Annotated in this window: 98 protein-coding genes and 3 riboswitches (2 of these 101 only partly in view); of the genes, 55 read left to right on the forward strand and 43 right to left on the reverse strand. The window is 70.8% G+C overall.

The features are described from left to right. The 3 genes from ABIA35_RS11675 to ABIA35_RS11685 all read left to right on the forward strand — a co-directional run. A protein-coding gene (locus ABIA35_RS11675) for a serine/threonine-protein kinase (protein ID WP_370357849.1) crosses the window boundary here: on the forward strand, window positions 1-1,748 show its 3' portion. The gene continues 40 nt to the left of window position 1, outside the view; the window shows 1,748 of its 1,788 coding nt (coding positions 41-1,788); the start codon falls outside the window, past its left edge; its stop codon occupies window positions 1,746-1,748. Between the two features lie 9 nt (window positions 1,749-1,757). Further along, window positions 1,758-3,794 carry a murein biosynthesis integral membrane protein MurJ gene (gene murJ / locus ABIA35_RS11680; protein WP_370357850.1) on the forward strand — a complete coding sequence of 679 codons (2,037 nt, stop codon included), beginning with the start codon at window positions 1,758-1,760 and terminating at the stop codon, window positions 3,792-3,794. Window positions 3,795-3,942: 148 nt separating this feature from the next. Continuing rightward, on the forward strand, window positions 3,943-4,785 hold the full coding sequence (locus ABIA35_RS11685) for an SGNH/GDSL hydrolase family protein (protein WP_370334384.1): 843 nt from the start codon (window positions 3,943-3,945) through the stop codon (window positions 4,783-4,785). Window positions 4,786-4,898: 113 nt separating this feature from the next. Here the strand turns inward: ABIA35_RS11685 and ABIA35_RS11690 are convergent, their stop codons facing one another. Then, window positions 4,899-6,671 (reverse strand): helix-hairpin-helix domain-containing protein, encoded by a 1,773-nt coding sequence (locus tag ABIA35_RS11690; RefSeq protein ID WP_370334385.1) that lies wholly within the window; start codon window positions 6,669-6,671, stop codon window positions 4,899-4,901. A gap of 55 nt (window positions 6,672-6,726) precedes the next feature. Continuing rightward, window positions 6,727-7,737, reverse strand: coding sequence for an aldo/keto reductase (locus ABIA35_RS11695; protein WP_370357851.1), 1,011 nt, complete (start codon window positions 7,735-7,737; stop codon window positions 6,727-6,729). A gap of 119 nt (window positions 7,738-7,856) precedes the next feature. Here ABIA35_RS11695 and ABIA35_RS11700 point away from each other — a divergent pair, with 119 nt between their 5' ends. Further along, window positions 7,857-8,906 carry an LLM class F420-dependent oxidoreductase gene (locus ABIA35_RS11700; RefSeq protein WP_370357852.1) on the forward strand — a complete coding sequence of 350 codons (1,050 nt, stop codon included), beginning with the start codon at window positions 7,857-7,859 and terminating at the stop codon, window positions 8,904-8,906. Window positions 8,907-8,914: 8 nt separating this feature from the next. On the opposite strand, the gene ABIA35_RS11705 is transcribed toward ABIA35_RS11700, so the two are convergent. Continuing rightward, the gene (locus tag ABIA35_RS11705) at window positions 8,915-10,156 is read right to left on the reverse strand and encodes an MFS transporter (protein ID WP_370357853.1); all 1,242 of its coding nucleotides are present in this window, start codon (window positions 10,154-10,156) and stop codon (window positions 8,915-8,917) included. A gap of 4 nt (window positions 10,157-10,160) precedes the next feature. Further along, on the reverse strand, window positions 10,161-10,760 hold the full coding sequence (locus ABIA35_RS11710; protein ID WP_370357854.1) for a winged helix-turn-helix domain-containing protein: 600 nt from the start codon (window positions 10,758-10,760) through the stop codon (window positions 10,161-10,163). 107 nt (window positions 10,761-10,867) lie between these two features. On the opposite strand from ABIA35_RS11710, the gene ABIA35_RS11715 reads away from it, so the two are divergent. From ABIA35_RS11715 to ABIA35_RS11740, 6 genes are all read left to right on the forward strand, one after another. Continuing rightward, the gene (locus ABIA35_RS11715; RefSeq protein ID WP_370357855.1) at window positions 10,868-11,683 is read left to right on the forward strand and encodes a hypothetical protein; all 816 of its coding nucleotides are present in this window, start codon (window positions 10,868-10,870) and stop codon (window positions 11,681-11,683) included. 456 nt (window positions 11,684-12,139) lie between these two features. Continuing rightward, a complete protein-coding gene (locus ABIA35_RS11720) occupies window positions 12,140-13,993 on the forward strand; it encodes an SCO2524 family protein (RefSeq protein WP_370334394.1) in 1,854 nt (617 codons plus the stop codon). Next, window positions 13,994-14,920: an SCO2523 family variant P-loop protein gene (locus ABIA35_RS11725; protein ID WP_370334395.1), complete on the forward strand. Its 927-nt coding sequence runs from the start codon at window positions 13,994-13,996 to the stop codon at window positions 14,918-14,920. After that, on the forward strand, window positions 14,920-15,933 hold the full coding sequence (locus ABIA35_RS11730) for an SCO2522 family protein (protein WP_370334397.1): 1,014 nt from the start codon (window positions 14,920-14,922) through the stop codon (window positions 15,931-15,933). Before ABIA35_RS11725 ends, ABIA35_RS11730 begins: the two co-directional genes overlap by 1 nt. After that, the gene (locus ABIA35_RS11735; protein ID WP_370334399.1) at window positions 15,933-16,904 is read left to right on the forward strand and encodes an SCO2521 family protein; all 972 of its coding nucleotides are present in this window, start codon (window positions 15,933-15,935) and stop codon (window positions 16,902-16,904) included. The genes ABIA35_RS11730 and ABIA35_RS11735 overlap by 1 nt, the downstream gene beginning before the upstream one ends. A gap of 111 nt (window positions 16,905-17,015) precedes the next feature. Further along, the gene (locus tag ABIA35_RS11740) at window positions 17,016-17,507 is read left to right on the forward strand and encodes a GNAT family N-acetyltransferase (protein ID WP_370357971.1); all 492 of its coding nucleotides are present in this window, start codon (window positions 17,016-17,018) and stop codon (window positions 17,505-17,507) included. Here ABIA35_RS11740 and ABIA35_RS11745 read toward each other — a convergent pair. The 6 genes from ABIA35_RS11745 to ABIA35_RS11770 form a co-directional block, all read right to left on the reverse strand. Continuing rightward, window positions 17,406-18,248, reverse strand: a complete 843-nt coding sequence (locus tag ABIA35_RS11745; protein WP_370334403.1) for a hypothetical protein — start codon at window positions 18,246-18,248, stop codon at window positions 17,406-17,408. The two genes, ABIA35_RS11740 and ABIA35_RS11745, sit on opposite strands and share 102 nt — an antisense overlap. A gap of 149 nt (window positions 18,249-18,397) precedes the next feature. After that, window positions 18,398-19,363, reverse strand: coding sequence for an SCO2521 family protein (locus ABIA35_RS11750; protein WP_370357856.1), 966 nt, complete (start codon window positions 19,361-19,363; stop codon window positions 18,398-18,400). Further along, window positions 19,344-20,381 carry an SCO2522 family protein gene (locus tag ABIA35_RS11755; RefSeq protein ID WP_370357857.1) on the reverse strand — a complete coding sequence of 346 codons (1,038 nt, stop codon included), beginning with the start codon at window positions 20,379-20,381 and terminating at the stop codon, window positions 19,344-19,346. The genes ABIA35_RS11750 and ABIA35_RS11755 overlap by 20 nt, the downstream gene beginning before the upstream one ends. Beyond that, on the reverse strand, window positions 20,378-21,298 hold the full coding sequence (locus ABIA35_RS11760; RefSeq protein WP_370357858.1) for an SCO2523 family variant P-loop protein: 921 nt from the start codon (window positions 21,296-21,298) through the stop codon (window positions 20,378-20,380). The genes ABIA35_RS11755 and ABIA35_RS11760 overlap by 4 nt, the downstream gene beginning before the upstream one ends. Window position 21,299: 1 nt before the next feature. Beyond that, entirely contained in the window at window positions 21,300-23,135 is a 1,836-nt protein-coding gene (locus tag ABIA35_RS11765) for an SCO2524 family protein (protein ID WP_370357859.1), read from the reverse strand. A 139-nt stretch (window positions 23,136-23,274) separates the two neighbouring features. Continuing rightward, a complete protein-coding gene (locus tag ABIA35_RS11770) occupies window positions 23,275-24,075 on the reverse strand; it encodes a GNAT family N-acetyltransferase (RefSeq protein ID WP_370357860.1) in 801 nt (266 codons plus the stop codon). 91 nt (window positions 24,076-24,166) lie between these two features. After that, window positions 24,167-24,252, forward strand: a riboswitch (glycine riboswitch). After that, window positions 24,253-24,367, forward strand: a riboswitch (glycine riboswitch). It begins immediately after the preceding riboswitch. A gap of 95 nt (window positions 24,368-24,462) precedes the next feature. Between ABIA35_RS11770 and gcvP the strand changes: the two genes are divergently transcribed. After that, the gene (gene gcvP, locus ABIA35_RS11775; protein ID WP_370357861.1) at window positions 24,463-27,468 is read left to right on the forward strand and encodes an aminomethyl-transferring glycine dehydrogenase; all 3,006 of its coding nucleotides are present in this window, start codon (window positions 24,463-24,465) and stop codon (window positions 27,466-27,468) included. A gap of 112 nt (window positions 27,469-27,580) precedes the next feature. Here gcvP and ABIA35_RS11780 read toward each other — a convergent pair whose 3' ends face one another. Next, complete coding sequence (locus ABIA35_RS11780) at window positions 27,581-28,879, reverse strand: MFS transporter (protein WP_370357862.1); 1,299 nt, start codon at window positions 28,877-28,879, stop codon at window positions 27,581-27,583. Between the two features lie 179 nt (window positions 28,880-29,058). Here ABIA35_RS11780 and ABIA35_RS11785 point away from each other — a divergent pair, with 179 nt between their 5' ends. Continuing rightward, window positions 29,059-29,805 carry a phosphotransferase enzyme family protein gene (locus tag ABIA35_RS11785; protein ID WP_370357863.1) on the forward strand — a complete coding sequence of 249 codons (747 nt, stop codon included), beginning with the start codon at window positions 29,059-29,061 and terminating at the stop codon, window positions 29,803-29,805. A gap of 152 nt (window positions 29,806-29,957) precedes the next feature. On the opposite strand, the gene ABIA35_RS11790 is transcribed toward ABIA35_RS11785, so the two are convergent. Together ABIA35_RS11790 and ABIA35_RS11795 are read right to left on the reverse strand one after the other, a co-directional pair. Continuing rightward, window positions 29,958-30,191, reverse strand: a complete 234-nt coding sequence (locus ABIA35_RS11790) for a DUF5999 family protein (protein WP_370334421.1) — start codon at window positions 30,189-30,191, stop codon at window positions 29,958-29,960. A 345-nt stretch (window positions 30,192-30,536) separates the two neighbouring features. Then, window positions 30,537-32,423 (reverse strand): substrate-binding and VWA domain-containing protein, encoded by a 1,887-nt coding sequence (locus ABIA35_RS11795; RefSeq protein WP_370334423.1) that lies wholly within the window; start codon window positions 32,421-32,423, stop codon window positions 30,537-30,539. A gap of 123 nt (window positions 32,424-32,546) precedes the next feature. Here ABIA35_RS11795 and ABIA35_RS11800 point away from each other — a divergent pair, with 123 nt between their 5' ends. From ABIA35_RS11800 to ABIA35_RS11810, 3 genes are all read left to right on the forward strand, one after another. Next, on the forward strand, window positions 32,547-34,034 hold the full coding sequence (locus tag ABIA35_RS11800) for a glutamate-cysteine ligase family protein (protein WP_370334425.1): 1,488 nt from the start codon (window positions 32,547-32,549) through the stop codon (window positions 34,032-34,034). A 353-nt stretch (window positions 34,035-34,387) separates the two neighbouring features. After that, window positions 34,388-35,197: a CPBP family intramembrane glutamic endopeptidase gene (locus ABIA35_RS11805; RefSeq protein ID WP_370334427.1), complete on the forward strand. Its 810-nt coding sequence runs from the start codon at window positions 34,388-34,390 to the stop codon at window positions 35,195-35,197. Between the two features lie 49 nt (window positions 35,198-35,246). Then, window positions 35,247-35,618 carry a bleomycin resistance protein gene (locus tag ABIA35_RS11810; RefSeq protein WP_370334429.1) on the forward strand — a complete coding sequence of 124 codons (372 nt, stop codon included), beginning with the start codon at window positions 35,247-35,249 and terminating at the stop codon, window positions 35,616-35,618. A gap of 61 nt (window positions 35,619-35,679) precedes the next feature. Here the strand turns inward: ABIA35_RS11810 and ABIA35_RS11815 are convergent, their stop codons facing one another. Next, window positions 35,680-36,483, reverse strand: coding sequence for a GNAT family N-acetyltransferase (locus tag ABIA35_RS11815; RefSeq protein WP_370334431.1), 804 nt, complete (start codon window positions 36,481-36,483; stop codon window positions 35,680-35,682). Window positions 36,484-36,946: 463 nt separating this feature from the next. Between ABIA35_RS11815 and ABIA35_RS11820 the strand changes: the two genes are divergently transcribed. Together ABIA35_RS11820 and ABIA35_RS11825 are read left to right on the forward strand one after the other, a co-directional pair. After that, the gene (locus tag ABIA35_RS11820; RefSeq protein ID WP_370334433.1) at window positions 36,947-38,098 is read left to right on the forward strand and encodes a tetratricopeptide repeat protein; all 1,152 of its coding nucleotides are present in this window, start codon (window positions 36,947-36,949) and stop codon (window positions 38,096-38,098) included. A gap of 223 nt (window positions 38,099-38,321) precedes the next feature. After that, entirely contained in the window at window positions 38,322-38,849 is a 528-nt protein-coding gene (locus tag ABIA35_RS11825; protein ID WP_370334435.1) for an RICIN domain-containing protein, read from the forward strand. Window positions 38,850-38,975: 126 nt separating this feature from the next. On the opposite strand, the gene ABIA35_RS11830 is transcribed toward ABIA35_RS11825, so the two are convergent. From ABIA35_RS11830 to ABIA35_RS11840, 3 genes are all read right to left on the reverse strand, one after another. Continuing rightward, entirely contained in the window at window positions 38,976-39,665 is a 690-nt protein-coding gene (locus ABIA35_RS11830; RefSeq protein ID WP_370334437.1) for a lysophospholipid acyltransferase family protein, read from the reverse strand. A 134-nt stretch (window positions 39,666-39,799) separates the two neighbouring features. Further along, window positions 39,800-40,612: an acyl-CoA thioesterase gene (locus ABIA35_RS11835; RefSeq protein WP_370335187.1), complete on the reverse strand. Its 813-nt coding sequence runs from the start codon at window positions 40,610-40,612 to the stop codon at window positions 39,800-39,802. 108 nt (window positions 40,613-40,720) lie between these two features. Beyond that, window positions 40,721-41,404, reverse strand: coding sequence for a maleylpyruvate isomerase N-terminal domain-containing protein (locus tag ABIA35_RS11840; protein ID WP_370357864.1), 684 nt, complete (start codon window positions 41,402-41,404; stop codon window positions 40,721-40,723). An 80-nt stretch (window positions 41,405-41,484) separates the two neighbouring features. Between ABIA35_RS11840 and ABIA35_RS11845 the strand changes: the two genes are divergently transcribed. Beyond that, window positions 41,485-42,030, forward strand: a complete 546-nt coding sequence (locus ABIA35_RS11845; RefSeq protein WP_370334441.1) for a YbhB/YbcL family Raf kinase inhibitor-like protein — start codon at window positions 41,485-41,487, stop codon at window positions 42,028-42,030. A 117-nt stretch (window positions 42,031-42,147) separates the two neighbouring features. Here the strand turns inward: ABIA35_RS11845 and ABIA35_RS11850 are convergent, their stop codons facing one another. Next, window positions 42,148-43,398 (reverse strand): trans-acting enoyl reductase family protein, encoded by a 1,251-nt coding sequence (locus ABIA35_RS11850; protein ID WP_370334443.1) that lies wholly within the window; start codon window positions 43,396-43,398, stop codon window positions 42,148-42,150. A 47-nt stretch (window positions 43,399-43,445) separates the two neighbouring features. Continuing rightward, a complete protein-coding gene (locus ABIA35_RS11855) occupies window positions 43,446-44,372 on the reverse strand; it encodes an EamA family transporter (protein ID WP_370357865.1) in 927 nt (308 codons plus the stop codon). Window positions 44,373-44,487: 115 nt separating this feature from the next. Between ABIA35_RS11855 and ABIA35_RS11860 the strand changes: the two genes are divergently transcribed. From ABIA35_RS11860 to ABIA35_RS11885, 6 genes are all read left to right on the forward strand, one after another. Further along, entirely contained in the window at window positions 44,488-44,988 is a 501-nt protein-coding gene (locus ABIA35_RS11860; RefSeq protein WP_370334447.1) for a MarR family winged helix-turn-helix transcriptional regulator, read from the forward strand. Between the two features lie 28 nt (window positions 44,989-45,016). Then, the gene (locus ABIA35_RS11865) at window positions 45,017-45,427 is read left to right on the forward strand and encodes a DnaJ family domain-containing protein (RefSeq protein ID WP_370357866.1); all 411 of its coding nucleotides are present in this window, start codon (window positions 45,017-45,019) and stop codon (window positions 45,425-45,427) included. After that, window positions 45,424-46,428 carry a tyrosine-type recombinase/integrase gene (locus ABIA35_RS11870; protein ID WP_370357867.1) on the forward strand — a complete coding sequence of 335 codons (1,005 nt, stop codon included), beginning with the start codon at window positions 45,424-45,426 and terminating at the stop codon, window positions 46,426-46,428. Before ABIA35_RS11865 ends, ABIA35_RS11870 begins: the two co-directional genes overlap by 4 nt. Window positions 46,429-46,438: 10 nt before the next feature. Continuing rightward, on the forward strand, window positions 46,439-47,233 hold the full coding sequence (locus ABIA35_RS11875; protein WP_370357972.1) for a putative protein N(5)-glutamine methyltransferase: 795 nt from the start codon (window positions 46,439-46,441) through the stop codon (window positions 47,231-47,233). Then, window positions 47,230-47,913: an SDR family oxidoreductase gene (locus ABIA35_RS11880; RefSeq protein ID WP_370357868.1), complete on the forward strand. Its 684-nt coding sequence runs from the start codon at window positions 47,230-47,232 to the stop codon at window positions 47,911-47,913. Before ABIA35_RS11875 ends, ABIA35_RS11880 begins: the two co-directional genes overlap by 4 nt. Window positions 47,914-48,094: 181 nt before the next feature. After that, window positions 48,095-48,688 carry a hypothetical protein gene (locus tag ABIA35_RS11885; protein ID WP_370334455.1) on the forward strand — a complete coding sequence of 198 codons (594 nt, stop codon included), beginning with the start codon at window positions 48,095-48,097 and terminating at the stop codon, window positions 48,686-48,688. Between the two features lie 59 nt (window positions 48,689-48,747). Here the strand turns inward: ABIA35_RS11885 and ABIA35_RS11890 are convergent, their stop codons facing one another. Together ABIA35_RS11890 and ABIA35_RS11895 are read right to left on the reverse strand one after the other, a co-directional pair. Then, on the reverse strand, window positions 48,748-49,602 hold the full coding sequence (locus ABIA35_RS11890; protein ID WP_370357869.1) for an alpha/beta hydrolase: 855 nt from the start codon (window positions 49,600-49,602) through the stop codon (window positions 48,748-48,750). A gap of 109 nt (window positions 49,603-49,711) precedes the next feature. Then, window positions 49,712-49,840, reverse strand: coding sequence for a hypothetical protein (locus ABIA35_RS11895; RefSeq protein WP_370334459.1), 129 nt, complete (start codon window positions 49,838-49,840; stop codon window positions 49,712-49,714). Window positions 49,841-50,024: 184 nt separating this feature from the next. Here ABIA35_RS11895 and ABIA35_RS11900 point away from each other — a divergent pair, with 184 nt between their 5' ends. Continuing rightward, window positions 50,025-50,513, forward strand: a complete 489-nt coding sequence (locus ABIA35_RS11900; protein WP_370334461.1) for a GNAT family N-acetyltransferase — start codon at window positions 50,025-50,027, stop codon at window positions 50,511-50,513. A 28-nt stretch (window positions 50,514-50,541) separates the two neighbouring features. Here ABIA35_RS11900 and ABIA35_RS11905 read toward each other — a convergent pair whose 3' ends face one another. Continuing rightward, the gene (locus ABIA35_RS11905; RefSeq protein ID WP_370357870.1) at window positions 50,542-51,504 is read right to left on the reverse strand and encodes an NAD-dependent epimerase/dehydratase family protein; all 963 of its coding nucleotides are present in this window, start codon (window positions 51,502-51,504) and stop codon (window positions 50,542-50,544) included. A gap of 83 nt (window positions 51,505-51,587) precedes the next feature. Between ABIA35_RS11905 and ABIA35_RS11910 the strand changes: the two genes are divergently transcribed. The 3 genes from ABIA35_RS11910 (at window position 51,588) to ABIA35_RS11920 (ending at window position 54,984) form a co-directional block, all read left to right on the forward strand. Continuing rightward, on the forward strand, window positions 51,588-52,220 hold the full coding sequence (locus ABIA35_RS11910; RefSeq protein WP_370334464.1) for an ArsR/SmtB family transcription factor: 633 nt from the start codon (window positions 51,588-51,590) through the stop codon (window positions 52,218-52,220). Then, window positions 52,217-53,530: an MFS transporter gene (locus tag ABIA35_RS11915; RefSeq protein ID WP_370357871.1), complete on the forward strand. Its 1,314-nt coding sequence runs from the start codon at window positions 52,217-52,219 to the stop codon at window positions 53,528-53,530. The genes ABIA35_RS11910 and ABIA35_RS11915 overlap by 4 nt, the downstream gene beginning before the upstream one ends. A 209-nt stretch (window positions 53,531-53,739) precedes the next feature. Then, the gene (locus ABIA35_RS11920) at window positions 53,740-54,984 is read left to right on the forward strand and encodes an MFS transporter (protein WP_370357872.1); all 1,245 of its coding nucleotides are present in this window, start codon (window positions 53,740-53,742) and stop codon (window positions 54,982-54,984) included. Here the strand turns inward: ABIA35_RS11920 and ABIA35_RS11925 are convergent. Continuing rightward, window positions 54,981-56,492 carry an FGGY family carbohydrate kinase gene (locus ABIA35_RS11925; protein ID WP_370357873.1) on the reverse strand — a complete coding sequence of 504 codons (1,512 nt, stop codon included), beginning with the start codon at window positions 56,490-56,492 and terminating at the stop codon, window positions 54,981-54,983. The two genes, ABIA35_RS11920 and ABIA35_RS11925, sit on opposite strands and share 4 nt — an antisense overlap. A gap of 208 nt (window positions 56,493-56,700) precedes the next feature. Here ABIA35_RS11925 and ABIA35_RS11930 point away from each other — a divergent pair, with 208 nt between their 5' ends. Beyond that, on the forward strand, window positions 56,701-57,543 hold the full coding sequence (locus tag ABIA35_RS11930; protein ID WP_370357874.1) for an SAM-dependent methyltransferase: 843 nt from the start codon (window positions 56,701-56,703) through the stop codon (window positions 57,541-57,543). Window positions 57,544-57,605: 62 nt separating this feature from the next. Here ABIA35_RS11930 and ABIA35_RS11935 read toward each other — a convergent pair whose 3' ends face one another. Continuing rightward, a complete protein-coding gene (locus ABIA35_RS11935; RefSeq protein ID WP_370357875.1) occupies window positions 57,606-58,874 on the reverse strand; it encodes a peptidase S8 in 1,269 nt (422 codons plus the stop codon). 202 nt (window positions 58,875-59,076) lie between these two features. Here ABIA35_RS11935 and ABIA35_RS11940 point away from each other — a divergent pair, with 202 nt between their 5' ends. The 3 genes from ABIA35_RS11940 to ABIA35_RS11950 all read left to right on the forward strand — a co-directional run bounded on the left by ABIA35_RS11940 (window position 59,077) and on the right by ABIA35_RS11950 (window position 62,048). Continuing rightward, window positions 59,077-60,063 (forward strand): hypothetical protein, encoded by a 987-nt coding sequence (locus tag ABIA35_RS11940; RefSeq protein WP_370357876.1) that lies wholly within the window; start codon window positions 59,077-59,079, stop codon window positions 60,061-60,063. A 90-nt stretch (window positions 60,064-60,153) separates the two neighbouring features. Continuing rightward, window positions 60,154-60,747: a helix-turn-helix domain-containing protein gene (locus ABIA35_RS11945; RefSeq protein ID WP_370357877.1), complete on the forward strand. Its 594-nt coding sequence runs from the start codon at window positions 60,154-60,156 to the stop codon at window positions 60,745-60,747. Continuing rightward, complete coding sequence (locus ABIA35_RS11950) at window positions 60,747-62,048, forward strand: MFS transporter (RefSeq protein ID WP_370357878.1); 1,302 nt, start codon at window positions 60,747-60,749, stop codon at window positions 62,046-62,048. The genes ABIA35_RS11945 and ABIA35_RS11950 overlap by 1 nt, the downstream gene beginning before the upstream one ends. On the opposite strand, the gene ABIA35_RS11955 is transcribed toward ABIA35_RS11950, so the two are convergent. Beyond that, window positions 61,957-62,604 carry an NAD(P)-dependent oxidoreductase gene (locus ABIA35_RS11955; protein ID WP_370357879.1) on the reverse strand — a complete coding sequence of 216 codons (648 nt, stop codon included), beginning with the start codon at window positions 62,602-62,604 and terminating at the stop codon, window positions 61,957-61,959. The genes ABIA35_RS11950 and ABIA35_RS11955 overlap by 92 nt on opposite strands. 210 nt (window positions 62,605-62,814) lie before the next feature. On the opposite strand from ABIA35_RS11955, the gene ABIA35_RS11960 reads away from it, so the two are divergent. From ABIA35_RS11960 to ABIA35_RS11995, 8 genes are all read left to right on the forward strand, one after another. Next, entirely contained in the window at window positions 62,815-63,648 is an 834-nt protein-coding gene (locus ABIA35_RS11960; protein ID WP_370357880.1) for an SAM-dependent methyltransferase, read from the forward strand. Window positions 63,649-63,718: 70 nt separating this feature from the next. After that, window positions 63,719-64,072 (forward strand): DoxX family protein, encoded by a 354-nt coding sequence (locus ABIA35_RS11965; protein WP_370334486.1) that lies wholly within the window; start codon window positions 63,719-63,721, stop codon window positions 64,070-64,072. 120 nt (window positions 64,073-64,192) lie between these two features. Further along, window positions 64,193-64,648 (forward strand): VOC family protein, encoded by a 456-nt coding sequence (locus ABIA35_RS11970; RefSeq protein WP_370357881.1) that lies wholly within the window; start codon window positions 64,193-64,195, stop codon window positions 64,646-64,648. A 74-nt stretch (window positions 64,649-64,722) separates the two neighbouring features. Beyond that, window positions 64,723-65,133 carry a YciI family protein gene (locus ABIA35_RS11975; protein ID WP_370334490.1) on the forward strand — a complete coding sequence of 137 codons (411 nt, stop codon included), beginning with the start codon at window positions 64,723-64,725 and terminating at the stop codon, window positions 65,131-65,133. After that, on the forward strand, window positions 65,130-66,278 hold the full coding sequence (locus tag ABIA35_RS11980) for an RNA polymerase sigma factor (protein WP_370334492.1): 1,149 nt from the start codon (window positions 65,130-65,132) through the stop codon (window positions 66,276-66,278). The genes ABIA35_RS11975 and ABIA35_RS11980 overlap by 4 nt, the downstream gene beginning before the upstream one ends. Window positions 66,279-66,463: 185 nt before the next feature. Then, on the forward strand, window positions 66,464-68,488 hold the full coding sequence (locus ABIA35_RS11985) for a LodA/GoxA family CTQ-dependent oxidase (protein WP_370357882.1): 2,025 nt from the start codon (window positions 66,464-66,466) through the stop codon (window positions 68,486-68,488). Further along, complete coding sequence (locus ABIA35_RS11990) at window positions 68,488-69,672, forward strand: NAD(P)/FAD-dependent oxidoreductase (protein WP_370357883.1); 1,185 nt, start codon at window positions 68,488-68,490, stop codon at window positions 69,670-69,672. The genes ABIA35_RS11985 and ABIA35_RS11990 overlap by 1 nt, the downstream gene beginning before the upstream one ends. 2 nt (window positions 69,673-69,674) lie before the next feature. Further along, window positions 69,675-70,454 (forward strand): hypothetical protein, encoded by a 780-nt coding sequence (locus ABIA35_RS11995; protein WP_370357884.1) that lies wholly within the window; start codon window positions 69,675-69,677, stop codon window positions 70,452-70,454. 78 nt (window positions 70,455-70,532) lie between these two features. Here the strand turns inward: ABIA35_RS11995 and ABIA35_RS12000 are convergent, their stop codons facing one another. Continuing rightward, window positions 70,533-71,528, reverse strand: coding sequence for a hypothetical protein (locus tag ABIA35_RS12000; RefSeq protein WP_370357885.1), 996 nt, complete (start codon window positions 71,526-71,528; stop codon window positions 70,533-70,535). 326 nt (window positions 71,529-71,854) lie between these two features. Between ABIA35_RS12000 and ABIA35_RS12005 the strand changes: the two genes are divergently transcribed. Beyond that, entirely contained in the window at window positions 71,855-73,333 is a 1,479-nt protein-coding gene (locus tag ABIA35_RS12005) for a glycoside hydrolase family 28 protein (protein ID WP_370357886.1), read from the forward strand. Between the two features lie 37 nt (window positions 73,334-73,370). On the opposite strand, the gene ABIA35_RS12010 is transcribed toward ABIA35_RS12005, so the two are convergent. Further along, the gene (locus tag ABIA35_RS12010; protein WP_370357887.1) at window positions 73,371-73,790 is read right to left on the reverse strand and encodes a winged helix-turn-helix transcriptional regulator; all 420 of its coding nucleotides are present in this window, start codon (window positions 73,788-73,790) and stop codon (window positions 73,371-73,373) included. A 66-nt stretch (window positions 73,791-73,856) separates the two neighbouring features. Here ABIA35_RS12010 and ABIA35_RS12015 point away from each other — a divergent pair, with 66 nt between their 5' ends. Further along, window positions 73,857-74,795 (forward strand): zinc-binding dehydrogenase, encoded by a 939-nt coding sequence (locus ABIA35_RS12015; protein ID WP_370357888.1) that lies wholly within the window; start codon window positions 73,857-73,859, stop codon window positions 74,793-74,795. Between the two features lie 7 nt (window positions 74,796-74,802). Here the strand turns inward: ABIA35_RS12015 and ABIA35_RS12020 are convergent, their stop codons facing one another. The 4 genes from ABIA35_RS12020 to ABIA35_RS12035 all read right to left on the reverse strand — a co-directional run bounded on the left by ABIA35_RS12020 (window position 74,803) and on the right by ABIA35_RS12035 (window position 80,071). Then, window positions 74,803-76,434, reverse strand: a complete 1,632-nt coding sequence (locus tag ABIA35_RS12020) for a glycoside hydrolase family 13 protein (RefSeq protein ID WP_370357973.1) — start codon at window positions 76,432-76,434, stop codon at window positions 74,803-74,805. A 150-nt stretch (window positions 76,435-76,584) separates the two neighbouring features. Beyond that, complete coding sequence (locus ABIA35_RS12025) at window positions 76,585-77,538, reverse strand: carbohydrate ABC transporter permease (protein ID WP_370334508.1); 954 nt, start codon at window positions 77,536-77,538, stop codon at window positions 76,585-76,587. 14 nt (window positions 77,539-77,552) lie between these two features. Next, window positions 77,553-78,536, reverse strand: a complete 984-nt coding sequence (locus ABIA35_RS12030) for a carbohydrate ABC transporter permease (RefSeq protein WP_370357889.1) — start codon at window positions 78,534-78,536, stop codon at window positions 77,553-77,555. Window positions 78,537-78,670: 134 nt separating this feature from the next. Further along, on the reverse strand, window positions 78,671-80,071 hold the full coding sequence (locus tag ABIA35_RS12035) for an ABC transporter substrate-binding protein (RefSeq protein WP_370357890.1): 1,401 nt from the start codon (window positions 80,069-80,071) through the stop codon (window positions 78,671-78,673). Window positions 80,072-80,463: 392 nt separating this feature from the next. Between ABIA35_RS12035 and ABIA35_RS12040 the strand changes: the two genes are divergently transcribed. From ABIA35_RS12040 to ABIA35_RS12070, 7 genes are all read left to right on the forward strand, one after another. Continuing rightward, window positions 80,464-81,531, forward strand: a complete 1,068-nt coding sequence (locus ABIA35_RS12040) for a LacI family DNA-binding transcriptional regulator (RefSeq protein ID WP_370334514.1) — start codon at window positions 80,464-80,466, stop codon at window positions 81,529-81,531. 72 nt (window positions 81,532-81,603) lie between these two features. Then, window positions 81,604-82,617, forward strand: a complete 1,014-nt coding sequence (locus ABIA35_RS12045; protein ID WP_370334516.1) for a LacI family DNA-binding transcriptional regulator — start codon at window positions 81,604-81,606, stop codon at window positions 82,615-82,617. Window positions 82,618-82,874: 257 nt separating this feature from the next. After that, the gene (locus ABIA35_RS12050; RefSeq protein WP_370357891.1) at window positions 82,875-85,310 is read left to right on the forward strand and encodes a choice-of-anchor D domain-containing protein; all 2,436 of its coding nucleotides are present in this window, start codon (window positions 82,875-82,877) and stop codon (window positions 85,308-85,310) included. An 83-nt stretch (window positions 85,311-85,393) separates the two neighbouring features. After that, window positions 85,394-88,357, forward strand: coding sequence for a CBM35 domain-containing protein (locus ABIA35_RS12055; protein ID WP_370357974.1), 2,964 nt, complete (start codon window positions 85,394-85,396; stop codon window positions 88,355-88,357). A 128-nt stretch (window positions 88,358-88,485) separates the two neighbouring features. Further along, entirely contained in the window at window positions 88,486-90,135 is a 1,650-nt protein-coding gene (locus tag ABIA35_RS12060) for a glycoside hydrolase family 13 protein (RefSeq protein WP_370357892.1), read from the forward strand. A gap of 114 nt (window positions 90,136-90,249) precedes the next feature. Further along, window positions 90,250-91,407, forward strand: coding sequence for a helix-turn-helix domain-containing protein (locus tag ABIA35_RS12065; protein ID WP_370334524.1), 1,158 nt, complete (start codon window positions 90,250-90,252; stop codon window positions 91,405-91,407). 37 nt (window positions 91,408-91,444) lie between these two features. Next, the gene (locus tag ABIA35_RS12070) at window positions 91,445-93,295 is read left to right on the forward strand and encodes a toll/interleukin-1 receptor domain-containing protein (RefSeq protein ID WP_370357893.1); all 1,851 of its coding nucleotides are present in this window, start codon (window positions 91,445-91,447) and stop codon (window positions 93,293-93,295) included. On the opposite strand, the gene ABIA35_RS12075 is transcribed toward ABIA35_RS12070, so the two are convergent. The 3 genes from ABIA35_RS12075 to ABIA35_RS12085 form a co-directional block, all read right to left on the reverse strand. Continuing rightward, on the reverse strand, window positions 93,261-94,505 hold the full coding sequence (locus ABIA35_RS12075) for an MFS transporter (protein ID WP_370357894.1): 1,245 nt from the start codon (window positions 94,503-94,505) through the stop codon (window positions 93,261-93,263). The two genes, ABIA35_RS12070 and ABIA35_RS12075, sit on opposite strands and share 35 nt — an antisense overlap. Before the next feature lie 25 nt (window positions 94,506-94,530). Then, window positions 94,531-95,202, reverse strand: a complete 672-nt coding sequence (locus ABIA35_RS12080; RefSeq protein WP_370357895.1) for a TetR/AcrR family transcriptional regulator — start codon at window positions 95,200-95,202, stop codon at window positions 94,531-94,533. 97 nt (window positions 95,203-95,299) lie between these two features. Further along, complete coding sequence (locus ABIA35_RS12085; protein ID WP_370357975.1) at window positions 95,300-95,701, reverse strand: PaaI family thioesterase; 402 nt, start codon at window positions 95,699-95,701, stop codon at window positions 95,300-95,302. A gap of 178 nt (window positions 95,702-95,879) precedes the next feature. On the opposite strand from ABIA35_RS12085, the gene ABIA35_RS12090 reads away from it, so the two are divergent. Further along, window positions 95,880-97,208 carry a PLP-dependent aminotransferase family protein gene (locus ABIA35_RS12090; RefSeq protein ID WP_370357896.1) on the forward strand — a complete coding sequence of 443 codons (1,329 nt, stop codon included), beginning with the start codon at window positions 95,880-95,882 and terminating at the stop codon, window positions 97,206-97,208. On the opposite strand, the gene ABIA35_RS12095 is transcribed toward ABIA35_RS12090, so the two are convergent. Then, window positions 97,205-99,934, reverse strand: a complete 2,730-nt coding sequence (locus tag ABIA35_RS12095) for a cell wall-binding repeat-containing protein (RefSeq protein ID WP_370357897.1) — start codon at window positions 99,932-99,934, stop codon at window positions 97,205-97,207. The two genes, ABIA35_RS12090 and ABIA35_RS12095, sit on opposite strands and share 4 nt — an antisense overlap. Window positions 99,935-100,022: 88 nt before the next feature. Next, window positions 100,023-100,496, reverse strand: a complete 474-nt coding sequence (locus tag ABIA35_RS12100) for a winged helix-turn-helix transcriptional regulator (RefSeq protein WP_370357898.1) — start codon at window positions 100,494-100,496, stop codon at window positions 100,023-100,025. A gap of 106 nt (window positions 100,497-100,602) precedes the next feature. Between ABIA35_RS12100 and ABIA35_RS12105 the strand changes: the two genes are divergently transcribed. Beyond that, window positions 100,603-101,790, forward strand: coding sequence for an acetyl-CoA C-acyltransferase (locus ABIA35_RS12105; protein WP_370357899.1), 1,188 nt, complete (start codon window positions 100,603-100,605; stop codon window positions 101,788-101,790). Between the two features lie 74 nt (window positions 101,791-101,864). Here ABIA35_RS12105 and ABIA35_RS12110 read toward each other — a convergent pair whose 3' ends face one another. The 3 genes from ABIA35_RS12110 to ABIA35_RS12120 all read right to left on the reverse strand — a co-directional run bounded on the left by ABIA35_RS12110 (window position 101,865) and on the right by ABIA35_RS12120 (window position 105,070). Continuing rightward, window positions 101,865-103,508, reverse strand: a complete 1,644-nt coding sequence (locus ABIA35_RS12110; protein WP_370357900.1) for an Ig-like domain repeat protein — start codon at window positions 103,506-103,508, stop codon at window positions 101,865-101,867. Window positions 103,509-103,674: 166 nt separating this feature from the next. Further along, window positions 103,675-104,316 carry a nucleotidyltransferase domain-containing protein gene (locus ABIA35_RS12115; RefSeq protein WP_370357901.1) on the reverse strand — a complete coding sequence of 214 codons (642 nt, stop codon included), beginning with the start codon at window positions 104,314-104,316 and terminating at the stop codon, window positions 103,675-103,677. Window positions 104,317-104,332: 16 nt separating this feature from the next. Continuing rightward, window positions 104,333-105,070 (reverse strand): TetR/AcrR family transcriptional regulator, encoded by a 738-nt coding sequence (locus ABIA35_RS12120; protein ID WP_370357902.1) that lies wholly within the window; start codon window positions 105,068-105,070, stop codon window positions 104,333-104,335. 141 nt (window positions 105,071-105,211) lie between these two features. Here ABIA35_RS12120 and ABIA35_RS12125 point away from each other — a divergent pair, with 141 nt between their 5' ends. Then, window positions 105,212-106,144, forward strand: coding sequence for an NAD-dependent epimerase/dehydratase family protein (locus ABIA35_RS12125; RefSeq protein ID WP_370357903.1), 933 nt, complete (start codon window positions 105,212-105,214; stop codon window positions 106,142-106,144). 20 nt (window positions 106,145-106,164) lie between these two features. On the opposite strand, the gene ABIA35_RS12130 is transcribed toward ABIA35_RS12125, so the two are convergent. Next, on the reverse strand, window positions 106,165-107,283 hold the full coding sequence (locus tag ABIA35_RS12130; protein ID WP_370334548.1) for a HoxN/HupN/NixA family nickel/cobalt transporter: 1,119 nt from the start codon (window positions 107,281-107,283) through the stop codon (window positions 106,165-106,167). Window positions 107,284-107,311: 28 nt separating this feature from the next. Next, window positions 107,312-107,514: riboswitch (cobalamin riboswitch) on the reverse strand. Between the two features lie 114 nt (window positions 107,515-107,628). On the opposite strand from ABIA35_RS12130, the gene ABIA35_RS12135 reads away from it, so the two are divergent. Both ABIA35_RS12135 and zwf read left to right on the forward strand, forming a co-directional pair. Then, entirely contained in the window at window positions 107,629-108,387 is a 759-nt protein-coding gene (locus tag ABIA35_RS12135) for a DsbA family protein (protein WP_370357904.1), read from the forward strand. A 98-nt stretch (window positions 108,388-108,485) separates the two neighbouring features. Beyond that, window positions 108,486-109,913, forward strand: coding sequence for a glucose-6-phosphate dehydrogenase (gene zwf / locus ABIA35_RS12140; protein WP_370357905.1), 1,428 nt, complete (start codon window positions 108,486-108,488; stop codon window positions 109,911-109,913). An 81-nt stretch (window positions 109,914-109,994) separates the two neighbouring features. Here zwf and ABIA35_RS12145 read toward each other — a convergent pair whose 3' ends face one another. The 3 genes from ABIA35_RS12145 to ABIA35_RS12155 all read right to left on the reverse strand — a co-directional run bounded on the left by ABIA35_RS12145 (window position 109,995) and on the right by ABIA35_RS12155 (window position 112,257). Further along, window positions 109,995-110,945, reverse strand: coding sequence for an NAD(P)H-dependent flavin oxidoreductase (locus ABIA35_RS12145; protein WP_370357906.1), 951 nt, complete (start codon window positions 110,943-110,945; stop codon window positions 109,995-109,997). Between the two features lie 5 nt (window positions 110,946-110,950). Then, the gene (locus tag ABIA35_RS12150; RefSeq protein ID WP_370334555.1) at window positions 110,951-111,565 is read right to left on the reverse strand and encodes a redoxin domain-containing protein; all 615 of its coding nucleotides are present in this window, start codon (window positions 111,563-111,565) and stop codon (window positions 110,951-110,953) included. Between the two features lie 74 nt (window positions 111,566-111,639). Then, the gene (locus ABIA35_RS12155; protein ID WP_370357907.1) at window positions 111,640-112,257 is read right to left on the reverse strand and encodes a VOC family protein; all 618 of its coding nucleotides are present in this window, start codon (window positions 112,255-112,257) and stop codon (window positions 111,640-111,642) included. A gap of 169 nt (window positions 112,258-112,426) precedes the next feature. On the opposite strand from ABIA35_RS12155, the gene ABIA35_RS12160 reads away from it, so the two are divergent. Beyond that, window positions 112,427-113,075, forward strand: partial view of an SDR family NAD(P)-dependent oxidoreductase gene (locus ABIA35_RS12160; RefSeq protein ID WP_370357908.1) — the 5' portion only. The gene runs 65 nt beyond the window's last position; only the first 649 of its 714 coding nucleotides appear in the window; it begins with the start codon at window positions 112,427-112,429; its stop codon lies off the right edge, out of view.

Consider the following 113,075-nt stretch of genomic DNA (forward strand, 5'->3'; position numbering starts at 1 on the left):
GTTTCGAGTTGTTGGAGCGGCTCGGCGGCGGCGGTATGGGGTTGGTGTGGCGGGCACGCGACCTGATGTTGCAGCGCGAGGTGGCGCTGAAGGAGGTGCGCTCGCCGGATCCGTCGGTGCACGGGAGTGATCCGGCCGAGCAGCGGGTCGTGCGCGAGCGGGTGTTGCGGGAGGCGCAGGCGCTGGCGCGGCTGCAGCATCCGAACGTGGTCACGATCTTCCACATCGTCGACTCGCACGAGCTCGCGCATCCCTGGCTGGTGATGGAGCTGGTGACCGGCGGGGCGCTGGACGGGCTGCTCGACGAGCGCGATCTGACCGTGCCCGAGGCGCTGCGGATCGGGCGGGGCCTGCTCGGGGCACTGCGGGCGGCGCACGCGGCCGGGATCCAGCACCGCGACGTGAAGCCGGGCAATGTGCTGCTGCGCGGGGACGGCACGCCGGTGCTCACCGACTTCGGCATCGCCGCGCTGGAGGCCTCGCCGGGGCTGACCGCGACCGGGATGCTGATCGGCTCGCCGGAGTACATGGCGCCCGAGCGCGTCCACGGCGTCGAGGGCGATCCGCGCTCGGACCTGTGGTCGCTGGCGCTGCTGCTGTACGTCGGACTGGAGGGCCGCAACCCGCTGAGCCGCGAGACCACCATCGCGACCATCGCCGCGGTCTCCGAGGGCTTCATCCCGCCGCCGGTGCGCAGCGGCCCGCTGAGCCCGATCCTGAGCGCGGTGCTGGTTCCGGACCCCGCGCGGCGGCCGTCGGCCGAGCAACTGGACGCGATGTTCGCGCATGTCGAGATGGGCGGGGGCCTGGGCGCGTTCCAGCCCACGATCCCGGCGCCGCGCATGCCGAACAGCAGCGCCGCGCAGGGTTATGACGAGTGGCTGACGCGGCAGTACGCCAACACCGGCCAGAACCCGATGCCGGTCACCGACCAGCTGCCCGGCGGCTCCGGTCCCCGTCCGCCGATCAACCCGTACGGCAACGGTCCCGGCAGCCCCACCGGCAACCCCGCCTACGTCTACAACGGCGGCATGAGCCCGGAAGCCGCCGAGCGCTACCGCTCCAAGGCGTTCCGCCTCACCACGATCTCCACGGTGGCGGTGCTGGGGGTGATGGGCTTCTCGGTCTGGGCCACGACGCGGGCGGAGAGCCACGCCAACCAGTCGGCGAACAACGCGGCGAACAACATCCCGACGTTCTCCATGCCCGCGGTCTCGGACACGCAGGCCGCTGCCGGCTCCACGTCGCAGGCCCCGACGACCGCCGCGGCCACTTCGGCCGCGGCCGGCGGAGACTCCACCGCGACGCAGCACCTGCTCACCCCCGCCGGGGCCCGGGCCGTGATCAAGCAGATCCTCGCGGTCAGCGGCGGCAGCCGGGTCGTGTCGATGACCATCTACGACGACCACGCGAGCTTCGACGTGGTCAAGAAGGACGACTCCGGGGTCTACGACACCTACGACTTCGTCAACGGCAAGGCCGGGTTCTCGATGACCGGCGACGCCCTGGACCAGGGCGAGCCGGCGCTGGACCCGTACACGGTGAACTGGGACGCGCTGCCGGCGCTGCTGAAGGAGGCCGACGCCACGCTCAACGTGAAGAACCCGAAGTACCACTACGTGGTCGTGGACTCCGACATCATCGACCACACCCTGAGCCTGAAGGTCTACGTCGGCGACGACTACCGCAGCGGGTATCTGTCGGCGGATCTGAAGGGCAAGGTGCTCGAGAGGTACCCGCAGGAGTAAACAAGAGCGGTGAGCGAACCCGCGATACCCGAGCCAGGCCTGCGTTACGGTACAGATCCGCGCTACTACGCGCACGCCGCGACGGTTAGCGCGCGCCGCTACGAAGTCCCAGCGGTCCCGGGCGACTGGGACACCGGGATGCTGCGGATCATCGCCGATCCGGATCTGCTCGCCGAGTTGATGCCGGCCCGGCGCGGGCCGGTGCAGGGTCCGGGGGCGCAGGATCCGGGGGTGCAGGGCTGGTCGGTGCGCGCAGACGAAGACCTGTGGTGGCCGGCCGCCGAGGCTCCCGCGCCCGCCGGAGCCCGGGCGACCGCGGCACCGTCGGCCGCCAAGCCCGCCACCAAGTCCGCCGCCAAGTCCGCCGGCAAACCCACCACCGGCGCGCGCTCCTCCACCGCGATGGCCGCCGCGACCGTGGTCTCCCGCATCGGCGGCATGTTCGGCCAGGGCCTGCAGGCCGCGGCGCTCGGTTCCTCGGTGCTGGCGACCACCTTCACGGTCGGCAACACCCTGCCGAACATGATCTACTTCCTGGTCATCGGCGGCGCGCTGAACGCGGTGTTCATGCCGCAGCTCGTCGCGGCCATGCGGCGCGATCCCGATGGCGGCGCCGCCTACGTGAACCGGCTGCTGACGCTGGTGTTCTGCGCACTGCTCGCGGTGACCGTGGTGGCGACGGCGGCCGCGCCGTGGATCGTCGCGGCCTCGGCCGGCCGGCTGGATCCCGCGCACCGGGCGCTGGCCGTCTCCTTCGCGCGTTACTGCATGCCCCAGATCTTCTTCTACGGGGTCTTCGCCGTCGTCGGTCAGGTGCTCGGCGCGCGCGGACGCTTCGGCCCGGCGGCGTGGGCGCCGGTGCTGAACAACGTCGTGGTGGTCGCGGTGTTCGCCGGGTTCGTCGCGGTCGGCGGGGGAGCTGGGGGAGGAACGGGTGCGGGAGCCGGCGGCGCCGACGGCCAGGCGGTCCTGAGCCCGGGGCAGAGCATGTTCATCGGCCTCGGCACCACCGCCGGCGTGGTCGCGCAGGCGGCCGTCGTGCTCTGGTTCCTGGCCGGCTCCGGGGTCCGGTACCGGCCGCGCTTCGACTGGCGCGGGGCGGGCCTGGGCCGGGCCGCCGCGCCGGCGAAGTGGACGCTGGCCTACATGCTGGTCGGCCAGGCGGTGAACATGCTGGTGATGAGCCTGGCCACCGGTGTGGACCAGGCGTATCCGCACTCCGCCGTCGGCTATGCCGCCTACTCCAAGGCCCAGCAGATCTGGATCCTGCCGCAGTCGGTCATCACCGTGTCGCTGCTGACGATGCTGCTGCCGCGGATGAGCCGCGCGGCGGCCGACGACGACCCGGCCTCGGTCCGGCGCGACCTGTCGCTGGGGCTGCGGGTCTCGGGGGCGGCGATCGTGCCGTGCGCCTTCGCGTTCCTCGCGCTGGGTCCGCAGTTCGCCGCCGTGCTGTTCGGCTATGGCCGGACCAGCCTGCCCCAGGCCCACGGGATCGGGTTCATGCTCGCGGCCTCGGGCCTGGGCCTGATCCCGTTCTCCGCGCAGTACGTGATCCTGCGGGGCTTCTACGCGTTCGGGGACACCAGGACCCCCTTCACCGTCGGGCTGATCACCGGTGCGGCCAACGCCGCGATCGCCATCGGGGCCAGCGCGCTGCTCGGCGGCACCCGGTGGCCGGTGGTGGTGATGGCCGCCGGTTCCGGGCTGTCGTCGGCGATCGGCCTGGGCTGGTCCGTCAGGCGCCTGCGGGCCCGTCTGGGCGGTCCGGCCACGGCCAAGCCCGGCAAGGGCGTGTCACGGGTCTACCGCCGGCTCCTGCTGGCCGCCACGGTCGCCGGGGCGGTCGGGTACGCCGCCGCGCAGGACGTCGGGGCACTGGCGGGCACCGCGCGCCCCGGGTCGTTCCTGGCCGCCGCGGCGGGCGGCTCGGCTCTGGTCGTTGTCTATGTTTTGGCGGCCAAGGCGCTGCGCGTCGCGGAGGTGGACCGGCTGACCGGCCGGGTGCGGGCCCGCATCACGGGGTTGATTCACCCGATCGGATGACGTGATTGGGGTGAAACGTCCTGACCTGCCAACCAAGAAGTTACCGGGTCGTCAAAACTCGTTGGTAACTTCGTCTTCACAGGGTCCTGATGGGGTGCCATTCTCTTCCGCAGCGCACCCCCATCCACCCCCCACATGGAGGTTTCCTGTGCTCCCTCGTGCCCACAATCGGACGCGGACGCGACGCTCCACGCTCAAGCGCGCGCTCCTCGTCCTGGCCTCGGTGACGGCCGCCTTCACGACCGTGATGGCCACCGACGCCTCGGCCGCGAGCGGCGTGAACTACGTCGCGCTCGGTGACTCGTACTCCTCCGGTGTCGGATCCGGGTCGTACATCTCGTCCTCCGGCAACTGCCTGCGCAGCACGCTGGCGTACTCCCAGCTGTGGGCCAACGCGCACAGCCCGGCCAGCTACACCTCGGTGGCCTGCTCCGGCGCGACCACCTCCGACGTGCTCAGCAGCCAGATCTCGGCGCTGAGCTCCTCGACCAACCTGGTGTCCATCACCATCGGCGGAAACGATGTCGGCTTCGCCTCGGTGATGCAGACCTGCGTGCTGGACTCCGACAGTACCTGCCTGAGCGCCATCAACACCGCGGTCGCCCAGGCCAAGTCGGTGCTGCCGGGCAAGCTGGCGAACACCTACTCGGCCATCCGCAGCGCCGCGCCGAGCGCGCGCGTCGTGGTGATGGGCTACCCCGAGTTCTACGACCTGGGCAACTCCTGGATCTGCCCGGGCCTGTCCACCACGGACCGGACCGCGCTGAACAACGCCGCGGACACGCTGGACGGCATCATCCAGACCGCGGCGCAGAACGCCGGCGACTCCTACGCCGACGTGAAGAGCCGGTTCTCCGGCCACGAGCTGTGCGACTTCTTCAACGAGTGGCTGCACTCGGTGAACGTCACCGACGTCACCGAGTCCTACCACCCGACCGCCGACGGCCAGTCCGGCGGCTACCTGCCGGCGATGGACTCGATCACCGGCTGAGCAGCGCACCACCGGGAATCACCGGGAAGCACCCCACAACGCGGACCGCGCCGGCCCCACGGAGGAGGCCGGCGCGGTTTGTCGTTCCCTTTGTCGTTCTCACGCTTGCGCGCTCACAGCTCCCGCAGGACCGCCGGCAGCCGGGTGTGCCGCGGCCGGTCCGGCACGTTCGCCACGGCCTGCGGCAGCGCCGAGCCGGCGCCGTGCACGATCGACAGGTGCCGCTCGGCCAGCCCGCACAGGCCGTAGACCAGAGCCCGGGTCAGGCTGCCGGAGGACGGGCCGTCCAGCACCACCACCGCCGCCGGCCACGTCCCGCCCAGCGCCTCGCGCGCGGTCAGCGCCCTGACCTGCTCGGTGCCCAGACGCTCGCGCAGCGCCCGGGTGACGGTCTCGGCCCCGGCCTCGCCGCCGGCCCGGATGGTCACCACCTGGATGTCCTCCGGCGTCATGCCGAAGGTGCGCGGGATCGAGTCGGCGGCCAGCTGCACGGCACGCGCCACCGCCTCCCCGGCATCCCGCACCGGCACGATGACCAGCCGCTTCTCCGGGTCCTGCTCCGGCGGCGGCAACTCGCCCTCGCGCAGCGAGAAGCGCAGGTCGGTCAGCGGATGCGGCTCGGAGTCCGCGGCGCGCACCCGCGGCACCCGGCCGTCGGAGGTGTAGGCCATCAGCGACTCCGAGCGGGTCTCGACCAGGTCGCGGAACGGCTGGCCGGGGCCGGCCGGACCGGGCTCGGCCGGATCGCCGGCCAGCAGCACGCGCATGCCCTCCGGGACCGCGTCGAGCAGGGCGGCCAGCGACTCGGCGTCGATCTGGTGGGCCGCGGAGACCACGACCAGGCCGGGCTGGGGTTCGGCGAATTCGGGCTTTCCGGAATCAGCCGCCGGGGGTTCCGAGGCGGCTTCGGGTTCTGCTTCGCCTTCTGGCGTCCCAGAGTCCGTGGCTTCGGGGTCGGTGTCCTCTGTGTCCTCCGCGACCGTTTCGGTGACTTCGGCTTCTGGAACATCGCGTTGTTCTGGAACGGCGGATTCTTTTTCTGCCGCCTCCCCCCGCCCCAGCGAAGCCAGATACTCCTCGACCGACAGCACCGTCAGCTCGGTCCCGCCGAGCTCCCGGTTCAGCGTCCGCACACTCGCGGCGTTCCCGCCGACTATCGCCACCGGGACCCCGGCCGCCGCCGCGGCCTCGGCGAACCCGGCGATCTGCGCCGTCTTCGCGATGCCCGGCGCGGTCGCGACCAGCGTCAGGCCGTGGGCCCCGACCGTGTCGCGCAGTTCGCCGTGGATGCGGTCGCCGGAGGTGTCCAGCCGGTCCCAGCCCTCGCCGAGCGGTTCCGGTGTGGCCAGCAGCCGCTGCACGGCCTCGCCGACGCCCTCCTCGGCGAACGCGTAGCGCTCCCGGCTGATCATCAGGCCGGAGGCGCCGCTGGATTCCTCCGAGGCGCCGGAGCCGCCGGAGCCGCTGCCGTCCTCGTCCTCTTCCTCCTCGCTCGCGTTGGAGAAGGCGAGCATGTCGCCCTCCTCCAGGGCCGCCTGGAGCGCCCCGGCCGGGTCGCCGAAGCCGAGGCTGCCCAGCGCCGAGCACAGCACGTCGGCCGGCTGCGCGGTGTGCCCGTCCAGGGCCGCGCGGTCCAGCAGCCAGCCCAGCACCGCCCGCGCGCGCCGCGGGTCCTGCGGGCCCGCGGTGCCGCCGAGCAGGCTGCGCGCGAACCCGTCGGCGGCCTCGGGGCGCACCCCGGGCACCGCCAGGATCAGCCACGGGTCGGCGGCCAGCCGGGCCGCGGCCTGCTCGCCGAGCGCCGCGGCCACCCGCGGGGCCAGGTCGCCCGGGGCCCCGGCGGAGGCCAGGAGCTCGTCCAGGGACGGTGCGTCCGGTTCGGTCATTGTCACTTCTTTTCCTATCCGTCCTGCGGTGCGGTGGTACTGGATTCAGCTGGATCTACAGGTTCTGCGAGTGCTGGGACACCAGCCGGGGCCGGGCCGGCTGCCAGGTGTGCTCCGGGTACCCGATGTCGGGTTCGGAGACGTCGTCGAGCGCCTCGCTGATCTCGCGGGGCAGCGTCAGCTGCTCGGCGCTCAGGCAGCCGCGCAGCTGGGCCACGGTGCGCGGGCCGACGATCGGGGCGGTGACGCCGGGGCGGTCGCGTACCCAGGCCAGCGCCACCTCCAGCGGGGCCACGCCCAGGCCGTCGGAGGCGATCATGACGGCGTCGACGATGCCGTCGTAGGGCGTGTCCAGGTAGGGCTCGACGAAGGGGGCGAACATCGCCGAGGCGGCGCGGGAGTCGGCCGGCACCCCGGAGCGGTACTTGCCGGTCAGCACCCCGCGGCCCAGCGGGGACCAGGGGAGCAGCCCGATGCCCAGGTCCACCGCGGCCGGCTGCACCTCGCGCTCGATGCCGCGCTGCAGCAGCGAGTACTCCATCTGCGCCGAGGCGATCGGGGCCCGGGCGAAGTCGGCGGCCTGCCAGGTCGCGGCGCGCGCCAGCTGCCAGCCGGGGTAGTTGCACACGCCGACGTAGCGGGCCTTTCCGCTGGTCACGGCGGTGTCCAGCGCGGAGAGCGTCTCCTCCAGCGGAGTGGCGGCATCGTAGGCGTGCAGCTGCCACAGGTCGATGTAGTCGGTGCCCAGGCGCTTGAGGGAGGCTTCCAGGGCGTTCAGGAGGTGGCGGCGGGAGGCGTCGAAGCGGCGCGGGCCGAACGGGACGCTCACCGCCTTGGTGGCGATGACCACGTCGGACCGGATGCCCTCGACCATCCGGCCGATGATGTACTCCGCGTCGCCGTCGCCGTAGACGTCGGCGGTGTCGATCAGGGTGCCCCCGGCGTCCAGGAACGTCTTGAGCTGGTCGGCGGCCTCGTGCTCATCGGTGTCCCGCCCCCAGGTCATCGTGCCCAGCCCCAGCCGGGACACGCGCAGGCCCGTCCGCCCCAGGTGTCGCTGCTCCATGACAGGTGACGCTATCGGTTGCCGGGGACACCGCGTGGGCGGCGTCACCATCGCGCCGCTTCCTACTGGCGAGTAATATCGGCGGCGACCGACAGGATCTCTGCATACAGGAGTGGGCGATGAAGCTCGGCGTGAACATGGGCTACTGGGGTGCGGGCAACGACGCGGAGAGCCTGCAGGTGGCCAAGGAGGCCGACAAGCTGGGCTACGCGGTCTGCTGGGCCGCCGAGGCCTACGGCAGCGACGCGGCCACCGTCCTGACCTGGATCGCGGCCCACACCGAACACATGGACGTGGGCTCGGCCGTCTTCCAGATCCCGGCCCGCACCCCGGCCATGACCGCGATGACCGCGGCCACCCTGGACACGCTGTCCGGCGGCCGCTTCCGCCTGGGCCTGGGCGTGTCCGGCCCGCAGGTCTCCGAGGGCTGGCACGGCGTCCCCTTCGCCGCCCCGCTGGGCCGCACCCGGGAGTACGTGGCCATCGTCCGCAAGGCGCTGACCCGCGAGCGCCTCACCTTCGAGGGCAAGCACTACACGCTCCCGCTGCCCGGCGGCCCCGGCAAGCCGGTGAAGCTCACGGTCCACCCGGTCCGCGAGACCATCCCGGTCTACCTGGCCGCGATCGGCCCGAAGAACCTGGAGCTCACCGGCGAGATCGCCGACGGCTGGCTCCCGGTCTTCTTCAGCCCCGAGCACGCCGGCGAGCACCTGGAGCACATCAAGGCCGGGCGCGCCAAGGCGGGCAAGACCGGCCTGGACGGCTTCGACATCGCCCCGACCGTCCCCACGGTGATCGGCGACGACGTCCAGCTGTGCGCGGACCTGGTCCGCTGGTACGCGGCGCTGTACATCGGCGGCATGGGCAGCAAGGAGCAGAACTTCTACAACCAGCTCGCCTGCCGCATGGGCTACGAGAAGGAAGCCGACGAGGTCCAGCAGAAGTACCTGGCCAAGGACTACGCCGGCGCGGCCGCGGCCGTCCCCTTCGAGTTCATCGACCGCACCAGCCTGATCGGCCCGAAGGAGCGCGTCGCCGAGCGCATGGTCGCCTACAAGGAGGCCGGGGTGACGACGCTGAGCGTCGGCGCGGCCTTCGGCGACCTGGAGTCGCGGATCGGGATCGTGCGCGGGACCGTGGAGGCTGCCGAGATGGCGGGGATCGCCTAGGGCGTGCCTTAGTGGGCGGAAGCCGGACCGGTCTGCGCCGGTTCCGGTTCCGGTCCCGGCGCCGGCTCTGGCACGGTCGCGCCGCGCGTGAGCAGGTACAGGGATCCCGCGCCCATCAGCGCGGTCATCGCCGCCAGCAGCATCCGGAAGTCCACGACCGCCACCAGCGCGGCGCCGACCGCGATGGCGGTGGTCTGGGGCACCGAGATCATCATGTCCAGGGCGGCGCTGGTGCGGCCCATGAGCTCCGGCGGGGTGGTCCGCTGGAAGAGTGTCATCAGCGCGGCGATGATCCACGGCAGACTGACTCCGACCAGCATGACGCCGAGGGCCACCATCGTCACCGACGGCACGCAGCAGGCGCCGAAGCCGAGCCCGCCGGCCGCCATCCCCAGGGCGATCAGCCGGCTTTCGCCAACGCGGCTTATCATCGACCCGGCCAACAGGCCCGCGACGATCGCCCCGAGGCCCTGGAACGATTCGATCACCCCGAGGAACGCGGGCTTGCGATGCAGGCCCTCGTCGACGATGGCGAACAGCACCGACTCGGAGAGCCCGAACGCCAGCACGCAGAGCACGGCCGCCGCAGTCGCCTGGCGCAGGATCAGCGTGCTGAGGATCTGCCGTATCCCGCCGGACATCTCGCTTCGGAACCGCTTCTTCTCAGGACGTTCGGCCGGCGCCGGCTCCGGCGTGGCGATGGCTCGCAGGAGCAGCGCCGCGAGTACGAAGGTGGCGATGTCCCCGAAGACGAGCGGCGCTATGCCCCACGCCGCGAGCACTCCGGCCCCCACCAGTGGGGAGATCAGCCGCAGGCCTTGAAGGACGGTCTGTAGCAGCCCGTTGGCCTGCCCGAGCTGTTCGGCGGGGATCAGGGCCTGCGTGTATGCCGTCATCGCGGCCCCGGTGATGCTGCTGAGCAGGCCGTACCCGAACATCACCGCGTAGATCAGCCACACCCCGTCCCGGTCGTGGACCAGGAGCAGGGGCAGCACCACCAGCCCGGAGACCAGGTTCAGGGCCATGATGAGCGGCCGCCGCCGCATCCGGTCCACGACCACGGCCCCGGCCGGAGCCATGATGCTGCCGAGGATGAAGACGAAGAAGGACAGTCCGGCCGCGGAGTTGCTGCCGGTCAGCTGCTTGATCCAGATACCCAGCGCGATCCACATGACGTTGTCGCCGAGCACGTCGACGAAACGCGCCAGGACCAGCAGACGTATGTCGCGGTGCCGAAGCAGATCCCTCATGCTCTCAACCCTCTTCAGTCTGGATGGCGTCGAAGGGGAATACGAACTGGATGAGCTCGATGGGCACGCTTCCTGCCGGCCGCAGCCCGGGATCCTCCAACCGCTCGCGGTAGCGGAAGAGCACGGCTTTCAGCTCCTCCTGGAACGCCTCGGCTTCTTCAGGGGTGAGGTGGAAGACCGCCTCGGAGACCCCGGTTATCCTCCGCCAGTCCTCCGGGAAACTGCCCCGCAGCGCGTTGACCCGTGCGAGCTTGGCGAGCCACCGCTCCCAGAGCACCGAGGTGAGCACCCCCGCCGCGATCCGCGCCTCGGGCTCGTCCATGACGCTCTCGTCGTAGCCGAAGCCGATGTGCGCCCGCTGCCACGGCCGCCGGCGTCCCGGCCCGGCGCCGGCTTCCTCGACGAAGCCGTACTTCGCCAGCGTGCGCAGGTGGAACGCACAGTTCGTGGGCGACTCGCCGACCATCTCGGAGACCTCGGTCGCGGTCAGGGGCTCCCGCCGCGAGAGCGCCTCCAGGATGGCCAGCCGGGTCGGATGCGCGATCGCGCGCATGGCCTTGGGATCGGAGAGTTGGCGGTGGTGCGTCCGCTCGTCGGAGGTCACGTCTCGAAACACTACGCTCGAAACAGTTCTTTCGACAAGGGGGGACGGGTGGGGGGCGAATCCGTCGGTCATCGACGTACTACCGGATCGTCACTAAAATCGCGGTCGTGCCGAATGCCAGTTTCCCGGGCGTCGAGTCCGTCATCGACGATATAGCCAAATGTGAACTGAGATATCGCGATCGTGCTGAAGAGGGGCTGCTCGCCGAGGAGGAGCTTTTGGAACTTCTTGACAGCTGCCTTCCGCCCCTGATCTACGCGTTCGACATCCAAGTCCCTCCACCGCGTGAACGCGGCGGGGCATTGGCTCTCGAGAAGGAGTTCTACGAGTGGCGTGACACGACGAGCGGAGACCCGGAGGCCCGCCGCGCCGCCGTCGTCCGGTCCTATCTGGCCTCTGAGACGGAGCGCCGCGGTCAGTTCCGCCTCAGCCGCTCCCAGAACGGGCGAATAGCCGCCCACTACGACGCCCTCGGTGGGGAGTTCTCAGCACTCGGCCTCCCCGGCCACGCGGTCCTGACGTTCCAGGTCGCGGCAGACCTCTACGCTTCGCTCCAGCAGAAGTCCCGGCGGCAGCGTTCGCTGTTGAACGGGCGCCGAGCGCAGCACGCGGCGCGGCCGCCCGGCGCGGTGCGTGTCTTGGAGACTCTCCTCGACGCCGCCTGCGGCTATGGCTATCGCCCATTCCGGATGCTGGGCTGGATGGCGGTGACGCTGGCCGTGTTCAGCGTGGCGGTGTGGTCGGCCGGCTCACCCGGGTATGTGCGGTCGCTGCACGGGTGCTTGATCAGTTTCCTGAACCCGCTGGCCTTCGGGTCGCTGGATGCCGACTTCGGTCCGGTCGCGCAGGTTCTGCTGATCATCGAGAGCTACATCGGGTGCGTTTCCATGGCGATCTTCTTCGCGTTCCTGGTCCGGGACTGAGCACGGGGGCTCGCGATGTTCGGATGATCCGCCTGGTGGCTGGTGCGGGGTTTGGGAAGCTATTTGTAGAAGGCTCATAAGGGGTGGCGGACCCGGGGTGCGATGTATCAGGCCTCGTTGTGTAAAACCTCCAAGAAGGTCGACGACTGTGCTCTGACTGTGCTCTGACTGTGCTCTGCGATGGCCGGTAAGCGTCAGGGTTCGCCGTCTTCGTCATTCGTCCCTGCTATGAGTACTCTGACTCCTCCGAACGTGCGCCCATTCGGTGCACGGTGAGTACTGTCGGCATCGGCTCCGTCACGTTATGATGCCAGTGGGCGGTCGCGAGGCGGACACTGACAGGGCGCTTCAAGAGCGTGGCAACCCTGATTAAACGTTCGGTAAGAACACTGATAAACTCTGCCGTCGGCTCCTCATCGACTCGTCTTCCGGGTTCGACATCAATAGGCGGCTTTAGTGAGAATTCAGCCTCGCAAACAGATTTTGGACATCTGGCGATCCATGCTGGCCGAGTGCTACCGCGACCAACAATGGTCCTGGGGCGGCCGGGTCGAGTCCAATGCGATTTCCGACGCCGAGCAACTGCTCTGTCTGATGTATCCCATCACCCAGATCGAGACCTTCGCGATTCACGACCCGGACAAGACCCAGGAAGACGTGCGCCGAGCGCTGCGGCCGCTGGGACAGGCCACGAACATCCCGCGGGCGCTGGTGGACGTGGCGTTGGAGTACTTCAAGAAACACACTGATGAGCGAGGCGAGCCGAACTTCGCCGCCGGCAGTTATCTGCGCGCGATGTCCCCGGAGACTCCTTTGCCGGAGGACGCCGTCCTGCTGCAACTCGAGACCGTCGACGGCTACTCGATGTCCATCACGCTGTGTCTGTCGCTGATGGTGTTCGTGAATGACCGTACGCCACGGGAAGCCCAGCCCAAACAGCGGGAGAAACTGGTCGACCTGAAGGAGAAGGCCTCGCGGCGGCTCACCGCGGCGATGGTCGGTCTGCTGCGCAGCTTCGTGGTGAACTCCGTGGGCTCGGACTCCGACCAGGGCCGGGCCATCCTGGAGATGCTCCGCCAGGGGGACACCACCGACGCCGAGCTCCAGCAGGGCCTCAGGGACCGTTTCGACCGGCTGCGCAACCAGCTCAAGACCGACGTGCGCCTGGGTGTCGCCGAGGAGAGCAAGCCGGACGAGGACCAGTTCTTCGAGTGCGGCTGGACCTGGGGCGTCGCCAAGGACGCCCGGAAGATCGTCGAGTACGCCTCGGACTTCGACATGTCCTCCCGGCCCGGTTACGCCATGGCCCGTCCCTGGCTGTACTTCACCGTGTCCGCCCTCGACGGTATCGTCGACCTCACGTCCCGCCGTATCAGGGCGCTCAACATCCTCGACAGCGAGCAGCGCTCGCTCTCGGACGCGCTGGGAGTGCGCTGGGACCTCACGCAGCGTTACTGGTCTGCGATCGCGCGCTTCGACGACGAGGAATGGCCGCTGGCGGACATCCCCTGGCGTACCAGTGACGGCGAGGAGTCCGACTACTACTCCCTGCTGGTCGTCTCGGTGCTGATCCAGGACCTGGTCAACCGCACCGCCAACGACGCCGACCTGGTCAAGGCCGTCGGCATCATCGAGGAACTGGCCCGGCGCGGACGCATCACCAGCCGGATGACCGAGAACGATCCGGCCGCGGCGATGCACTACCCGGGGGTGCGCCAAGGGCTGAGCGGCAGTGAGGAAGCGGTGGGCTCGCACTTGGCGCTGTACTCCGCCGACTATTCGCCGCTGATCATCAAGCGGTCCCTGCAGGCCGCGCAGCTGACCGACAACGTCGAAGCCCGTGAGGCGCTGATGGTGGTCGCCGAGGCGGCCATGGACCATCTGGACGATCGCCGGCTGACCCGCGGCGAGGAATCGGTCGAGCTGTGGGACGACCTGGGCCACCTGCCGGGCATGGAGGCGTACACGTTCGAGCGGCCCTCCTGGTACCTCACCGAGCGCGTGGTCGAGGCGCTGGTCGCCGCCGCCAGCGCTTTCGAGCAGGAACCGCCGCGCAGTTCCCGGATGTACGACCATCTGCTCCGCCTGCTCAACGAGGCCGACCACGTCTACAACCAGGAGCTGATGCGCTCGAACGTGGACGATCGCTCCACGCTGCGCGAACGGCTGGAGGAGATCGGGCAGCTCATCAAACGGGCCCGTGAACTGCGCAACCGCCGCACCAGCACCGCGATCGCCTTGTCCGAACGGGCTCTGCGCCTGCTGGACGCCCTCGAGGAAGCCGACCTGGACGCCGGGCGGAGTCGCTGAATGCTGATCTTCTCCTCCTCCGACAAGGGGGGCACCGGTCGGTCGGTGACCAGCTGCAACATGGCCTACCGGCTGTCGCTGCTCGGCCGCGACGTGGCCTACCTCGACTTCGACTTCGGCTCGCCCACCGCCGGGGCGATCTTCGAGATCCCGAAGCTGGAGCGCGGCACCCACGAGGGCGGCCTGCACTCCTTCATCCTGGGCGAGACGACCGTGCCGGCCCGGGTCGACATCCGGAAGGTCACCGAGCGGCCGGCGCTTCAGGAGCGGCCCTCAGGCTCTGGTAGATTGACGCTTTTCCCCGGGGACGTGGGAGGTGCGGAGTTCCATCTCACCGACGACCACATCAAGGCGGCCATCAGGTTGTTCCAGGCGGTCGAGCGGGAATTCGACGTCTGCATCGTGGACCTGAGCGCGGGCCGTTCCTCGGCGCTGGACATGTCCCTGAACGCGATCTCGCCCCGGGTCCGCAAGAAGTCCAAGGACAGCAACGATCGTGTCCGCTGGCTGTTGTTCCACCGCTGGACCACGCAACACGTGATCGCCGCGGGCGGCCTGCTGTTCGAGGAGAACGGCATCCTGCCGTGCGCCATCGAGGCCGGCTTCGACAAGACGGAGTTCATGCGCCTGGTGCGCACAGTCCGCACCGCCGTCCCGGACTCCTCGGCGTTCGGCCAGAAGACCACCGCGGAGCAGACCCGCTGGGTGGTCCGCAGCGACGACCACCTCAAGGCCCTGGCCCAGGGCCGGGGACTGGGGCAGGACCTGTTGGCCGGGACCACGCCGCTGGAGCCGATGCTCCTGTGGCGGGAGCAAGTGATCATGGACCTGGACGTCAATCGCCGGCTGGCCAAGCCCGCGACCACCCAGGCTTTCGACAAGTTGGCCGTCCGGGTCGTCGACGACCATGCCTGGGAGGGTTTCTGATGACGGTGACGGCGCACGGCGCGCCACAGGCGCCGGTCTTCCGGGAGCGCAGTCAGGGCACCACCGTGCAGAACCTGCCGCTGTCGCACCTTTCGGTCGAGGTCGGCCACTTCTACATGGAGGACCTCGAGAACGGCGAGGAGCCGATCAGGGCGCAGTTCGAGCGGGTCAAGCCGTGGCTGGCCGCCGCCGAGGCCTCGGTGCTCTGCGGGACGGAGAAGCCCCGCGTGAGCACGTGCTTCTTGATCGACGACTACTTCCAGCGCTGGCCGGATGCCGGGAACATAATCGAAAAACTGCTGCGCCTGTCCAAGGACGCGGGAGTCCGGATCGACTACTTCGCCCGCGAGTCGTCCTGCGCCGTCCGGGCCGACGGGACGCGCGTGGCCGAACTCGTCGCCCGCCGCCTGCTGCAGGAGCCGGAGCCGGAGGTCACCACCGGTTCCCGTCCGCCGGCGGTGCGTTCCGGCTGGCTGGCCAACGGCAAGCCGGCCCGCGAGGGCAAGGTGCTCTCCGCCATGCGGGGCCATGCCTGGGAACCCTCGGTCGAGTTCAGCAAGCGGAACCACTCGATCTTCCTGGACGTGGAGCTGTGGCGGGACTTCGCCGAGCCCGGCGCCGACGAGGACGCGGTCCTCGCCGGGAGGCAGTACTCCTGTCCCTTTCTGGCGGCTGTCTGGCAGTTGATCCGGCTCGGGCTGCTGCGCCACGACGGCGCGCCGGCCCTGGCGGTCGCCGAGGCGCCGGCGCGCTGGTCGAACGACTGGGCCGTGTTCCCGGACATCGTGAAGGTCAATCCGGCGGCCAAGCCCTTCTACGCCTACCGGGCGCTGAGCATCATGCCGCGCGACTTCCTCGGCATCGAGCACGCCGTGCGGACCATCGTCGACCATTTCCTGGTCGATCCCGGGGTCGACGAGTCGCTGCACCTGCGCGCCGGGGAGAAGGGTGTGCCGCTGCCGGATGCCGTGGCCGACCGGGTGAGCCACCACTTCCTCGACGGCGTCGACTGATGGCGCGCCCCGGCGCGCCTTTGGAAGCCCCTGCCAGGCACTCGCCGGCCGTGGTCCTGGGCGTGGTCGTCACCAACCTGCTGAACACCTCCGAGCCGTTGCCGCTGGAGGCGGGGCGGCAGGCGCTCAAGCTGCTGCCGGGTGTCGGCGCCGACTGGCGCAGCCACCCGGTGGACCAGGTCGTGTCCCCGGACTTGTTCTACGGGGTGGACTGCGGCCTGGCCACCAGCCGCACCCAGCCGCGCGTCGTCGGCACGGTCCGCGCCCGCGCCCTGCTCACCGGCGGGCACATGCTGCAGGGCTCGGCGCGCGTGGACGTGGTCCTGGACGCCTCCACGCGCCGTATGCCGTGGTCGTACTACGCCGCGCGCACCGGCACGGTCGAGGCGGTGAACAAGGCCGACCCGGCCGACCTGGTGGCCGGGTTCCTGTCCACCGATCCCGGCGGCGGCCTGCTGGACCTCGCCGGGATCGGGGCCCACGTCATGTCCCGGCTGGACGAGGTGCCGCAGGTGGACCGCCAGGCGCGGATGCACACCGAGGCCGGTCTGCTCCGCTGGGCGGTGCTGGTGCGCGACGACGGCGAGTTCCAGGCGGAGGTCGTGGCCGGCCACGACGGCGGCTTCCGGGTGCGCATGACCGCGCCGCTGGCGATGCTGGCGAACATCGTCGAGTTCTGCGAGATCCTGGCGCTGCACCACTGGCTGCTGGCGGCGCTGAAGAACGCCTTCGACCGCGCCTCACGCTCCCGGCGGCCGATGGACGAGCTGGGCCCGGCTCTGAGCTATCTGGGCCACATGTGGAACCCGACGGCCTACCTTCCGGCCGCCACCGCGTGGATCTGGGAGGCACTGGAGCACGAGGCGCAGTTGACATGGGGATGGCAGTCCACTTTGACCCGGGTACGGGACAAAGTGTCGCTGTTGACACAAAAAGCGATCGAAGAGACCCTGCACAAGGAGTTCGGGTAAGGCTTCGATCGATAGTCAGGGGACGGGGTGGGGGACCCTCTATCAGTGAGAACGGCGCGCCCGGGAGATCTGTACCGCATCGCAGAACTCGAAAGCCTGCTGTTCGGCCAAATGGGGTTCTCCCACTCAGCCCTCCTTCAATTGTACGGAACCTCGGGGGAAGCGTGGCTGGTGGCCGAGGATCTCCAGGGCGTCTGGGGCTACGCGCTGACCGCGCGGGCCATGGACGATCCACGCGTCGGCTGGATCCTGGCGCTCGGAGTCCACACCGAGCGCCGGGGCGAGCACATCGGACGGGCGCTGCTCGACGAGTCCATCGTCGAGCTGCGCAGCCGGGACATGGACACCATCAAGCTCACGGTCGAGCCGGACAACCTGGCGGCCTACGGCTTGTACATCCGGGCCGGGTTCCAGGACACCGGCCAGTTCAAGAAGGACGACATCGGGGACGGCAGGCCCCGCAAGATACTCACCCTGTTGCTGCCCACCACGCACCCGCAGTCACAACCGGAAGAGCCGGCGGATGAGCAGCACGAAGAACAGGTTCCGGAAGACGTCGCCGGTGTACGTTTCGATCTCCAGGACCGGTTTCCATGGGCCTGACAGCAGCCTGACGTCGCCCAGCCCCATCGGGTTCACGAAGTTCTGCACGGCGACGTAGAAGGCTTCGGACTCGGTCGCACCCCCGGTGCGGGGCAGAGCGAGCAGCCACACCGTGAACCCCGCGACGAGGCCGATGATCCACACCAGCAGCCGCAGCGGCCGGTATCCGTACCCGAACAGCACGGCTTGCAGGTCCGCCAGCAGCCGCTTGCCGCTCCAGCGAGGCAGCGACACCCGGTGCGCCGCGGCCGCGAGGTACTTGCAGTTGTCCTCCGCCGAGGAGTCGTTGAACCTTCGGTACAGCGTCCCGGCGTGGCGGAACGCGTTCTCGGCGAACAGCGGCAGCCCGGCGGCCAGGAGGGAGGCGCCGGCCGTCTCCAGGGAGCCGCCGATGACGGCGGCGTCGCTCTCGCTGAGCCACTTCTGCCCGTAGGCCTCCACGTACGCCGCGAGGAGCGCCGCTATCTCCGGCGCCAGCACCTCTTCGAATACGACGTCGGCCTGGTGGAACTCCTCCAAAGCCAGCACCACCGACGCGGCCCCGCCGGCCTTGATGAACCGCTGCCGCGCCAGCTTGGACCGCTTGACGTACTCCTCGAGGATTCCCCGCTCGACCTCGGCCAGCCGGTCCTGGCGGCGAGCCCGCGCCAGTTCCTCGGCGATGGCGTTCGCCGCGGAGATCAGGCTGTCCTTGAACGTGTCGAGCGGCGCCGCGTCCTCCCTGGCGGGTCCGCCGATCACCACGGTTGTTCCGCCCGGCCCGTCCCGTTCATCGCTTCCCCCTGTGACCTGCTGTGACTCCGCTGTGTCGGATCAAAGCAGCATGGAACATGCTGTGATACCCATTGCCATGAACATTCCTGATATTAGCGGCTCGGTGCGGTGCGGTCTCACAAACGTCGCGGTGGTCTGATCTTCACCTGGTCTCGCAGGTCCCGTATCCGGGCGACCTGGCGTTCGAACAGGCGCGAGTAGTGCGTCCGGCTCTCCATCACCTCCCACAGCACCTTCATGTCCGGGCTGAGGTGCGTGGGCGGCATCCACAGCGGGACCAGCTCGTTCAGGGCGAACAGCAGGGAGTCCAGGGGATCGCGGTCTCGGGCGATGTCCGTCTCGGCTCGCGGGACGATCACGTCCTGCACCGTGGTGAGCAGCCACTCGTGCAGCGCGAACTCCTCGCAGAACCGGATCAGCATCGGAAGATGGTCCGGTGCGCCGCTGAGGCGGATGATGTGGACGTTGGGCAGATCGCTCTTGGCGATGCCGACGGTCGGCCTGCTGTCCGGGGCAAGGGTCACGGCCCAGCGGACCACGGCCGTACTGGCCCGCAGCGCGGTGGTGTGGTCCAATCGGCTGCTCATCTGGACCTCGTCGATGACGCGGTCGCTGATCGAGGCCAGATCCAGGCCGCTGGCCGGCGAGATGTCCGCCAGGTAGCCGTCCAGGACGTTGTGCGGGTGCGGCGATCCGATCACCTCTACGAGGCCTGGGCGCTGTAGGTAGTGCCGCCATTCCCTGCGATCTTTCGAAGACGCGGGCGTGAGCGTCACGTGCGCGGTGCCTTGCAGGATCCGGCCGTTGGTGACGGTCGCGTGGCTGAGGACCGTACCGATCGCCCGGCCCCGGCCCTCGCGGGCCACCCGCAAGCGGCAGTCCACGCCGGTGACCTGCTCCGGGGAGACGACGCGGCGCACCGGCCGGTCCGCCTTGCTCACCGGGGCGCCGGGGGTGAGCTGCATCAGGGCGACGCTCGCCGAGGGGGACAGTGTGCCCAGGTTCTGGATCAGGCACGTGCGGACCTCGCCGAAGGCCAGCACCGCCGGCGCGCCGTCGCGCTCAGTCGTTGTGCGCGACATGGACGTCATCGAAGAACAGGTGGCTTGTCCGGCCGACGGGATTGTCGGGCAGGACGATCGGGTTCGATTCGTCGCGGGCCCGGTCGGCGGTCTGGGCCAGGACCGCCGGATCGAACCGCAGATGGTCGATGATGATTCGCGCGGCATGTTCCGCAGCCTCGTAGTGCTGCGGGAGCGCGGAGAAGGTCTCGTATGCTGCGAACGGGGCCGCGTCCTGAGTCAGCTGCGTGATGCTCGGCATCTGCGCCCACAGGTCGGGCAAAGCCTCACCGGTACCGAACCGGTACGGCTTGGCCACTGCCTTCCCCGCGTTGCGCAGCAGGCCCAGCCGCAGCAGCTGCCACACCGCCGACAGCAGCGAGCACGAGTACTGCCGCTCAGCGTGTATCTGAGCGCTGTCCAGGCTCCACAGCTCGATGTCGACGAACACCGAGTGCCGGTACTTGCCGAACTCCTCCGGCGGCTCCCAGTCCGGGGCGTCCATCGCCACCGCGACGGCCGGCGAGCGCTCGCCGTTGGACAGCCACCCGGTCTGCGCGGTCGGCGGCCGGGAGCCGTTGGCGCCCACCGCCGCCTCCTCGACGATCAGTCCGGCGACGATGTCGGCCAGCGGGCTCTGGTCGCGCGGGCCGGAGTAGGGGCGCTCGCAGGCCACAACGCAGCCGGCCTCCCGGGCCAGGTAGTCGAGCCGGAAGCCGGCCTGTTCGGCGGCGGTGGTCACGATGTCCACCACCTCCGCGGGCTTGGGCTGGTCCGGCGCCGAGCCCGAGGGCGTGTAGTCGTCGACCAGGAAGCAGGTGCTTATGCGGGCGTTGCGGCCGAACCGCTTGCGGATCCGCTTGTTCGCCGCCTCCAGCCACGGCGCGGCATGCTCCAGCTGGCGGGCGATCTTGCGGTCGCCCTCGGCGAAGTCGTCCAGATACAGGTGACCGGTCTCGACCGAGAGATGGCCCAGCGGCACCGCGTCCACTCGCGGGGTCTGGGTCACTTCGTCGTAGCTGACGTCCACGGCCGTCACAGCCCTTCCCAGAATCGCTCGTCCGACAGCTTCGCGGCGAGGTCCTCGAAGGCCTGCACGGTGGCCTGGTTGGCGATTTTCAGTCCGCTGACGTCCGAGTCGTCGATCACTTGCTCGCTCCACTGGAGCATCGGGTCGTAAGGGATCTGCCCGGCCAGCCGGGCCCGGCCCATGCGCAGCTTGTCCGCCTGTTCCCGCAACTTCCGGTCGTAGGCGCGCAGCCACGCGGCCTGTGCCGGCCGGGTCACCGATTCCTGGTCCACGCCCAGATCCACGACCGCGGTCCGGACGTAGCGGACGGAGTTGTTCAGCCTCTGGGCGTCGTGGCCGCGGCGCTCGCCCGCTTTGAGCAGTCCCTTCTCGCCGAACACCAGGCCGTGCGCGGCCACGATGTGCTGCTTGGTCCAGCGGTGGAAGACCAGCCAACGGCTGGTCAGCGCGGCCAGCTCGGGCCGGGCGGTGGCCTCCAGGACCAGGTCCACGGCATAGGAGCGGCCCGCGGACAGGTCGACGATGCACAGGTCGAATTCGCGGTCCAGCTTCAGGAACAGCTGCGCGCAGCGCGCCGGCATGTCCGCGCTGATCGAGAACTCCCCGCCGTCCTTGTCGCCCGGCAGCAGGACCAAGCGGCTGGCGCCGGAGATGCGCGGCAGGTCGCGCAGCGTGTCGCTGTCGGAGTGCAGCGCGGTGTCCAGCTGCTGGGCCTCGGTGTGCTTGGTGAAGTAGGAGTGCAGGCCGCAGGAGTCCACGCCGCGCTCGGCCTCGGGGACGTCGAAGATCGCGCCCGCGGTCGGTGAACCGAAGTCGAAGTCGAGGTAGGCGACGGCCTCCCCTTGCAGCGCCCGCCGGTAGGCCATGTTGCAGCCGGTCACCGAGCGCCCCGTGCCTCCCTTGTCGGAGGTGGCGAATATCAGCACGTCATGCGCTCCTGCTCGCCGCCTGGCGCGCGAAGGCCAGTTCGTCCAACTCTCTGAGCACCTTGTCGGCCAGCGCCGCGGCGGTCGCGGGCCGCTCGCGGGACAGGGACTCGGCGCGGTTCAGCGACTGTTCGGCCTCCCGGAGCAGCTTCTGCTCCTGCGAGCCGCCGGCCGTGGGCGTGGTCAGCCGCTCCTGGTCCAGGATGTGCCGGGCCTCGGCGATCTTGGTGTTCGCCTGGTCGATCTGGCCGGGGTCGGCCACGGGAGGGGCGCTGATCAGGGTCGCGGCGGCGACGAAGACCTCGATGGCACGTTCGGTCATGTCCCAGGACGGGGTGGCGGGGGACGGCGGGAGGCTGGGGAAGACGTTCGCCGGGTGGTCCCACAACCCGTCGGGCTGCAGACGGCGGTTGAGGAGGTGCTCCACCGAGGCGTCGGCGATGTCGATGAGCCGGGCGCGGTTGCGCCGGCCGGTGGTGACGCTCGCGATGCGCAGCGCGGTCTTGGCCAGCGTGGCGGCGTAGCCGTTGGAGGACCAGGCCAGCATCGGGCCTTCGAGCTCCGAGCCGTGCAGCGTCATCCGGACGCCGGGATCGTGCAGCAGCACGCTGCGGTCGTCCTCGGAGGCGCGCCGGTTGACCAGACCGCGCTGGGCCAGCTCCTCCACCACGGCCACGACGCGGCCGATGACGCTGCCCGAGGGCCCGCCCTGCTGGGCCATGCCGACGATGGAGAGCACGAGCTCGGAGAAGTAGGGCGAGCTCTGGCCGTCGGTGGACTGCCAGGGGACGTCCTCCAGCGGCCAGCGGCCGGCGCCGAACGTCGCGATGGTGGACCAGTACTGCAACGCCAGGCCCCAGCGCAGGTTCAGCGCCTCGCGCAGGGACTGCTGCTCGGAGGTCAGCAGACCCTGCCGGGAGGTCCGGGTGGAGAAGAGGTCGGCCAGACCGTCCAGGGCGGTGGCCGTGAAATGCAGCATCGGACGCGGCTCGGCGATCCCGTGCGGCTGCTTGACGCCCTCGGCGGCCGGGAGCTCGATGTCGGTGGCGTCCTGCGCCACGCCCCAGGCCCATCCGCATTCGAAGAAGCGCTCCGGGTAGTCGCGCAGCACCCGCTCGTTCTCCGGCGGCAGGCCGAAGGTCAGCTCCGGCAGCTTGTCGCGCACCGGCTGCAGCCGGCCGCGCAGGTCCTGGGTGAGCGTGCGGCCCACGACCCGGCCCTGGCTGACCGTGCGCAGCAGCACGGACTCCGCCGGGGTGTCCGGGGTCAGCACGTTCACCACGAACGAGCGCAGCAGGCCGACCAATGCCGCGGTCAGGCGCTGGTCGATGGCCAGGACGGTGGTGTCGATCCGGCTCTGCGACGCGCGGCGCTCGACGGTGCGCTGGAACTCGCGCAGGAAGCCCTTCGCCGCCAGGCACAGGGTGACCGAGATCGAGTACGACTCGGTGATGTCGTAATCGGCCTGCTCGGGCTTCACCTCGTTGTCGGCATCGTCGCACAGCAGGTGGGAACCGCCGGTGAAGGTAGGTGCGCCGTCCTCGTCGACGTAGCGCGTGAGGTACTGCTCCAGCGCCTCGAGCATCCGCATGGGGATGTCCAGGCCGCTGCCCATCGGCCGCAGCACCGCCAGCACGTCGTCCTCGATCGCGTCCGGCCGGTCCAGGCGGAAGCCGGGGACCTCCGTCGCGGGGTAGAGGAGGACCAGGATCTGCTCGGCGTCGCTGATGCTGTTCGAGCCGTGGCGGCCGCCCCAGGTCAACTCTCCGCCGCCGAACGTGGCGCGTGCGAAGCTCCGCCACGTGTCCAGGATGTGTTGTCGCGGATCCGTCCTCAACGCACCGCCCCCTGATCCGCCCCTGAGCGTGTCTGTCAGCCACTGCCTACCCTGTCACAGGGCTCTGATGCCTGGGAAGGGAGCGTCGGATGGGGCGTTGGGCGGCGCCTGGATCCCGACCTCGGCTGAGCCGCGCGACTCAGAACCGATACTCGTACGGCGTCGTCACACTCAAAGCCCGGAAGCCAAGACGTTCCAGAATCGGCCGACTCATATCCGAGGCGTCCACCTGCAAGTACTCACACCCCAGCTCGATCGCCACCCGCATCCGCCGCGCCACCAGCGCGCGGTAGATCCCGCGCCCGCGCCACTCCGGCGCGGTGCCGCCGCCCCACAGGCTCGCGAAGCCGGTGCCCGGGTGTACCAGCATCCGGGCCGCGCTCACCGGTTGGTCGCCGGCCATCGCGAGCCAGGTCCAGACGGTCTCGGGGTTGTCCGCCAGGCGGGCCAGAGCCCGGGCGCGGGAGCGCTCGCCTCCGCTGCCGAAGGCCGCCTCGTGCGCCTGGCCGACGAGGTCCGCGTCGGCTTCGGTGGTGACCGGCCGGAGGGTGACGCCTTCCGGCAGGGATTCGGTCAGGCCGGCGCCGGAAAGCTGTGTGATCTCCGCCACGAACAGGGTCTCCGGGGCGTCCGCTTCGAAGCCGGCGGCGAGCAGGCGCTCGCCGAGATCCGCCGGTTCGTCGTGCTTGTAGTGCTTCCACTCGAAGTCGGCGCCGAGGGTGCGGAAGTAGGCGATCTGCGCCTGGACCGCGGCGTCGGCCGTGGTGGCGTCCAACTCTGAGTAGAAGACGCCGTGCCAGTCCGTGGGCAGTGTGCCGACCTGGCGCAGGACGCCGTCGGCGCGTTCGACGCGGGCGCCGGGCTCGTCGGCTACGGCCTCGGCGCGCATGCGCAGGTCGAAGGTTGCGAGCAGGTTCTTGTCGGTGGTGGGGGAGGTCATCGGGTCAGCCCACCATCGGCATCGGGTTACGGCAAACGGTTAATGGGATTAGAACAGGCGGTGGTGGCGCTGATACCGTCGTAAGTGCCGTCTACCTCGAACGGGAGAGACCCCTCGTGGGCGCCGAAGGAGCAACCCTCCCCGGAAACTCTCAGGCAAAAGGACCGTTCGGGCAGGCAACTCTGGAAAGTAGGGCTGAGCTGCGGCGAAGCTCTCACCGAAGGTGTAAGCCGCGGGTCCGGTGGACCCCGCCCGCGGTGAAACTCTCAGGTTCCATGACAGAGGGGGAGGACGGATCCGCGGGAGGCGCGAATCCACCACCCGACGTCTAGAGCGTCCGCCTGAGAGGCCACAACAGTGACCGCAGTGCTCACGGATTTGCACGGCATGGCTGGAGACGACTCCGCCGGCGGTTCCGGTACGGTTCCCGCGCAGCCCGCCACCCCCCACGACCTGCACACCACCGCCACCGTCGCGGCCCGCCCGACGCTGGTCGAGCTGGAGCAGAGCTCCCCGTTCGCCGACCGGCACATCGGGCCCGACGCCGCCGACGCCGCGCGCATGCTCTCGCTGCTGGGCTACGCCTCGCTGGACGCGCTGACCGAGGCCGCCGTGCCCGGCTCCATCCGGCTCACCGAGCGGCTGAACCTGCCGCCGGCGCGCTCGGAGTCCGAGGTGCTCACCGAGCTGCGCGACATCGCCGGGCGCAACCGGGTCTTCCGGCCCATGATCGGCCTGGGCTACCACGGCACCTTCACCCCGCCGGTGATCCTGCGCAACGTCATGGAGAACCCGGCCTGGTACACCGCCTACACCCCCTACCAGCCGGAGATCTCGCAGGGCCGGCTGGAGGCGCTGCTGAACTTCCAGACCGTGGTCGCCGACCTGGCCGGGCTGCCGGTGGCCAACGCCTCCCTGCTGGACGAGGGCACCGCCGCCGCCGAGGCCATGACCCTGGCCCGCCGCGCCTCCAAGTCCAAGTCGGCCCGCTTCCTGGTCGACGCCGACGTCTTCCCGCAGACCCTGGCGGTGCTGCAGACCCGCGCCGAGCCGCTGGGCATCGAGCTGGCGCTGGCCGACCTGGCCGCCACCGGCACTGATGGCGCCGAAGGCGCGGGGCTGCCCGAGGGCGAGTTCTACGGCGTGCTGGTCCAGTACCCCGGCGCCTCCGGCCAGGTGCGCGACCTCAAGGCGATCACCACGGCCGCCCACGAGCGCGGCGCGCTGGTCGCGGTGGCCGCCGACATCCTGTCCCTGACCCTGCTCGCCTCGCCCGGCGAGGCCGGCGCGGACATCGCCGTGGGCTCCACGCAGCGCTTCGGCGTGCCGCTGGGCTTCGGCGGCCCGCACGCCGGCTACATGGCGGTGCGCGAGAACCTGTCCCGCTCGCTGCCCGGCCGCCTGGTCGGGGTGTCCGTGGACGCCGACGGCGACCAGGCGCTGCGGCTGGCGTTGCAGACCCGCGAGCAGCACATCCGCCGCGAGAAGGCGACGTCCAACATCTGCACCGCGCAGGTTCTGCTCGCCGTGATCGCCGGCATGTACGCGGTCTACCACGGTCCCGAGGGCCTGGCCTCGATCGCCCGCCGCACCCACCGCTACACCGCGGTGCTGGCCGCCGGGCTGCGCGAGGCCGGGGGCGGCATCGAGGTCGTGCCGACCGCTTTCTTCGACACGCTGACCGTGCGCGTCCCGGGCCGGGCCGCCGAGGTCTGGCGCGCGGCGCTGTCCGCGGGCGTGAACCTGCGGCTGGTGGACGAGGACACCGTCGGCGTGTCCTGCGACGAGACCACCGGCTGGGCCGACCTGCGCGCGGTCTGGAGCGCCTTCGGCGTCACCGGCAAGGAGACGTCGAGTGTCCACGAGCTCGACGCGGCCACCGACGACGCGCTCGGCGTGCACCTGCGCGCCACCGAGTTCCTGACCCACCCGGTCTTCCACGCGCACCGCTCCGAGACCGCGATGCTGCGCTACCTGCGCAAGCTCGCCGACCGCGACATCGCGCTGGACCGGTCGATGATCCCGCTCGGCTCGTGCACCATGAAGCTGAACGCGACCACCGAGATGGAGCCGATCACCTGGCCGGAGTTCGGCGCGATCCACCCCTTCGCGCCGCTGGACCAGGCCGCGGGCTACCTGTCGCTGATCGGGCAGCTGGAGGGCTGGCTGGCCGAGCTCACCGGCTACGCGCGGGTGTCGGTGCAGCCGAACGCCGGCTCGCAGGGCGAGCTGGCCGGGCTGCTGGCGGTGCGCGCCTACCACCGCGACCTCGGGCAGGAGCAGCGCGACGTCTGCCTGATCCCGTCCTCGGCGCACGGCACCAACGCCGCCTCCGCGGTGATGGCCGGGATGCGGGTCGTGGTCGTGGCCAGCCGTGAGGACGGCTCGGTCGACGTCGCGGACCTGAAGGCGAAGATCGACAAGCACGCCGACGCGCTCAGCGTCCTGATGATCACCTACCCCTCCACGCACGGCGTGTTCGAGGAGGAGGTCACCGAGATCTGCGACCTGGTGCACGCCGCCGGCGGCCAGGTCTACGTGGACGGCGCGAACCTGAACGCGATGGTCGGCCTGGCCAAGCCCGGCAGCTTCGGCGGCGACGTCTCGCACCTGAACCTGCACAAGACCTTCTGCATCCCGCACGGCGGCGGCGGCCCCGGCGTCGGCCCGGTCGCGGTGCGCGCGCACCTGGCGCCCTACCTGCCGAACCACCCGCTGCACCCGGTCGCCGGCCCGCGTCCTGAGGGCGGCGGCGTCGGCCCGGTCTCGGCCGCGCCGTGGGGCTCGGCGGGCATCCTGCCGATCCCGTGGGCGTACATCCGCCTGATGGGCGCCGAGGGCCTGCGCAGCGCCACCCAGCACGCGATCCTGGCGGCGAACTACGTGGCCAAGCGCCTGTCCGGGCACTACCCGGTGCTCTACACCGGCCCCAACGGCCTGGTCGCGCATGAGTGCATCATCGACCTGCGCCCGATCACCAAGGACACCGGCGTCACCGTCGACGACGTGGCCAAGCGCCTGATCGACTACGGTTTCCACGCCCCGACGATGTCCTTCCCGGTGGCCGGCACCCTGATGATCGAGCCCACCGAGAGCGAGGACCTGGCCGAGCTCGACCGCTTCTGCGAGGCCCTGATCGCCATCAAGGGCGAGATCGACCGCGTCGGCGCGGGCGAGCTGGACCGCGAGGACAACCCGCTGCGCCAGGCCCCGCACACCGCCGCGATGCTCGCCGGCGACTGGAAGCACGGCTACGACCGCGCCGAGGGCGTGTTCCCGGCCGGCGTGAACCCGGCGGACAAGTACTTTCCGCCGGTGCGGCGCATCGACGGTGCCTACGGGGACCGGAACCTGGTGTGCTCGTGCCCGGCGCCGGAGGCTTTCGAGGACTGATAGCCGAGTTGGTGCTTCAGGCAGCGCCCCGCAGACCGAGTTCGTGGTCTGCGGGGCGCTTCGTCTTTCGCGAGCGAGATCCAGCCAGATCCAGCCAGATCCAGCCAGATCCCTAGACAGCGACCGCCTCGGGCGCGGTTTCGGTGGCGGGCTGCTCCTGCCGTCGGCCGGTATGTGTACGGCGCCAAGCCTGCGCGACCCCGGCGCCGAGCAGGACCGGTGCGGCGGCGACCGTGAAGCACCAGCCCAAAGGCAGGCGCGTCAAAGCCGGGCCCATCGCCGCGTAGCCGCTGGAGGAGCCGGCGTTGAAGGCGTTGTTGACCCACATGCCGGCGCTGGTGCGGGACTGCTCGTCGGCGAGTTCGTCGGCGACCAGGTAGGCGCAGGTCATCAGGGGTGAGACGAAGACGCCGGAGGCGGTGGTGATGGCGGTCAGGACCCAGATGTTCGGGGCCAGGCCCGCCGTGGCGATGCTCAGGCCCAGGGCGGCGGTCAGCGGCGGCAGCCGGGTGCGGCTGGGCAGGCGCCAGCTCACCGCGCCGTAGGCGAGGCCGCCGAGGATGCTCCCGGCCGACATTCCCGCGTCTGCCAAAGCGATCGCGGAGGGCTGGTGGTGGTGGATCGCGAAGGCCACGATCGCCAAGCTCTGCGCGCCCAGGCCGATGCCCACGCCGGCGGCGGCGGACAGCGGGTCGAGGATGCGGGCCAGGGTGTGTCCCGAGCCCTTTCGGCGTGTCGCCTTGCCGCTGGGTTCAGTGTTCTTGGGTGCCTTGGACGCCTTGTGTGCCTTGGGTGCATTCTCAGCCCGCGCGGCCGCGACCGTGCCGATCACCGGCGAGGTCATCATCGCCAGCGTGCCGCCCGCGACCAGGGCCGCGCTGAGCAGCACGCCGAGGGCCGGGTTCGCGACCAGGATCAGCAGGCCGACGAGCAGCGGTCCGCTGATGCCGATGACCTCCTCGGCGACGGTGTCCAGGCTGAACGCGCGCTGCATCAGCGCCTGGTCCGGCCCGCACATCGCGCGCCACAGGGTGCGCATCGTCGGGCCGAGCGGGGGAGCGGTGGCCCCGGCGGCCAGCGCCAGGGCCTCCAGCAGCCACAGCGGCGCGCCGGGGCGCCAGGTGGCCGCCGCCAGACCGGTCAACGCGGCCGCGTAGGACAGCGCCAGGGGCAGCAGGACGCGGCGGACGCCGTGGCCGTCGATCAGCCGGGCGCGCACCGGCGCCAGGCCGGCCACCGACAGCGCGAACACCGCGACCACCTCGCCGGCGCGGCCGACCGAGCCGTGGCCGGAGGCCAGGGCGAGTGTCAGGGACAGGAAGACCGTGCCGTAGGACAGGCGCCCGATGAGAGCCGTGGCGAAGGTGCGCGCGGCGAAGGGCAGGCGGAGTACCGCCATGTACGAAGACAAGGGAGTTGTTCCTCACCGTGGGATCACGTGCAGGGGACACCGGAGGACCGCGGCACGGCCGGTGGCCGAGGCGGTCGACGGAGTCCGTTACGCACGGGAGGTGTGGAACATGGTGGTGATCGTAGCGGAGCCGGATCATGGGGGCCACTCAGTAGACGAACTTGTGCAACGATCTTGTGATGAGCGACGAGGCGATGGTCGGCGGAGTCAACACGGTCGTGCGGATCGGCGAGCGCGTGCACCGGCCGGCGGGGGAGTGGACGCCGGCCGTCCACGCGGTGCTGGACCACCTCGCGGCGAAGGGCTTCACCGGTGCGCCGCGGGCCCACGGCTTCGACGCCGAGGGCCGGGAGGTGCTCGACTTCGTGCCCGGCGACGTCCCCGGATCCGAGATGGTGGTCTCCGACGAGGCCCTGGCCGCCATGGCGGTCCTGCTGCGCGGGCTGCACGACGCGACGGCCGACTTCGTCCCGCCGGCCGCAGCCGCCTGGTATTTCGAGCCCCGGGAACCGTTCGACGTGGTCTGCCACGGCGACGTCGCGCCGTACAACACGGTCTTCCGCGACGGTCGTCCGGTGGCCTTGATCGACTTCGACACGGCGCATCCCGGCTCGCGGGTGTGGGACGTGGCGTACGCGGCCTACCGGTTCGTCCAGCTCGTCGAGGAGGGCGCGCCGGCCGGCGAGCAGGCCCGGCGCCTGGCGCTGTTCGCGGACGCCTACGGGCTCGGCGAGCCGGATCGGGCCGTGCTGATCGACACCGTGGTCGCCCGGCTGGAGCACCTGGTCGGGTTCATGCGGAGTCAGGCCGCGGCCGGTCATCCGGCGTTCTCCCGGCATGTGGCCGAGGGGCATGACAGCTACTACCTGCGGAACATCGCCTTCGTCGAACGGCATCGCGCGGTTCTCGGGGCGGCGCTGGAGTAGCGGGACTGCCAAAGAAGATATCTGGTGCTCAATCCGGTGCTTTCAAGGGTGCGGCATCTCCGTCGGGGGCTGTGCGGGTCCGGTATGGCCGGACCCGGATGTCACCGATGGTTTGGCGATCTGCCGTGCGTCCTAAAGCGTTCTGCGGGGCCTCAGGCCGCGCTGCGGTCCGTCGGCCGGTGCGGTGCGATCGCCTGGCCGTCGGGCAGGAGCTCGCCGGTGTCGTCGAACAGCACGATCCCGTTGCACAGCAGCGACCACCCCTGCTCGGGGTGCGCGACCACGACCAGCGCGGCGTCGCGATCGGGTTCGGCCGCGCCCGGGCAGCACGGGTGGTGGTGGCAGGCGTGCCCGGAGCCGGGTCGGTGGGCGGTCATCGTCGTCATGGTCGTACTTCTTCGTTCTCGGGGCGGCCTTTCGGTCGGGTCGCCGTTGCGTGGTCTGAACCAGTGCTCCCTAGTGTCGCGCGTCACACGCCACTGCGCAGGGAAATCGGGTCACGTGACTCGGGCATTCGGGGAATGTAGTGCTCTGGTGTGGCGTCCCGAGCCGGTCACGTAGTCACTACTGACTAGACGTGACCAGGCTGTCAACGGTTCGTCGCGCTGAGCTCTCTTTGAGCTTTCCGGGTGTACTTGTTTGCTCTTAGGGACGGCTTCCCTAAGGGGGATCTCGGGGTGATCGGCCGGCCACGCGCAGTGGCCGGCCGTATCACCGGTCGGACTATCGGCTCACTGGTCGGACAGCCGGCCCGCGAAGCCGGCGATCACCGCGGAGCCGATGTCTGCGGGGGTGTCGGCGTGCAGGGCCTGGCCGTTGGCGGCGGCGGTGATCTTCGACAGGGTCGTGAGGTCCACACCGCTGCCCAGGGCCACGATCATGACCCGGACCGGGTGGTTCGGGTTGGCGGCCTTGAGCGCGTTCAGCTTGCCGATGAGCTGGTCGGCGCTCATCGAGTTCAGGCCGTCGTCCTTGCCGTCGGTGAAGACCACGATCGCGTTGGACTCGTTCGGCGCCCAGCCGTTCAGCACCGTCCGGTAGGCGTCCAGGATGGTGTCGTACAGGCCGTTGCGGCTGCCCGGCTGGATGCTGAGCTGCTGCAGCGCGTTGTTGAGCGCCTGGCGCCGGCTCGAGGAAGTGCCCACCGGGGCCGACAGCGGGCCCATCGGGACCACCTCGTTGTGCACGGTGCCGCCGCCGTCGGCGGTGCTCTTGGTGGTGAACGTCCACAGGCCCAGCTGGGAGCTGTCGCCGAACAGCGGCAGCCCGGCCACGCACGCGGCCGCGGTGATCTGCAGCCGGGTCAGCGGGGCGTGCGTGGTCGGGTCGAACTGCCCGTCCACGGTCAGGCCCATCGAGCCGGAGACGTCCATGACCACCAGGCCGCGGGTCTGCTCGCTGGTCACGTTCCACACCGACAGCGCGCCGCTGGCGGCGGTGTGCGTGCTGTCGGTCGGGGCCAGCGCCGGCACGGCCGGGTTGACGCCGTCGGCGGCGGTGAGGATCCCGGCCGCGGCGCCCTTGGGGTCGCGGAACCCGGCCTTCTGCAGGGTGTTGATGGCAGAAGGGCCGTGCAGCAGGGTCTGGAAGTCGGCCGCGGCCTTGGCGTGCGCGGCGTCCAGGCTGGTGCTGATCGTGTACGGGTAGTCCATCATCATCGTGCCCATATCCGAGGGATACAGCGCGACGAGCGGGGTGGCCGGGCTGGCCGTGTTGTACGCGGCGATCTTCTGCTCGGTGGCGGGGAAGGCCGAGACGCCGCCGGAGCCGGGGGCGGTCGCGCCGTCGGTCGGCAGGCTGGTCAGCAGGGCGCTCATGGAACTGGAGACACTGGTGCTCATGACCCGGTAGACCAGCGTGAGGTTCTGCAGCGCCGCGCTCTGCTTGGCCTTGTCGGTCCCGGCCGGGCCCAGCACGGCCGCGCGCAGCATGGTGATCGCGGCCAGACCCGGCCCCGAGGTGGTCGGGTCCGGCACCGCGGTCTGCAGCTTGTTGCTCTTGACGTTGGCCAGCAGGTCGGCCCAGCCGAAGGGCTTGCCGGGCCAGCCGTTGGCCGCGGCGACCGGCTTGGGCATGCCGATCACCAGCGGGCTGGTCGCGATCGGCGCGGGGTTGGCGGCCAGCGACTTCACGCCACCGGCGTGCGCCACGTCGATCCACATGCTGCTGTCCGGGATCCACACGTCCGGGGCGCTGGTGACGTCGCCGCCCTTGGCGGTGCCGGCCAGGAACGCCTCCACGGCCGAGGCCTCGGCGCTGGTGACGTTGACGTGCACACACGGGTCCGTCATGCCGTCGGCGACGGCCTTGACCGCGGTGTAGACGTCGGGGTTGGCGTCGACGTTCAGCGTGGTGGGCGCCGCGCAGGAGCTGTTCGCCGCGGGCGTGTGGGAGGCCGCCGCGCTGCCGGTGCTGTCGTGCTTCTTCGTGTAGTACACGTACCCGCCGCCGGCGGCCAGCACCAGGACGGCGCCGATCGCGACCAGCCCGGTCGGGAACGACGAACCGCCGGAGTTGCCGCCCCGGCCGCCGGAGTTGCCACCTCGGCCGCCGTAATCGCCGTTGCGGCCGCGGGTGTAGTTGTCGGGGCCCTCATGGGACCGATGCCTGCCTGCCAAGGGTGGTCACGATCCCTTTCGTTGGAGAATGTCCGACAGTAATCTGAGGTCGAGTGTCGGCCGCGTTGGTGCGTCCCGCGCGGGCGCGGGCAGAGAAATCAGAGACAACAAGGGGGCGCGCCTGTGGGCGAGCGTGTGGTCGCGACCGAGTTCACCGGGGCCGATCGGACGCGATTCCGGGAGCGGCTGCGTGCCGGTTTCGAGGTGTTCCGCCGCATGCTCGCCGAGGACCGGTTCGAGCGCGGCCGCACCCTGATGGGCGTGGAGCTGGAACTGGACCTGGTCGACCCGGCCGGCCGGCCGATCATGGTGAACCAGGACGTGCTCTCGCGCATCGCCAGTCCCGACTTCCAGACCGAGCTGGGGCAGTTCAACCTGGAGGTGAACATCGCCCCGCACAAGCTGGTGGGCACGGTGTTCTCCGAGCTGGCCGAGGAGCTGCGCACCTCGATGGCCTACGCCGACCGCCAGGCGCGCGCCGCCGGCGCCAGGATCCTGATGATCGGCATCCTGCCGACCCTGGACGAGGCGCACATGGTGGTCGAGAACTTCTCGGCCGAGGACCGCTACTTCCTGCTCAACGACGAGATCGCGCAGGTGCGCGGCGAGGACTTCCTGGTCCAGATCGACGGCGTGGAGCGGCTGCGCACCACGTTCGCCTCGATCATGCCCGAGGCCTGCAACACCTCGGTGCAGTTCCACCTGCAGGTCTCGCCGGAGACGTTCGCGCCGGCCTGGAACGCGGCGCAGGCCCTGGCCGGGGTGCAGGTGGCGCTCGGGGCGAACTCGCCGTTCCTGTTCGGCCGCGAGCTGTGGGCCGAGACCCGCATCCCGCTGTTCGAGCAGGCCACCGACTTCCGGGTGGAGGAGCTGGCGGCGCAGGGTGTGCGCCCGCGGGTGTGGTTCGGGGAGCGCTGGATCTCCTCGCCGCTGGACCTGTTCGAGGAGAACCTGCGGTATTTCACGGCGCTGCTGCCGGTGTCCTCCGAGGAGGACCCGGAGAAGGTCCTGGCCGAGGGCGGCATCCCGCACCTGCCGGAGCTTCGGCTGCACAACGGCACCGTGTACCGCTGGAACCGGCCGGTGTACGACGTGGCCCGCGGCAAGCCGCACCTGCGGGTGGAGAACCGGGTGCTGCCGGCCGGCCCGACGGTCGTCGACGTGCTGGCCAACGCAGCGTTCTACTACGGCTGCGTGAAGGCGATGATGGAGGACCCCGATCCGGTGTGGGGCCACCTGGACTTCGCCGACGCCGCGCGCAACCTGCACGACGCGGCCCGCTCCGGCCTGGCCGCACAGCTGCGGTGGCGCGAGGACCGCTACAGCGACCCGGTCCCGGTGCGCGAGCTGGTCGCGGCCGAACTGCTGCCGGCGGCGCGCCGCGGACTGGACGCCCTGGGCATCGACCCGCACGACCGGGACGAGTTCCTGGGGATCATCGAGGGCCGCTGCGCGACCGGCCGCAACGGCTCGACCTGGCTGTCCGGCCGGTTCCACCAGCTGGTCGGCGGCCAGGGCCTGGAGCGCGCCGCGGCGCTGGAGCGGCTCACAGTCGAGTACGCGGACCTGATGATCACCGGAGCGCCCGCGCACACCTGGCCGCTGGGCTAGGCCCGCGCCCCCGGTGCTGGCACGCCGGTTCATCTGACGTCCGCCTTTCGTCGTTTGCCGTGGTCAAAGGGTGTGCGTGCGGTATTTGTCCCGCTGGTGCGGAACAGTAGTTCGGCGGTGAACCTCCGGACAAGAGAGCACCGGGGTTTCGGCGTGACCGCGCCCACTTTGTTACCCGAAGGTAACCGTGGGTCCGGGGCCGGTGACGCCGGGTCCACCGTGCACGCCGTCAGCCCGTTCAGCGCTTCGGCTGCGATGATGCGTTAGGTCAGAGCCGGATGCCCAGGGGCGTTCGGGCGGTGGTCGGTGCGGGCTGTGGGTGCGCGGGCCGACGGCGAGGGTGAGGAGCCGGCGTGGCGGTGGTGGACGAGGGCCTGGCGCCCTCGGGGGGCGGGCCGATGCCGGAGGCCCGGTGGCGGATGCTGCTCCGGTTCGAGGTGCTGGTGGTGCTGGCGCTGTCCTTCGGCCAGTCCGCGGTGTACTCGTTCGTGTCGATCATCGCCAAGCTGACCGCCAAGCAGGCGCTGAACCAGCAGGCGGCCGGGCTGAACGGCTCGCAGTCCCCGCGGCCCTGGCTGGACTTCACCTACCAGGTGCTCGATCTCGGGTTCAGTGTGGTGATCGTGGCGCTGGTGGCGTACCTGCTGATGCGGGAGAACGCCTCGCTGCGCACCATCGGGTTCGACCTGGCCGGGGGCTGGCGGGACTGGGCCCGCGGCGCGGTGGTGGCGGCCGGGATCGGTTCGGCCGGACTGGGGCTGTACGTGGTCGCGCACGCCCTGAACCTCAACGCCACGGTGATCCCGACCACGCTGCCGGACGTGTGGTGGCGGGTGCCGATCCTGGTGCTGGACGCGTTCCGCAACGGCGTCACCGAGGAGGTCGTGGTCCTGGGGTATCTGCTGCGGCGGTTCGAGCAGCTGGGGTTCTCCCGGAACAAGTCCGAGGTGATGTCCTCACTGGTGCGCGGTTCCTACCACCTCTACCAGGGGTTCGGCGGGTTCGTCGGGAACTTCGTCATGGGGATGGTCTTCTGCCGGGCCTATCGGCGCTGGGGCCGGGTAATGCCGTTGGTGGTGGCGCACGGGCTGATCGACACGGTGACCTTCGTCGGGTGGCTCTACCTGGCGCACTACCTCGGTATTCCGGGGGCTCCGAAATGACGCTAATCTGACGCCAATCTGACGCATCGTCAGAGGAGGGGAGGTGGCGATGACCGACGACAAGGCACCGGCCGACGACACGGCACTGAGCTTGGCCTCGGTGTTCCCGGCCGCGCGGCTGGCGGACGGCGTGAAGTTCCTGTCCGCCGTGCTGGGGATCGAGCCGACGTTCGTGGACGGTGAGCGCTGGGCCCAGTTCGACCTGGGCGGCGCGCGGATCTCACTGGCCTCGGGGGCCGAATCCTCGGGCGCGGCGCAGGCGATGGTGAAGGTCGCGGACGCCGCCGCCGTCGCCGAGCGGCTGGCCGGGTGCGGCTATGACGTCGCCGGCCCGGTCGCCGGTCCGCATGAGGTGCGGTTCTCGGTGACCGGGCCGGATGGGTGGTCGGTGGTGGTATACGAGCCTGTGCGTCGTATGTGACGTCTGTGTCGTATACGAACGTCTGTGAGGCTCGCCGGTGTTGGTGCTGTGCTGTCGAGCGTTAAGCCGCCGGAATGGCTGGCGCTTGTACTACCGGGGCCACCGGGGCGGTCTCGATGGTGGTGTCCAGCGGAAGCGGCTCGACCAGGTGCGGCTCGACGTTCATGACGGCCGCCGAGGGCTCCACCGGCTCCAGGGCCGCGGTGGTGGCGCGGTCCAGGTAGCGCTGCAGGCGGGCCTCCAGGTTGGCCTTGGCGGCCGGCCACTCGGCGCGGACGATGGAGAACAGGGCGCTGTCGCGCACGCCTCCGTCGGCGGCCGGGAAGTGCGCCCGCTTGATGCCCTCGAACTGCGCGCCCAGGGCACTGATCGCGGCCCGGCTGCGGGTGTTGCGCACGTCGGTCTTGAGGCTGACGCGGTGCACGTCCCAGGTCTCGAAGGCGTAGGCGAGCATCATCAGCTTGGCCTCGGTGTTGATGCCGGTGCGCTGGGCCGACGGGTGCAGCCAGGTGGAGCCGATCTCGGCGGCGTCCGGCCGGCCGTCGGGGTTGACGTGGCCGTGGCGCGGCGGCCACACGCCGGCCCGCCAGTACTCGAGTTCGCGCAGGCGGGAGGTGCCCACGATGCGTTCCTCGCCGGTCAGCGGATCGATCGCGATGGTGGTGAAGGGGACGGCGACACCGGCGGCGAAGTCCGAGGTCGCCAGGGCGACGTACCGGGCGACTGCGTCGTGGTCGCGGGGCACGTAGGTGAAGTCGTAGGTGGACCGGTCGGCGGTGGCCGCGAACAGCAAACCGTCGATGTGGTCCGGTCGCATGAGCTCCAGGCGGCACAGGTTGCCGTGGAGCGTGACGGGGGAACGCATGCGCATATCATCCACGACCTGAGGGTCTTCGTCGCGCGACACTCCAGACTTGCCCTCTTGCGGGGTAACGGTGCAGGTCAGAGGGTTGGTTCGAGGGTGGCTCGGGAGCGGTTCGGGGGCGGTTCGGGGAGCGCGGACGATCTTCGGCGGGCCCGGAGGCCCCGCGGGTCCGGCCGGGTCGTGTCCGCCGGGTCTCGTTCAAGCATCGCGCTGATGTCCGAGGCGTGACTCGGCAGCGTTCGGGCCTTGGCGAACAGAGCCGCGGGGGTCCTGGTGGGGCGCGTGCCGGCCGTCGCCGCACCCCTCCCGCCGATCCGATCCGGTGTGGTGACTGGCGTGCGGCGGGGGTAGTGCCGGATACTCCCGTTGTCGTCCGGTTGTCGGCCGGTGTGATTTTCTTTGGTGGTTCCTCGGCGAGGGTCGCCGGGTGGGGATAGTGGCTCAAGTTTTGGGAGAGGCTAGCGTGGCCGAGGTAGAGCAGCAGTTCGGCGGCGGGGCGGAAGAAGCCGACGGGCTCCAGGTCGGTGGCGCCGATGCGGTGACGGAGCTGGAGACGCAGGCGCCGGCGGCGGCTTTCGACGCCGACCCGGTGGTCGCGGCGGGGTTCGTGGCGTTCGAGCAGGGTGACCTGGAGTCGGCCGAGAAGGTCTTCGCGCCGGCCGCGGCGGAGAACAGCCGGGCCGCGATGTTCGGCCTGGGCCTGGTGTATCAGGCCCGTGACGACTTCGACCAGGCGGTGCGCTGGTACGCCGCGGCGGCGGAGCTCGGCGAGGCCGAGGCGGCGAACAACCTGGGCACGTTGCTGGCGGTGCGCGGCGAGAACGACGCCGCGGTGGCCTGGCTCAGCCAGGCCGTCGCCCTCGGCTCGTCCGAGGCCGCGGTGAACCTGGGCCGCATGAACCACTGGGACAACCCGGCCGAGGCCGAGTTCTGGTACCGCCGCGGCGCCGAGGCCGAGGTCGGCTCGGCCATGGCGAACATCGGTGTCCTGGCCCAGCGCCGCGGCGACCTGGCCCAGGCCGCCGAGTGGTACCGCAAGGCGGTCCAGGCCGGCGAGGTCCGCGCGGTGAACAACCTGGGCAACGTCCTGCTGATGCAGGGCGAGGTCGAGGAGGCCATGGACTGCTTCAAGCGCGGCGCCGCCGACGGCGACGGCCACGCCCAGGTGAACTTCGCCCTGCTGTCCCTGGCCCGCGGCGAGGTCCAGGAGGCCCTGTCCGCGGCCGAGCGCGGCCGCGAATCCGACGCCCCCGGCGCCGAAGTCGTCTACGGCCAGGTCCTGCTGGCCACCGGCGACCAGCAGGGCGCCGCCGAGGCCTTCCAGCGCGCGATGAACGCCGGCGACCCCTCCGGCGCCTACGCCCTCGGCGTGGTGGCGGCCCAGACCGGCGCCCTGATCGACGCCGAGCGCCTCTTCCTGGCCGCCGCCAACGCCGGCCACGTCCCGGCCATGTGGAACTCCGCCGTACTGCTCCAGCAGAGCGGCAAGCCCGAGCTGGCGCTGCCGTGGTTCGAGGCGGCCGCCGCCGCCGGGCACCCGGAGGCACAGGCGGTGCTGTCGGGCGCGATCACGGTGCAGCCGGGCGGGGACAACGGGGGCGTGGCCACCGCCTGATGTAGGGGTTTGAGGTAGATCAGAGGCCGGTGCCGCGCGGGATTCGCGCGGCACCGGCCTCTGGCGTGTTCCGGCTGCGGACGCGCCGATACGACACGAAATCTATACCTATGTGGGGTACGCATAATTTGCGCATAATGACGACCTTTGATCGCTAGGCTCTTCCCCGATTGGTGGCCGAACAGGTCACCCACTGACCTGATCTTCAGAGAGGAAGTTCCGTATGGTGGTGGAGAAGCGGCTCGTTGCGGCCGTCGTCGCGGCGTGCGCGTTCGCCGGCGCGGTGGCGACGACGGCCAGTGCGACGACGGCCACGAAGGTGGTGTCCGCGGCGGACGCCAAGGCCGACCAGGTGCTCTCGTTCTACAACCAGGCGTTGGACGAGACGGTCGACGCGTGCTACCCCGGCCCGCCGGTGACGACGACCCCGCAAGTGAACGACGGATGCCAGCACTGGGTGCCCGTCCCGGCCAGTCAGGGGTACCTGATCGAGAGCGCCTATCCCAGCGTGCCGACACTGTGCATCAAGGCGCCCAGCCAGGTCGGGCAGCTGGCCACGATGGCGCCCTGCAACGCCGCCGACCCGAGCCAGCAGTGGAACTTCCCCCGTATCGGAAGCAATCAGGTCTTCATCGCCCTGGCGGGTGACAACACCCAGGTTCTCGGCAGCACCACCCCCGGCTACCAGCTCGAACTCGAGGAGTTGACGGGGGCTGCGAATCAGCGCTGGACCCAGACTCCGCCGGTCTGATCGGCCTCCGCCGGCTTCAGTGACCTGAGGCCTCGGCGAGGGCGGATCTGAGGGAGAAACGGGAGAAACCGTCGGAAGCACGGTTTCTCCCGGCCTCCAGGTCGGCGCTGCCCACGTCGAGCTGCCTCAGGCAGCCGCCTTCCCTTCCTTCACATCCGAGGCGTAAACCGGCCGGTACTCCTGCCCCGAAAGCTTCTGGATCTCCTCGATCACCTCGTCGGTGATCGCCCGCCGCACCAGCGCCGGCTTGCTCAGCGCCTTGGCCTCGGCCAGGTCCAGCGGGGCGCCGATGCGGATGGTGACCCGGCTCAGCCGCGGGATCTTCTTCCCGGGCGGCTGGACGCGGTCGGTGCCGACGATGCCGATCGGGATGATCGGCGCTCCCGAGCGCAGGGCGATCTCCGCGATGCCGGTGCGTCCCCGGTACAGCTTTCCGTCGGGGGAGCGCGTGCCCTCCGGGTAGATGCCGAACAGGCCGCCGCCCTCGAGGACCGCCACGGCCCCCTCCAGCGCCGCCGTGGTGGCGTTGCGGGTGCCTGAGCGGTCGATGGGGACCGCGCCGGCGAAGCGGGAGTAGAAGTACTTGTTCCACATGCCCTTCAGGCCGCGGGTGTTGAAGTACTCCGCCTTGGCGATGAAGGTGACGTGGCGGGGGACCACCACCGGGATGAAGAAGGAGTCTGAGAACGACAGGTGGTTCGCGGCCAGGATCGCCGAGCCGGTGGCGGGGATGTGCTCCAGGCCCTCGACCCGCGGCCGGTAGACGAGCTTCACGAGGGGCTCGACGAAGAACTTCGCCGCCTGGTACACGGACATCTGCGCGCTGACCTCATTCTTTTGGGGCGGCGGGTCGGTGGGACGCCGTCGAGACTAGCGGATCGGCCTGGGTGGTCGGTGCCGGCCGCGCACGGCCGGACGCGGGCTGTTTCGGCGTTATGCGGAGGTGCTTGTCACGGCGCCGGATTGACCCGCAGCAGCCCCTCCTGCACGACCGTGGCCACCAGCGTCCCCTCCCGCGTGAACAGCCGGCCGGTGGCCAGCCCGCGGGCCCCCGAGGCCGAGGGCGAGGCCTGGTCGTACAGCAGCCACTCGTCGGCGCGCGCCGGGCGGTGGAACCAGATGGCGTGGTCCAGCGAGGCGATCTGCACTTCCTTGTGCGGCAGCAGCTTGTGCCGGATCAGCGTGGTGGACAGCAGCGTCAGGTCCGAGACGTACGCCAGCACCGCGGTGTGCAGGTGCGGGTCGTCCGGCAGCGGTGCGGACGTGCGCAGCCACACCTGCCGGCGCTCCGGCCCGGTGTCCGGCACCCGGCGGATGTCGAAGGCTGTCCAGCGCCGGTACAGGATGTTCCACAGCGCGTCCTCGCCGTCGTCGGCGGGGCTCGGCGGGATGGCCGGGAGCGACTCCGGGTCCGGGGCGTCCGGCCGGGGGTCGGCGTGGTCCAGGCCCGGCTCGGGGATCTGGTAGGAGGCCGACATGACGAAGATGTTCCGGCCGTGCTGGCGCGCCACGACCCGCCGGGTGGAGAACGACCGGCCGGTACGCGAGCGGTCGACCTCGTACACGATCGGTGCCGCCGGGTCGCCGGGGAGCAGGAAGTAGCCGTGCAGGGAGTGCACGTTGCGGTCCGGCTCCACGGTGGCGGTGGCGGCGGACAGCGCCTGCCCCAGGACCTGTCCGCCGAAGACGCGCTGCACGTCGGTGTCCGGCGAGGCGCCGCGGAACAGGTCGTCCTCGATCCGCTCCAGCTCGAGCAGGTCCATGAGGGACTCGAAGGTGGCCAAGGGGCGACTCCCGGGGGCGGATTTTTCTCACCTGGCGGTGGCGTGCGGATTGAGTTTAGGCGCCGCGCGGGGCGCTCGTGCCGGTGGCTACTCGGTGAGGTCGGTCACGGGCGGCCCGAACACCGGCAGCAGGTCCACGACCGGCCCGGGGTCCCCGGTCCAGCCGGCGGCCAGCATCTGCGCCCGCGAGCGCCGGCCGACCAGGATCCGGGAGAGTTCGAAGTCGGAGGTGCTCAGCGCCGCGACCGGCTCGGCGTCCGGCGCCCCGAGGTGCCAGGACCCGGCGTCGGCGGTCAGGTCGATCGACGGATGCCCGGCCTCGGCCCAGCCGCCGCGCTTGAACTTGGTCATCAGGGTGGCCACGAAGGCCGCCTCGGGCGTGTCGCGCGCCTCGCGCCGGCCGAGCGCGCCGCGGATGTCGTGGCTGTGGTGGAAGACGTCGAACACGGCGAACACCGCGCGCCGCCCGGCCGGATCGTCCAGGATCTGCTCGGCGGCCGCGCTGTTGGCGGTCCATTCGGCGCAGACCTCGGCCAGCGAGCGCTCACGCCGGGTGTCCACGTGCCCGGCGGTCCAGGCCGGGTCGTGCGGATCGCCGGGCGTGCCGGCGACGATGTCGGCGCTGACCCCGGCCAGATGGGCGAACGTGTCCTGCACGCTCCAGCCCGGCAGCGCCGGCACCGGCGTTGCGGCCTGCTCCGGCGACAGCTCCGAGGCCAGGCCGGTCAGCTGGGTACGGATGACGCGATAGTGCTCTCCGGCGGTGGTCATGGCAGCCGGCCGCCTTTCTGTCTGTAGGGTTGAGGGTCGCACGATCCATCAATAGTCGACGATGAGGTTGGACGGGAGTGGTGTGCGTGTCGTCGCCCTATGACACCTCCGAGAAGGTGCCGTCATTGACGGTGGCCTCCTCCGAATTCCAGGCCGGGCAGCGCCTGGCCCCCGAGCACGGCTCGGCGATCTTCGAGGTCCCCGGGGGCCGCGAGGTCTCCCCGCAGCTGTCCTGGGGCCCGGTGCCGGAGGGCACCAAGAGCATCTCGGTGACGATGTTCGACCCCGACGCCCCGATCCCCTCCGGGTTCTGGCACTGGGGCCTGGCCGACCTGCCGGCCGACACCACCGAGCTCCCGGCCGGCGCCGGGGCCGGCGACGACTCGCTGCCGGGACAGGCGTTCCACGTCCCCAACGAGATCGGCATGCGCCAGTACGTCGGCTTCGGCCCGCCGCCGGGCACCGGCCGGCACCGCTACTACTTCGCGGTGCACGCGCTGGACGTGGACTCCGTCCGCGACCTCGGCGTCACCCCGGAGACCACGCCGGCGGTGCTGCACTTCATGATGCGCGGCCATGAGCTGGCGCGCGGGATTCTGCAGGGCTGGGCCAGCGCCGACGAGTAGCGGGTGCGGGTGCAGGTGTAGGCGCAGGCCTGAGCCCAAGGGTTCTGCGGCGGCGGCCGGTCGGAGCGGCGACAGTGCTTCGGCCGGCCGTTCGCGTGCCATGGCAGGGCCCTTCCCTCAGCGCCGCGCGCCCGCGCCTGCGCCCGCGACCGGTCCGGGGCAGCGGGCCGGCGGCCCGGACAGCGTCCGGAACGTGATCCCGGCCCGCGTCAGCCGCGCGATCAGCGCGTCGCCCATCGCCGTGGCGGTGGTGAGCTGCCCGGCGGTGGCCGGCAGCTCGTCGAAGGCCAGGCACAGCGCCGACTCGGCGAGCATCTTCGCGGTCTCGCCGTAGCCGGGGTCGCCCCCGGAGACCTCGGTGATCAGCGTGCGCCCGCCGGCCTCGGCCCGGAACCGCAGCGTGAACCAGCTGGCGGCCCGGCGGCGCTCGTCAGGGCCCTCACCGGGCTTCACGGCCTTGCCCACGGCCTCGCGCAGGGGCTTGATCTGCGAGGCGACCGCCAGCCCCGCGACGCCGGCCAGCCCGGCGAGCGCGATCGGCAGGCGGCGGACCGCGGCGAAGTGGCCGTAGCGGAAGTCGGGCCCGTACTCCGGCAGCGCGGCCGCGCTGCGCAGCGCCACCTGGTTGTCGATCACCGGCAGCGGGGCGATCCAGGCGCGCGCGGTCTTGTCGTGCCGCGGCGGCCCGGCCAGCACGCCGAACCGGCGGCCCGGGGTCTTGGGCTCGGCGGCGCGCCGGGCCTTGGCGGTGCGGGCCATCGCCTTGGCCCGGGACATCGCCAGCGTCGCCGAGGCCAGCGTCCCGCCGGAGAACGTGCCCTTGGCCCGGATGAACCCCGACACCCGCACCGGCCCGGTCTGCGGCCCCAGCTCGCGCATCGTGTACAGCAGGCCGAGGTCGGTCGGGATGCTGTCGAAACCGCAGCAGTGCACCAGCCGCGCCCCGGTCTCCACGGCGCGCGCGTGGTACTTCAGGTACATGGCGTCGACGAACTCCGGCTCGCCGGTCAGGTCGACGTAGTCGCACCCGGCCTCGGCGCACGCCGCGACCAGCGGCTCGCCGTGGTGCAGGTACGGCCCGACGGTGCTGATCACGACCCGGGTCTGTTCGGCCAGGATCCGCAGCGACTCCGGATCGCCGGCGTCGGCGATGATCAGCGGCAGCGTCGTCAGCTCCGGCCGGCTCGCGGCCAGCCGCTCGCGCACCGCCATCAGCCGCGCGGTCGAGCGCCCGGCCAGTGCCCAGCGCACCGCCTCCGGCGCGTTGGCGGCGAGGTACTCGGCGACCAGGGACCCGGTGAAGCCGGTGGCGCCGAACAGCACCAGGTCAAAGCTGGTCCGGGGGGCTTCCTCGGTCGTGTCGGGCATCGCCGCCGCCTTTCTTACTACCGGTCGGTAACCTTGTGGGGTACACCTTAGGCCGCGCGCCTGCGCGCGACCAGCATCTGACCGGTGACCAGCGCGCCGAGTGCGACGGCGAACCCGGCGGCCTGCGGCGCGGTCAGCGACTGGTGCAGCACCGCGAACCCGGCGACCGTGGCCACCATCGGGTTGGCCAGGCTCAGCAGCGACAGGGACGTCGGGGCCAGGCGCTCGATGCCGCGGAACCACAAGGTGTAGGCCACCGCGGTGCCGACGACGCCGATGTACGCGAACCCGGCGAGGTTCCGCGCGGTCAGCGTGTCCGGCAGGCCCTCGGAGACCAGCGTCATCGGCGCCAGCACCAGGCCGCCGAACACCAGCTGCCAGGTCGCCAGCACCATCGGCGTGGCGCCCTCGGGCCGGCCCCACTTGCGGCCCAGCACCACGGCCAGCGCCATCAGCGCGGTGGCGACCAGCATCGCCGCCACGCCGAGCGCGTCCAGCCGGGCCTTGGCGGTCAGCGTCATCAGCGCCACGCCGCCGGTGCCGACGACCGCGGCGCGGAAGACCGCGGCGTGCGGGCGCTGCCGCAGGATCAGGATGCTGAACCCGGCGACCAGCAGCGGCTGCACCGAGCCCAGGGTCGAGGCCACGCCGCCGGGCAGCCGGTAGGCGGCGAAGAACAGCAGAGGGAAGAAGGCCCCGAAGTTCAGCGTGCCCAGCACCGCGGTCTTCCACCACCAGCTGCCCTTGGGCAGGCGGCGCACGAACGCCAGCAGGATCAGCCCGGCCGGCAGCGCCCGCATCGTCGCGGCCAGCATCGGCCGGTGGTCGGGGAGGAACTCGGAGGTGACGACGTAGGTGGTGCCCCAGCTCGCCGGGGCGAGGGCGGACAGCAGCAGGTCGCGGGCGGTGCCGGCGGTGCTTGCGGTGGCGGAGGACTGCGCGGCGCTGGGTGCGGCGGTCGTTGCGGTGGTCATGTGAAGCTCTCCCCTTGGTCTTCCACGCCAACTCTCTTAACGTTGAGAGTGTTAACGTTGAGGGGAAGCTAACACATTCCCTCGCAGTGCTGGAAACACTGGAAAGGAGCGCCCGATGGCCGACGCGGTGGACGCGATCATCGCGATGTGGGCCCGGGAGAAGCCGGAGCTCGACGCCGCCCCCATGGGCATCGTCGGGCGCATCAGCCGCCTGTCGCGGCTGCTGGACAAGGAGCTGAAGGACTTCTTCGCCGGCCACGGCCTGGAGTTCTGGGAGTTCGACGTCCTGGCGACCCTGCGCCGCTCCGGCGAGCCCTACGAGCTCTCCGCCGGCGCGCTGCTGAAGACGGCGATGGTCACCTCCGGCGCCATCACCAACCGTGTGGACCGCATGGAGACCAAGGGTCTGGTTCAGCGCGTGCCCGACCCCGGCGACCGCCGAGGCGTCCGCATCCGGCTCACCCCGGCCGGTCTGGAGCTCATCGACAAGCTGATGCCGCTGCACGTCGCCAACGAGCGGCGCCTGCTCGCCGCGCTCGGCGACGACGAGCGCGGCGCCCTGGCTGACCTGCTGCGCGCTCTGGCGTCGGGGTTGGGCGATACCTCGCTGGGATAAGCCCGTAACCCTTTTGCGATAATGGAATATGAGCACCTGGCAAGAGCGATTCGCATCCAGCATCGACAAGCAGGTCAGCGACGCCGAGAAGGCCGGAGCCTTCGGCGACAACCCCCTGGTGGGCAAGCCGCTGCCCGGCGACGGCCAGCCCTACCGCGAAGACTGGTGGATCACGCAGAAGGTCGCGCAGGAGCGGGTCGGAGTGCATGCGCTGCCGCTTCCGCTCGCGCTGCGGCGGGAGGCGCAGGATCTGCGCAAAGGGCTGATCGAGGACCGTCCGGCCGCCTCCGAGGCGGTGCTGCGGGCCGCGATCGCCGACTACGACGAACGCTCCGAGACCGCGCGGCGCACGCCGCAGCCCGGGCCCTCGGTGGTGATCCCGCGCGTCGACACCGAGGAAGCCGTCCTGGCGTGGCGGCAGGCCACAATGAGGCCGTGAGCAATTCCCTGAGTCCCGAGGCCGGGCCCGCCGAGCCGGGCTCGGCCGTGGTCGTCTCCGTGGTGCCCGGCGCCTTGGCCGCTGCCGCTACTCCCCAGGCTGAACAGGTCGCGGCCTTGTTCCTGCTCACCTATAAGCCCACGACGGCGTCGGCCTACGCTGTCGACCTGAAGCAGTGGTTCGCCTGGTGCGCGTTGTTCGACGTCGAGCCCTTCGACGCCGTGCGGGCCCATGTCGACGCCTGGTCGGTGCATCTGGCCGACGACGGCAAGGCCCGGCCGGCCACGCTCGCGCGCAAGATCAGTGCCGTGCGGAACTTCTACGCCTACGCCGTGGACTCCGGGTACGCCTCGACGAGCCCGGTGCCGGCCAAGGACAAGGCCCTGCACCTGCCGCGGGTCTCCCGCAAGTCGCAGACGCTGGGCCCGGACCGCGAGGAGTCGGCGGCGATGCTCGCCGAGGCGGCCAAGCGCGGGGTACGGGACGAGGCGGTGGTCGCCATGCTGCTGTACCAGGGGCTGCGGGTGTCGGAGCTGTGCGGGATCGACGTGGAGGACCTGTCCAGCCAGCGCGGGCACCGGGTCGTGCGGCTGCGGCGCAAGGGCGGCGAGGAGCAGGACCAGGCGATCGCGCCGCCGGCGGCCGGATGCCTGGATGCCTGGCTGGCCGAGCGCGGCGGGGCTTCGGCCTCCGACGGCGCTCCGGCCCCGGCATCCGGGCCGGTGTTCGTCGGCCCCGAGGGCGCGCGCCTGACCCGCTACCAGGTGGAGTGGATCGTCGAGTCCTGCGCCCGGGCCGCCGGGATCGAGAAGAAGATCAGCCCGCACTCCCTGCGCCACGCCTGCACCACGATGCTGCTGGACGCCGGGGTGCCGCTGCGCGACATCCAGGTCTACATGGGGCACGCGAATTCGGCCACCACGGAGCGGTACGACCTCGGGCGTCAACATCTTGACAAGTCGCCCGCCTATGCATTGTCCGGCGTGTTTGCGCGAGACTGAGAACGTGATCATGGATGAGGACGTCGTGGCCAGGCTGCGCGCCGCCGGATGTGTGTTCGCCGAGGATGAGGCGGAGGTTCTGCTGCAGGCGGTCAAGGAGGACGTCGAGCCCTCCTGGCGGCTGGCTGAGCTGGTCGGGCGGCGCTGCGCCGGCGAGCCGTTGGAGCACGTCGTGGGCTGGGCCGGGTTCTGCGGGCTGCGGATCGGAGTCGGGCCGGGGGTGTTCGTGCCGCGGCGGCGCTCGGAGTTCCTGGTCGAGCTCGCCGTCGACCTCGGGCGGCAGGGCCGGGTGATCGTGGACCTGTGCTGCGGGTCCGCGCCGTTCGCGACGGTGCTGGCCACGCGGCTGGCCCAGGCCGAGGTCCACGCCGCGGACATCGACGCGGCGCAGCTCGTGCACGCGCGGGGCAACCTGGCGCCGTTCGGCCGCCGCGCGCGGGTCCACGAAGGGGATCTGTTCGACGCGCTGCCGGAGCGGTTGCGGGGCACCGTGGACCTGCTGGTGGTGAACGCGCCGTATGTGCCGAGCGACGCCATCGACACGTTGCCGGCCGAGGCGCGGGCCTACGAGCCGCTGGCGAGTCTGGACGGCGGGGCCGACGGCCTGGCGGTGCACCGGCGGGTCGCCGAAGGGGCGCCGCAGTGGCTGGCGCCCCGGGGGCACCTGCTGATCGAGACCACCGAGGCGCAGGCCGAGCTGATGCTGGAGGTGTTCGGGGAGGCCGGGCTGAAGGCGTGGATAGCACAGGACCAGGAACTGGAGGCGACCGTGGTCATCGGGCGGCAGCCGGGGGAGGCGTCGTGATCGCCCTGGTCACCGGGGCCAACCGGGGTCTGGGCCGGGAGACCGCGCGGCAGTTGCTGGCCGGCGGGCACACCGTGTTGGTCGCGGCGCGGCAGGAGGACGCCGCCCGCGACACCGCCGCGCAGCTCGGGGAGGGTGCGTATCCGCTGCGGCTGGACGTCACCGGCACCGCCGACATCGCGGCCGCCGCCGAGCAGGTGCGCGAGCGCTTCGGGCACCTGGACGTGCTGGTCAACAACGCGGCCATCCACTACGACACGTGGCAGCACGCGGTCGGGGCCGACCTGGCGGTGGTCCGGGAGGCGGCGGAGACGAACGTCTTCGGGCCCTGGCAGCTGGTGCAGGCACTGCTGCCGCTGCTGCGGGCCGGGAGCCACCAGCGGATCGTGAACGTCTCCAGCGGGGCGGGCTCGCTGACCGAGATGACCACCGGCTCGACCCCCGCCTACTCCCTCACCAAGGCCGCGCTCAACGCCCTGACCCGCATGCTCGCCGCCGACCTGCGCGACGACGGGATCCTGGTCAACGCGGTGTGTCCGGGGTGGGTCGCGACCGACATGGGAGGCCCCGGCGGGCGGCCGGTGAGCGAGGGAGCGGCCGGCATCGTCTGGGCCGCCACGCTGCCCGACGGCGGGCCGACCGGCGGGTTCTTCCGGGACCGGCTGCCGATCGCCTGGTGAGCACGGCAGGCACAGTAGGCACAAATGCCGCCCTGGCGGCGCGCACCGCTCGGCTACTTTGCTGGCCATGCACCCGGACACGGCCACGGTTCTCTCCGCGGATCTCTTGACGGACACGGCTGTCGTGTCGAGCACAGCTGTCATGTCGAACGCAGATTTCCTGCCAAATACAGATTCCTTGATGGATACAGACCCGGCCGAGGCACTCCTGCGTCTCCTGGAAGCCGAGCCGGACGTCGCCCGGACCCTGGACCTGGTCGCCGACTTCGACATCACCCGCCGCGACCCCCGCGCCCGCCTCGCGATCCCGTCCGGCCTGCCCCTGATCCCGATCGCCGCCGACGGCGCGGGCGGCACGTACTACCTGGTCGGCGGCCCGCAGGAGCCCCGCCGCCCGGTCCTCTACGCGGACCGCCAGGGCTGCGCCACCCTGATCGCCGAGGACCTGGCCGAAGCACTGGCCATCTTCATCGCCCTCGGCTTCTGGCACGAGGCCGGCCACGGCTTCCCCCTGGCGACCACCGAGCAGAACCTGCGCGACTCCGAACCCGACATCGACACAACCCGCGCCGCCCTGTACGCCGCCACCGGCATCGACCCACTGACGGCCGAGCAGGCGCGCGACCGCCTGCTGTCGGCGGCCGCGCGGACCGCACCGGACTACGTGGCGATGGCCGAGGGCCCCGGCGCGCGGCCGTACCAGCTGCTGTTCGGGCCGCCGCGGGGGATCGCGGGCGCCGCGTGGCGGCCGGTCGGGGCGTCGGGGCTGCGCTGAGGGCGGGGCTGTGTTGAGGGTGGGGCTGTGCTTTGGGTGGGGCTCGGCGTCGTTCGGGCTCACGCCGCCGGACGCCACACCCACCGCAGCGCGTCGGGCAGCAGCACCCCGCCGTGGTTGGCACTGTGGGCGCCGTCGCCGAGGACGAGCCGGAAGTCGTAGCCGGCCTCGGCCAGCGCCGCGGCAGTGCGCAGATTCTCCGCCAGCCAGTTGCCCTCGGACCGGTCCCAACCGAGGTCCCGATGCCCGGCTTGCAGGAAGACCCGCAGGGGCTTGCGCCCGACCGCCGGGATCAGCGCCGGGTAGGGGTTCCCGCCGGGCATCTGCGCGAAGCTCGACAGGAAGCACACAGCCCGCCGGAACCGGTCGGGGCGCAGCCACGCGGCGGTGAAGGCACCGTCGCCGCCGGAGCTGCCGCCGCAGATGCCGCAGCGGTCGGGGTCGTCGGTGATCGAGTAGCGTGCCGCGACGTGCGGGATGATCTCGTCGATCAGGAAGGTCGCGAGGCGGTCGTCGAAGGCGTCGTACTCGACGTTGCGGTTCTTCGGCTGCTCGGCGCCTTCGACGACGCCGACGCCGACGCCGGGGTCCACGAACACCGCGACGGTCATGGGGATCTGCCCGGCGTGCACGAGGTTGTCCAGGACGATCGCGCCACGCACGTCGCCGGCCGGATCCAGGTACCACCAGCCGTCCAGGAACACCATCAGGTTCGCCGGCCGGCCCGGGTCGTATCCGGCCGGCAGGTGGACCCAGAACTTCCGCGCGGTCCCGGGGTAGACGGTGCTCTTTCGCCACTCGAACTCGACCGTGGTGCCAGGGGGAGTCCCCGGTCGCGGGCTCGAATCGGGGCCGTGCGCATAGCTGACCGGTTGGTCGATCGGCAGCGGCGCATAGGGGATCTGCGAAGCCATGCCGCGCACCCTAGAGCCGGGTCAGTGGCCGAGCGACACCTTTTCCCCGCACGCGCCAGTGGGGCCGCCCACATCGGGCGGCCCCACTGGATGTCGTTGTCGTTCGAGCTCACGCGGCCTTGCTGCTGCGGCGGCTCTTCTTCGCCAGGCGCGCCAGGCGGGCCTCGGCGGCCTGCTTGTGGAGCTCGGCCAGGCGGGTGTGGGCGGCGGCGAGTTCGTAGGTCGAGGCGAAGTTCATCGTTGACTCCTTGGATCCTTGTGATCGCATCGGCGGTATGCCTTTGATTATAAGGGAGATGGCGCGTGGAGTCCAATCGATTGAAGGCGAAAGTCGGTTGCGCACCTGCGGATTACATGTCTGGCGTGAAGGTTGGGCGACCGGTGGGGGAACTACGGTGGGAAACCGGGCGAAAGGCGGGGCTGTGAGGGGTGCTGGAGCCGATGGCGGCTTACCTCGGGATGGCGGGCCGGCCAACATCCGGCTGCGGCCGGTCGGGGTGGCCGACGTGCCGCTCTTCTTCGAGTACCAGCGGGATCCGCTGGCCGCGCGGATGGCCGCGGCGACGCCGGTCTCGCGCCGTGACCATGACGCGCTGTGGCGTGCCGCCCTGACCGACCCAGCGATCCTGGCGCGCACCGTTGTCGTCGACGGCGAGGTGGCCGGCTCGCTGACCTCCTGGACCCAATGGGAACAGCGCCAGCTCGGCTACTGGCTCGGCCGCGACCACTGGGGCCGCGGCGTCGCCACCACCGCGCTGGCGCTGTTCCTGTGCGAGCTGACCGTGCGGCCGGTGCACGCCTACGTCGCCGGGCACAACATCGCCTCGCGGCGGGTGCTGGAGAAGTGCGGCTTCCGGCCGGACGGGCTCGACGGGGACGCGAGTCTGCTCGGCTACGTCCTCGAACTCTGACCGTGCGTCTGGAGCGCCGAGCGCCGGACTACCCGGCCTCGGCCAGCGCCTTGGCCTCTTCCTCCGCGGTGAACCCGAACGGCAGCGGCGGCAGCCCGCGCTCCCGGTCCCACGCCAGCACGTCGGCGACCGTCGTCGCGAACGGCGTCTGCGGCATCCCGGCCGCCACGGCGCGCGCCGGGTCGCGCTGCATGCGGTGCCAGTCCTCCGGGTCCCGGATCAGCGGGAAGAACGAGCCCTGCGCGTCCTGCTCGGGGACCGGCACGATCTCCACCTCGGTCCCGGCCGCCCGCGCGCAGAGCTGGATCACGTCGGCCATGGTGAGCGTCTCGGCCGGGCCGACGGCGTTGAACGCGCCGCCGCGGCCGTCCTCGATCAGCCGCACCATCAGGCGCGCGGCGTCGCGGGAGTCGATGAGCTGCACCGGCTGCTCGGGCCGGCCCGGCAGTGCGAGGCGGCCGCCGGCGGCGGCGCGGCGCACGTAGTAGGTCAGGCCGTTCTGCGGATCGTGCGGGCCGGCGACCTTGCCCAAACGCACGATGCTCGCGCGCTCGCCGAAGCGGGCCTGGACGTCGTCCTCGCACGCGACCTTCAGCGGACCGTAGGTCTCCTCGAAGAGCTCCTCGGTGTCGCGGACCGGCGTGCGCCGCGGGGTGTCCTCGGTCGAGCCGGGCCCGACGCTGCTGCGCTCGTAGACCGCGTGGCTGGAGACGAAGACGTAGCGGCCGACACGGTCGCCGAGGGCGTCCATGGCGTTGTTGACGTGGCGGGGCACGTACCCGGAGGAGTCGACCACCGCGTCCCAGCTGCCGGCGGCCAAGGCGGAGTAGTCATCGGTCTCCCGGTCGCCGACGAGGCGCGGAACCTGGGGGAACAAGGCGGCGCCGGAGCGACCGCGGCTGAAGATGGTCACGTCGTGACCACGGGAAAGGGCGTCCTCGACCACGGCCCGGCCGACGAAGCCGGTGCCGCCCAACATCAGAATGCGCATTCGGCCCAGCTTACCGAGGGTGTCACCGAGCGCCATCGGATTAACGGTTGACGATCCAAGATGTGAAGCAATACTTTCACATCATGGTGGGGGAGCGTGAAGAGCGCGGAAAATTCGGCGATCTGGTCATCGACGACCCGAGGATGATGAGGGCCCTGGCCCACCCCGCACGCCTGGCGATCATGGACATCCTGCGCCGCGAGGGCCCGGCCAGCGCGACGGAACTGGCTCCGCGCGTGGGCATCAGCCCCTCGGCGGCGAGCTGGCACCTGCGACACCTGGCCGGCTTCGGCCTGGTTCGCGACGGCGAACCGCACCCGGACGGCCGGGCCCGCCGCTGGGAGGCGGCGGTGAGGGGCTTCCGCTTCGACACACCCGCCGACACCGACGACGCCGAAGGCGTCACCGCCGCGCGCACCCTGATGCGGGAGATGATGGCGCACGCGCTGGCCTTCCCCGGACACTGGCTGGCCGACATCGAGCCCGGCCTGGAAGCCGAATGGAGCCGGGCTGCGGGGATGTCGGACACGCGGGTCGTGGTGGACGCCGCGGAGCTGGCGGCGATCTGGGACGCGATCGAGGAGGTGCTGGCCCCGTATGTGAACCGCGATGCGGGGGAGCGGCCGGCGGGGAGCCGGGGCGTGCGGCTGATGCGGTTCGGGCTGCCGGAGGGGGCGGATCGCGAAGGCGTGGGCGGCGCAGGCGGCGAGGAATGAAGGGCGCCGAGTCGGCTACGGAAGATGAGCTGCTCGCCCAAGCCGAAGCTTCCGCCGACCGCGAGCCGGCCGCCACCCCCGCCCCCGCCACCCTCTTCCGCCGCTTCTGGCTCGGCGACACCGTCTCCCAGTTCGGCGACCGCGTCACCGAACTCGCCCTGCCCCTCATCGCCGAGTTCACCCTGCACGCCGACGCCGCCGAGGTCTCCGTCCTGGCCGCCGTGGCCTGGACTCCGAACCTGCTCGGCGTCTTCCTCGGCGCCTGGGTAGACCGCCGGCCCCGCAAGCGGCGCCTGATGATCGCCGCCGACCTGACCCGGGCCGGCGTTCTGCTCAGCCTGCCGGTCGCCGCCGCGTTCCACGCCGTGACCCTCGGCCAGCTCTACCTCGTCGCGTTGCTCTGCGGCGCCGCGGCCGTGCTGTTCAACACCTCCTATCCGCCCTTCTTCGCGCACCTCGTGCCGCGCTCGGAGTACGTGTCGGCCAACAGCAAGCTCTCGGCCACCCGCTCCGCGTCGTTCATGGGCGGTCCGGCGGTCGGCGGCGCGCTGATCGCGGCGACGTCCGCGTCCTTCGCCGTCGTGGCCGACTCGGTGTCGTTCCTCTTCTCGGCGCTGACGATCCGCCGCGTGCCGGTCGCCGAGCCGCCGCCGGATGCGGACGCGGCCGAGGTCTCGGTGGCGCGCCGGGCCAAGGAGGGCATCGTGTATATCGCCCGCCAGCCGATCCTGCGGGCCACCCTGGCGTGTGCCAGCACGGTCAACTTCTTCACCTTCGTCGCCAACACCAACCTGCTGATCCTGTTCGCGACCCGGGCGCTGCACCTGTCCAGCGGGGCCGTCGGGCTGGCGCTGGGGCTCGGGGCGAGCGGCGCGCTGGTCGGCGCCGTCCTCGCACCGAAGGTCGTGCGGGCCGTGGGCGTCGGACGCGGTATCGCCGTCGGGGCCGTGCTGTTCCCGGCGCCGGTCGCCATCGTCGCCGCGGCGCACGGATCGGTGTGGCTGTGCGCGGGGGCCCTGGCGCTCGCCGAGTTCCTGGGCGGGATGGGCGTGATGATGTTCGACATCCCCCTCAACTCCCTGCAGACCGCCGTCATCCACGACGGCGTCCGCAGCCGCGTCTCCGGCGCCTACGCCACCGTCAACTACGGCATCCGGCCGCTCGGCGCGCTCGTCGGCGGCGCCTTGGCCGGCACGATCGGCGTGCGGCCGACGCTGCTCATCGGCGCCGTCGGCGGCGCGATGTCAGCGCTCTGGCTGCTGGCCTCGCCGGTACTGCGGATCCGGTCCCTGGACGACTCGGTGCGGTAGCCACCCGCCGTTGCGCGAGGCCCCGACCGACGGTGACAATGCCCGGAGGTGCCGGGTGGTCATCCCGGCGAAGTGTTGGAGGCGCTGCTTGTGAACGCCGCATCTCTGCGGTGCGCCTTGGTGTGCGCGCCGGACGCTGAACACTTCGCTTCGCCCACCGGCTGACCTGCTTCGTACGCGGTGGGCGCTTCCCCCCATGGGAGACCACCGTGCCGTCCGAAGAATCCTTGCCCCACAACCGTCGTCCGCTGACAACCGTCCTCGTCGCCAACGTCGTCTCGATCACCGGGAACTGCCTCACGAGCATGGGCGTGCCCTGGTTCGTCCTGCAGAGCACGGGCAGCGCCGCCAAGGCCGGGATCGTCGCGTTCTGCACGCTGCTGCCGACGGTGCTCGCCGCGTCGGCCGGCGGTCCGCTCATCGACCGGACCGGGCGAAGACGGGTGAGCGTCACGTCGGACCTCGCCTGCGGCGCGGCGGTGGTCGCACTCCCGGTCCTGCAATCCGCAGGGGTGCTGCGGTTCTGGACGATGTGTGCGCTGATGGCCGCTGCCGGGTTGTTCCACGCCCCGGGCGAGACGGCCCGTGACGTGCTACTGCCCTCGCTGGCCGAGTATGCGGGGGTGCCGCTGGCCCGGGCCGCAGGGCTCTACGACGGCGCCTCGCGGTGTGCGGGACTGATCGGCTCGGCTCTGGGCGGCGTCCTGATCGGCGTCGTCGGAGCCGCGAACGTCTTCCTGCTGGACGCCGTGACCTTCGCGGCGTCCGCGCTCATCGTCCTGGCCGGGCTGCGCGGCATCCCCGAGGCCGGCGCCCGCCCGCGCAGCGCGCCGACGTCGCTGCGTACATATCGCCGCGAGCTGGGCGAGGGGTATCGGTTCGTGGCTGGTGCGCCGCTGCTCCTGGGCATCTGCCTGACGACGCTGGTCACCAGGGGACTCGACCAGGGGTGGAGCGCCGTACTCCTGCCCGTATACGCCCGCGATGTACTCGGGGGTTCCGTCGATCTCGGCCTGTTGGAAGCGGCGTTCGGCGTCTGCGCGCTCACGGGGGCGATCGTCTATGGGGCGGTGGGCAGCCGCTTTCCGCGCTGGCCGGTGTTCACGGTGGCCTTTCTCATCGTCGGCCTGCCCCGCTTCGTAGTGGCGGGTTGCACCGGCACCTTCTCGCCGCTCGCGGTGACGATGGCGGTCGAGGGCCTGGCCTGCGGTGTGCTCAATCCCATCATGGCCACGGTGATGTATGAGACGGTGCCGGAGGATCTGCGCGCCCGGGTGCTCAGTGCGACGACAGCTTCGTACCAGCTGGTGACTCCGCTGGGAGCGCTGGCAGCGGGTTGCCTCGTGGATTCGCTCGGCCTGCCCGCCTCGCTGTCGGCGGTCGGCGGCGTGTATCTCCTCGCCACGCTGTGTCCGGTGATCTTCCCGGTCTGGAAGCAGATGGACGGTGCCTAGGCGTCCCGGTACTCGTGATACCGCTCCCGCAGCCACGGCACCGGCTCCGCCTCCGAGCGCTCCGCCTCGTACCCGCCCCACGCCGGCGGCGCCGCCGCCCCGCTCAGCGCCCACGCCGCCTGCATGGCCGCGCCGTCGGCGACGTAGTCGGCGGCGCGCGGCACCAGCACCGTGCGGCCGAGCACCGCCGGCGCCATCGCCCGGACCGCCTCGGAGCGGGCCGCGCCGCCGACCAGCAGGATGCGCTCCACCGGGACGCCGGCCGCGGTCAGGGCGTCCAGGCCGTCGGCCAGGCCGCACAGCATGCCCTCGATGTAGGCGCGCGCCAGGTGGGCCGGGGTGGAGTTGGTCAGGCGCAGGCCGTGCAGGGTGCCGGTGGCGTCCGGGCGGTTCGGGGTGCGCTCGCCCTCCAGGTACGGGATCAGCGTCAGGCCGTCGGCGCCGGCCGGGGCGGACAGGGCCAGGCGGGACAGCTCGCCGAGGCTGACGCCCAGCAGCGCGGCGGCGGCGTCCAGGACCCGGGCCGCGTTCAGCGTGCAGACCAGCGGCAGGTGGCGGCCGGTGGCGTCGGCGAAGCCGGCGACCGCGCCGGTCGGGTCGGCGGTCGGGGCGCCGGAGCAGGCGAACACCGTGCCGGAAGTGCCTATGGACACCACCACGTCTCCGGGTCCCGCGCCCAGGCCCAGCGCCGCCGCCGCGTTGTCGCCGGTGCCCGCGGCGACCAGCAGCGGATTAAGTTCGGCCGCGCCCAGGCGCATGCGCGGGGAGTCGGCCGGCGCGAAGCCGGACGAGGGCTGCAGGACGTGCGCGGTCTCGGCCGGGCCCAGCACCCTCGGCACCAGCGGCTGCCGGCCGAAGGCCAGCTCGAGCAGGTCCGGGCGGTAGGCGCCGGCGGCGGGGGAGTAGTAGCCGGTCCCGGAGGCGTCGCTGCGGTCCGTGGTCAGGGTCGTGACGTCGCGGCCGCCGGTGAGGCGCCAGGTCAGCCAGTCGTGCGGCAGGCAGACGGCCGCGGTGCTCTTGGCGCGCGCCGGTTCGTGTTCGGCCAGCCAGCGCAGCTTGGCCACGGTCAGGGCGGCGACCGGGACGGTGCCGACCGCGTCCGCCCACGCCGCCGCGCCGCTGATCCCGCCGTTCGGCTCGCCGCTGTTCTCGCCGTTCAGCGTGCCGTTCAGCTCGGCACCCAGTTCGGCGACGAGGTCGGCCGCGGCCCGGGCCGAGCGCGTGTCGTTCCACAGCAGCGCCGGGCGCACCACCGCGCCCTCGTCGTCCAGGCAGACCATGCCGTGCTGCTGCCCGGCGACCGAGACGGCGGCGGCGTCCTCCAGCCCGCCGGCCGCGGCGACCGCCTGCCCGAGGGCCTCCCACCAGGCCGAGGGGTGGACCTCGGTGCCGCCCGGGTGCGCCGCCGTGCCCCGGCGGACCTGCTCGCCGGTGACGGCGTCGCGGATCACGACGGTGCAGGCGCGCGTCGAGGAGTCGACGCCCGCGACCAGGGCATTACGGGTCATTCTCAGGCACTCCCGGCGCGACGCGGCGAATCATTCGACACGTGAACTTAGCATCGGGCGGCGCCGCCGTGCCGGGACCGTGGCGGCCCTCCGTCGGCCTTCCGCCGGGCTTCCGCCCCCGGACCAGGTATCAGCCCTCGATGATCATCGGATACCCTGATCCACACGCGGGACGCCCACCGCGCCACTTGCCACCGGGAGGGTCGAGATGACCGACGAGTCGATCAGCGAGGACGGCAGCGTAGAGCTGCCGGACTGGACGCCCCCGGAGATAGACCGCACCAAGGCCCACCCCGCACGTATTTATGACTACCTGCTCGGCGGCAAGGACAACTTCGACGTCGACCGCGAGGCCGCCGAGGTCGCGCTGGGCCTGATGCCCGAGCTGCGCGGCATGGCCCGCGTGAACCGCGCCTTCCTGGGACGCGCCGTGCGCCACCTGGCCGAGGCCGGCATCACCCAGTTCCTGGACATCGGCACCGGCATCCCCGGCCCCGGCAACACCGGCGAGGTCGCCCGCCTCGTCCAGCCCGAGGCCCGGGTGGTGTACGTCGACTACGACCCGATCGTCTCGGCGCACTCCCGCGCCCTGCTCTCCGGCGCCGACCCGGCCCTGACCGCGATCGTCCAGGCCGACGTCCGCGAGCCGAAGACCATCCTGGACAACGGCACCGTCCGCGCGATCCTGGACTTCGACAAGCCGATCGCGGTCCTGATGGTGGCCCTGCTGCACTTCGTCTCCGACGCCGAGGACGCCCACGGCATCGCCGCGCACTTCCTCGACGCCCTGGCCCCCGGCAGCGCCCTGGTGGTCTCGCACGCCTCCGAGGGGCACGAGCCCGGCAAGTTCGGCGCCGCGCGCTCGGGCTGGAACAACGCCACCTCGCAGCTGGTGCTGCGCGACCGCGAGGAGATCGCGCGGTTCTTCGAGGGCACCGAGCTGCTGGAGCCCGGCGTGGTGATCATCCCGGGCTGGCGGCCGGACGGCGAGCTCACCGACGAGGAGCGGTCGCTGGACTACGGGCACGCGGCCGTCGGGATCAAGCGGTAGATGTAAGACGAAGACGCGCCCACGGATTCAGATCCGTGGGCGCATCGCTGTGTCGGCGCGATTCAGCTGTGGAAGGCGCCGGTGCCGTTGGGGGTGCCCAGGCCGGTCGGGCCGTCATAGCCCTTCTGCGCCGTGCAAAGGTAGGACGGGCTGCAACTGCCGTCGTTCCCGCTGGTCACGTCGTTCAGCGCGCCGGGGTTCGCGTAGGGGAAGGAAGCCGGGTTCGACCCGGACGGCGGCGTCCCGGCGTCCGCGTAGACCCCGGCGATGACCGGCGTGGCCGCGCTGGTGCCGCCGTACACGCCCCAGCCCTTCTCCTGGTAGCTGTCGTAGACCGCCACCCCGTGACCGGGGTCGGCCACGGCGGCGACGTCGGCCTCGGTGCGCTTGGCGCAGCCGGAGTCCTTCTGCCAGGAGGGCTTGGACTCGTACGCCGAGCAGCCCGACCCGGTGCCCTCGCCGGCCTTGGTGTTCCACACGGTCTCGGTCCACCCCCGCGAGTTCGAGGCCTTGACCAGCGAGGTGCCGCCGACGGAGGTCGCATAGGGGGAGCTCGACGGATAGCCGACGCCCCACGAGTAGTCCCAGTCGCCGCTGCCGGCCGCCATCACGACGCCGGGATGGTCGTAGTAGTCCTTGTCGTAGGTCGGGTCCGAGGAGCTCTCCTTCCAGATGTAGCTGTTGGAGACGAACTTCGCGCCGAGCTTGACCGCCTCGTTCACGGCCGGGCCCATGTTCGACACGCCGCCGCCGGACGCCTCGACCAGGATGATGTGGGCGTCCGGGGCGACGGCCGAGACCATGTCCAGGTCGAGTGAGTCCTCCGCACCCTGATTGGCGCTCGCTTTGGGCGGCAGGCTGGTGCTGCTGCCGCTGGAGCTGACCTTCTTGAAGCAGCCGTTGGACGTCGTGCACGCCGGCAGCCCGTACTGCTGCCGATAGGTGTTCAGGTCGCCGGCCGCGTTCGGGTCGTCGTCGGCGTCGATGACGGCGATGGTCTGGCCCGAACCGCCGTTGGCGGGCAGGTTGTACGCGCTGACCAGGTCGGCCGGGCCGTAGCCGGAGGGGGCGGCGTTCGCCGTGACGCCGAACGCGGCGACCGGCTCGGCCGCGTCGTCGACCTGCAGCACGTCGCAGGACGCCTGGTCGGTCCCGGGCGCGGCGCACAACTGGTGCCACTGATGCCACCGGTGCCATGTCCGGGCAGCGTGGGCCGCGGCGGCGTGTGCCGGAGCGGCCTCGGCGGTGACGCTGAAGGCCGTGGCAGCCAGCGTGCCGGCGCCCACGACGGCCCACAGAGCCCGCCCGCGTATGAGGGGTTTGATATCCATGGGGGAGATGTAACTGCGGAGCTTAAGCGCAGGTCAAGGCCCTGATGAGGGCCCTGCGACTCCCTTGGCGGGGCGGGGAAAAGCAGCCTGTCCGGCCCGCTTCGGCGCACCGCCATTCTGGTCATTCAGTCACGAGCCTTGACAGCCTTCGGCGACCGCGGGCTATCATCTGGCCCCCGTTGTCAGAGAGCGAGCATGTCCCATGCCGCACGATCGACCGCCACACGATCGACCGCCGCACCAACGACCGCCGTACCAACGATCGGCCCAGAACACGGCCACGGAGGCCCTGCGCACCGGACCGTTCGGCGAGGCCCTGCGAGCCGCCATCGAGAGCAGCGGCCTGAGCCTGAGCCGGGTCAGCAGCAGACTCGCCGAACGCGGCGTCACCCTGAGCCCGGCGGCGCTGAGCTACTGGCAGCGCGGCAGCAACCGCCCGGAACGCACGGAGTCACTGCGGGCGGTGACGGCCCTGGAGGAGATCCTCAGGCTGCCGCCGAACAGTCTGATGTCCCTGCTGGGACCGCGCCGCTCGCGCGGCCGCTGGACCGCCGCCGCGATCGAGCCGGCGCCGACCAGCGCGCTGTGGCTGGAACCCGACCGGCTCCACCGCACGCTCACCGCACTGCAGGAGGACGCCCGGCGGCTGCTGTGGGCGGTGTCCGTCGTCTACACGCACGTCCGCATACAGGCCACCGCGAAGCGCACCCTTTCCCGGACCTCGGTGCGCAAGGTGGTCCGCGCCGAGGAGGACGGCGTCGACCGGATCATCGCGGTGATGCGCACCGACAAGGCCCCGCAACGCTTCGAGCCGGTCCACGCGGTCCGGCTCGGCCGCATCCGTTCGGATCCGCAGTCCGGCTATGCGGTCGCGGAGTTCATTCTCGACCGGGTCCTGAACCGTGGGGACACCGCGACCGTCGAGTACCTCTCCTATGACGCGGAGCCCTCGACAACCGAGCAGAACTACAGCCGGCACTCGCTCTACCGCCCGGCCGACGTCCTGGTCGTCGAGGTCGAATTCCATCCGGAATGCATCCCGGCGGCCTGCGAGGGGTTCTACTCGCCGCGCCGGGGGACTCCGGAGCGGAGCCTGGGGCCGCTGTGGGTGGGCGCCAGCAACAGTGCCCACCTGGCGCTGTCGGACGTACAGCCGGGGATGTACGGGCTTCGCTGGGAGTGGGACTGACCCAGCCCGGGCGCGGCATCACGTGAAAGGCGAACACTTCTTCGCGAACGGGGGTTCGCAAAGAGGCGTTCGCCTTCTATCGTGCCGTGCATGGCAGCCGAACCCGCCGATCCGCTGGCGCCGCACCCGGAGCGCGACATCGTCCTGGACACCGCGGCGCTGCGCGTCCTGGCACACCCGATGCGTCTAAGCTTCCTGCACTATCTGCGCGACCACGGCGCGGCCACCGGCCGGCGGCTCGCCGCGCACTTCGAGCTCGATTCCGGCGCGGTCAGCTACCACCTGCGCAAACTGGCCGGCGGCGGCCTGATCGAGGAGGACGTCGAGCGGGGCACACGGCGCGACCGGTGGTGGCGGGTCACGCGGCCCGCCCTCTATCACGACCCTGCCACGCGCCATAGCGGCGAAAGCCAGGAGGACAACCGCGCCTACCTGCACTCGACGCTCCTCGCCTACGGCGACGCGCTGCGGCGGTACACGGCCGACGTGCCGGGCCTGAGCCGCGACTGGCTGAACGTCACCATGACCAGCGAGCGCTCCCTGCGCCTCAGTCCGGACCAGCTCACCGAGCTCAAACGAGACCTCATCGCGGTCATCGACCGCTACCGCGACCTGCCTGAACAAGCCGGTGCGCGGCCGGTCTCGATCCATCTCCATGCCCTGCCGCCGCCGCAGCCGCAGTGATGAGCACCAGCGGCGCCCCGCGCTGGGCCACGGCCTACGCGTGCTCGGTCGGCGGCGACTCCGTCTACTTCGTCACCCTGTCGTGGACCGCCTCACGCGCCTCCGGTCCGGCGGCCGCCGGTGTCGTGCTCGCCGTGGGAGCTGTGCCGAGGGCGCTGCTGATGCTCGGCGGCGGGGTGGTCGCCGACCGGTTCGGGCCCTGGCGCGTGCTGATCGGCAGTGATCTCGTGCGCTGCGTTCTGGTGGTGGGCGCGGCGTTCGCGGTCGTCAGCAGGGTGCATCTGGGAGTCCTGGCGGCGCTCGCCGCCGGCTTCGGGACGGTCGACGCGCTGTTCATGCCGGCCGTCGGTGCGCTTCCGCCGCTGCTGGTCGCGGCCGATCAGCTCGCGCGGGTGCAGGGGATGCGGGTCCTGGCGGTGCGGGCCGCGAATCTGGCCGGGCCGGTGGTGGCGGGCGTCATGCTGGGTGTCGGCGGCGCGACGGCCGCGTTCCTGGCGGCGGGTGCGCTGTTCGGGGCGTCGTTGCTGGGGTTGATGACGCTGCGAATACCGCGCGCGGTGGCCGCTCTGGAAGCGGACCGCAGTGCCTGGGAGCAGCTCGGTGAAGGACTGCGATACGTCCGGCAGCACGTGGAGTTGCGCCGCCTGGTGATCGTCGTCGGGCTCAGCGAGCTGTGCTTCAGCGGGCCGATAGCCGTCGCCGTGGTCCTGCTCGTCGCCGAACGCGGCTGGGGCAGCGTCACCGCGGGATGGATCCTCGGGGCGTTCAGCGTCGGCGGCGCGGTCGTCGCCGGTGTCATGGCGACGCTCGCCGGGCGGGTGAGCCGGGCACGTCTCGCGCTGCCCAGAACACCCGCGCTGCCCAGAACACCCGCGCTGCCCAGAACACCCGCGCTGGCCGGATCGCTCGCGCTGACCGCGTCGCTCCTCCTCATCTGGGGCGCGCTCGGCCGGCTAGGGGCGGTCGCGGTCGCATTGGTGCTCGGCGCCACCACCGGCGTGACGGCCGTGCTCGCGAACGCGCGGCTGCAAAGCGCGGCCGCCCCGCGCCTGCTCGGCCGGGTCACCTCGGTGACGACCCTGTGCACGCTGGGCCTGAGCCCCCTGCTGTTCCCGCTGGTCGGCGTCGTGGCCGAGGCGTGGGGGACCGGGGCGTTCTTCGCCCTGTGCGCCGTGGTGTGCGGGGCGGCCGCGATCGTGAGTTCCCGGTCTACGCCTTCTGGGCGACCGACAGCCGCTGTCGCGGATGCGCCCCCGACTCCAGCTCGTCCACGAACGCCACCGCGTAGTCCTCGGCGCTGATGGTGCCCGCGTGCGGCAGGATCTCGTCGCCCACGCCGAGCCGGAAGCCGCCGGTGCGCTCGCCGGGGCCGATCTCCGGCGCGGGGGAGATGTACGTCCAGATCGGCAGGGTGGAGTCGGCGCGCAGCGAGTCCAGCAGGTCGGCGTGCGCCAACGCCTCGGGCTTGTACATCTCCGGGAAGTCCGGCAGGTCGGCCAGGCGGGTGCCCGGCGCCACCAGCAGGCTGCCGGCGCCGCCGGCGATCACCGTGCGCGGTGAGCCGCCGGCGCGGACGCCGGACAGGAAGTCCTTGTAGAGCTGGACGAGCGGGCCGCGCGGGTCGGTGCCGTCGCGCGGTCCGACCAGCGCCGAGGCCACCACGTCGGCGCCCTTGACCAGCTCGGCGACCTGGGCCGGATCGGTGGCGTCGCCCACCGCCGACGTGACGGCGCCGGCGACGCCCTCCGGGGCCTTGCCGGACCGCGAGACCGCGGTCACGGTGTGGCCCCGTGATGCCGCCTCCGCGGCGATGCGCGAGCCGACCATGCCGGTCGCACCGAACACGACGATGTCCACCGCACTCCTCCTCGAACACACATTTGACTCGAAACGTCCCGTCCGGCCCATTGGACATCGGCCCCGCCCGAGCTGCCACCTCGCGGTTCCCCGCGGGTGCGGCAGGGCGCCGAAGCGGGTGTATCAGCCCACGATGACCATCCGATAGCCTGGCCCGGCACGGAGCGTCCGGCGCCACCCGCCGCCACCGACCTGGGAGGGCCACACCGCATGACCGAGGAACTGGGGCCCGACACCGGTCCGCTGCTGCCGGACTGGCTGCCCCCGGAGATCGACCAGACCAAGGCGCACCCGGCGCGCATGTACGACTACATGCTCGGCGGCAAGAACCACTTCGAGGTGGACCGCGAGGCCGCCGAGGTGGCGATGCAGGCCGCCCCGGCGGCGCGCGCCATGGTGCTGGAGAACCGGGCCTTCCTCGGCCGCGCCGTCCGCCACCTGGCCGAGGCCGGCATCACCCAGTACCTGGACATCGGCACCGGCCTGCCCGGCGAGGGCAACACCGGCGAGGTGGCGCGCGCGGTCCGGCCCGAGGCCAGGGTCGCCTACGTCGACTACGACCCGATCGTCGCCGTCCACTCCCGGGCCCTGCTCGCCGGCGACGAGAGCCGCACCGCCGTGGTGCTGGCCGACGTGCGCGAGCCGAAGACGATCCTGGAGCATCCCAGGGTCCTGGAACTGCTCGACTTCGACCAGCCGGTCGCGGTCCTGATGGTCGCGCTGCTGCACTTCGTCGGGCACGACGAGGACGCCGCCGGCATCGTCGCCGCCTTCCGCGACGCGCTGGCCCCCGGCAGCGCGCTGGTGATCTCGCACGGCACCGACGGCGGCCAGCCCGAGGTCTCCGCCGCCGCGCGCAAGGGCTGGGACAACGCCAAGTCCCGGGTCGTGGTGCGCGACCACGAGGAGATAGCGGCGTTGTTCGGCGGCTTCGAGCTCGTCGAGCCCGGCGTGGTGCAGCTGCCGCTGTGGCGGCCGGAGGATCCCGTGCGTGAGGACTGGGAGACGATCTGGCTTGAAGGCGGGGTCGCCTTCAAGCGCTGACCTTCAAGCGCTGACCGCGAGTGCATCGCAGGCGTGTCACTCCCGGGCGGGCTGTCTCGTCCCGGGAAACGTGAACATCTTCTTGTGGATCCTGCAGGCGGTCCTGGCCGCCTTCTTCGCGCTGTCCGGCCTCGGCAAGGCGTTCCAGTCGAAAGAGAAGGTCCTGGTCAAGGCCCCGGTGCTGGAGAACTACGCCCCGGCGACGATCCGCTTCATCGGCGCCGCCGAACTGGCCGGCGCCATCGGGGTCATCCTGCCCTTCGCCGTCGGCATCGCCACGGTGCTGACGCCGGCCGCCGCCGTCGGCCTCGCCGTCCTGATGCTGCTCGGGGCACTCGTGCACGCGCGGCGGCGGGAAGGGCTCGGCGTCGCGGTCACCGTCGTGCTGGCTGTGCTGGCGGCCGTGATCGCCTTCGGACGATAGTGGGTCCGGTCGGGTGTCGAGAACGGTTGACGAGAACGGGTGTCGAGAACGCCGGGCCGGCTCCGTCCCAGGGGTGCGAGCGGTCGACCCGGGCCGCGCGGAACGACAGGGAGAAGCGCGATGGCGAAGATCCGGCGCATGGATCACGTGAGCATCAACGTCGAGGACATGGACTCCGCGAAGGAGTTCTTCCTGACCCTGGGCATGGAGGTCGCCGGCGAGGCGAAGGTCGGCGGTGCCCAGGTGGGCAGGATCATCGGCTTGACCGAGCCGATGTCCGACGTGGTCTTCCTGCGCACGCCCGACGGCCACAGCCAGATCGAGCTGGTCAAGCACCTCGCCGCGCCCGACAAGAACGGGCCGCACGCGCCGGCGTCGAACCGGCTGGGGCTGATCCACATCGCCTTCGAGGTCGAAGACCTGCCGGGCCTGCTGACCGACCTGCGCGCCAAGGGCTACGACACGGTCGGGACGGTCGAGAACTTCGAGGACGTCTACCTGCTGTGCTTCCTGCGCGGGCCCGAGGGGATCATCGTCGAACTCGCCGAGGACATCAGCGCGAAGCAGAGCAGCTGAACCGCGGAGCAGCCGAACCGTGGAGCAGCTGAACCCGCAGAGCAGCTCAGACACCGGAACGAAGGAGAACCACCATGAAGTACCTGCTGCTGAAGCACTACCGCGGCGGCCCGACCCCGGCCGTCGACTTCCCGCCGATGGACCAGTGGACGCCCGAGGAGGTCGACGCGCACGTGCAGTTCATGCGCGACTTCGCCTCCCGGTTGGAGGAGACCGGCGAGTTCGTCGACATGCAGGCGCTGTCCGCCGAGGGCGCCTTCGTCCGGCACGGCGGCCAGGGCCGCCCGCCGGTCACCGACGGACCGTTCGCCGAGACCAAGGACCTGATCGCCGGCTGGTACATCGTCGACGTCGACTCCTGGGACCGCGCGGTCCAGATCGCCGGCGAGCTGTCGGCGGTGCCCGGCCCCGGCGGCGAGCCGCTGTTGGAGTGGCTGGAGGTCCGGCCGTTCCTGGGCGCCGAGGCGCCGAAGGCCACGGCGTGAACGAGGCGCTGGTGCGGGACCTGGTGCCCGCGGTGATCGGCGTCCTGGTCCGGCGCGGGGCGGACTTCGCCTCGGCCGAGGACGCGGTCCAGGAGGCGCTGATCAGGGCGCTGCAGACCTGGCCGGACGATCCGCCGCGGGACCCGAAGGGCTGGCTGGTGACGGCGGCGTGGCACAAGTTCGTCGACGCCTCCCGGGCCGAGGCCTCGCGCCGGCGCCGCGAGGACGCCGTGGACGCCGAGCCGCCGGCCGGCCCGGCTCCGGCCGGCGACGACACGCTGCGCCTGTACTTCCTGTGCGCGCACCCCTCGCTGCCCTCGGCCGCCGCCGTCGCCCTGACCCTGCGCGCCGTCGGCGGCCTGACCACCCGCCAGATCGCGCAGGCCTGCCTGGTCCCGGAGGCGACCATGGCGCAGCGCATCGTGCGCGCCAAGCGCCGCATCGAAGGACTGCCGCTGGACGAGCACGGCGACCTGGCCACCGTCCTGCGCGTGCTGTACCTGGTCTTCAACGAGGGCTACGGCGGCGAGCTCGACCTGGCCGCCGAGGCGATCCGGCTGACCCGCCAGCTCGTCGCCCTCACCGACGACGACCCCGAGGTCGCCGGCCTGCTCGCCCTGATGCTGCTGCACCACGCCCGCCGCGCGTCGCGCACCGCCCCCGGCGGACGCCTGGTCCCGCTGGCCGAGCAGGACCGCACGCGCTGGGACACCGCGCTGATCGCCGAGGGCGTCGCGATCCTGCAGACCGCGCTGGCCCGCGACCGCCTCGGCGAGTACCAGGCGCAGGCCGCGATCGCGGCGCTGCACGCGGACGCGCAGAAGGTCGAGGAGACCGACTGGCCGCAGATCGTGGAGTGGTACGACGAACTGCTGGCCCTCACCGGAAGCCCGGTGGTGCGGCTCAACCGCGCCGTGGCGGTCGGCGAGGCCGACGGCGCGCAGGCCGGCCTCGCCGCCCTGGCCGAGGTGGACGCCGACGTGCCCCGCCGCGCGGCGGTGGAGGCCTACCTGCACGAGCGCGCCGGCGACCTCGCACCGGCCGCCGAGCTGTACGCCGAGGCGGCGCGCGCCGCGACCAGCGTGCAGGAGGTCGAATACCTCACGCGCGAGGCCGCGCGGGTGCGGCAGCTACTGCGCTCGTAGCTGCTCGATGAAGGCGTCCACGCTGCCAGATCCCTCGCAGTGTCATCCTCCACTCCCGAAGCATCCCTTACCGACGAGCCGTCCGGCCAATCACCTGAAGTGGCTATAAGGCCACCCTTAGAACCCATGATCATCCTAGGTTGGTCCCCGGGAATTCTCCCCACCCTCCCGGAAGGCCATCGGCCATGGATGCACAGCAGATCGTTCAGGTCAAAATCCACCCCGCGATAGGGATCGCCCGCGTCGGCAACAGCCCGCGGCCCCCCTTCATCGGCCCCGAGTCGCCCGACGAGCCGCCCTTGGACATGAGCGAGTACAAGGACGAAGAAGGCAGGATCGTCCGGCAGGCCGCCCGGTTCCGCCTCTACGGCTACGACGCCGCCGGAAAGGTCGTCAGGGAACTCACACTAGGCGACCAGGAAGTCTCCAAGATCGAGTGGACGGTGCACGTCGCCAACAAGAAGGCCGCCTGGTACAAGTTCTTCATCCCACTCGACATCCCCGAGGCCGACAAACTCAGCACCGATCAGCGGAGCCTGCGCAACCAGCGCGAGACGGCGCGCGGCCGCCTGGTCATCGATCCCAAGGCCCGGACCCTGCAGATCGCCAAGGGCGGCGGCGAGCAGAAGGCTGAGTTCGACGGCGGGACCATCATGGGCGTCCCGGTGGACCTCGGTGCGATGTCCGTCGGTACGGACGGCCGGCTGCTGGTCAGTGGCGGCGCCGGCAAGTCCGCGGCCTGGGACAAGGTGGAACCCCCGATCACCGGCGTCGCGAACAACGACGGCTGGTACGACGACACCTCCGACGGTCCGGTCACCGCCTCGGTCTGGTTCGACGGCAAGAAGGTCGACGCCACCCCTGCGTGGGTCGTGGTCGGCCCGCCGCACTACGCGCCGGGGGTGAAGACCGTCCGGACGCTGTACGACGTGCTGGAGGACGTCTTCGCCACCGAGGGCACGCAGCCGATGCCCGCCATGGTCACCTATGACGGCGACATCGAGCCGATCCTGGCCCGCTTCTGCCAGCTCCAGTGGACCAACCGCGGGTTCGCCGCCGAGTTCGGCTGGCGCGGACCGCACGACTTCGAGGACCCGGCCATGCGCAGGCGTCTGCGCGACCCGGGCGAGGTCTCAGCCGAGCTGCGCCGCCAGGTCTACATCAACATGCGGTCCTTCGACCGGGACGAGGAGTCGCCGGTGCCGTGGCCGTGGATGTACGGCGACGCGATGACCGCCGGCAAGGCCACCTCGGTGCGGCAGCACATCATGCTCTCCGCGGTCCAGGACCGGAAGCTCGCCGAGTGGGCCATGGGGCACTTCACGCCCGGCGACGGCCCGGTGCGCTACCCGGACGTGGACAAGGCTCCGCCGGCCGTGCAGCCCGACCTGCTGGACCGGGGCGCGCTGGAGAACTGCGCCGCAGAGGCCTTCCACCCGGGCTGCGAGGTCACCTGGCCGGTGCGGCACGCCTCGATGTACTCCGAGCCGTTCCGCATCCTGCACCGGGAAGGCCCCGAGCCCGACTACGGACCCGTGCTCACCGAGAAGGAGCTCAGCCGCAAGGACGGTCCCCTGTACGCGCAGGGTCCGGGCGACCTGACCCGCTGGATGGCGGCCCCCTGGCAGTGCGACACCGCCAGCTGCCGTTCCGGGTACCAGGTGGTGAGCGGCCTCGGCCCGCGCTACAGCCCGTATCTGCCCACGTTCTGGCCGGCCCAGATGCCCAACCAGGTGCTCAAGGAGTCGGACTTCGCCGTCGTCAACGACACCGCCAAGCCCGACGAGGAGCGGGAGCGGGCCTTCGAGCACCGCGCGGTGTGGCTGCGCGGGCTGACCGGCAGCGACATGAACGGGCAGCGCCGGCAGATGATTCGGGACTGGTACCTGTTCGGCATCGTCCACGTCCGCAAGTACGCGGGCAAGGACGGGAAGTTCCCGGAGTACCTCCAGGTGGAGTCCGTCCCCGGCGGCGATCTGGGTGAGCAGCCCGACTACGCCAACCTCATCAACATCCAGGTGCCGCAGGCCGGCGCGCCGATGATGGCCGCCGTGGCCGGCACCTGGACCGGCGAGGTCCCGGCCGACCAGGTCGAGGCCGGGCTGGTGACCAACGCGGTCCAGGAGGCCATGCGGGCCACGGGCTATGACGAGGCCGCGATCACCGCTGGATATCTGGAGAAGCTCGACCCGTTCCACGAGGCGCTCTAATGCCGATGCGCCATGCGGCCTCTGGCGATCGCGGCGTCTACGACGTCGTGGTCGCCGGAGGCGGCCCCGCCGGATGCGCCGCCGCGCTCACCCTGGCCCAGGCCGGGCTCAGGGTGCTGCTCGCCGACGCCGGCGGCGGGCCGCCCAAACTCGGCGAGTCGCTGGTCTCGGTGGCCCGGTTGCTGCTGGCCGACCTCGGGGTCGCCGAGGAGACGCTGGGCAGCGGGCATGTGCCCTGCTACGGCAGCTTGTCCGCGTGGGGCTCGGCGGATCTGCACGCTGTCGACTCGCTTCGCGACCCGTATGGGCACGGCTGGCATCTCGATCGGCCGTTGTTCGATCGGCGGCTGCGCGCTGCTGTTCGGAGCGCGGGCGGCGAGGTCGCCGACCGCACGTCGGTGCAGCGGCTGGTGCCGTCGCCGTCGCCGTCGCCGTCATCATCGTCGGACGACAGCTGGCAGATCACGCTGCACGATCGCGAGGCCGGTTCGGAGCGGGCCGTGCGCTGCCGGTGGGTGGTCGACGCCACGGGACGCAAGGCCGCCGTCGCGATCCCCGCCGGAGCCCGCCGTCGGACGACCGACCGCCTCACCGCTCACCACGTCACGCTTGCCGCCGCCCCCGGAGCCCGAGACCAACCGACAGACGGCCGCAATCTCGTCGAGTCCGACCCTGACGGCTGGTGGTACACGGCCCTGATGCCGAGCCGCCAACGTCTCGTCGTCTACTTCACCGACCCCGATCTCCCCACCGCCGCCCCGCGTACCGCCGCGGAATTCCGCCACCGGATGCTGGCCACCCGGCACGTCTCCGCCCGCGTCCGGGACCACGACCTCACGCGCCTGGCCGCCCCGGGCCGTGCGCCGGCGTACACCGCGTACCTGGACCGGGTGCACGGCGAGGGCTGGGTGGCGGTCGGCGACGCGGCGGCAGCCTTCGATCCGTTGTCCTCCCAAGGAATCCTCACCGCGCTCTACACCGGACTGAGCGCCGGCAAAGCCGTTGCCGCCCGACTGCGCGGCGACTCGGGCGCCCTGCCCGAATACGCGAGCGCGGTCGCCACCGCGCGTGACGCCTACGGACAGGGATACCGCGCCGTCCACACCCAAGAAGCTCGCTGGGCCCTGCATCCCTTCTGGGCTCGGCGATACCCCCATCCGCACCACTCGGAAGGAAGTAAGTGATCATGACTACCGCATCCGCCCCGTATGAGAACGAGAACCAGCATGAGCACGAGGGCCACCCCGAGTTCCACCACCGGTTCCTGATCCTGGGCCGCAAGAAGCTGTTCTTCTACCACCTGGCCCTGTACGACCCGAACAGCGGGCACAACTACCAGGCGGTCATCGAGCTCGACATCGAGGACCAGGGCCAGCTGCGCGCGGCGTACCTGGCCGACCTGGAGCAGCACGTCAACGAGCGGGTGTTCTACGCGCTCAGTTGTCCGATGCACTTCGAGCTGCCGGAACTCAAGACCGGCAAGACGTTCCCGGTCATCCTCGAACGGGTCGTGGTCAACGCCGCCGGGGATAAACGCGAGTTCCAGCAGATCCCGATCGAGGGCTCGACCGGGACGGTCAACGTCCACTGCCGCGGCGAGGGCGCGGGACAGGTGTTCAGCTTCCGCAAACTCAGCGACGTCCCCTACCCGGAGAAACTCACCTACCTGGTCTTCGGCGAGGGCGACGAGATCCACATCGCGCACTACCTGGCCCGCCCGAAGAACTTCGACGAGGTCGTCGACGTCTCCGCCTCGCAGCCGATCGACCCCGCGACCCTGCACAAGGTCCCCTCCATGGTCATCGAGGGCACCACCGACCCGCACGGCCCGATCAACCCGAGCCCGCTGGTCAGGGGCAATCAGTACGTGGGCATGATCGACGGCAACGGGGACAAGGTCGCCTTCACGGTGGGCCGCCAGGGCTGGTGGAACTTCACCAGCCTGAACAACAACATTCCCGGATAGCCCCGCCATCTCGCCCTGAATTGAGTGTGCGGCGTCGCCGATCCAGGCGGCGCCGCACCCTACTCTCTTTTGGCCGCCCTACCCCTCCAGCCCGACCTCTTGCAGCAGCCGACTCCCGTCGTAGTTCGTCGTGAGCTGCAGGCTCGGGACGACCGGGCGCGGGTTCAAGCTGTTCAAGCACGCGGCGATGGAGTTCGCCACGGGCAGGAACGCGGTCAGGGCGCCGTTGGCGCGGTCGGCGTTCCACAGCCGCTTCAACTTCAAGGGGACCACGAACAGGCCCGCCGGGTAGTAGATGCTCAGGGCGGTCGTCGCCCACTTGGATTTCAGGACCTTGACGTCGCCGGCCTGCTGGGTCAGCGAGTCGATCACCACGCGCGCCGACTGGTAGGCCTGCTCCAGCCAGTAGCGGGCGTCGTCGGGGCGGCCGAGGGCGAGCCAGACGAGGGCCAGGTGCAGCTCGACCATCGTTCGTTCCTGGACCGAGGAGGCCAGTGGCTGGGCGTCGTAGAAGCGGTCCTTGGCGGTTTCCAGGAGGCGGCGGCTCTCCTCGGCGTGGTCGGCCAGGCGGTGTGCCTCGCTCAGGAGCAGGCGGCCGGCGCGGTAGGGGCCCTCTTTCAGGAGTTTGACGTTCGTGTCGATGCTGTGCAGGACCCGCGACTGCTCGTCCTCGATGGCGTAGAGCGACTTGACCAGGTCCAGCACCTGGTCGCCGCCGGGGACGGCCGAGGCGAGCGCGGTGTTCAGCGCCGAGTGGACCGGTCCGAACTTCGCGACGCTGCCGGCCAGGCTGAACCATTTGGCCGCCGGATCGGGGCCGGAGAACGCCACGGCCGGGAGTTCGTCGTGCTTGCCGGCTCGCTGGCGGGTCCATTGGGCGACCTTCAGCAGCTGCTCGTCCAGCTTCGAGCCCAGTTGGGCTGAGGCTGTCGGAGCCGGGGCCTCCACCCAGAACCGCCATCCGGGAGGCGCCGGCGGCCACGCGGGATCCGGCTGCCAGCCCGGATCGGGCACCCAGCCGTCCGGGGGAGCGGGCCAGCCGGGCGGGACATTGAAGCGCATTGACGTGCCCATTCTCGCGACGAGACGCCCCGGCGGAGTCAGATTGGCAGTCAAGGTAGCAGCGGTTCGCGCCGGTGTCGGCGGATGCAGGGGTTCACCGTAACTTTCACGCCCGCGGTCGGTGCGACGCCCGGATGTTTCGCAGACGTTGACGATGCTCGACATCGTAGATACGTTCCATCACATGCCATATATGACTGGCCGTCAGATCGGCGGCACCATGTCGACACCTGGTCACTGAACTCCCAGGTCAAGCAGCCTTTTTGCACTCTCATCGAAAGATGGCTGCCGCATGGACTCCCTCAGGTCATATATGAGATACACGGAAAGGCGGTCACATGACCTCCCGAACCACTCGCCATCCCTTCTGCGCCCGGCGCAAGCTGTCGCTGGCGGCGGCCGTCGCCGTGGGCATCGCCTCCACGCTCACGTTCGGCGTCGCCTCGGCCACGATCCATACGCGCGACGCCGCCGAGCCGACCGTCCCCGGCACCTGTCAGTCGATCCCGGCCCAGCTCGCGAAACCCGCCAACGAGCTGTTCAGCAGCACCCAGGAATCATCGCCCCCTGACACCGCGCGCATCCAGGCGGCGCTGAACAGCTGCGCCGGCACCGGCAAGGCGGTGGAACTGACCGCCTCGGGCGGAAACACCGCGTTCCTGTCCGCGCCGCTGACCATCACCAACGGCGAAGTCCTGCTCGTGGACACCGGCGTGACCCTGTACGCCTCGCGCAATCCGGCCGACTACCAGGTCGCCGGCCAGCCCAAGTGCGGAACCCTGGGCGCCTCGGACGGCAGCACGCTCGGCACCGCCACCGGGTGCGTACCGTTCCTGGCCGTCCGCGGGGACAACGCCGGGATCATGGGCACGCAGAGCAGCTCCGGCGCTCAGGGCCTGATCGATGGCCGAGGCGACCAGGACATGCTGGGGACCACCAAGACCTGGTGGGCCCTGGCCGAATCGGCGCACAGCAAGACCACCAAGCAGCAGGAGAACCCCAAGCTGATCACGGTCTTCGGCGCGTCGAAGGCGACGATGTACCACATCAGCCTCACCAACTCGCCGATGTTCAACGTGCTCCTGGACGGCGGCGACGGCTTCACCGCCTGGGGCGTCCGCATCGACAACCCCGACAACGCCCGCAACACCGACGGCTTCGACCCCGACAGCGCCACCAACGTCCTGATCACCGACAGTTCCATCAACACCGGCGACGACGGCATAGCCGTCAAGGCCGACGCCGGCGGCCCGGCCGCGAACATCACCGTCAGCAACACCAGCTTCTGGGGCATCCACGGCCTGTCGGTCGGCAGCCAGACCGAGGGCGGCATCCAGAACGTCACCTTCACCGGCAACTACATCCACGGCGGCACCGACATCCACGGCAACAAGGCCTCCAGCAACAACGGCGTCCGCGTGAAGAGCGACTCCAGCTTCGGCGGCACCGTCACCGGCGTCAGCTTCACCGACACCTGCGAAACCGGCGTCGAGCACCTGATCCTGCTCGACCCGCAATACCTGACCGGCAACGGCTCCTCGGTCCCGAACTTCGCCGACATCACCATCAACGGCCTGCGCTCAGTGAACTCCACCCACGGAAGCTCGACCCTCGAGGGCTACGACGCCGCGCACCCACTCGGCCTGACACTGGAGAACGTCCAGCTGGACTCCACCAAGGTCGTGGCGCAGTACGCGAACATCAAGATGTACGACTCCAACATCGCGCCCACCGGGACCGGCGTGAGCGTCACGAACGTCACGGGCTCGGGCAGCGTCCCGAGTTGCAGCAGCTTCCCCAGCTGGCCCGGCCTTTAGGTCAAGGAGCGCGGCGCGGCGCAGCTTCCGAAGCGAATCAGAGGCTGCGCCGCGTCGGCTGAGGCGAGCTGCTCTGTGGCCGTCCTGCTCTCCGGTCGTACTGCTCGCGGGCCGCGTCGATCTGCTCGATGGAGGCGTAGGCCCAGGAACGGACACCCTGGACGGTGGTCAAAAGGCTCGCGCCGAGCGGGGTGAGGGTGTACTCGACCGTGACCGGGACCGTCGCGAAGACCTCCCGGGTGACCAGGCCGTCGCGTTCGAGGCCGCGCAGCGCCTGGGTCAGCATCTTCTGGCTGACGCCCCCGATCTTCCGCTTCAGCTCGGAGAACCGCATGGTCCCGTCTTCCAGCGCCATCAACACCAGGCTGGACCAGCGGTCGGAGATCCGGTCGAAGATCTGCCGGGACGGGCAGTCGGTTCTGAAGACGTTCCAGGCCGCGACCTCGTTGGTTTCCACGAGGTACCTATACAACCGGCAGGTGCCTTCTTTCAAGAAGTGACCGGCGTTCCTATCGTCGAGCGTATGAAAGCACTGATCGCCACCGGCAATTCCGCTCTGCCCGACTCCCTGGAACTCGCCGACGTTCCCGAGCCCGCCCCGAACGCCGACGAGGCCGTGGTCGCGGTCGAGGCCTTCTCCGTCAACCGCGGCGAGGCGATGCTCCTGAACGGTGCCTACGGCACCCCGGCCGACCGAGGCAGGAGGCTCGGGCAGGACATCGCCGGCGTGGTGGTCCAGGCAGCCGGCGACGGCTCCGGCCCGGCCGTCGGCACGCGCGTCGTCGGGCACCCGGAGGGCGCCGGCTGGGCTGAGCAGGTCGCCGTGCCGACCACCAAGCTCGCCGTGATGCCCACGGGCCTGGCCGCGACCGCCGCAGCCACGCTTCCGCTGGCCGGACTGACGGCGCTGCGCCTGGTCCGGGCCGCCGGTGACGTCCTGGGCCGCAGAGCCCTGCTGACCGCCGCGGCCGGCGGTGTCGGCTTCTTCCTGACGGAACTGCTGGCCGGGGCCGGCGCCGACATCGTCGCGGTGACGTCGAATCGGGCGCGGGCCGCGCGGCTGAAGGAATTGGGCGCGACAAAGGTCGTCGCGCGCGCGGCCGACGCCGAAGGCGCATTCGACGTGATCTTCGAATCCGTCGGCGGACGCGAGTTCTCCGACGCGGTCGCCAAGGCCGCGCCCGGCGCGACGCTGCTCTGGTACGGCCAGGCCGGATTGGAGCCGGTGGCGCTGGACTTCTTCGCCCTGATTCCCAGCACACCCCTGACGATCAAGCACGTCCCGCACTGGGTCTCGCCCACGACCGACGGCCAGGACATCGCCACCCTGGTCCGGCTGACCGCCGAGGGCCGGCTGCATCCGGAGATCGGGCGGATCGCCGACTGGCTCGACACCGCCAAAGCCCTGGATGACGTCTACGAGCGACGCGTCCAGGGCAATGCGGTGCTGACGATCGGCTGAGCCACATTCACCGCAGCCAGACAGCCGCATCCGGCGGCAGCATCCCCTCCACCAGATCCGTGCTCTGCAACACGATCTCCCCGTGCCGCGGCAGCTCGACGGCCGCCGACGACAGGTTCACCACGCAGCGGAAGGAGTCGCCTCTGACGAAGTCGAGCACCGCCTCGGCGCTCGGCAGCCATCGCATCGGGCCGTCTCCGAGGTCTGCTTCTTCGCGGCGGATCCGCAGTGCCGTCCGGTACAGCTCCAGCATCGAGCGGGGATCGCCGGTCTGGGTCTGGACGGTCAGTCCGGACCAGCCCGCCGGCTGCGGCAGCCACGGCTGCGCCGCGGCACCGGCCGGCGAGAAGCCGAACGGCGCGGCCTCGCCGGACCACGGCAGCGGTACCCGGCAGCCGTCGCGGCCCGGGTCGGTGCCGCCGGTGCGCTGCCAGATCGGGTCCTGGCGCAGGTCGGATGGGATGCCCTCGACCTCCCACAGGCCCAGCTCGTCGCCCTGGTAGACGTACACCGCGCCCGGCAGCGCGAACGTCAGCATCGCCGCCGCCCGGGCGCGGCGGGTGCCGAGCTCGACGTCCACCGGGCGGCCGTGTTCGCGGCGGTCCATGCCGAACGAGGTGTCGGCGCGGCCGTAGCGGGTGACGTGCCGGTCGACGTCGTGGTTGGACAGCACCCAGGTCGGCGGGGCGTCGACCGGTGCGTGGATCCGGATCGTCGCGTCGATGACGGAGCGCAGCTCGGCGGCGTCCCAGGCGCTGCACAGGTAGGGGAAGTTGAAGGCGCTGTGCAGTTCGTCGTCATGGAAGTAGCGCGTGAAGCGCCCCGGGTCCGGGATCCACAGCTCGCCGATCAGTGCGCGGTCGCCGCCGTAGGACTCGGCGACCCGCCGCCAGGCGCGGTAGATCTCGTGGACGTCGTCGCGGTCCTCGTACGGGTGCGGGTGCGGATCGGAGGCCAGGTCGGGAAGCTCGGGATCCTTCGTCAGCAGGGCGGCGGAGTCGATGCGGACGCCGTCGGCGCCGCGGTCGAACCAGAACCGCAGGACGTCCTCGAACTCCGCTCGCACGTCCGGCGAGGCCCAGTTGAAGTCGGGCTGCTCGGGCGCGAACAGGTGCAGGTACCACTCGCCGGGCGTCCCGTCGGCGGCGGGGACCCGGGTCCAGGCCGGCCCGCCGAAAATGGACTGCCAGTCGTTCGGCGGGAGCGCGCCGTCCTGGCCGCGTCCGGGACGGAACCAGAACCGTGCCCGCTCCGGTGATCCCGGCTCGGCGGCCAGCGCGGCCTGGAACCAGGCGTGCTGGTCCGAGCAGTGGTTGGGGACGATGTCGATGATCACCTTGATGCCGAGGGCGTGGGCCTCGGTGATCAGCGCGTCGGCGTCGGCCAGGGTCCCGAACGCCGGCTCGATGTCGCGGTAGTCGGCGATGTCGTAGCCGGCGTCGGCCATCGGCGAGGGGAACCAGGGATTGAACCAGATCGCCTGGATCCCGAGGTCCGCCAGGTACGGCAGCCTGGCACGGACCCCCGGCAGGTCGCCGACACCGTCGCCGTCGGAGTCGGCGAAGCTGCGCGGGTAGACCTGGTAGATCGCGGCGCTGCGCCACCATGCGGCGGCCGTCGGCGGCTCGGCGATGGCCAGTGCCGTGTCGGCGTCTTCGACGTAGGTCACGGGGGTCCTGCTTTCTGGAGCTGGGTTTCAGGCAAGGGGGTACCGGCCGAACGGCTCGAGTGGGGGAGCAGTCCGATGGGAGAGTCAGGGGGAGTCAGGAGGAGGTGCCGCCGGTGCGGGCTATCCCTTCAGGCTGCCGGCGGTCAGACCGGACATGATGTTCCGCTGGAAGGCCAGGAAGAAGATGACGGCCGGGACGGCGGCGATGGCCGAGGCGGCGATCACCATGTTCTGCGGGGAGGTGTTCGCCGCGGAGGTGAGGCCGACGTTCAGCGTCTCGCGGGTCGGGCTGTAGCCGCCCTCGACCAGCTTCGGCCACAGGAAGTCCTTCCACACCGAGGTCACCGCGAAGATCGAGACCACCGCGAGGATCGGCCGCGACATCGGCAGCACGATCGACCACAGCGTCCGCATCCTGCCCGCGCCGTCGATCGCGGCCGCGGCCATCAACTCATCCGGGATCGAGTCGAAGAACCGCTTGAGCAGGAAGATGCTGAAGCCGTTCGCCACCGACGGCAGCCAGATAGCGGCGGGGGAGCCGATCAGGTTCAGGTGGAGGACCGGCAGGTCCGCGACGGTGAGGTACTGCGGCACGATGAGCACCAGCGAGGGGATCATCAGCGTCGCCAGCATCATGCCGAAGACCGCGTTGCCGAACCGCGGCCGCAGCTTGGAGATCGCATAGGCGGCGGCGACGTCGAAGATGAGCTGGAACGCCAGCGCGCCGAACGCGTAGTAGAGCGTGTTCGCCAAGAGCCGCGCGATCCCGGTCCCGTTCCAGGCGTCGACGAAGTTGCCGGGGTGCACAGCGTGCGGGTAGAGCGTCGGCGGGCTCTGCACCGACTCCTTGGTCGACTTCAGACCGTCGGTGAACATGAAGTAGAGCGGTCCGAGGAAGATCAGCGTGAACCCCACGATGACCAGCGTCGCCACGGTCCAGTACGCGATCCGCCCCGAGCGGCGGTTCAGCGTGGCGGTGGAGACCAGGGTGCGGGTGGTGGTGTCGTCCAGAGGGGAGCGCTTGCGGCGCGGGCGGGCCTGGTTGATCAGGGCCCTGCTGGGCTGGGTGCTCATGTCGGCTCCGTCCTTTACTTGTCGCGGTCTCGGCTGATCCACAGGTACAGGGCGGAGAAGACGCCCAGCACCAGCATCAGCAGCACCCCGAGCGCCGAGGCGCTGTTGTAGTTGCTGGATCCGGACAGGTTGAAGGCGTACTGGTAGATCAGGTTCACCACGGAGATGGTGGAGTTGCCGGGACCGGCTCCGCCGTTGGTGAGGATGAAGGGCTCGATGAACAGCTGCATCGTGCCGACGATCTGGAGCATCAGCATCATCGACAGGATCAGCCGGGTCTGCGGGATCGTGACGTGCCGGATCCGGCCCAGGATGCTCGCCCCGTCCAGCTCGGCGGCCTCGTACAGCTCGCCGGGGATGTTCTGGAGCGCGGCCAGGTAGATCAGCGTCGTGCCGCCCATGTTCATCCAGGTGGACGCGATGACCACGGAGACCATCGCGCTGCCGGAGGACTGCACGAACTGCGACGTCGGCAGGTGCATCAGGCGCAGCAGGTGGTCGAACAGCCCGGTGTTCGGGTCGTAGAAGTACTGGAACAGCAACAGCGCGGAGGCCGGCGGCAGCATCACCGGCAGGTAGATCAGCACCCGCAGATAACCGCGCGCGTGCCGCAGTTCGTTGAGGACGATCGCCACGACGAACGGCACCGCGAAGCCGATCAGCAGCGCGAGCAGACTGAACTCCACGGTGTTCTTCCACGCCGCGGCGAACGTCGGGTCGTGCCAGATCCGGGTGTAGTTGCGCCAACCCACCCAGGTCGTCGTGGGCAGCCGCGTGACCGGGTCCCGGTGCGTGCCCTGGAAGCTCATGACGAACTCGCGGATCATCGGATACCAGGAGAACAAGGCGAAGCACAGCACGGCGCCGACCATGAACCCGTAACCGGCGAGGTTGCGGCGCACGCTCACCGCGAACCGGCGCCCGGGCGCCGGCGGACCGCCGGCGGAAAGCCCGCGCAGGGACCGCTTTCCCGGTCTGAGGAGGATCTGTTCCGCCATCAACTGCTCCATCGCTGAAAGGTCATGATCGCCTGCTGTGCTTTGTTCTGCTCTGCCATGCTCTGCCGTGCTCCGCTGCCCCACTGGGTGCCGCAGGACCGGACGTCAACAGATCCGGCCCTGCGGCGGCTTGTCTAGCCCGCGTTGGCGAGCAGCGTGTTGACCTGCGACTCCGCGGTCTTCAGCAGGCCCGGGATGTCCGCGTTCGGGTCGTTCAGGACGCTCAGCATGGTGGCGTCCAGCGTCTTGTAGACCGCCTGCGCGTCGGCCGGCTCGCCCATGCCCTTCTCGTGCGCGTCCACGAAGGTCTTGTAGTACGAGGTGTTCACCGTGGCGCTCGCGGCCTTCAGCGCCTCGTTCTTGTCCGAGGTCGCGCCGACCCAGTCCAGCGGCTCGGGGAAGCCGACCGGCAGCCCGTCGGCCTTGGTGCGCGCGTAGTTGAACTGGCCCTGGCCCGGCGTCAGCATCGAGAAGGAGATCCACTTGATGCCGGCCCGGATCTGCGCCGGGGTGTCGTGCTTGTTGAACATGACGTCGTCGCCGCCGGACAGCGAGCCGGCCGGGGTCCCGCTCGTGCTGGGCAGCGGGCCGACGCCGTAGTCGTCGACGTTGCCGCCGTCCTGGGGGACGATGACGTTGTACAGGTCGTCCGGGGAGGCGATGTACATGCCGAGCTTCCCGGCGGCCATCTGCTTCTGCAGGTCGCCCCACTTCAGCTGCTGGGTCGGGCTCATGCTGTTGTCGACGAAGCGCATCTGGTGCAGGGCCTGCAGCACCTCGGTCGCGGGCTGGGCGTTGAACGCCGCCTTGGTGCCGTCCTCGTTGATCATCTGTCCGCCGTTGGCGTCGACCTCGGAGGAGAAGTGCCAGCCGCCGTTGTTGCCGGCGCTGTAGTCGCCGTAGCCGTAGACCCCGTTGCCCAGCGCGGTGATCGCCTTGGCGTCCTTCTCCACGTCCGCCCACGTTGTCGGCGGGTGGTCCGGGTCCAGTCCGGCCTGCTTGAACAGCTTGCGGTTGATGATCAGGCCCTGGGTGTAGATGCCGGTCGGCAGGCCGTAGAGGGTCTTGCCGGCGGTGACGGCGGCCAGCGCGGAGGGCGCGAGATCGCTGAAGCCCGGGACCGTGGTGTCGTTGACGTAGGACGCGATGTCCGCTGCCTGCCCGGCGTCGAGCACCTGGTTCAGGTCGGTGAAGTAGGTGTGGAACACGTCCGGCTCGGTCCCGGCCCGCATCTGCGCGGTGAAGGTCGCGGTGTCCTCGCACGGATAGGTGTCGATGCCCTTGATCGTGATGTTCGGGTTGGCCTTCTCGAACGTCGCGACGTCGGCGAGCCACTCCTTGCGCTGCCCGGCCTGGCTGGTCGGCGGCTCGCACGGGACGCTGATCGTGACCGGGCCGTCGCCGCCGGCCGGCGCCGCGGCGTCCTTGGCGCCGCTCTTGCTGCTGGAGCACGCCGCGGCGGACAGCCCGAGACCGGCTATGAGGACGACGGCGGCCGCCGTGCGGACGGCGGGCCGCTGGGTGGAACTCTTCATCGAACACCTTCCTGGCTTCAACACGAGGGATTGGGGGTGGCGCGATGGCGGTTTCGGGTGATCGGTTCGAAATCCCGCGGCGACATCATCGGCTTGCCGATGTCGAGTGGGCCTCACCGTAGCTCGCGTCAAACGTGTCCGCAAGATATCGATGAATCCTCGCAAGGACACGACTTCATTACGGCCGCCCTGTCAATAACGCCTCATATTCGGGCATTCCACCAGGTCGCGCCAGGTCGCCGGGCTGCGCCCGGGCCAGTGCCGAGCTCGCGTCCGGGCCGCGAAAATCTTCGGCACCGGCGCTCCGGTGGTCGGGTGGACGCCAAATTACGCTCAGGTTTCTGAACAGGCTGGTGCAAGTCTTTGCGGGAGAGCGTCGTATCGTTGCGGCTATGACTCCCACGCCAGCCCGCCGCCTCTCCGAAGTCGCCAAGAAGGTCGGCGTCAGCGAGGCCACCGTGAGCCGGGTCCTCAACAACAAGCCCGGCGTCGCCGAGAGCACCCGGGAAGCCGTTCTGACCGCGCTGGACGTCCTGGGCTACGAGCGCCCGACGCAGCTGCGCGGGGAGCGGGCCCGGCTGATCGGCCTGGTCCTGCCGGAGCTGCAGAACCCGATCTTCCCGGCCCTGGCCGAGGTGGTCGGCGGCGCCCTGGCACAGCGCGGCTTCACCCCGGTCCTGTGCACCCGCACCACCGGCGGCCTGTCCGAGTCCGAATACGTCGACATGCTGCTGGACCAGCAGGTCTCCGGCGTCGTGTTCTGCGGCGGCCACTACGCCGAGGCGGCCGCGCCGCACGATCACTACCTGCGCCTGAGGTCCCGGGGCGTCCCGGTGATCGTGTTCAACGCGGCGGTCGAGGACCTCGGTTTCCCCGGTGTGTCCACCGACGACGAGGTCGCGTGCGAGCAGTCCTACGGCCACCTGGCATCGCTGGGCCACGAGCGCATCGGCCTGATCGCCGGACCCGAGGACCACATGCCCTCGCGGCGCCGGATCGCGGCCTTCCTGGCCGAGGCCGAGCGCTCCGGGCGTTCCGGGGGCCGGCCGGGTTCGGGCGCGCGGCCGCTGTCCGTGGTCGTGGAGCACGCGCAGTTCTCGATGGAGGGCGGCCGGGCGGCGACCGCCCGCGCCCTGAAGCAGGGCGTCACGGCCGTGGTCTGCGGCAGCGACGTGCTCGCCCTGGGCGCGATAAGGGCTGTGCGCCGCGCCGGGATGGACGTGCCGCGCGACATCTCGGTCGTCGGATTCGACGACTCGAGTTTCATGAACTGCACCGACCCGCCGCTGACCACGGTGCGCCAGCCGATCGAGGCGATGGGCCGGGCGGCGGTGGCGATGCTCCTGAACCAGGTCGAGGGCGGGGGGACCGCTGTCGAGGAGCTGCTGTTCGAGCCCGAACTCGTGGTCCGCGGCTCGACCGGCCCGGTCCGCGATCCGAACGCCCAGGTCGCCGCCTGATTCATGGCGGTTGCTCGATTCTCGTCAGTGAATTCTTCATTTCTTGCGTAGATCGGTTGTACGCTGACCGCCGTGGCCACCAAACTCTCCGCCGTCGCCTCCTTCGCCGGCGTCAGCCTGGCCACGGTCCGCCGCGTCCTGAACGACCACCCGTCCATCGCCCAGGAGACCCGGGACCGGGTCCTCACGGCGCTGGACGTCCTGGGGCACGAGCGCCCGGCCAAGTTCCGCCACGGCCGGGCCGGCCTGGTCGGGCTGGTCGTCCCGGACCTGCAGAACCCGATCTTCCCGGCGTTCGTGGAATCGGTCTCCGCCGGCCTGGTGAAGCAGGGCCTGATGCCGGTCCTGTGCACCCGGACCACGGACGGGGTCTCCGAGGCGAACTACATCAAGCTCCTCATGGACCACGACGTCGCCGGGATCATCTTCATCGGCTCCTCCTACGCCGACGCGGGCCCGGAGTACTCCCGCGAGCTGCGCGAACGCGGCATCCCGATCGTGCTGATCAACGAGGCGGACAGCAACGAGGGCATCCGCCGGGTCAGCGTCGACGACGCCGCGGCCGTGGACCAGGCGCTGGACCACCTCGCCTCCCTGGGGCACACCCGGATAGGCATGGTCCTGGGGCCGGTCGGCCACATCCCGTCGGCCCGGAAACTCGGCGCCTATGTCGCGCACTGCGAACGCCACGGTGTCGAATCGGGCGCCTGGCGGGAACTGGTCGTCCACACGGGGTTCTCGATCGAGGACGGCCGGGCCGCGACGACCCGCCTGCTGGCCCCCGGTGTGATCTGTACTGCCCTGATATGCGCCAGCGACGCTCTGGCCTTGGGCGCGGTCCGTGCGGCGCACCGCCTGGGACTGTCCGTTCCCGGCGACCTGTCGGTCATCGGCTTCGACGACTCGCCCTACATGATCGCCACCGATCCGCCGCTGACGACCATCCGCCAGCCGGTCCGGGCCATCGCGGCCGCCGCGGCTGAGTCCTTGAAGACGCAGATGAGCGGCCATGCCGTGCTCGGCGAGGAGACGCTCTACGAGCCGGAGCTGATCGTCCGCGCGTCCACGGGTCCTGTCCGGCACTGAGCGCCGCACGCCTCCTCGCTTCACGCCCTGCTTCACGCCTCACTGTCCGCTTCGCGCTGTCGTGCGTGAGTTCCTGCGTTGGCGCGCAAGGAAATCCGTAGATCTTGACGACTTTTTGCGTTGACCTATGGACTTCGGGGTCGCCGAGCCGTACGGTTTCGCTGCACCACACCACCTCGAAACCTTGACGTAACCCCGCCACCAGCGCGAAGGGTCACGCCTGGGTACCCCCATGCCCTCGTCAGGAGTACGTCACGATGCTCCGCACCACGACCGTGATCGTCGTAGCCGCCGTCGGCTCCGCGATCGCTTTGACCGTCCCGGCACCGGCAGCGTCTGCCGGACCCGGCGCCGCGCCCCCGCTTCCGGCAGGTGCGAGCGTCCCGTTCACCGAGTACGACTCGGTGAACGCCGCCGCGACGAACGGCACCGTCACCGCCACTTCGCGCGCCTTCACCCAGCTCGCGGCCGAGGCCACCGGCCGCCGCGCGGTCCAGCTGGCCGCCGGCCAGTACGTCGAGTTCGTTCTTGCAAAGCCCGCTGACGCGGTCGACGTCCGCTACTCGACAGCCGACGGCAGCGCCGACTCCACGCTCCAGGTCACCGCCGGCGGCCAGGCGCCCGGAACCTTGCTCGCCTCGCTGCCCACGACCGCCAAGTACTCGCACTTCTACGGGAACTACCCGTTCACCAAGAACCCCGCCGACGGCGGTCAGCACCACTACTTCGACGACACCCGCGCCCTGCTGGGCCGGGTCCTGCCCGCCGGAACCCGGGTGCGGATCACGGCGTCGGCCCCGACGACCGTCGACGTCGCCGACTTCGAGGACGTCGCGCCGGCAGCCGCAGCACCGGCAGGTTCCCTCAGCGTCCTGGACTTCGGCGCAGACCCGACCGGCGCGACCGATTCCGGTCAGGCGATCCAGAACGCCATCGACGCCGGCGCCGCCGCGCACCGGACGGTCTGGATCCCGCCGGGCACGTTCACCGTCACCCGCCAGCTCACCGTCGACACCGTCACGGTCGTCGGCGCCGGGCCCTGGTACTCGGTCCTGCACGGCGCGGGCGTCGGCGTCTTCGGCAAGCCCGCCCCGACTCCCAGCACCGTCGTCCACCTGAGCGGCTTCGCCATCTTCGGCGAGACGACCATGCGCGACGATTCCGTCTCCGACAGCGGTCTGGGCGGATCGCTTGGTGGCGGCTCGACGGTTGACGACCTCTGGATCCAGCACACCAAGGTCGGAATGTGGTTCGACGGTCCGGCCGACGGGCTGACCGTCTCGGACACCCGCATCCAGGACACCACCGCCGACGGCGTCAACCTGCACGACGGCGTCAGCCACGTCACGGTCCAGAACACCTTCGTCCGCAACACCGGCGACGACGGCATGGCGATGTGGTCCGACCAGAACGCCGACCACGACAACGCCTTCGTCCACGACACGGTGGTCCAGCCTCAGCTCGCCAACGGCTTCGCCGTCTACGGCGGGCACGACAACACGGTCAGCGACGACCTCGCCGCCGACACCGTCACCCAGGGCGGCGGCGTCCACGTCGGCAACCGCTTCGGCTCGGTCCCGCTGTCCGGGACGACGACCATCGCCGGCGACGTCCTGCTGCGCACCGGCGACCTGGTCCCCAACGACCCGACCGAGATCGGGGCGCTGTGGTTCGACGCCGCCGACTCGCCGATGACCGGCGCGATCGCCGTCCACGACGACACGCTCCTGGACAGCTCCTACGCCGGGATCCAGTTCGTCGGCAAGAGCATCACGAACGTCTCGGTCGACCGGGTCGCCATCGCCGGCGCGGGGACGTTCGCCGTGCAGCTCCAGGGCCCCGGCGCCGCGACGTTCTCGAACGTCGTCGCGGTCGGTCTCGGCGCGCGCGCCGGAACCTATGACTGCGCCAGCGGATTCGCCCTCACCAAGTCCGGGCTGAACGCCGGCTGGAACACCACCGCCTGCGGCTTCCCGCCGAGCGGGGCGCTGACGATCGACAAGGCCGCCGGCGTCGACTTCGGCTTCCAGGCCCTCAACACCGCCGCGACCCAGCCGATCACGATCACCAACCCCGGGCCGAAGCCCATCACCGTGCAGAGCATCACCGCGCCCGCCGGGTTCACCACCGACCACCCCTGCGGGACCATCGCGGTCGGCGCGTCGTGCACCGTCCACGTCGGGTTCGACCCGGCCACGTCCGGCAACTTCACGGGGCTGCTCACGATCGACAGCACCTCGCCGGCCGGTCCCTACGTCGTCGGGCTCAAGGGCGTCGGCTACGACCCGAACGGCGACCTCGCGCTGGGACGGACCGCGACCTCCAGCTCCCAGCAGTGCTCGTGGTGCGGTCCGGACAAGCTCACCGACGGCGACCCCACCACCTACTTCGAGAGCGCCGACGGGACGTTCCCGCAGACCGCGACCGTCGACCTCGGCCAGACCGTCTCGGTGGACCGGATCGTGCTGAAGCTGCCGCCGAACTGGGGCGCGCGGACCCAGACGATCGCGGTCTCGGCCGACGGCGCGCCGCTGGTGGCCTCCGCCGACTACGTCTTCGACCCGGCGGTCGCCGGCAACTCGGTGACGATCACCTTCCCCGCCCAGAGTGTCCGCACCCTGACGCTCACCGTCACCGGCAACACCGGCTGGCCCGCCGCCCAGCTGTCCGAGTTCGAAGCGTACGCGCACTGAAAGGAGTGATCATGTCCCCCACACCCACCCCCATCCCCCACAGACCACTCGCTGCGGTTCGAGGACGCAGACGGGCCTTGGCGATGTCGACCGCGGGAGCGGTCACCTTCGCCACCGTCGCCGTCTGGGCCATGGCGCACTCGGCGTCGGCCGCCGGTACGACGTACGAAGCGGAGAACGCGTCGCTGTCCGGCGGCGCGGTCGTCGCCACCGACCACGCGAACTACACCGGTACCGGCTTCGTCGGCGGCTATACGGATACGAACAAGGGCTCTGCGAACACGGCCTTCACCGTCAGCGCCTCCGCTGCCGGGAACGAGACCGTCGCGCTGCGCTATGCGAACGGCACCGGCGCGCAGATGTCGCTGTCGTTGTACGTCAACGGCACGAAGCTCAAGCAGATCCTGCTCACGGCCACCGCGAACTGGGACACCTGGACGACCGAGACCGAGACGGTCGCGCTGAACGCCGGCAGCGACACGATCTCGTACAAGTTCGACTCCTCCGACCTCGGCAACGTCAACCTCGACAACATCACCGTCACCCCGCCGACGCCGCCGCCGGCCGGCCAGTTCGAGGCCGAGAGCGCGGCGCTGTCCGGCGGCGCGGTCGTCGAGAGCGACCACGCGAACTACACCGGTACCGGCTTCGTCGGCGGCTACACCGATACGAACAAGGGTTCTGCGAACACGGCGTTCAGCGTGCCGGAATCCGCCGCCGGATCCACGACGACGACGCTGCGCTATGCGAACGGCACCGGCGCGCAGATGTCGCTGTCGTTGTACGTCAACGGCACCAAGCTCAAGCAGATCCTGCTCCCGGCCACGGCGAACTGGGACACGTGGGGGACCGAGACCGAGACCATCAGCCTGAACTCGGGAAGCAACACGGTCTCCTACAAGTTCGACTCCTCGGACCTGGGCAACGTCAACCTCGACAACATCGTCGTCGCCCCGATCACTCCACCGACCAGCACGCCGAGCAGCACGCCGTCCAGCACGCCGTCCAGCACGCCGTCGACCTCCCCGAGCTCCAGCCCGCCGCCGCCGTCCGGTGCGACCTACGAGGCCGAGACCGCCTTCACCGTCGGCGGTCCGACCGTCGCGACCTCGACCAGCGGCTACACCGGCACCGGCTACCTGACCGGTTTCACCAACCAGGGCGCCGAGACCGTCGTCGACGCCGAGGTGCCGACCGCCGGCACCGACGCCGTGACGCTTCGCTACGCGAACACCAGCGGCTCGGCGCAGACGATCTCGCTGTACATCAACGGTCTGAAGAGCCGCCAGCTCTCGCTGCCGGCCGGCAGCGGATGGCTGACCTCTGCGCAGAACATCGCCCTGCGCTCCGGTGAGAACCTCATAGGCCTCCAGCACGACAGTGGCGACAGCGGTAACGTCGCCATCGACAACGTCACGGTCGCGAACGGCACCGCGCTGGCTGCCGTCGGCGCGACGCTCCCATACACCGAGTACACCGCGACGAGTCCGCAGACGCAGACCAACGGCACGGTCCTGCCGGCCAGCACCAGCTATCCGAGCATCCAGGCCGAATCGACCGGCCGCCGAGCGGTCCAGTTGACCGCCACCGGGCAGTACATGCAGGTCACGCTGACCCACCCGACCAACTCGATCGTGGTCCGCTACTCGATCCCCGACAACTCCGACGGTTCCACGGCCAGCGCCCCGATCGCGCTCTACGCCAACGGGAACAAGATTCAGGACCTCACCCTCACCACCAAGTACTCCTGGCTCTACGGCGGCGGCTATTACGACACGCACTCCCCGAGCAGCGGCGCCGCGCACCACTTCTACGACGAGACCAGGGCCCTGATCGGCAACTGGCCCGCCGGAACGGTGCTGAAGCTCCAGAAGGACGCCGCCGACACCGCCGCCTCCTACACCTTCGACGTCATCGACACCGAGCAGGTGGACGCGGCCTTCGCGATACCGGCGAACTTCGTCCCGATCACCGACTACGGCGTCACGCCGAACAACGGCGCCGACGACACCTCGGCGATCAACAACGCGCTGAGCGCGCTGGCCGGGACCGGCACGGGTCTGTACTTCCCGTCCGGGACCTACGACATCTCCGGCCGGATCAACATCAACGGCGTCCCGGTGCGCGGCGCCGGCGAGTGGTACACGACGATCCAGTCCACGGCCGAGAACGGCAGCGGCGGTCTGTACACCACCGCCGGCGTGAACCAGATCGCCGACCTGACCATCTCCGGCGACCAGACCTCGCGGAACAACGACTCCGGCGCGGCCGCGATCGAGGGGACCTTCGCTCAGGGCTCGCTGCTGTTCGACGTCTGGATGGAGCACACCAAGGTCGGGCTGTGGGCGGTTCCCGCCGTCGGGCTCTATGCCTCCGGGCTGCGCGTCCGCGACGTCTTCGCCGACGGCGTCCACGTCCACGGCGGGAGCAGCGGGACCCGGATCGACCAGTCGCAGGTGCGCAACACCGGCGACGACAACCTCGCGCTGGACACCGAGGGCGGCAACGTCGTGAACTGCTCGCTGGTCGACAACACTGCCGAGAGCCCGATCCAGGCCAACGGGATCGGCGTCTACGGCGGAAGCGGCAACGCAGTGGTCGGCAATCAGGTCTCCGACACTGTCGCCTTCGGCTCCGGTATCACCATCAGCACCCGCTTCGGCGCCGGATTCAACGGTCCCACCACGGTGTCCGGCAACGCGCTGACGCGCACCGGCTCCTATGAATACAACGCCGGTTCCAGCATCGGCGCGCTGTGGCTCTACGCGAGCCAGTCCGACATGACTCAGCCGGTGACCGTCTCCAACAACACGATCACCAACGCCACCTACGAGGCGGTGCTGATGGGCGACGGCAAGCAGATCTCCAACCTGACGCTGGACCATCTGGCGATCAGCGGTGCCGGGACGTACGGCATCAACATCAGGAACCTGACCGGCGGCGGGATGACGGCGAACTACGTGACCGTCACCGGTGCGGCCTCCGGCGGTCTGAACAACCCCGGGAACTACGCGATCACGCGGGGACCGGGAGACAGCGGCTGGTAGTCCGCATCGCAGCACTCGCCCGACCCGGTGTCGCGTCGCTCCGCTTCGCGACACCGGGTCGGCGCCGGCTCCTGCACCGGCATCGGCACGACGTACGAAGCTTGCGAACCACACAGACGGGAACCTCCATGCCTGAAACCACCACCGGCCCCGCGACGACCGCCTGGTGGCGCACCGCGTCGATCTACCAGATCTACGTCCGCAGCTTCGCCGACGCCGATGGGGACGGGATCGGGGACCTCGCCGGCATCCGTTCCAGACTGCCGTACCTGCGTGATCTCGGAGTGGACGCGCTGTGGCTCACGCCCTGGTACGTCTCGCCGATGGCCGACGCCGGGTACGACGTCGCCGACTACTGCGACATCGACCCGGTCTTCGGGGATCTGGGCCAGGCGGAGGCACTGATCGACGCGGTGCACGAGCACGGGTTGCGGATCATCATCGACATCGTCCCCAACCACTGCTCCGATCAGCATCCCTGGTTCCAGGCGGCGCTGGCGGCCGGCCCCGGCTCGCCGGACCGCGACCGCTTCTGGTTCGTCGAGGGCAGGGGATCCGGCGGCGAGCTTCCGCCCAATGACTGGCAGGCGTACTTCGGCGGACCGGCGTGGACGCGCATCACCGAGCCCGACGGCAGCCCGGGCCCGTGGTACCTGCACATGTTCACCCCGGAGCAGCCGGACCTGAACTGGGAGGACCCCGGGACGCTCGCCGCCTTCGAGGAGATCCTCCGGTTCTGGCTCGACCGCGGGGTCGACGGCTTCCGGATCGACGTCGCCCACGGGCTGATGAAGAAGCACGGGCTTCCGGACGTCGGTCCCGTCCCGATCCCTGACGACCTTCCCTACCAGGACCGGCCCGAAGTGCACGACGTGTACCGCGCCTGGCGCCGGGTCACCGACTCCTACGACGGCGAGCGCGTGATGGTCGGCGAGATCTGGCTGCCGACCCCCGAGCAGTACACGCGCTACCTGCGTCCCGACGAGCTGCACTCGGCCTTCAACTTCGAGTTCCTGTGCAGCGCGTGGGAACCCGCGGCGATCCGCGACGTCATCGACTACACGCTCGCCTCCCACGCCGGCGTCGGGGCCCCGCCGACCTGGGTGCTGTCCAACCACGACACGATCCGGCACGTCACCCGCTACGGCCGCGCGGACACCAGCTTCGACATGGGCCACAAGCGCCACGACGACCCGTCGGACATGGCCCTGGGCACCCGCCGCGCGCGGGCGGCGGCGCTGCTGACCATGGCGCTGCCCGGCGGCGTCTACGTCTACCAGGGGGACGAACTCGGCCTGCCCGAGGTCGTCGACATCCCCGCGGACCGCATCCAGGACCCGACCTGGGAGCGCTCCGGCCACACCGACCGCGGCCGCGACGGCTGCCGGGTCCCCCTGCCGTGGTCCGGCGACGCGCCCCCGTTCGGCTTCTCCGGCCCCCACCCGCAGGCCGAACCCTGGCTGCCGCAGCCGGCCGGCTGGCAGCAGAGCACGGTCGCGCGGCAGAGTACGGACCCCGAGTCGATGCTGAACCTGTATCAGGACGCGCTGGCGCTGCGCCGCAAGCTGATCGCGCAGCTGCCCACCGAAGTGACCTGGATCGACTCCGGCGCCGACGTCCTGGCGTTCTCGCGCTCGGAGGCCTTCACCTGCATGGTGAACTTCTCCGACCGCCCGATCGCCCTTCCCCACGGGCATCGGGTACTGGCCAGCAGCGAGGCGGTGACCGGCGACCTGCTTCCGTCGAACGCCGCCGTGTGGCTGGGCGCGGATTCCTAGAGGACCGGTTCGCCACGCGTGGCCAAGCCACCAGCCGCGCATTCCCGCGAGCTTGAATAAGATCGTTGCTCGAATCAGCGGTGTGTGGCGGTGCGTTTACGTACTCTGACTTCCATGGACGCGAGCTCCGGTGCAGGGGAGGGGCTGCCCGCCGCCGCGGTCGCGTCGCCCGGCTTCGGGCGGCGTTTGGCCGAGCTGCGTGCGGCGCGGGGCTGGTCGCTTTCGGTGCTGGCCGAGCGGACGAGGATCTCCGTCTCGCACCTGGGCAATCTGGAGCGGTCCGAGCGCCGGCCCTCGCGGCAGCTGGCGGAGATCTGCGACCGGGTGCTCGGCGGGGGCGGGGAACTCATCGCGCTCGTCCCGGCGCCGGTGGGGCCGCTCGCGCCCGACGCGGGGGCGCTGGTCGTCGGGTACACGGCGGTGCTGGAGTCGCTGCGCGATCTCGGCAGGTCGACCGGGCCGCGTTTCGTTCTCGGCCCGCTCGTCGCGGCGGTGCGGGTGCTCCGTGACGGCGCGGCGGGGGTCGACGGCGACGACGGCCGCGCCCTGTGGCTGTTGGCGGCGCGCTTCGCGGAGTACACGGGGTGGATGGCTCAGGAGTCGGGCAACGATGTGTCCGCCATCCGCTGGTGCCAGACGGCTGTGCAGTGCGCAGATCGCGGGGGAGACCCGACGATGGCGGCCTATGCGCTGGTCAGACGTGCCCTGATCGCGCAGCATCGCGGCGATGCGAAGAGCGCGATCGGTTTCGCCCGCCGGGCCGCGGCCCATCCGGCCGTGTCCGCCGAGGTCCGGCAGGTGTCCGCCGTGGGAGCCGGCGGCGGACACCTGCCGGACGTCGCGGCGGCCGCCCGGATCCGGGCCTTCGCCGCGCGCCGCGAAGCACAAGCCCATGCCCTGACCGGCGATGAACGGTCGTGCCGCCGGGCGCTGGAGACGTCCCGAGAGCTCATCCTGCGGCACCCGGAGCCGGCCCCCGGCAGCTGGGGGTGGGGTCCGCGGGCCACGCCCGAGACGCTGGGCCTGGTCGAGGCGTCGTGTCTGGTCGCCCTGGGGCACTTCGGCCGAGCCGTGCGGCTCTTCGAAGCCGAGTTCGCCCGGTTGCCGGTCGCTGACAACGCGCATCAGCGCTTCGTCGTGCGCTACGCCGCGGCGCTGGCCGGGGCCGGCGATGCCGGCCGGGCGCGCGAAGTCCTCGCCGGTCTGCGTCCGGCGGCCGACCGTCTGGATTCGGCGACGGTTCGCAACGAGCTGCGGTCAGTCGGGTGCTGACCGGCTTGATGGTCCGTCCTTCTCGTCAAGGAGTCCGATGTCGACGATCTTCATCAGCTTCCGCAAAACCGACGCGCGGTGGTTGCGGGAACGTGTCCACCAGACGCTGACCGGTCGCTTCGGCGCGGATCGGGTGTTCCAGTCGGGGGAGTCGATCACCCCGGGGACCGCCTTCCCGGACGCGTTGCTGCGCCAGGCTGCCGAGTGCCGGATCATGCTGGTGCTGATCGGTCCGGGCTGGCTGTTCGCGGCGGACGAGACCGGTCAGCAGCAGTTGCTGCACCGGGACCAGGACTGGGTGCGCCGCGAGATCCGGACGGCGATGACGTCCGGGAACCTGGTGATCCCGGTGCTGCTGGGGGACGCGACGATGCTGCCGGCGGCGACCCAGCTGCCCGCCGACATCGCGGGCCTGGCGACGCTTCAGTTCCTGCGCATCCCGGACACGCAACCCCAGCCGGCGCTGGAGGAAATGGCGTCGAAGCTGGCCGGGATCCTTCCCGGCCTGGCGCCGACAGTGCAGTCCGAGGCGTCGAGTCCCGCCTCGGCCGCGACCTCCGTGCGCCACCAGACCACGGTGTACGGCGGCAGCGGTTCCACCGCGGTGAACACCGGCAAACACGGGGTCTCAGTGGCGGCCGAGGCCGGCGCCACGGTCCACGTCGTGCAGAAGCTCCGCAGGTGGGCCGTGGCGAACCCGGCCCTCGCCCTGACGGCCACGGCCGCACTCCTCGGCGGAGGCGGGTACGGAGTCTTCCAGGCCGTATCCGGCGCCGCCGCATCGCCGCAGAGCCCCGCCGCCGCGCAGGCGGCCAGGAGCGTACTGGTGCCCGGTGGCGCGGCGGGCGGCTCTGCCACGTCCGGAAAAGCGGTGTCCGGCACGTCCGGAACAGTCACCGCGACGCCGATCGGATCCCCGCTCGACGAAGCCGACGGCAGGCAAGTCCTCGCGTCCGCGTTCAGTCCCGACGGGCACGTCCTGGCTGTCGGCAGCGGAAACGGCGACGGCAGCCCCGGGGGCGGCGCGATCCGGTTGTGGAACATGACAGACCCCGCACATCCCACGCAGTTAGGCGCACCCCTGACCGGCTTCACGAACGATGTCCTGTCCTTGGCGTTCAGTCCCGACGGCCACACCCTGGTCGGCAGCGGCTGGGATCACACGATCCGGCTGTGGAACGTGACCGATCCCGCTCATGCGACCCCGCTGGGGCAGCCGGTGGGCGGCTTCGAGCATCCCGTCTGGCAGGTCGCCTTCAGCCCTGACGGACGCACCATCGCGGTCACCGACGAAGACACCTGGTTCCAGCTGTGGAACGTGGCCGACCCCGCCGCCCCCGTGCTGCTGACCCAGACAGACACCGGCTCCGCGGTGGACAGGGCGGTGTTCAGCCCTGACGGTCGGACGCTGGCTAGCTCGGCCATCGGGCAGGTCGGTCTGTGGAACGTGACCGACCCCAGCCATCCGGTGGCGCTGGGTCAGGGTCAGGACTCGTCCGGACTGGCGCCGGCCGCATCGGCGTTCAGCCCCGACGGCCGCACCCTGGCCGTCGGAGGGCAGGGCGACCCGTGGATCCAGTTGTGGAACGTGAGTGATCCCGCCCACCCCGCCCAGGTCGGCCGCATGCCCATCGGCCCCGAGGTGGAGCAAGTCACGACGGTGGCGTTCAGTCCCGACGGCCGTACGCTGGCCAGCGGCCAGGACGACCACACGACCCGGCTGTGGAACGTGGCCGACCCCGCCCACCCCACCGCGATCGGCCTGCCCCTCAGGGGCCACACCGACAACGTCTACACGGTCGTGTTCAGCCCCGACGGCCGCATCCTGGCCAGCGGGGGCCGGGATCACACGATCACGTTGTGGGAGATGACTCCCGGTTCGCCGTGAGGCGAGCCTTCAGGGTCTCCCACACCCACACCGCGATGCCGGCCGCCACCAGGCCGGCGGCCAGCCCCATCACGCCGGACCAGCCGTGCCCGCTCAGGACCGTGCCGGTCGCGGCGGAGGCGGCGGCGCCTCCGACGAACACGCCGGTCATGTACAGCGAGTTCATCCGTGCTCTGGCATGGGTGCTCAGGCCGTAGACGTCGCGGACGCTGAGCACGTGGTGTCCCTGGACCGCGAAGTCCAGCAGGATCGCGGCCACCGCCAGCAGCGCCACGTGCGCCGCCCCCACGGCCGCGACTCCGATCGCGACCATGGCCAGGCCCAGCGCCGCGCCTCGGGCGACCTTGCCGTGGCCGCGGTCGCCCAAGCGCCCGGCGACCGGGGCGGAGGCGGCTCCGGCGGCGCCGACCAGGGCGAACAGGGCGATGCCCGACTGGCTCAGGTGGTGGCGGTCCGCGAGTTCGTAGGGGACCGCCGTCCAGAACGCCGTGAACGCCGCGAACATCGCCGCCTGGGAGAACGAGCGGCGGCGCAGGAGCGGCTCGCGCAGGGCGAGACGGAACGTCGAGGCCAGGAGCGCGGGGTAGCTCGCGGTGTGTTCGGGCTTGCGCTCGGCCAGGCGCAGGCGGAGCAGGACCGCGACGACCAGCATGATCACCGACGACACGACGTAGACCGAGCGCCAGCCCCAGGCGGTGGCCAGCAGGCTGGAGGCCGAGCGGGCCAGCATGATGCCCAGCAGCAGCCCGCCGGTGACCTGGCCGACGACCTTGCCGCGGATCTCCGGCGGCGCCAGATGCGAGGACAGCGGGACCAGTATCTGGGCCACCACCGAGGTCAGGCCCACCAGCACGCTCGCGGCCAGGAACACGCCGATGTTCGGGGCGGTGGCCGCCAGGATCAGGACGGCCGCCGTGACGATCAGGGTCCTGGTCACCAGGCGCCGGTTCTCCAGCAGGTCGCCGAGGGGCGTCACGAACATCAGGCCCAGCGCGTAGCCGATCTGGGTCATGGTCACGATCAGCGTCGCGGTGCCCGTGCCGACCCCGAGCGAGCGGCCGATCGGGCCGAGCAGCGGCTGCGCGTAGTACAGGTTCGCCACGCTCGCACCGCAGGCGAAGGCCAGGGCCAGCACGGTCCAGCGCAAAGCCCGCGATGAGTCCGTCGGCGCGGCGGGCGCTATGACGGGCGATTCGATGGTGTTACTCAACGTGCACTTCCTATTAATTGAACGGTTAGTTCGGTATCTCGGCGACGGGGCGCGGCTCCGCGCGCGACTCTGTGCGAGGCGTGATTCCGGCCAGCGCGTTGTCGACGAGTTGCTCCACGAAGGACTCGGTGAGCTCGGCGTGCCCATAGAGCAGCCGGAAGTACACGGGCCCGAAGATCAGGTCCATCACCACGTCGGTGTCGAGGTCGGGCCGCAGCTCACCGCGACGGATCCCCTGACGGATGATCTCGGCCGTGACCGCACGGCGCGGGGCCAGCCAGTGTTCCCGCAGCGCTCGCGCCAGGTCGGGCTGCGCTTGGGCGTCGGCGGTCAAAGCCCGCATCAGGGGACCGCCGGAAGACTCGGTGAACAGCTTCACCGCGGCCAGCGCGATGATCCGCAGCGCTTCCGGCGCGGTGGCGTCCTCGGGCAGGTTCCAGGAGTCGGCGGCCTTGGCCATGAAGCCTTCCAGCGCCACCGCGCCGCGCGAATCCCACCACTTGTAGACCGTCGCCTTGCCGACGCCGGCGCGCGCGGCGATGGCGTCGATCGTCGCGGCCTTCAGCCCGCCCTCCATCATGATCTCGCCGGCCGCCGCCAGGATCGCCTCGCGGCTGGCCTGGCTCCGCGGGCGGCCGCGGCGTGATGCCGCCGGCGGGTCCGACGGGTCTGACGGGTCGGGCGGACTCGGGCTCATCGCGATGCTTCTCCTCAATTCCTGAACGATGCGTTCAGGATACACGGGAGAACGTCGCGATGCCCGAATCGATTCCCGGCTCCTCGGAATCAGCCGCCTAGCGCCCGGCGGCGCCCTCCCTGCGCAGCGTCATCATCGTGCTCGTGACGCTCGCGACCGCCTTGCCGTCCTCGCGCAGCACGTCGCACACGTAGTGCGTGATCGTGCGCCCGGAATGCGAGGGCCGCGCGTGGGCGGTCAGCGTGCCGCGCCACACCGGCCGCAGGAACGTGGCGCGGATGTCGATGCTGGTGAACGACTCGCCGGCGGCCACCACCGTGGAGTGCGCCGTGCCGATCGCGGCGTCGGCGAGCTCGGTGAGGAAGCCGCCGTGGAGCGTGCCCTGCTGGTTGCCGTGCAGCGCCGCGGCGTCGACCGTGACCTCGACCGAGGCGGTGCCGGGGCCGACCGCGGTGATGCGGAAGCCGAGCAGGTCAGAGATCGCGGTCGGATAGCGCAGATGTGTGGTGTCAGTGGGGCCGAGGGCCCCGGCGAGCTGGCGCTGAAGGAATTCCAAGACCGGGAGATCGCCGGTGAGCTGTGGTTCTGGCACCCCGCCACGCTAGAAGCCGTAGCCTGGGACAATCAACGAATTGTCCTGAGGACAGACGGGGACAGCCGAGGGCCGAGGACGCCCGATGCGCACCGAGCACTACAAGACGATCGCCGAGGAGATCGCCGCCGCGATCCGCTCCGGCGCGCTGCCGGCCGGCACCCGCTTGCCCACGCACCGCGAGCTGGCCCGCGAGCGCGGCATCGCGGTGGCGACAGTCAGCCGGGTCTACGCGCAGCTGACCGCCGCCGGCCTGGTCAGCGGCGAGGTCGGACGCGGCACCTTCGTCCGCGACCAAAGCGGCTACAGCGGCCTGGAACCGCGACGGCTCCCGTTGCCCACACGCGTGGCCGACCTGTCGTTCAACCAACCGCTGGCGCCGGGCCAGGGCGAGACGCTGCGGCGCGCGCTGCGGGAGCTGGCTAACGAAGGCGACCTGGAGGCGCTGCTCGCACAGCATCCGCCCGGCGGCCGCGAGCACGACCGGGCCGCGGTGGCGACGTATTTGCTGGATCGCGGGGTGGACGTCCCGCCGGGGAACGTGCTGGTCACGTCCGGTGCGCAGCAGGCGATCGACGTCGCGGTCGCGGCGCTGCTCGCCCCGGGCGCGGTCATGGCCGTCGATGCGGTGACGTATCCGGGTGCGAAGCTGGTCTCCACCGCGCGCCACGTCGAGCTGGCGGCAGTGCGCTGCGATGCCGACGGGACCGACGTCGATGAGCTGGAAGCACTGTGCGCGCGCCGCGCGGTATCAGTGCTCTACCTCATGCCGACCGTGCACAATCCACTGGGATTCGTGCTCGGCACCGAGCACAGGGAACGCATCGCGGCGCTCGCTCGACAGCGCGACCTGATGATCATCGAGGACGCGACCTACGCGTTCCTCGAATCGGTCGCGCCACCGCCGCTGCAAGCCCTGGCGCCGGAGCGGACCGTCTACGTCGGCAGCCTGTCGAAGAACCTGGCGACCGGCCTGCGGTTCGGCTACCTGGTCGCGCCCGACCACCTCCTCAGCGCACTGACCCGGGCCCTGCGCACCTCGACCTGGGGGAGTCCGAGCCTGATCACAACGCTGGTCACGCGCTGGCTGCGCGATGGGACGGTCGAGAAGCTGGAGGCCGAGCGCCGCGCCGATGCCCAATGGCGGCAGGCGGCGGCGCGGGAGGCGTTCGCAGACGTCGACTACATCGCCCATCCCGCCGGCTACTCCGGCTGGCTGCCGCTGCCGGAGGAGACACGCGCCGATCAGGTCGCCGCGTGTCTCGCCGAGCACGGCATCCTGGTCTCCACCGGCGACGCCTTCGCGGTGCCGCCGTTCGCGCCGAACGCGCTGCGTTTGGCGTTGGCATCGGTGGCAGGAGACCGCCTCGGCGTGGTGCTGCGCCAGGTCGCCGAGGCGGTCGTCCGGGGTTAGCGCTCGACGCCGCCGACCGCCTTCGCGATGGTGTCCTCCGCGCCCTGGCTGACAACCTTGGTTCCGCCGAAGATCTCGACGGCGGTCAGGGTGGCGCGCCAGCTCTGCAGCGACGACAGCGCCGAGGGGGCGACCGTCGTGGCGTCGGTGAGCAGCAGCGGCTGACCGGCGTTGGCCGCGTACGCGCCGCCGGTCAGGGCGTCGGGGAAGTTGAACGCGTACGCCACGCCGACGCCGGCCGGAGTGTGGCCCGTGGTGGCCACGACCGCAGCCGCGACCGCCTGGGCGGTGCTGAAGCGGTCGGTGCCGGCGAGGTCGTGGACGGTCTTGCCCGGCGCGCCCGCGGCCACGGCCTTGACCGCCTGGCCGCCGACCGCGTCGATCGTCTGGTGGCTCTTGACGAACGCGGCGGTCGCCGCGTCGAGGCTCGTGCCGTCGGACAGGACGATGGGGGCGTTGCGGACCGCGCCCAGCGGGCCCGCGGTGAGGGCGTCGGGGAAGTCCAGGCCGGTGGCCACGATCGTCTCGGTGGCCGGGCCGAAGGCCTTCGCCACGTCCAGCGCGGTGCTGAAACGGTCGGTGCCGCCGATGCGGTTGACGGTGTAGCCGGCCTTGCGCAGTTCCTGCTCGATCGTGGGGGAGACCGCGTCGGCGCCGCCGAGGATGTCGATCGTCTTCTTCGACGCCGGACCGCCCAGGACGCGGTCGATCTCGGCGCGCGTGGCGCCGTCCAGGGCCTTGGGATCGGTCAGGAGCAGGGGGCCGTGGAGGTGCGCGGCGAGGGGGACGCCGGCCAGGGCGTCAGGGGCCTTGTCGCCGCGGGCGAGGATGACGGCGTCCGCCGCGCCGTTGTGCCACTGGGCCTGCGAGACGGTCCGCGCGGTCGTGTAGCGGTCGGATCCGCCCAGGCGCGTGACGGCCGGTTGGCCGGCGGTGCCGGTGGGGCCGCCCGGGGTGGTGCCGCCGCCGCCTCCGCCGCCCCCGGTCCCGCCACCGCCCCCGCCTCCGGGGTTGCCACCGCCGGAAGTCCCTCCGGAAAGGATCCACCCGCCCGGCGAGGGCGGGTTCCCGACCGTCGGGCTCTGGACGTCGTGGACGGGGTCGTACGTCCACGCCCACTGCCATCCGGCGCTGTCCGTGTACCGCATTGTGATCGTCGGCGTGCTGCCCGGCGCGTAGGTGTGCCCGTAGCCGACCACGTGCGCGGCCCCGTTGCTGCCGCCGTGGTAGACCGCGCTCCCGTCGCCCCAGTCGAAGTCGTACCAGCCCTGCGGCACATAGTTGGTCTGGTATCCGCCCGGCGGCTGCGCCTCGACGTAGACGTACCCGCTGGCGTTCATCCCGCTCGTGGCCATGACCAGGTCCGGACGCGAGCGCGGCAGGATCATGAGGCCCTGGGATGTCTGGATGCTGTGACCGGCGGCGTCCTTCACGGTCACGGTGACGGTGTAGTCCCCGTCGGCGGCGTAGGTGTGGGTCGCGGTCGGCGAGGAGCTCGCCGGTTGGACGTGGCCGTCGCCGAAGTCGAACGAGTACGTGACGCCGGTCGAGGACAGGTCTCCGGCGCGTGCGGCGGTGAAGGTCCGGGTCCGGTACGTCGAAGCGTCGGTGACGAGCCCGATCGTCAGCTTGGTCTCGCCGAGGCCGGTGTCCTGGACCGCGCCGCGGTCCAGGGTCGCGCCGGCCGTCGGCTGGCCGAGGAAGTCCGTGGCCGGAACGCCCGGCGCGTGGGGGTCGCCCGAGCCGATGACCGGCGAGCCGGCTGCGGGCATGTACGTCTGCGACCAGCCCTGCATGAGCTTCGGATCGCCGTCGAGGTCGTGGGTGCCCAAGCCGGTGCCGGCCTGGAAGGCGGCCGGATTCTGGTAGGTGGTGGTGCCCCAGTTGTAGTCGGCGGCGTACTGGCCGCCGTTGAGGATGTTGTAGTCGACGGTCGCGCCGGTCATCGCGTCGCCGCTGACCCACAGCGTGCGTGCGACGTTGTTCTCGATGACCGGGTCGGGGGACGCGCCGCCGATATTGATGTCCGTGGCGCTCGCGGTGTTGCTGACGATCTCGGTGTGCGGCGCGTCGACGACCCTCAGCCCGTCGTACTGCATGAAGACGTTCATCGCGATGTCGGTGCCGGTCGCGTTGCCGTCGACGGTCATCCCGGTCCAGAACATGTTGTCCGTGACGGTGGCGTCCGTCGTGCCGGTGAGGTGCACGGCGCCGGCGATGGAGTTGCCGGTCAGGGTCAGCCGGGCCCCACCCGTGCCGGTGACGGCCGACTCCCCGTCCTGGGCGAGGAAGAAGCCCTTGATCGTCACGTCGTGGACGCCGTCGAGGTCGAACACCGGCTGGTTCGACAGCCCCGGGTCGAGCTCGACGCCGGGGTCCGCGGCGGCGATGGTCACCGGCGAGCCCGGTGTCCCCGAGGGCGGGGTGATCGGGGTCTCGACGACGTGGCGGTTCTCGTTGCTCCCGACACTTCCCGTGGCCGTCAGTCCCGCGACCAGCACGGTGGACCCGGGCGTCGCAGTCGCCACGGCCGCACCGACCGAGCAGAAGGGCTCTGCGACGCTCCCGGCGCCGGCGGCGGTGTCGGAGCAGTGGACGCCGGGTGCGTCGTCGACGTGGATGACGACGGGACCGCCGCCGGCCGCGTGGGCGGCGATCGGCGCGAGCCCGGCGAACCCGGATATGGACGACAGCGCGATCGCAGTGATACGTCGTGGTCTTGACACTCTTCCTCCGTGGGCCCGTTCTGACGCCGTCGAAAATTCGAGCGGGGCGAGCAGATGATATTGCTGTCACGGAGTTTGAGTCGTCGAATTAGTCCCGCCGTACGTCCACCCGCATGTCGTCGAGCGCGACGTCCTCGCCGTCCTCGTTCTGTATCCGCACCCGCACCGGCGAGCCGCTCTGCTTGTCGACGACCTTCAGCGGACCGTTGTCGTCCTGCAGGTACTTGTCGCCCCAGTGCATCAGCCCCAGGACCACCGGCAGCAGGTCGCGTCCCATGTCGGTGAGTACGTACTCGTACCGCGTCCGCTGTCCGGGCTCGCGGTAGGGCTGCTTGGCCAGCACCCCCAGCGCGGTCAGTTCCTTCAGGCGTGCCGCCGCGACGGCCTCGGTCACGCCGACGCGGCGTGCGAAGTCGTCGAAGCGCGTCGTGCCGTAGTAGGCCTCGCGCATCAGCAGGATCGCCGAGCGGGTGCCGATCGCGCTGATGGCCTTGTCGATGGAGCACCGGTCGGCCTTCCAGCGGTCGCGGTCGGCCAGGGCGGGTTCCAGCTGCATCACCATGTGACCCACCTTACCTTGACTTGAGCTGGGCATAGTCAGAGTCTATGCTCCTAGCTATGGTCAACAAAAGCCAGACAGGCGGAAGCCGGACGGAAGGGGAGCGCTGATGGCTACGGCGCGGGACGCGGTGATCGTGGGCGCGGTGCGCACGCCGATCGGCAAGGGCAAGCCCGGCGGCGCGCTGTCCGGCGTGCACCCGGTGGACCTGCTCGCGCACACGCTGCGCGCGCTGGTCGAGCGCACCGGCGTGGACCCGGCGCTGGTCGAGGACGTCATCGGCGGCTGCGTCGACCAGGTCGGCGAGCAGGCGATGAACACCACCCGCAACGCCTGGCTGGCCGCCGGGCTGCCCGAGACGGTGCCTGCGGTGACGGTGGACCGGCAGTGCGGCTCCTCGCAGCAGGCCGTCAGCTTCGGCGCGCAGGGCGTCATCGCCGGCGCCTACGACCTGGTGGTGGCCTGCGGTGTGGAGTCGATGAGCCGGGTGCCGATGTGGTCGAACGCGGCCGGGAAGGACCCCTTCGGCCCGGGCGTCGCGGCACGCTACCCCGAAGGGCTGGTCCCGCAGGGGATCAGCGCGGAGCTGATCGCGGCCAAGTGGGGCCTGAGCCGGCAGCGGCTCGACGAGTTCTCCGCCGAGTCGCACCGGCGCGCGGCGACCGCGCACGCCGCCGGCCGCTTCGACGACGAGATCGTCCCGGTCCCGACCGGGGCCGGACTGGTCACCATGGACGAGTCGGTCCGGCCCACGACCACGCCCGAGGTCCTGGCCGGCCTGCGCACCGCCTTCGAGGACCCGACCTACGCCGAGCGCTTCCCGCAGATCGACTGGTCGGTGACCGCCGGCAACAGCAGCCCGATCAACGACGGCGCCGCCGCGCTGCTCATCGCGAGCAGCGAGACCGCGCAGCGCCTCGGCCTGACCCCGCTGGCCCGCCTGCACAGCTTCGCCGTCGTCGGGGACGACCCGGTCATGATGCTCACCGGCATCATCCCGGCCACCGAGAAGGTCCTCCGCCGCGCCGGCCTGAAGCTGTCCGACGTCGGCCTGGTGGAGGTGAACGAGGCCTTCGCCTCCGTGGTGCTGGCCTGGCAGGCCGAGACCGGCGCCGACCTGGCGAAGGTCAACGTCAACGGCGGCGCCATCGCGCTGGGCCACCCGCTCGGCGCCAGCGGCGCGCGGATCATGACGACGCTGGTGCACGAGATGCGCCGTCGCGGAGTGTCCTATGGGCTGCAGACGATGTGCGAGGCCGGGGGACTGGCGAACGCCACCGTCGTCGAAGCACTCTGAGGCCGAGGCTTGTCGAGTGCTGATGCCGGTGGCGTCCGCCCTGCCTTGTAGCGCAGTCGTGCGGTCGTGCTTGGTCAGGCTGTGCCGAGTGTGACGCGGGCGTTGGCCGTGGAACTGGTGAAGCCGGGGGTGGCCGTGTAGGTGGCGGTGTAGCCGAAGATGACGAGGTTGTCGACGGCCAGGATGTTGCCGGCATACCCCTTGTTGAAGGTCGCGGTGCAACTGGCGATGCCGTTGGCGTTGGTGACGGCGGTGCACAGCGGCAGGTTGCCCGCCCGACCGGTGAAGGTGATGGTCTGCCCGGCGATCGGTGCTCCGGTGGCCTTGTCGGTCAGGGTGGCGGACAGGCCGGAGACCTGCACGCCGCCGATGCCGCCGCGGATCAGGGTGGCGGTGGCGGGAGCGGCGGTGAGCACCGTGGTGCTGGTGTTCACGGTCTGCCCTGTGCTGCCGAAGCTTGAGGCGTTGTTCATATCGCCGCTGTAGGTCGCGGTCACCGTGTCGTTGCCGACCGGCAGCGCGCTGGTGGTGCAGGTCGCGATGCCGCTGTTGTTGAGTGCCGCGTTGGCGCACAGCGTGGCGGTGCCAGTGGTGAAGGTGACCGTGCCGGTCGGGTTGTAGGTACCGGTCACTGTCGCGGTCAGTGTCACCGGCTGGCCGAAGGACGAGGGGTTCGGGGTCGAGGTCACGCTCGTGCTGGTGGCCGGGAGCACGTAGGAGATGGTCACCTGGCCGTTGTTGTTCGCGGTCCCGACCGTCGAGTGCGCGAAGCTGGTGCCGGTTCCCGAAGCGGTGGCGAAGCTGCTGCCCCCACCGCCGCCGCCTCCGCTCCCCAAGGTGCCCGTGCTGTTGACCGAGCCGCTGCCGCCACCTCCGCCGGCGAAGTACCCGCCTCCGCCTCCGCCGCCGGCGCCCGTCTCGGTGGCGGCGCAGCCGCCGAAGTAGCTGCCCCCGGCGCCGCCGGTACCGACCGTGGCGCCTGAGAACCCGTTGCCCTGCCCGCCGCCCGTGACGCTGCACGGTGCAGCGGTGCCGCCTGCCCCGCTGGCACCCGCGGTGGTGGTGCTGGTGCTGCCGCCGCCCCCGCCCTGCCCCGGCGATCCTTGGCCGGCGGCGTTTCCTGTGGTACCGCCGGTGGCGTCCGACGTCCCGCCGCTGCCTCCGTTGCCGCCCGCAGCGCTCCCGCCGGTGCCGCCGGCGGCACCACCGCCCCCGGCGACCACCAGGAAGGTGCCACCGGTACTGACGCTCGAGGCCCCGCCTCCGCCTGGGCCTTCCCCCTTGAAACCGGTGACCGGGATGTTTCCGCCCGAGGCGCCGCCGTTGAAACCGCCGACACCTCCCGTCCCGGTGCCGTTGCAGCCCTTGCCGCCGGTCCCTCCGACGTCGATGGTGAAGGTCGTCGCCGCGGTGGTTGTCGGCAGAGTGGTGACGACGTGCGCTCCCGTCCCGCCCGTCCCCGTGACGGAACAGGAGGTGCCGGTGTCGTCGGCGCCGCCGGCCCCGTCCGCGGTGATCGTGACCACCGACCCCGCCGGAACCGTCAGGTTCTGCGCAGCTCCGGTGAAGGTGAAGGTCTGCGACGGATCAGCCCCCTGCGCCGGCACTGATACGGACCTGGCCAGCGCGGCGACGGGTGGAGCCGCGGCAGCCGGCAACGCCATACCGGACAGCAGCGCGCTGCCGACCGCGACCAGTCCACGGGTACGAGCACTCATAGGTGGGTTCGCCTCTCCATTATCACGACGCATGATGGAAAATACTGACGAACCGTATTGAATACTGTGAATCGGTCACATCGAGGTAGCGAGGCGATGAGAGGTCTCGGGTGTCTTATTCGATGCCTGGCCGCGGATCTGGATCTACAAGGCGCTCGCCGAGCGGCTACAGCCGGGCCAGCCAGGTGTGGTCCGGATACACGTGACCGATGAGCTCGGCCAGCCGCTCGCGCTGCGCCGGGCTCAGTTCGGGCAGCGCGCCGTCGAAGTCCGCCTGGTCCTTCGGCCGTGCGTGCTTGGCTTTGAAGAGCAGCGCCAGCTCAGGCCTCAGATAGGGGATGCCGTCGGCGGTGCGGCAGATGATCTCTGAATACGGCAGCCGGATCGTCGGGTCGTGCCGGCAGATCCAGGTGTCGCCCTCATGCGGCTCGCGCATCACGTCGACGACGTAGTCGCCGCTGGACGGGTCGCGCAGCCAGGTCTGGTGGGTGGCGGCCAGGACCTCGGCTGAGGCGTCCGGCCACAGGCAGTTCTGGCCGACCCCGTCGAACACGTAGCCGGGAAACAGGCCGCTGATCGCGCCGAACTCAGCCGCCGGAATCGCGATCTCCAGATCCGCGTGGCGCCTGGTCTGCCGGCCGCGGAACAGGTCCAGGGCCCAGCCCCCGGCGACGTACCAGGGCGCCTCGGCGTCGGCCAGCCGCCGGGTGATCTCGGTCGGGGACCATGCGCGGGCCCATCGTTCGTCGAGGGCTTCGATGTCGGCGGGGGACAGGTCGGTGCGGCCTTCGGCCGGAGGTTCGCTCATCGCAGGGAACTTACCCTCACTTGCCTCGCGTGCCCGACCTTTTTTCCAGCCCTGCGACGTCGGCCATCACCCGCACCTGATGCTCGAAGTACACCTCGCGCGCGTCGATCATGCCGTCCAGCCGCCCGAACACCTCGAACGACACCAGGCCGAACAGCTGCGTCCAGAGCGTGAACGCCATCGCGATCACCGCCTCGGGCGCCATGTCGGCCGCCAGTTTCGGCACCGGCCCGGGCACCCGGTCGATCAGCGCGCGCAGCTCCGCGTGCGTCGCCTCCGGCAGCGGCCGGGGCGGCAGTGCCGGGCGCAGCCCCTGCACGGCGCCGTCGATGAGGATCCCGACGATCGTCACCACGATCTCGGAGGCCGGGCCGGTCGTCTCCGGCGGCGCCGCGTAGCCGGGCACCGGGCTGCCGTAGATCAGCGCGTACTCGGCCGGGTTCGCCAACGCCCACGTGCGCACGCCGTTCGCCAGCGCCAGCAGCCGTCCCGGCAGATCGGCGCGGGGCACCTCCGCCTCGGCGGCCTTCGCGTCGGCGGCCAGGGTCGTGTAGGCGTCGGTGATCAGCGCGGTCAGCAGCGCGTCGCGGCTCGGGAAGTACCGGTACAGCGCCGACGGGACCAGGCCCGCGTCCCTGGCCACGGCGCGCAGCGACAGGTTCGCGCCCTCGGCGGCCAGATGCCGCTTGGCGATCTCCCGGATCTGCTCGACCGTCTCGGCCCTTACCCGGGCACGCAGTGATGGCACCGACATGACACCCATTCTCGCACAACAGAGAACGCCCGACCGGTCAGAGAACACTGTTCTTGACACGGCGCCGACCCGGTGTGACAGTAGAAGCGAGAACAGTGTTCTCTCACGAGAACGATGTGCACGAGAAACCAGGAGAGCGCCATGTCCACCCACGTCATAGTCGGTGCCGGCCCCGTCGGCACGGCCACCGCCACCCTCCTCGCCGACCGCGGCGAGCACGTCCGCGTCATCACCCGTCGCGGCACCGGCCCCGACCATCCCGGCATCGAGCGCATCGCCGCCGACGCCTCGGACGCGGCGGCGCTCGCCGAGGCCGGCACCGGCGCGACCGCCCTCTACAACTGCGCCAACCCGCCCTACAACCGCTGGCCCCTCGACTGGCCGCCCCTGGCCGCCGCCTTCCTGCACGCCGCCCGCACCACCGGCGCGGTGCTGATCACCACCGGCAACCTGTACGTCTACGGCCCGCCGGACGGCCCCATGACCGAGCAGCACCCCCTGCGGCCAGCCGGCACGAAGGCCGGCGTCCGCGCCCGCATGTGGGAAGAAGCCCTCGCCGCCCACGAAGCCGGCGACCTGCGCACTGCCGAGATCCGCTCCTCGGACTACCTCGGAGCCGGCACCCAGACCCTGTTCAGCATCGCCGTCCTGCCCAAGATCCTGGCCGGCAAGCGCGCCGCCGTCCCCGCCGACCCCGACGCCCCGCACACCTGGACCCACGTCGCCGACGTCGCCCGCATGCTGGTAGCCATCGCAGACGACGAACACGCCTGGGGCCGCGCCTGGCACACCCCCAGCCCCGCCCCGGCCTCCATCCGCGACCTGGCCACCGCCGCCGCCTACCTCGCCGCCAAGCCAGAGCCCCGCCTTTCCGCCCTGCCCGCCGCAATGCTCTGGCTCGGCGGCCTCACCGACCCGATCGTCCGCGAGATGCGCGAGACGCAGTACCAGTTCCGCAAGCCGTTCGTCATGGACTCCACAGCCGCCACCGAGCGCTTCGGCATACAGCCGACGCCGATCGAGGTCGGGCTGAAGGAGATGATCGCGGCGCCGAGGGTCACGGTCGCGCGGTGAAGTTCCAGGGCGAACGGCCGCTACGGCTCCTGCCCAGTGACGTCCCACCGGTGTTCGACCCGCGCGATCTTCCAATAGGCGATCGCGGCCGCCCAGACCGCGACGAACGCGCCGACGATGACGAACCCCACATTGTTCAGGTTCAGGTTCGCGATCCAGTCGGTGACCGGGTTGACGACGCCGAACTGGTCGTGGACCACGCCGACGAGCTCGACGCTGCCGATGATCAGGGCGACGGCCACCGACAGGCCGGTGATGGTGAGGTTGTAGTAGACCTTGCGGATCGGGTTGGAGAAAGCCCAGTGGTAGGCGAAGTTCATGAAGGTGCCGTCGAGGGTGTCGAACAAGGTCATGCCCGCGGTGAACAGCAGCGGCAGGCACAGGATCGCGTACCAGGGCAGGCCGGCCGCGGCGCTGGAGCCGGCCAGGGCCAGCAGCAGCACCTCGGTGGCGGTGTCGAAGCCGATGCCGAAGAGCAGTCCGACCGGGTACATCTGGCCCGGGCGGCTGATGGACTTGGTGAGCCGGCCCAGGATCCGGTTCATGAAGCCGCGCTTGTCCAGCTGCGCGGTCAGGGCGGCCTCGTCGTACTCGCCGCGCCGCATCGCCTTGTACACCTTGTAGATCCCGATCAGCGCGACCAGGTTCAGGATGCCGATCAGGTACAGGAAGGTGCCCGAGGCAGTCGTGGACACCACGCCGAGCGACTGCCGCGTGCCGGACTTGTCGTCGGTGAGGTCCGTGGCCTGCCGGGCTCCGGCGGCGATCGCCGCGGCCAGCGCGACGACGATCGTCGAGTGTCCGAGCGCGAACCAGAATCCGACGGACACCGGCCGCTTGCCGTCGGCCATCAGCTTGCGCGTGGTGTTGTCGATCGCGGCTATGTGGTCGGCGTCGAACGCGTGGCGCATGCCGAGGGTGTAGGCGGTGATGCCGAGGCCGAATCCGAAGACCTGCTTGCCGACGGTGTAGTGATGCGGGGCGACCAGGCCGGCGAGGATCCCGAACGCCGCGACGTGCATCCCCACGATCACCGCCAGCAGACCGGCGAAGCGCAGCCAGTCGGTACGGAGCCAGCGCAGCGGCGCCGAGGACGGATTCCGGACAGGCCGGTCAGGGTTGTTCGCAGGCACGCTCACGCGGCTCGCCTCCAGCACCTCGTGGATGGTCGATTCTCGGTGCCGTGGCCGGTCTCCTGGCTGACGGGTCGACGCCCCGGCTCCGCCTTCCCAGACGCGGTCGCGTCCAGTGGCCGCCGCCGCGCGTACTCCGCGCGGCCGGCATGGAGCCGGTGCATTCCCGATCACAGTGGCGAGGGCCGCTCCGGTTTTCCACCGGTCTTCCCGAGCACCACGGCATGGTCACCGTAGCGAGCGGCCCGAAACTGGGCAAGGCGCGCCCGCTCGGCTTGACGCCACCGCGGCGCGGTGGTCAGATCCGGGACGTTGTTGGATCTGGATTTCGACGTCGCTGAGGGATGGGCTATGAGCATGCAAGGCCGCCGCGTGGGGATCCTCGCGACCGTCGTGGTGGTGATCGGCGCCGCGGTCGGAGTCGGGATCGCGGTGAGCTCGAACTCTGCCAAGCCGAAGGCCTACGTCCCGCTGACCGACGGCTCGATGGTCGCCGACAAGTATGCGAACCCTGCGAACAAGGCCACGGCCCTGGCCTACGGTCCGGCGACGGCCCCGCACACCTTGACGATCTTCGAGGACTTCCGCTGCCCCTTCTGCAGGGCGCTGGAGACCGGATCGGCGTCCGTGTACAAGGCGTACGCGGCGAAGGGGACCTTGCGGGTGCTGTTCCATCCGGTGACGCTGATCGACACCAAGGACAACGGCAGCGGCTCGTTGCAGTCCGGCAACGCCGCGGCCTGCGCCGCGCAGGCCGGGAAGTTCGACGAGTACCACGACGTGCTGTTCGCCAACCAGCCGGACGAGACCACCGACGGCTACAGCAGCACCGCGACGCTGATCGCCTTGGCCAAGCAGGTGCCAGGCCTGGACACGCCGGCGTTCGAGTCCTGCGTGAACGCCGGCACCTACAAGGGCCTGGTACAGCAGAACTGGTCGGACTTCAACGCGCTGCAATTGCAGGGGACACCGACGCTGATGCTCGACGGCAAGGCCCTGACACTGCCGGACAACTTCTGGAAGGCGTCCAAGGACGGCGCGTCGCTGGCCGGATCGGATCCGGCGGTGCTGCGGCAGGTGTTCCAGGCCGCGGGGCTTCCGGCACTCTGATCGGCGAAGGCTTTCCGCCGGCGTGCAATGTCACCCGAATGCCGCAGTCAGACCCCGACATCGGGTTGGCGCTCCGATCCGCGGAATAGCTTTGAGACATGAGCGGATCCACGCGAGACTCGGCGGAGCAGGAAAGCGGACCGACCCAGCCCGTTGCGAACGCCACGCAAGCCGCCGACGCGCTCGTGCTGTTCGGCATCACCGGCGATCTCGCCAAGAAGATGCTGCTGCCCGCGCTCTACGAACTCGTCCGCAAGCAATCGCTGGACGTGCCCGTCGTGGGCGTCACCCGCAGCGGCTGGACCATCGAGCGTCTGCGCGAACACGCGCACGACGCGGTCGCGGCTCACGGCGAGGTCGACGAGGACGCCTTCTCACGCTTCGCCGACCTACTGCGCGTGGCGCGCGTCGACTACGACGAGCCCGCCAGCTTCCGTTCGATTGCCGAGCAGACGCGCGGGAGCCGTTTCCTCGCGCACTACCTGGCCATCCCGCCCAATCTGTACGCCAAGGCCGCCGAGTGCCTCGCGGAAGCCGGACTCGCCGACCAGGCCAGATTGATCGTGGAGAAGCCGTTCGGCCGCGACCTCGAGTCCGCGCGCACACTGCAGGTGGAGCTCAGCGAGCACTTCCCCGAGGAGCGGCTCCGTCGTGTCGACCATTATCTCGGCAAGGACGCCATCGAGGACCTGCTGACGATCCGCTTCGCCAACACCCTGCTCAGCGAGCTCATGCACCGCCACCACGTGCGCGGCGTGCAGATCACCATGGCCGAGGACTTCGACGTGGCCGACCGCGGCGGCTTCTACGACGGGGCCGGTGCGGTGCGCGACGTCGTCCAGAACCACATGCTCCAGATGCTCGCTTATCTGGTCATGGAAGCCCCTCGCACCGGCGCGGCCGCCGACATCCTCGATGAGCGTGCCCGCGCTCTCAGGGCCGTGCGCACCGTTCAACCCGACGAGTACGTGCGCGGCCAGTACGAGGGCTACACGGACGTCCATGGCGTCCGGCCGGGGTCGACCACCGAGACGTACGCCGCGCTGCGCACCTTTGTGGACACCGACCGCTGGGCCGGCGTGCCGTTCACCCTGCGGACCGGCAAAGCCCTGCCCGCCTCGGCGACCGAGATCGTCGTCGAACTCCACAGAGCTCCGTTCGGCTACTTCCACACGGCCTGTGCGCAGGAGACAGGGCCGAACCTCATCCGATTGCGGATCAGCCCCGACGCCGGGGTCATCTTCGATCTGCTCGCCCAACACGAGGGTGACGCGGAGACCGTCGACCACGTTTCGGCCAAGACCGACTTCACCTACCTGACCGGCAGCGGCACGGCGGCCTACGAACTCGTGCTCACCGACGCGGTCAGCGGTGACCCGCGACGCTTCACCCGGATGGACATGGTCGAGGAGTCCTGGCGCATCGTCGGCGATCTCCTCGACCCCGAGGACGCTCCCACCATCTACCGGAAAGGCAGCTGGGGACCCCCTGAAGCCGTCGATCTGACCGCGGACGGCTGGCGCTGACCAACCAGAACGCGCGCGGCGTGCCGATCAGAGCTGTGCTGATCAGAGCTCTGGAAGTGCGAAGACGTCGGCGGTGGCCTGCTAAAGGCGAGAGGTGAGTTCGGCCACGATGTCCGCCGCCGGCTGTGACTTCTTCGCGAGTGCGACGCTTTGTCCGGCCCACATCGAAAGCGCCTCGATGTCACCGGTGGTCCCGGCCATCGGCGGTGCCGGCTCGTAGCGCACGATCGGTTCGCCGGAGGCGAAGTGGGCGATCACGTCGTCTACTCCCGGACGCTGCGTGAGCGGCGGGCGGCCTGCGGCCTGCCAGGTGTCGGAGGTCGAGTTGCGGAGCGCGCGGTGGGGAGAGTCGGGCCACCCGACCGAGTACAGGTCGGGGTACCGCTGCGGATCGGTCTCGGAAGCGGCGATCACCCGGCGCCGGTAGTCCTGGTGGATCGGCATCTCCTCAGCCAGCAGGAATCGCGTGCCCAGCCACGCGGCCTGGGCGCCCAGCGCCAGCACCGCCGCGACTCCTCGGGCGTCACCGATCCCGCCGGCCGCGATCACCGGCACCGGCGCCACCGCGTCCACCACAGCCGGCACCAGCGGCAGCGTCGCGACGCCGCCCCACACGTGCCCGCCGGCCTCCCAGCCCTGCGCGACGACCACGTCCACGCCGGATGCGACTGCCCGCCGCGCCTCCTCGGCGGTGCCGACGGTGTGCATGACGATCCCCCCGGCGTCGTGGACCTGCTCGATGTAGCCGCTGGGATCACCCAGGAAGAACGACACGATCCGCAAGCCGGCCTTCAAGGCCTGGTCCAGGCGACCGTGACGATCTTCGGTGAGCACGAGGTTGCCGCAGAACGGCCGCGCGGTCAGCGCCGCCGTCTCACGAACCACGGCTCCGACGTCCTGCGACCATGTCAGAGTCACCATGCCGAGCCCGCCGGCATTCGAAACCGCCGCGGCCAGCGAGGGAACCGCGACCATGGGGGCCAGGACGATCGGCTGCTCGATCCCCAGCAGTTCACACACGGGTGTGGGCACCGCGCTCACCCCTTGCTCGGCTCGACGTACGAGGTCGGCCTCGACCCGGGGGACCGCCGGTCCCATCCGTGGAACTTCGAGTAGTCCCCGGCCTCCCACGCCTCGTGCAGCCCCGGAGTGCTCAGATCCCAGTCCGGGCGGATCTCGGCGGTCGCCGTGCGCAGGTCGTGCCACAGGTCGTAGAACGACGGGCGCCCCCAGAACCAGTAACCGTTGTAGATGCTGTGGATGACAAGTCCCGGCTTGAGCACAAGCGTGTGCGGGATCATCGGGTTGTGGTCGGGGTCGGTGTACTCCTGGATGTCCAGATCCTTCTGGACGGTCCGCTCAGGGTCGGACAGGAAAGGCCACTGGGCGCCCACCGAGGCGCGGAACTCCTGCAGCGTGTGATGGTCGTCGGTGGCGATCGTGGCCACCTGGGTATACCCCACCGCGATCTTGGCATAGTTCTCGGCCAGCTCAAGGTGCTGCCGGTGCTCTTTCGGGCAGTAGTTGCCACGCGCCAGCGTCAGGATCAACGGGTCCCGGCCCTGGATCTCGCTCAGCGTGCGGACGGTGCCGGTGTGATCGGGCAGCGCATAATCGGGGAAAGTCCCACCAGGGACGATGTCGGAACGCACGGGATGACCGCCTCTCGTTCGGCGCCGCAGCTGCGACCTGCACGGTGCACATTTCCGCTACACGCGGGCGCTCACTACGACGGCAGCTCGCTCCCGGCCTGTTCGCTGACCATGTAGCGCGCGTACCAGTCCGGCCAGTTCGGGTCCTCCGCGCCGGTGCGCGTCTCATGTTCGCCGTGCGCAGCCGCCGCACGGCGCAGCGCACTAGCCAGGTCCGTGGCAGAGGAGAACGTAGTGACCGAAGGGTCCAGGCGACCGGGCAGCCGGGTCGTGATCTCCTGCACGAGCCAGCCGTTCCCATCGGGGTCGCTGAAAGACAGGAACGAGCCGTAGCTGCTGCGCTTCGGGGCCGGCCCGGACACCCGGGCGTCGGTACCGCCGTGGTGGAAGACGCCGCCTGCGTCGTGGAACACCTCGCTGGGCTGGGCCCCGCCCCGCTTGAGCTCGTCGCGCGCCGCCTCGATGTCGTCGACGACCAGGTGCAGGCCCTGCGCGGTACCTGGAGCCTGCTCCGTGACGGACTTGCCGAAGATGACCGACGACGGGGAACCGGGCGGCGTCAGCTGCACCACCCGGAAGGAGTCGTCGGTGCTGACGTCGGCATCCAGCCGCCAGGCCAGTCCCGTGTAGAAGTCCTTGGCCCGGTCCACGTTCGCGACCGGCAGCACGACGACTTCCAGTTTCATGTCCATCACGTGTGCTCCTCCCACTTCCCGTCCAGCCTGGTACGGTGCGCGGCCGACCGCATCCGGAAAGGGGCTCGGGCGGCGCCGGAGCCAGGCGGGACGTACCGTGGAGGAACTGCGTGCCCGGCTTCGAGTCTGGACAATCCCATGAGCACAACCCCATGAGCACAACCCCATGAGCACGACGAAGAAGGTTGCCATCGTCACCGGTGCGTCGCAGGGTATCGGTGCGGCCCTCGCACAGGCGTTCCGCCAACGGGGGTACCTGCTCGTCGCGGTCGCCCGATCAATGCCGGCGTCCGAGGATCCGGACGTCCTCGCCGTTTCCGGCGACCTGTCGCAGCCGGGGACCGGCGCCAGGATCGTCGAGCAGACGATGGCCCGGTTCGGCCGGATCGACACACTGGTGAACAACGCCGGGGTGTACGTCGAGAAGCCTTTCACCGACTACACCGACGCCGACTACAACCTGATGACCGGCGTCAACCTGCGCGGCTTCTTCGACGTCACGCGCGCCGCCATCCCCGCGATGCTCGCCGGCGGCGACGGCGGCCACGTGGTGTGCGTGTCCACGTCGCTGGTCGACCGGGCCAACGCGCGAATCCCCGCAGCACTCGCCTCGCTGACCAAGGGTGGACTCGTCGCGGTCACCAGGGAACTGGCCATCGAGTACGCGGCCCGCGGCATCCGCGCCAACGCCGTCTCGCTCGGCGTCATCCGAACCCCGATGAACCCCGACAGCCCGGGCGGCGAACTGGCCGCGCTGCACCCGCTGGGGCGGATGGGCGAGATCGACGACGTCGTCGAGGCGATCATGTATCTGG

Source organism: Catenulispora sp. MAP12-49 (assembly GCF_041262705.1).
Lineage (GTDB): Bacteria > Actinomycetota > Actinomycetes > Streptomycetales > Catenulisporaceae > Catenulispora.

What these genes read in the sequence shown, in the direction of transcription:
- ABIA35_RS11690 (WP_370334385.1), bottom strand. Translation starts at nt 6,671, where the DNA reads ATGACCGAACCGGACGCACCGTCCCTGGACGAGCTCCTGGCCTCCGCC.
- ABIA35_RS11695 (WP_370357851.1), bottom strand. Translation starts at nt 7,737, where the DNA reads ATGGAGCAGCGACACCTGGGGCGGACGGGCCTGCGCGTGTCCCGGCTG.
- ABIA35_RS11700 (WP_370357852.1), top strand. Translation starts at nt 7,857, where the DNA reads ATGAAGCTCGGCGTGAACATGGGCTACTGGGGTGCGGGCAACGACGCG.
- ABIA35_RS11705 (WP_370357853.1), bottom strand. Translation starts at nt 10,156, where the DNA reads ATGAGGGATCTGCTTCGGCACCGCGACATACGTCTGCTGGTCCTGGCG.
- ABIA35_RS11725 (WP_370334395.1), top strand. Translation starts at nt 13,994, where the DNA reads ATGCTGATCTTCTCCTCCTCCGACAAGGGGGGCACCGGTCGGTCGGTG.
- ABIA35_RS11730 (WP_370334397.1), top strand. Translation starts at nt 14,920, where the DNA reads ATGACGGTGACGGCGCACGGCGCGCCACAGGCGCCGGTCTTCCGGGAG.
- ABIA35_RS11735 (WP_370334399.1), top strand. Translation starts at nt 15,933, where the DNA reads ATGGCGCGCCCCGGCGCGCCTTTGGAAGCCCCTGCCAGGCACTCGCCG.
- ABIA35_RS11740 (WP_370357971.1), top strand. Translation starts at nt 17,016, where the DNA reads ATGGGGTTCTCCCACTCAGCCCTCCTTCAATTGTACGGAACCTCGGGG.
- ABIA35_RS11750 (WP_370357856.1), bottom strand. Translation starts at nt 19,363, where the DNA reads ATGTCGCGCACAACGACTGAGCGCGACGGCGCGCCGGCGGTGCTGGCC.
- ABIA35_RS11770 (WP_370357860.1), bottom strand. Translation starts at nt 24,075, where the DNA reads ATGACCTCCCCCACCACCGACAAGAACCTGCTCGCAACCTTCGACCTG.
- gcvP (WP_370357861.1), top strand. Translation starts at nt 24,463, where the DNA reads ATGGCTGGAGACGACTCCGCCGGCGGTTCCGGTACGGTTCCCGCGCAG.
- ABIA35_RS11785 (WP_370357863.1), top strand. Translation starts at nt 29,059, where the DNA reads ATGAGCGACGAGGCGATGGTCGGCGGAGTCAACACGGTCGTGCGGATC.
- ABIA35_RS11790 (WP_370334421.1), bottom strand. Translation starts at nt 30,191, where the DNA reads ATGACGACGATGACCGCCCACCGACCCGGCTCCGGGCACGCCTGCCAC.
- ABIA35_RS11810 (WP_370334429.1), top strand. Translation starts at nt 35,247, where the DNA reads ATGACCGACGACAAGGCACCGGCCGACGACACGGCACTGAGCTTGGCC.
- ABIA35_RS11815 (WP_370334431.1), bottom strand. Translation starts at nt 36,483, where the DNA reads ATGCGTTCCCCCGTCACGCTCCACGGCAACCTGTGCCGCCTGGAGCTC.
- ABIA35_RS11825 (WP_370334435.1), top strand. Translation starts at nt 38,322, where the DNA reads ATGGTGGTGGAGAAGCGGCTCGTTGCGGCCGTCGTCGCGGCGTGCGCG.
- ABIA35_RS11830 (WP_370334437.1), bottom strand. Translation starts at nt 39,665, where the DNA reads ATGTCCGTGTACCAGGCGGCGAAGTTCTTCGTCGAGCCCCTCGTGAAG.
- ABIA35_RS11835 (WP_370335187.1), bottom strand. Translation starts at nt 40,612, where the DNA reads ATGGACCTGCTCGAGCTGGAGCGGATCGAGGACGACCTGTTCCGCGGC.
- ABIA35_RS11840 (WP_370357864.1), bottom strand. Translation starts at nt 41,404, where the DNA reads ATGACCACCGCCGGAGAGCACTATCGCGTCATCCGTACCCAGCTGACC.
- ABIA35_RS11850 (WP_370334443.1), bottom strand. Translation starts at nt 43,398, where the DNA reads ATGCCCGACACGACCGAGGAAGCCCCCCGGACCAGCTTTGACCTGGTG.
- ABIA35_RS11855 (WP_370357865.1), bottom strand. Translation starts at nt 44,372, where the DNA reads ATGACCACCGCAACGACCGCCGCACCCAGCGCCGCGCAGTCCTCCGCC.
- ABIA35_RS11860 (WP_370334447.1), top strand. Translation starts at nt 44,488, where the DNA reads ATGGCCGACGCGGTGGACGCGATCATCGCGATGTGGGCCCGGGAGAAG.
- ABIA35_RS11865 (WP_370357866.1), top strand. Translation starts at nt 45,017, where the DNA reads ATGAGCACCTGGCAAGAGCGATTCGCATCCAGCATCGACAAGCAGGTC.
- ABIA35_RS11875 (WP_370357972.1), top strand. Translation starts at nt 46,439, where the DNA reads ATGGATGAGGACGTCGTGGCCAGGCTGCGCGCCGCCGGATGTGTGTTC.
- ABIA35_RS11885 (WP_370334455.1), top strand. Translation starts at nt 48,095, where the DNA reads ATGGATACAGACCCGGCCGAGGCACTCCTGCGTCTCCTGGAAGCCGAG.
- ABIA35_RS11890 (WP_370357869.1), bottom strand. Translation starts at nt 49,602, where the DNA reads ATGGCTTCGCAGATCCCCTATGCGCCGCTGCCGATCGACCAACCGGTC.
- ABIA35_RS11895 (WP_370334459.1), bottom strand. Translation starts at nt 49,840, where the DNA reads ATGAACTTCGCCTCGACCTACGAACTCGCCGCCGCCCACACCCGCCTG.
- ABIA35_RS11905 (WP_370357870.1), bottom strand. Translation starts at nt 51,504, where the DNA reads ATGCGCATTCTGATGTTGGGCGGCACCGGCTTCGTCGGCCGGGCCGTG.
- ABIA35_RS11910 (WP_370334464.1), top strand. Translation starts at nt 51,588, where the DNA reads ATGGTGGGGGAGCGTGAAGAGCGCGGAAAATTCGGCGATCTGGTCATC.
- ABIA35_RS11915 (WP_370357871.1), top strand. Translation starts at nt 52,217, where the DNA reads ATGAAGGGCGCCGAGTCGGCTACGGAAGATGAGCTGCTCGCCCAAGCC.
- ABIA35_RS11925 (WP_370357873.1), bottom strand. Translation starts at nt 56,492, where the DNA reads ATGACCCGTAATGCCCTGGTCGCGGGCGTCGACTCCTCGACGCGCGCC.
- ABIA35_RS11930 (WP_370357874.1), top strand. Translation starts at nt 56,701, where the DNA reads ATGACCGACGAGTCGATCAGCGAGGACGGCAGCGTAGAGCTGCCGGAC.
- ABIA35_RS11935 (WP_370357875.1), bottom strand. Translation starts at nt 58,874, where the DNA reads ATGGATATCAAACCCCTCATACGCGGGCGGGCTCTGTGGGCCGTCGTG.
- ABIA35_RS11940 (WP_370357876.1), top strand. Translation starts at nt 59,077, where the DNA reads ATGCCGCACGATCGACCGCCACACGATCGACCGCCGCACCAACGACCG.
- ABIA35_RS11945 (WP_370357877.1), top strand. Translation starts at nt 60,154, where the DNA reads ATGGCAGCCGAACCCGCCGATCCGCTGGCGCCGCACCCGGAGCGCGAC.
- ABIA35_RS11950 (WP_370357878.1), top strand. Translation starts at nt 60,747, where the DNA reads ATGAGCACCAGCGGCGCCCCGCGCTGGGCCACGGCCTACGCGTGCTCG.
- ABIA35_RS11960 (WP_370357880.1), top strand. Translation starts at nt 62,815, where the DNA reads ATGACCGAGGAACTGGGGCCCGACACCGGTCCGCTGCTGCCGGACTGG.
- ABIA35_RS11970 (WP_370357881.1), top strand. Translation starts at nt 64,193, where the DNA reads ATGGCGAAGATCCGGCGCATGGATCACGTGAGCATCAACGTCGAGGAC.
- ABIA35_RS11975 (WP_370334490.1), top strand. Translation starts at nt 64,723, where the DNA reads ATGAAGTACCTGCTGCTGAAGCACTACCGCGGCGGCCCGACCCCGGCC.
- ABIA35_RS11985 (WP_370357882.1), top strand. Translation starts at nt 66,464, where the DNA reads ATGGATGCACAGCAGATCGTTCAGGTCAAAATCCACCCCGCGATAGGG.
- ABIA35_RS11990 (WP_370357883.1), top strand. Translation starts at nt 68,488, where the DNA reads ATGCCGATGCGCCATGCGGCCTCTGGCGATCGCGGCGTCTACGACGTC.
- ABIA35_RS11995 (WP_370357884.1), top strand. Translation starts at nt 69,675, where the DNA reads ATGACTACCGCATCCGCCCCGTATGAGAACGAGAACCAGCATGAGCAC.
- ABIA35_RS12000 (WP_370357885.1), bottom strand. Translation starts at nt 71,528, where the DNA reads ATGGGCACGTCAATGCGCTTCAATGTCCCGCCCGGCTGGCCCGCTCCC.
- ABIA35_RS12005 (WP_370357886.1), top strand. Translation starts at nt 71,855, where the DNA reads ATGACCTCCCGAACCACTCGCCATCCCTTCTGCGCCCGGCGCAAGCTG.
- ABIA35_RS12015 (WP_370357888.1), top strand. Translation starts at nt 73,857, where the DNA reads ATGAAAGCACTGATCGCCACCGGCAATTCCGCTCTGCCCGACTCCCTG.
- ABIA35_RS12025 (WP_370334508.1), bottom strand. Translation starts at nt 77,538, where the DNA reads ATGAGCACCCAGCCCAGCAGGGCCCTGATCAACCAGGCCCGCCCGCGC.
- ABIA35_RS12030 (WP_370357889.1), bottom strand. Translation starts at nt 78,536, where the DNA reads ATGGCGGAACAGATCCTCCTCAGACCGGGAAAGCGGTCCCTGCGCGGG.
- ABIA35_RS12035 (WP_370357890.1), bottom strand. Translation starts at nt 80,071, where the DNA reads ATGAAGAGTTCCACCCAGCGGCCCGCCGTCCGCACGGCGGCCGCCGTC.
- ABIA35_RS12040 (WP_370334514.1), top strand. Translation starts at nt 80,464, where the DNA reads ATGACTCCCACGCCAGCCCGCCGCCTCTCCGAAGTCGCCAAGAAGGTC.
- ABIA35_RS12050 (WP_370357891.1), top strand. Translation starts at nt 82,875, where the DNA reads ATGCTCCGCACCACGACCGTGATCGTCGTAGCCGCCGTCGGCTCCGCG.
- ABIA35_RS12055 (WP_370357974.1), top strand. Translation starts at nt 85,394, where the DNA reads ATGTCGACCGCGGGAGCGGTCACCTTCGCCACCGTCGCCGTCTGGGCC.
- ABIA35_RS12060 (WP_370357892.1), top strand. Translation starts at nt 88,486, where the DNA reads ATGCCTGAAACCACCACCGGCCCCGCGACGACCGCCTGGTGGCGCACC.
- ABIA35_RS12065 (WP_370334524.1), top strand. Translation starts at nt 90,250, where the DNA reads ATGGACGCGAGCTCCGGTGCAGGGGAGGGGCTGCCCGCCGCCGCGGTC.
- ABIA35_RS12070 (WP_370357893.1), top strand. Translation starts at nt 91,445, where the DNA reads ATGTCGACGATCTTCATCAGCTTCCGCAAAACCGACGCGCGGTGGTTG.
- ABIA35_RS12080 (WP_370357895.1), bottom strand. Translation starts at nt 95,202, where the DNA reads ATGAGCCCGAGTCCGCCCGACCCGTCAGACCCGTCGGACCCGCCGGCG.
- ABIA35_RS12090 (WP_370357896.1), top strand. Translation starts at nt 95,880, where the DNA reads ATGCGCACCGAGCACTACAAGACGATCGCCGAGGAGATCGCCGCCGCG.
- ABIA35_RS12100 (WP_370357898.1), bottom strand. Translation starts at nt 100,496, where the DNA reads ATGGTGATGCAGCTGGAACCCGCCCTGGCCGACCGCGACCGCTGGAAG.
- ABIA35_RS12105 (WP_370357899.1), top strand. Translation starts at nt 100,603, where the DNA reads ATGGCTACGGCGCGGGACGCGGTGATCGTGGGCGCGGTGCGCACGCCG.
- ABIA35_RS12110 (WP_370357900.1), bottom strand. Translation starts at nt 103,508, where the DNA reads ATGAGTGCTCGTACCCGTGGACTGGTCGCGGTCGGCAGCGCGCTGCTG.
- ABIA35_RS12115 (WP_370357901.1), bottom strand. Translation starts at nt 104,316, where the DNA reads ATGAGCGAACCTCCGGCCGAAGGCCGCACCGACCTGTCCCCCGCCGAC.
- ABIA35_RS12120 (WP_370357902.1), bottom strand. Translation starts at nt 105,070, where the DNA reads ATGTCGGTGCCATCACTGCGTGCCCGGGTAAGGGCCGAGACGGTCGAG.
- ABIA35_RS12125 (WP_370357903.1), top strand. Translation starts at nt 105,212, where the DNA reads ATGTCCACCCACGTCATAGTCGGTGCCGGCCCCGTCGGCACGGCCACC.
- ABIA35_RS12135 (WP_370357904.1), top strand. Translation starts at nt 107,629, where the DNA reads ATGAGCATGCAAGGCCGCCGCGTGGGGATCCTCGCGACCGTCGTGGTG.
- zwf (WP_370357905.1), top strand. Translation starts at nt 108,486, where the DNA reads ATGAGCGGATCCACGCGAGACTCGGCGGAGCAGGAAAGCGGACCGACC.
- ABIA35_RS12155 (WP_370357907.1), bottom strand. Translation starts at nt 112,257, where the DNA reads ATGGACATGAAACTGGAAGTCGTCGTGCTGCCGGTCGCGAACGTGGAC.